General features: G+C 56.3%; 89 protein-coding genes, 5 tRNA genes and 3 pseudogenes. 65 read left to right on the forward strand and 32 right to left on the reverse strand.

Annotation, left to right across the window (positions count from 1 at the left end):
* Nucleotides 1–582 precede the first annotated feature (582 nt).
* From epsC to GVK32_RS21280, 7 genes are all read left to right on the forward strand, one after another.
* On the forward strand, nt 583–1,548 hold the full coding sequence (gene epsC / locus GVK32_RS21250) for a serine O-acetyltransferase EpsC (protein ID WP_159872133.1): 966 nt from the start codon (nt 583–585) through the stop codon (nt 1,546–1,548).
* A 67-nt stretch (nt 1,549–1,615) separates the two neighbouring features.
* A complete protein-coding gene (locus GVK32_RS21255) occupies nt 1,616–2,521 on the forward strand; it encodes a PLP-dependent cysteine synthase family protein (protein WP_159872135.1) in 906 nt (301 codons plus the stop codon).
* Complete coding sequence (locus tag GVK32_RS21260; RefSeq protein ID WP_159872137.1) at nt 2,514–2,942, forward strand: Mov34/MPN/PAD-1 family protein; 429 nt, start codon at nt 2,514–2,516, stop codon at nt 2,940–2,942. Before GVK32_RS21255 ends, GVK32_RS21260 begins: the two co-directional genes overlap by 8 nt.
* 59 nt (nt 2,943–3,001) lie before the next feature.
* Nucleotides 3,002–3,292: a MoaD/ThiS family protein gene (locus GVK32_RS21265; protein WP_041146292.1), complete on the forward strand. Its 291-nt coding sequence runs from the start codon at nt 3,002–3,004 to the stop codon at nt 3,290–3,292.
* Complete coding sequence (gene moeB / locus GVK32_RS21270; RefSeq protein ID WP_159872139.1) at nt 3,289–4,464, forward strand: molybdopterin-synthase adenylyltransferase MoeB; 1,176 nt, start codon at nt 3,289–3,291, stop codon at nt 4,462–4,464. The genes GVK32_RS21265 and moeB overlap by 4 nt, the downstream gene beginning before the upstream one ends.
* Before the next feature lie 37 nt (nt 4,465–4,501).
* Complete coding sequence (locus GVK32_RS21275) at nt 4,502–5,446, forward strand: family 2A encapsulin nanocompartment shell protein (protein WP_159872141.1); 945 nt, start codon at nt 4,502–4,504, stop codon at nt 5,444–5,446.
* Entirely contained in the window at nt 5,433–6,920 is a 1,488-nt protein-coding gene (locus GVK32_RS21280) for a cysteine desulfurase (protein ID WP_159872143.1), read from the forward strand. The genes GVK32_RS21275 and GVK32_RS21280 overlap by 14 nt, the downstream gene beginning before the upstream one ends.
* Nucleotides 6,921–7,079: 159 nt before the next feature.
* Here the strand turns inward: GVK32_RS21280 and GVK32_RS21285 are convergent.
* Nucleotides 7,080–7,155, reverse strand: a tRNA-Asn gene (locus GVK32_RS21285).
* 100 nt (nt 7,156–7,255) lie between these two features.
* On the reverse strand, nt 7,256–8,056 hold the full coding sequence (gene mtfA / locus GVK32_RS21290) for a DgsA anti-repressor MtfA (RefSeq protein WP_200842916.1): 801 nt from the start codon (nt 8,054–8,056) through the stop codon (nt 7,256–7,258).
* 90 nt (nt 8,057–8,146) lie between these two features.
* Here mtfA and GVK32_RS21295 point away from each other — a divergent pair.
* Nucleotides 8,147–8,236: transfer RNA gene (locus GVK32_RS21295), tRNA-Ser, on the forward strand.
* A 334-nt stretch (nt 8,237–8,570) separates the two neighbouring features.
* Here the strand turns inward: GVK32_RS21295 and GVK32_RS21300 are convergent.
* Entirely contained in the window at nt 8,571–9,635 is a 1,065-nt protein-coding gene (locus GVK32_RS21300; protein ID WP_159872145.1) for a porin, read from the reverse strand.
* Nucleotides 9,636–10,204: 569 nt separating this feature from the next.
* Between GVK32_RS21300 and drpB the strand changes: the two genes are divergently transcribed.
* Genes drpB through GVK32_RS21320 form a run of 4 tightly spaced genes read left to right on the forward strand, consistent with a single transcriptional unit; the run spans nt 10,205 to nt 13,156 of the window.
* Nucleotides 10,205–10,486, forward strand: a complete 282-nt coding sequence (drpB, locus tag GVK32_RS21305) for a cell division protein DrpB (protein ID WP_123709154.1) — start codon at nt 10,205–10,207, stop codon at nt 10,484–10,486.
* Between the two features lie 42 nt (nt 10,487–10,528).
* On the forward strand, nt 10,529–11,224 hold the full coding sequence (locus GVK32_RS21310) for a phosphohydrolase (RefSeq protein WP_159872147.1): 696 nt from the start codon (nt 10,529–10,531) through the stop codon (nt 11,222–11,224).
* Between the two features lie 56 nt (nt 11,225–11,280).
* On the forward strand, nt 11,281–12,711 hold the full coding sequence (locus GVK32_RS21315) for a DNA cytosine methyltransferase (RefSeq protein WP_159872149.1): 1,431 nt from the start codon (nt 11,281–11,283) through the stop codon (nt 12,709–12,711).
* Nucleotides 12,692–13,156, forward strand: coding sequence for a very short patch repair endonuclease (locus tag GVK32_RS21320; RefSeq protein WP_159872259.1), 465 nt, complete (start codon nt 12,692–12,694; stop codon nt 13,154–13,156). Before GVK32_RS21315 ends, GVK32_RS21320 begins: the two co-directional genes overlap by 20 nt.
* Before the next feature lies 1 nt (nt 13,157).
* Here GVK32_RS21320 and yedA read toward each other — a convergent pair whose 3' ends face one another.
* Nucleotides 13,158–14,069, reverse strand: a complete 912-nt coding sequence (gene yedA, locus GVK32_RS21325; protein WP_159872151.1) for a drug/metabolite exporter YedA — start codon at nt 14,067–14,069, stop codon at nt 13,158–13,160.
* Between the two features lie 184 nt (nt 14,070–14,253).
* Between yedA and GVK32_RS21330 the strand changes: the two genes are divergently transcribed.
* From GVK32_RS21330 to dgcQ, 3 genes are all read left to right on the forward strand, one after another.
* The gene (locus GVK32_RS21330; protein ID WP_159872153.1) at nt 14,254–15,165 is read left to right on the forward strand and encodes a DUF808 domain-containing protein; all 912 of its coding nucleotides are present in this window, start codon (nt 14,254–14,256) and stop codon (nt 15,163–15,165) included.
* Nucleotides 15,166–15,239: 74 nt separating this feature from the next.
* Nucleotides 15,240–15,410 (forward strand): YodC family protein, encoded by a 171-nt coding sequence (locus tag GVK32_RS21335; RefSeq protein WP_159872155.1) that lies wholly within the window; start codon nt 15,240–15,242, stop codon nt 15,408–15,410.
* A 116-nt stretch (nt 15,411–15,526) separates the two neighbouring features.
* Nucleotides 15,527–17,194, forward strand: coding sequence for a cellulose biosynthesis regulator diguanylate cyclase DgcQ (gene dgcQ, locus GVK32_RS21340; RefSeq protein WP_159872157.1), 1,668 nt, complete (start codon nt 15,527–15,529; stop codon nt 17,192–17,194).
* 324 nt (nt 17,195–17,518) lie between these two features.
* Here the strand turns inward: dgcQ and yodD are convergent, their stop codons facing one another.
* Entirely contained in the window at nt 17,519–17,743 is a 225-nt protein-coding gene (gene yodD / locus GVK32_RS21345; protein ID WP_159872159.1) for a YodD family peroxide/acid resistance protein, read from the reverse strand.
* Nucleotides 17,744–17,876: 133 nt separating this feature from the next.
* On the opposite strand from yodD, the gene dsrB reads away from it, so the two are divergent.
* Entirely contained in the window at nt 17,877–18,065 is a 189-nt protein-coding gene (gene dsrB / locus GVK32_RS21350; protein WP_041146281.1) for a protein DsrB, read from the forward strand.
* A 42-nt stretch (nt 18,066–18,107) separates the two neighbouring features.
* Here dsrB and rcsA read toward each other — a convergent pair whose 3' ends face one another.
* The gene (rcsA, locus tag GVK32_RS21355; RefSeq protein ID WP_132512028.1) at nt 18,108–18,731 is read right to left on the reverse strand and encodes a transcriptional regulator RcsA; all 624 of its coding nucleotides are present in this window, start codon (nt 18,729–18,731) and stop codon (nt 18,108–18,110) included.
* 467 nt (nt 18,732–19,198) lie between these two features.
* Between rcsA and yedD the strand changes: the two genes are divergently transcribed.
* Nucleotides 19,199–19,618, forward strand: coding sequence for a lipoprotein YedD (gene yedD / locus GVK32_RS21360; RefSeq protein WP_200842917.1), 420 nt, complete (start codon nt 19,199–19,201; stop codon nt 19,616–19,618).
* A 47-nt stretch (nt 19,619–19,665) separates the two neighbouring features.
* On the opposite strand, the gene amyA is transcribed toward yedD, so the two are convergent.
* Nucleotides 19,666–21,153 (reverse strand): alpha-amylase, encoded by a 1,488-nt coding sequence (amyA, locus tag GVK32_RS21365; RefSeq protein WP_159872163.1) that lies wholly within the window; start codon nt 21,151–21,153, stop codon nt 19,666–19,668.
* A gap of 200 nt (nt 21,154–21,353) precedes the next feature.
* On the opposite strand from amyA, the gene tcyJ reads away from it, so the two are divergent.
* From tcyJ to sdiA, 6 genes are all read left to right on the forward strand, one after another.
* The gene (gene tcyJ / locus GVK32_RS21370) at nt 21,354–22,154 is read left to right on the forward strand and encodes a cystine ABC transporter substrate-binding protein (RefSeq protein ID WP_041146277.1); all 801 of its coding nucleotides are present in this window, start codon (nt 21,354–21,356) and stop codon (nt 22,152–22,154) included.
* 162 nt (nt 22,155–22,316) lie between these two features.
* The gene (dcyD, locus tag GVK32_RS21375) at nt 22,317–23,303 is read left to right on the forward strand and encodes a D-cysteine desulfhydrase (protein WP_095101602.1); all 987 of its coding nucleotides are present in this window, start codon (nt 22,317–22,319) and stop codon (nt 23,301–23,303) included.
* Nucleotides 23,304–23,318: 15 nt separating this feature from the next.
* Nucleotides 23,319–23,987 (forward strand): cystine ABC transporter permease, encoded by a 669-nt coding sequence (gene tcyL / locus GVK32_RS21380; RefSeq protein WP_041146275.1) that lies wholly within the window; start codon nt 23,319–23,321, stop codon nt 23,985–23,987.
* On the forward strand, nt 23,984–24,736 hold the full coding sequence (gene tcyN, locus GVK32_RS21385) for an L-cystine ABC transporter ATP-binding protein TcyN (RefSeq protein ID WP_159872165.1): 753 nt from the start codon (nt 23,984–23,986) through the stop codon (nt 24,734–24,736). The genes tcyL and tcyN overlap by 4 nt, the downstream gene beginning before the upstream one ends.
* Nucleotides 24,737–24,765: 29 nt before the next feature.
* Nucleotides 24,766–24,912 carry a hypothetical protein gene (locus GVK32_RS21390; protein ID WP_159872167.1) on the forward strand — a complete coding sequence of 49 codons (147 nt, stop codon included), beginning with the start codon at nt 24,766–24,768 and terminating at the stop codon, nt 24,910–24,912.
* 390 nt (nt 24,913–25,302) lie between these two features.
* Complete coding sequence (gene sdiA, locus GVK32_RS21395) at nt 25,303–26,025, forward strand: transcriptional regulator SdiA (protein ID WP_159872169.1); 723 nt, start codon at nt 25,303–25,305, stop codon at nt 26,023–26,025.
* A 67-nt stretch (nt 26,026–26,092) separates the two neighbouring features.
* On the opposite strand, the gene GVK32_RS21400 is transcribed toward sdiA, so the two are convergent.
* Nucleotides 26,093–26,317, reverse strand: a complete 225-nt coding sequence (locus GVK32_RS21400; protein ID WP_004864152.1) for a DUF2594 family protein — start codon at nt 26,315–26,317, stop codon at nt 26,093–26,095.
* A gap of 460 nt (nt 26,318–26,777) precedes the next feature.
* On the opposite strand from GVK32_RS21400, the gene uvrY reads away from it, so the two are divergent.
* From uvrY to GVK32_RS21445, 9 genes are all read left to right on the forward strand, one after another.
* Nucleotides 26,778–27,434 (forward strand): UvrY/SirA/GacA family response regulator transcription factor, encoded by a 657-nt coding sequence (uvrY, locus tag GVK32_RS21405; RefSeq protein WP_159872171.1) that lies wholly within the window; start codon nt 26,778–26,780, stop codon nt 27,432–27,434.
* On the forward strand, nt 27,431–29,263 hold the full coding sequence (gene uvrC, locus GVK32_RS21410; protein WP_159872173.1) for an excinuclease ABC subunit UvrC: 1,833 nt from the start codon (nt 27,431–27,433) through the stop codon (nt 29,261–29,263). Before uvrY ends, uvrC begins: the two co-directional genes overlap by 4 nt.
* A gap of 57 nt (nt 29,264–29,320) precedes the next feature.
* Complete coding sequence (pgsA, locus tag GVK32_RS21415; protein ID WP_041146269.1) at nt 29,321–29,869, forward strand: CDP-diacylglycerol--glycerol-3-phosphate 3-phosphatidyltransferase; 549 nt, start codon at nt 29,321–29,323, stop codon at nt 29,867–29,869.
* Between the two features lie 151 nt (nt 29,870–30,020).
* Nucleotides 30,021–30,096, forward strand: a tRNA-Gly gene (locus GVK32_RS21420).
* 40 nt (nt 30,097–30,136) lie between these two features.
* Nucleotides 30,137–30,210: transfer RNA gene (locus GVK32_RS21425), tRNA-Cys, on the forward strand.
* Nucleotides 30,211–30,223: 13 nt separating this feature from the next.
* A tRNA-Leu gene (locus GVK32_RS21430) sits at nt 30,224–30,309 on the forward strand.
* 209 nt (nt 30,310–30,518) lie between these two features.
* Nucleotides 30,519–31,454: a metallophosphoesterase gene (locus GVK32_RS21435; RefSeq protein ID WP_159872175.1), complete on the forward strand. Its 936-nt coding sequence runs from the start codon at nt 30,519–30,521 to the stop codon at nt 31,452–31,454.
* Between the two features lie 187 nt (nt 31,455–31,641).
* Nucleotides 31,642–32,217 (forward strand): DUF805 domain-containing protein, encoded by a 576-nt coding sequence (locus GVK32_RS21440; RefSeq protein ID WP_159872177.1) that lies wholly within the window; start codon nt 31,642–31,644, stop codon nt 32,215–32,217.
* An 86-nt stretch (nt 32,218–32,303) separates the two neighbouring features.
* Nucleotides 32,304–32,972, forward strand: a complete 669-nt coding sequence (locus GVK32_RS21445; RefSeq protein WP_159872179.1) for a YecA family protein — start codon at nt 32,304–32,306, stop codon at nt 32,970–32,972.
* A 29-nt stretch (nt 32,973–33,001) separates the two neighbouring features.
* Here GVK32_RS21445 and tyrP read toward each other — a convergent pair whose 3' ends face one another.
* Nucleotides 33,002–34,213 (reverse strand): tyrosine transporter TyrP, encoded by a 1,212-nt coding sequence (gene tyrP / locus GVK32_RS21450; RefSeq protein ID WP_159872181.1) that lies wholly within the window; start codon nt 34,211–34,213, stop codon nt 33,002–33,004.
* Between the two features lie 192 nt (nt 34,214–34,405).
* On the opposite strand from tyrP, the gene GVK32_RS21455 reads away from it, so the two are divergent.
* Nucleotides 34,406–34,645 carry a YecH family metal-binding protein gene (locus GVK32_RS21455; RefSeq protein ID WP_159872183.1) on the forward strand — a complete coding sequence of 80 codons (240 nt, stop codon included), beginning with the start codon at nt 34,406–34,408 and terminating at the stop codon, nt 34,643–34,645.
* Nucleotides 34,646–34,681: 36 nt separating this feature from the next.
* Here GVK32_RS21455 and ftnA read toward each other — a convergent pair whose 3' ends face one another.
* Nucleotides 34,682–35,179: a non-heme ferritin gene (gene ftnA, locus GVK32_RS21460; RefSeq protein WP_159872185.1), complete on the reverse strand. Its 498-nt coding sequence runs from the start codon at nt 35,177–35,179 to the stop codon at nt 34,682–34,684.
* Between the two features lie 429 nt (nt 35,180–35,608).
* On the opposite strand from ftnA, the gene GVK32_RS21465 reads away from it, so the two are divergent.
* A complete protein-coding gene (locus GVK32_RS21465; protein ID WP_041146264.1) occupies nt 35,609–36,247 on the forward strand; it encodes an RpiB/LacA/LacB family sugar-phosphate isomerase in 639 nt (212 codons plus the stop codon).
* Between the two features lie 38 nt (nt 36,248–36,285).
* Here GVK32_RS21465 and GVK32_RS21470 read toward each other — a convergent pair whose 3' ends face one another.
* A complete protein-coding gene (locus tag GVK32_RS21470; protein WP_159872187.1) occupies nt 36,286–37,707 on the reverse strand; it encodes an MFS transporter in 1,422 nt (473 codons plus the stop codon).
* A gap of 198 nt (nt 37,708–37,905) precedes the next feature.
* On the opposite strand from GVK32_RS21470, the gene azuC reads away from it, so the two are divergent.
* Both azuC and GVK32_RS21480 read left to right on the forward strand, forming a co-directional pair.
* Nucleotides 37,906–37,989, forward strand: coding sequence for a stress response protein AzuC (azuC, locus tag GVK32_RS21475; protein WP_113771133.1), 84 nt, complete (start codon nt 37,906–37,908; stop codon nt 37,987–37,989).
* Nucleotides 37,990–38,068: 79 nt separating this feature from the next.
* Nucleotides 38,069–38,320 (forward strand): DUF2766 family protein, encoded by a 252-nt coding sequence (locus GVK32_RS21480; RefSeq protein WP_159872189.1) that lies wholly within the window; start codon nt 38,069–38,071, stop codon nt 38,318–38,320.
* A gap of 38 nt (nt 38,321–38,358) precedes the next feature.
* Here GVK32_RS21480 and GVK32_RS21485 read toward each other — a convergent pair whose 3' ends face one another.
* Both GVK32_RS21485 and GVK32_RS21490 read right to left on the reverse strand, forming a co-directional pair.
* Nucleotides 38,359–39,876 (reverse strand): MFS transporter, encoded by a 1,518-nt coding sequence (locus GVK32_RS21485; RefSeq protein ID WP_164846764.1) that lies wholly within the window; start codon nt 39,874–39,876, stop codon nt 38,359–38,361.
* 451 nt (nt 39,877–40,327) lie between these two features.
* A complete protein-coding gene (locus tag GVK32_RS21490) occupies nt 40,328–40,831 on the reverse strand; it encodes a non-heme ferritin-like protein (RefSeq protein ID WP_159872191.1) in 504 nt (167 codons plus the stop codon).
* A 923-nt stretch (nt 40,832–41,754) separates the two neighbouring features.
* On the opposite strand from GVK32_RS21490, the gene GVK32_RS21495 reads away from it, so the two are divergent.
* From GVK32_RS21495 to otsA, 5 genes are all read left to right on the forward strand, one after another.
* Complete coding sequence (locus GVK32_RS21495; RefSeq protein ID WP_041146259.1) at nt 41,755–42,735, forward strand: arabinose ABC transporter substrate-binding protein; 981 nt, start codon at nt 41,755–41,757, stop codon at nt 42,733–42,735.
* Between the two features lie 60 nt (nt 42,736–42,795).
* Nucleotides 42,796–44,310, forward strand: coding sequence for an L-arabinose ABC transporter ATP-binding protein AraG (gene araG / locus GVK32_RS21500; RefSeq protein ID WP_159872193.1), 1,515 nt, complete (start codon nt 42,796–42,798; stop codon nt 44,308–44,310).
* Between the two features lie 15 nt (nt 44,311–44,325).
* A complete protein-coding gene (araH, locus tag GVK32_RS21505) occupies nt 44,326–45,306 on the forward strand; it encodes an L-arabinose ABC transporter permease AraH (protein ID WP_041146257.1) in 981 nt (326 codons plus the stop codon).
* Between the two features lie 159 nt (nt 45,307–45,465).
* Nucleotides 45,466–46,269, forward strand: a complete 804-nt coding sequence (otsB, locus tag GVK32_RS21510) for a trehalose-phosphatase (protein WP_159872195.1) — start codon at nt 45,466–45,468, stop codon at nt 46,267–46,269.
* Nucleotides 46,244–47,668, forward strand: coding sequence for an alpha,alpha-trehalose-phosphate synthase (otsA, locus tag GVK32_RS21515; protein ID WP_159872197.1), 1,425 nt, complete (start codon nt 46,244–46,246; stop codon nt 47,666–47,668). Before otsB ends, otsA begins: the two co-directional genes overlap by 26 nt.
* A gap of 27 nt (nt 47,669–47,695) precedes the next feature.
* On the opposite strand, the gene uspC is transcribed toward otsA, so the two are convergent.
* Nucleotides 47,696–48,124 (reverse strand): universal stress protein UspC, encoded by a 429-nt coding sequence (gene uspC / locus GVK32_RS21520; protein ID WP_159872199.1) that lies wholly within the window; start codon nt 48,122–48,124, stop codon nt 47,696–47,698.
* Between the two features lie 360 nt (nt 48,125–48,484).
* On the opposite strand from uspC, the gene GVK32_RS21525 reads away from it, so the two are divergent.
* Together GVK32_RS21525 and GVK32_RS21530 are read left to right on the forward strand one after the other, a co-directional pair.
* On the forward strand, nt 48,485–50,068 hold the full coding sequence (locus GVK32_RS21525; protein WP_159872201.1) for an MFS transporter: 1,584 nt from the start codon (nt 48,485–48,487) through the stop codon (nt 50,066–50,068).
* Between the two features lie 4 nt (nt 50,069–50,072).
* Nucleotides 50,073–51,212 (forward strand): glycoside hydrolase family 105 protein, encoded by a 1,140-nt coding sequence (locus GVK32_RS21530; RefSeq protein ID WP_159872203.1) that lies wholly within the window; start codon nt 50,073–50,075, stop codon nt 51,210–51,212.
* Nucleotides 51,213–51,310: 98 nt separating this feature from the next.
* On the opposite strand, the gene argS is transcribed toward GVK32_RS21530, so the two are convergent.
* A complete protein-coding gene (gene argS / locus GVK32_RS21535) occupies nt 51,311–53,044 on the reverse strand; it encodes an arginine--tRNA ligase (protein WP_159872205.1) in 1,734 nt (577 codons plus the stop codon).
* Between the two features lie 229 nt (nt 53,045–53,273).
* Here argS and GVK32_RS21540 point away from each other — a divergent pair, with 229 nt between their 5' ends.
* On the forward strand, nt 53,274–53,843 hold the full coding sequence (locus tag GVK32_RS21540; RefSeq protein ID WP_159872207.1) for a VOC family protein: 570 nt from the start codon (nt 53,274–53,276) through the stop codon (nt 53,841–53,843).
* A gap of 76 nt (nt 53,844–53,919) precedes the next feature.
* Nucleotides 53,920–54,654 carry a copper homeostasis protein CutC gene (gene cutC, locus GVK32_RS21545; RefSeq protein WP_159872209.1) on the forward strand — a complete coding sequence of 245 codons (735 nt, stop codon included), beginning with the start codon at nt 53,920–53,922 and terminating at the stop codon, nt 54,652–54,654.
* A gap of 210 nt (nt 54,655–54,864) precedes the next feature.
* On the opposite strand, the gene cmoB is transcribed toward cutC, so the two are convergent.
* From cmoB to GVK32_RS21570, 5 genes are read right to left on the reverse strand one after another with little or no spacing between them, the layout of a single operon-like run.
* A complete protein-coding gene (gene cmoB / locus GVK32_RS21550) occupies nt 54,865–55,869 on the reverse strand; it encodes a tRNA 5-methoxyuridine(34)/uridine 5-oxyacetic acid(34) synthase CmoB (protein WP_159872211.1) in 1,005 nt (334 codons plus the stop codon).
* Nucleotides 55,866–56,609, reverse strand: coding sequence for a carboxy-S-adenosyl-L-methionine synthase CmoA (cmoA, locus tag GVK32_RS21555; RefSeq protein WP_045859241.1), 744 nt, complete (start codon nt 56,607–56,609; stop codon nt 55,866–55,868). The genes cmoB and cmoA overlap by 4 nt, the downstream gene beginning before the upstream one ends.
* A 39-nt stretch (nt 56,610–56,648) precedes the next feature.
* Nucleotides 56,649–57,044: an MAPEG family protein gene (locus tag GVK32_RS21560; RefSeq protein WP_041146246.1), complete on the reverse strand. Its 396-nt coding sequence runs from the start codon at nt 57,042–57,044 to the stop codon at nt 56,649–56,651.
* Between the two features lie 53 nt (nt 57,045–57,097).
* Nucleotides 57,098–57,916, reverse strand: coding sequence for a DUF72 domain-containing protein (locus GVK32_RS21565; RefSeq protein WP_159872213.1), 819 nt, complete (start codon nt 57,914–57,916; stop codon nt 57,098–57,100).
* The gene (locus GVK32_RS21570; protein WP_159872215.1) at nt 57,913–58,479 is read right to left on the reverse strand and encodes a hydrolase; all 567 of its coding nucleotides are present in this window, start codon (nt 58,477–58,479) and stop codon (nt 57,913–57,915) included. Before GVK32_RS21570 ends, GVK32_RS21565 begins: the two co-directional genes overlap by 4 nt.
* Before the next feature lie 265 nt (nt 58,480–58,744).
* Between GVK32_RS21570 and aspS the strand changes: the two genes are divergently transcribed.
* From aspS to ruvB, 6 genes are all read left to right on the forward strand, one after another.
* Nucleotides 58,745–60,532: an aspartate--tRNA ligase gene (gene aspS, locus GVK32_RS21575; RefSeq protein ID WP_159872217.1), complete on the forward strand. Its 1,788-nt coding sequence runs from the start codon at nt 58,745–58,747 to the stop codon at nt 60,530–60,532.
* 1 nt (nt 60,533) lies between these two features.
* Nucleotides 60,534–60,977 (forward strand): dihydroneopterin triphosphate diphosphatase, encoded by a 444-nt coding sequence (gene nudB / locus GVK32_RS21580; protein WP_159872219.1) that lies wholly within the window; start codon nt 60,534–60,536, stop codon nt 60,975–60,977.
* 61 nt (nt 60,978–61,038) lie between these two features.
* Complete coding sequence (locus GVK32_RS21585; RefSeq protein WP_159872221.1) at nt 61,039–61,779, forward strand: YebC/PmpR family DNA-binding transcriptional regulator; 741 nt, start codon at nt 61,039–61,041, stop codon at nt 61,777–61,779.
* Nucleotides 61,780–61,933: 154 nt separating this feature from the next.
* Complete coding sequence (ruvC, locus tag GVK32_RS21590; protein WP_041146240.1) at nt 61,934–62,455, forward strand: crossover junction endodeoxyribonuclease RuvC; 522 nt, start codon at nt 61,934–61,936, stop codon at nt 62,453–62,455.
* A gap of 80 nt (nt 62,456–62,535) precedes the next feature.
* On the forward strand, nt 62,536–63,147 hold the full coding sequence (ruvA, locus tag GVK32_RS21595; RefSeq protein WP_041146239.1) for a Holliday junction branch migration protein RuvA: 612 nt from the start codon (nt 62,536–62,538) through the stop codon (nt 63,145–63,147).
* Between the two features lie 8 nt (nt 63,148–63,155).
* Nucleotides 63,156–64,166 (forward strand): Holliday junction branch migration DNA helicase RuvB, encoded by a 1,011-nt coding sequence (gene ruvB / locus GVK32_RS21600; protein WP_041146238.1) that lies wholly within the window; start codon nt 63,156–63,158, stop codon nt 64,164–64,166.
* 55 nt (nt 64,167–64,221) lie between these two features.
* On the opposite strand, the gene znuB is transcribed toward ruvB, so the two are convergent.
* Together znuB and znuC are read right to left on the reverse strand one after the other, a co-directional pair.
* The gene (gene znuB, locus GVK32_RS21605; protein WP_159872223.1) at nt 64,222–65,007 is read right to left on the reverse strand and encodes a zinc ABC transporter permease subunit ZnuB; all 786 of its coding nucleotides are present in this window, start codon (nt 65,005–65,007) and stop codon (nt 64,222–64,224) included.
* Entirely contained in the window at nt 65,007–65,759 is a 753-nt protein-coding gene (znuC, locus tag GVK32_RS21610; protein WP_159872225.1) for a zinc ABC transporter ATP-binding protein ZnuC, read from the reverse strand. The genes znuB and znuC overlap by 1 nt, the downstream gene beginning before the upstream one ends.
* Nucleotides 65,760–65,837: 78 nt before the next feature.
* Here znuC and znuA point away from each other — a divergent pair, with 78 nt between their 5' ends.
* The 3 genes from znuA to lpxM all read left to right on the forward strand — a co-directional run bounded on the left by znuA (nt 65,838) and on the right by lpxM (nt 69,220).
* Nucleotides 65,838–66,782: a zinc ABC transporter substrate-binding protein ZnuA gene (gene znuA, locus GVK32_RS21615; RefSeq protein WP_159872227.1), complete on the forward strand. Its 945-nt coding sequence runs from the start codon at nt 65,838–65,840 to the stop codon at nt 66,780–66,782.
* A gap of 15 nt (nt 66,783–66,797) precedes the next feature.
* Entirely contained in the window at nt 66,798–68,117 is a 1,320-nt protein-coding gene (gene mepM, locus GVK32_RS21620; RefSeq protein ID WP_041146234.1) for a murein DD-endopeptidase MepM, read from the forward strand.
* 128 nt (nt 68,118–68,245) lie between these two features.
* Nucleotides 68,246–69,220 carry a lauroyl-Kdo(2)-lipid IV(A) myristoyltransferase gene (gene lpxM, locus GVK32_RS21625; protein ID WP_133598531.1) on the forward strand — a complete coding sequence of 325 codons (975 nt, stop codon included), beginning with the start codon at nt 68,246–68,248 and terminating at the stop codon, nt 69,218–69,220.
* 51 nt (nt 69,221–69,271) lie between these two features.
* On the opposite strand, the gene dcuR is transcribed toward lpxM, so the two are convergent.
* From dcuR to GVK32_RS21640, 3 genes are all read right to left on the reverse strand, one after another.
* Nucleotides 69,272–69,991, reverse strand: a complete 720-nt coding sequence (gene dcuR / locus GVK32_RS21630; RefSeq protein ID WP_159872229.1) for a two-component system response regulator DcuR — start codon at nt 69,989–69,991, stop codon at nt 69,272–69,274.
* 69 nt (nt 69,992–70,060) lie between these two features.
* The gene (locus GVK32_RS21635) at nt 70,061–71,746 is read right to left on the reverse strand and encodes an NAD-dependent malic enzyme (RefSeq protein ID WP_159872231.1); all 1,686 of its coding nucleotides are present in this window, start codon (nt 71,744–71,746) and stop codon (nt 70,061–70,063) included.
* An 83-nt stretch (nt 71,747–71,829) separates the two neighbouring features.
* Entirely contained in the window at nt 71,830–72,777 is a 948-nt protein-coding gene (locus GVK32_RS21640) for an AEC family transporter (RefSeq protein WP_159872233.1), read from the reverse strand.
* Nucleotides 72,778–73,193: 416 nt separating this feature from the next.
* On the opposite strand from GVK32_RS21640, the gene GVK32_RS21645 reads away from it, so the two are divergent.
* A complete protein-coding gene (locus GVK32_RS21645; protein WP_159872235.1) occupies nt 73,194–74,528 on the forward strand; it encodes a 2-hydroxycarboxylate transporter family protein in 1,335 nt (444 codons plus the stop codon).
* Nucleotides 74,529–74,629: 101 nt separating this feature from the next.
* On the opposite strand, the gene pyk is transcribed toward GVK32_RS21645, so the two are convergent.
* Nucleotides 74,630–76,072: a pyruvate kinase gene (gene pyk / locus GVK32_RS21650; RefSeq protein WP_159872237.1), complete on the reverse strand. Its 1,443-nt coding sequence runs from the start codon at nt 76,070–76,072 to the stop codon at nt 74,630–74,632.
* A gap of 125 nt (nt 76,073–76,197) precedes the next feature.
* Nucleotides 76,198–77,102, reverse strand: a pseudogene (locus GVK32_RS21655) (MurR/RpiR family transcriptional regulator).
* 159 nt (nt 77,103–77,261) lie between these two features.
* Between GVK32_RS21655 and GVK32_RS28955 the strand changes: the two are divergent.
* The 4 genes and pseudogenes from GVK32_RS28955 (at nt 77,262) to GVK32_RS21670 (ending at nt 81,610) form a co-directional block, all read left to right on the forward strand.
* A pseudogene (locus GVK32_RS28955) lies at nt 77,262–77,411 on the forward strand (formate--tetrahydrofolate ligase).
* A gap of 10 nt (nt 77,412–77,421) precedes the next feature.
* A complete protein-coding gene (zwf, locus tag GVK32_RS21660) occupies nt 77,422–78,897 on the forward strand; it encodes a glucose-6-phosphate dehydrogenase (protein ID WP_041146227.1) in 1,476 nt (491 codons plus the stop codon).
* A gap of 220 nt (nt 78,898–79,117) precedes the next feature.
* On the forward strand, nt 79,118–80,929 hold the full coding sequence (edd, locus tag GVK32_RS21665) for a phosphogluconate dehydratase (protein ID WP_159872239.1): 1,812 nt from the start codon (nt 79,118–79,120) through the stop codon (nt 80,927–80,929).
* Between the two features lie 39 nt (nt 80,930–80,968).
* Nucleotides 80,969–81,610 (forward strand): bifunctional 4-hydroxy-2-oxoglutarate aldolase/2-dehydro-3-deoxy-phosphogluconate aldolase, encoded by a 642-nt coding sequence (locus tag GVK32_RS21670; protein ID WP_095101698.1) that lies wholly within the window; start codon nt 80,969–80,971, stop codon nt 81,608–81,610.
* A gap of 50 nt (nt 81,611–81,660) precedes the next feature.
* Here the strand turns inward: GVK32_RS21670 and purT are convergent, their stop codons facing one another.
* A complete protein-coding gene (gene purT / locus GVK32_RS21675) occupies nt 81,661–82,839 on the reverse strand; it encodes a formate-dependent phosphoribosylglycinamide formyltransferase (RefSeq protein ID WP_159872241.1) in 1,179 nt (392 codons plus the stop codon).
* A gap of 138 nt (nt 82,840–82,977) precedes the next feature.
* Here purT and GVK32_RS29570 point away from each other — a divergent pair.
* The 3 genes and pseudogenes from GVK32_RS29570 to ptrB form a co-directional block, all read left to right on the forward strand.
* Nucleotides 82,978–83,214: pseudogene (locus tag GVK32_RS29570) on the forward strand (YebG family protein); the annotation flags it as partial.
* Between the two features lie 249 nt (nt 83,215–83,463).
* Nucleotides 83,464–84,129 carry a tellurite resistance TerB family protein gene (locus tag GVK32_RS21685; protein ID WP_159872245.1) on the forward strand — a complete coding sequence of 222 codons (666 nt, stop codon included), beginning with the start codon at nt 83,464–83,466 and terminating at the stop codon, nt 84,127–84,129.
* Nucleotides 84,130–84,396: 267 nt separating this feature from the next.
* Nucleotides 84,397–86,457 (forward strand): oligopeptidase B, encoded by a 2,061-nt coding sequence (ptrB, locus tag GVK32_RS21690; RefSeq protein ID WP_159872247.1) that lies wholly within the window; start codon nt 84,397–84,399, stop codon nt 86,455–86,457.
* 9 nt (nt 86,458–86,466) lie between these two features.
* Here ptrB and exoX read toward each other — a convergent pair whose 3' ends face one another.
* Nucleotides 86,467–87,126, reverse strand: a complete 660-nt coding sequence (gene exoX, locus GVK32_RS21695; protein WP_159872249.1) for an exodeoxyribonuclease X — start codon at nt 87,124–87,126, stop codon at nt 86,467–86,469.
* Nucleotides 87,127–87,204: 78 nt separating this feature from the next.
* The gene (locus GVK32_RS21700; protein ID WP_041146219.1) at nt 87,205–87,435 is read right to left on the reverse strand and encodes a DNA polymerase III subunit theta; all 231 of its coding nucleotides are present in this window, start codon (nt 87,433–87,435) and stop codon (nt 87,205–87,207) included.
* A 126-nt stretch (nt 87,436–87,561) separates the two neighbouring features.
* Between GVK32_RS21700 and yobA the strand changes: the two genes are divergently transcribed.
* The 3 genes from yobA to GVK32_RS21715 are packed head-to-tail and all read left to right on the forward strand — an operon-like array spanning nt 87,562 to nt 89,164.
* The gene (yobA, locus tag GVK32_RS21705; RefSeq protein WP_159872251.1) at nt 87,562–87,936 is read left to right on the forward strand and encodes a CopC domain-containing protein YobA; all 375 of its coding nucleotides are present in this window, start codon (nt 87,562–87,564) and stop codon (nt 87,934–87,936) included.
* A gap of 3 nt (nt 87,937–87,939) precedes the next feature.
* The gene (copD, locus tag GVK32_RS21710) at nt 87,940–88,809 is read left to right on the forward strand and encodes a copper homeostasis membrane protein CopD (protein WP_159872253.1); all 870 of its coding nucleotides are present in this window, start codon (nt 87,940–87,942) and stop codon (nt 88,807–88,809) included.
* Nucleotides 88,810–88,825: 16 nt separating this feature from the next.
* Nucleotides 88,826–89,164 carry a YebY family protein gene (locus tag GVK32_RS21715; RefSeq protein ID WP_200842918.1) on the forward strand — a complete coding sequence of 113 codons (339 nt, stop codon included), beginning with the start codon at nt 88,826–88,828 and terminating at the stop codon, nt 89,162–89,164.
* 631 nt (nt 89,165–89,795) lie between these two features.
* Here GVK32_RS21715 and GVK32_RS21720 read toward each other — a convergent pair.
* Together GVK32_RS21720 and GVK32_RS29255 are read right to left on the reverse strand one after the other, a co-directional pair.
* Nucleotides 89,796–89,939: an Ecr family regulatory small membrane protein gene (locus tag GVK32_RS21720; protein ID WP_159872255.1), complete on the reverse strand. Its 144-nt coding sequence runs from the start codon at nt 89,937–89,939 to the stop codon at nt 89,796–89,798.
* A gap of 11 nt (nt 89,940–89,950) precedes the next feature.
* The coding region (locus GVK32_RS29255; RefSeq protein ID WP_227697881.1) for a hypothetical protein at nt 89,951–90,164 on the reverse strand (214 nt) is incomplete at its 5' end.

Raw genomic sequence — 90,164 nt, forward strand, 5'->3', positions numbered from 1 at the left:
AAAGCATGAAGTTGAAGAGAGCCAGCTCCCTCTAAAAGAGGTGTGAAGGGAAGGCTCTCAGAGTCTGGACTTAGTACGCCCCTATGGGGCGTTTTCAATGCCACCTGCTATGCAGGTGGTTTTTTACACCGTCGGCGGCCGGGCGGCAGGGAAGGCGCGAGCTCGTTAAGGGTGAAGCGCATCAAATGGTTATGAGGCAATAGTGAGCGTGAACGGATGGCGTTTCATGCGCGCAATCTGCTGCTGGTTAAAATTTGCACATTCGGCGCTATGGTCGGCCCCACGCCCTCTGCAGCAATCTGACTCCAGGTTATCCACAGAGTTAGGTAGCCACTTTGTGGACAGAGTCGGCGCCGTGTCCGCAGGCCAGGCCGGCGCTTTGACTGCTGGTGGAAGCGTGTCTGTCATATTGAATAGCGCTGGCTTAAGGCCATTCTGAATTTAGTATCTTGATTGGTAAGTATTTATTATTTTCAGCAATTCAAAGTCAATAAGGTTATTTGTTTTTAATGTGGGTAATGCATAAAAGTGAGGTAACGCAGAAAACAGATTTATCGATGTGCTGTTAAGAAGGATATTATTATGCCGGAAGCGGGTGAATTGTATCTCCTACCGAAAAGAGAAAATAACTGGCATTTAAATAATGTCGTCGATGAACTGCGTCACGTTCGTCAGGCGTGGCGCGATGAACATTCGAAAAATAACTATCGTAATAAACGCAGTTTACCTTCCCGTGAAAGCGTTAATTCCGTTAGCGATACTTTGATAAAAGTGCTTTATCCGATGCGGCTGGGCGATGTCGAATTACGCAAAGAGGGCGAAGATTATTACGTCGGCCACCTGTTAAGCACCTCGCTTGACCGGCTGACCGAAGAAGCGCTTCTGGAACTCTACTATCAGTCCGATGAGCAGGATGCGCAGGGCGCGAGCCACGCGCTGACCCAGGAGGCGGTCAGGCGGGTCCAGCAGTTTGCTAACCGCTTGCCGCTTATCCGCCAGCGCCTCGACAGCGATATCCTCGCCGCCTATCAGGGCGATCCCTCCGCGCGCAGCATGGATGAGGTGCTGCTCTGCTATCCGGGAATTCATGCCGTGATCCACTATCGCCTGGCCCACGAGCTGCATCAGCTCGATCTGCCTCTGCTGGCGCGCATGATAACCGAGAAAGCGCACGGCCAGACCGGTATAGATATTCATCCCGGGGCGCAGATTGATGACGGATTCTTTATCGATCACGGGACCGGCGTGGTGATTGGCGAAACGGCCATCGTCGGTAAGCGGGTGCGTATTTACCAGGCGGTCACCCTGGGGGCCAAACGATTTATTGCCGGTGAAGACGGGCAGTTACTAAAAAACTACCTGCGCCATCCGATAATAGAAGATGACGTCGTTATTTATGCCGGCGCAACAATATTAGGACGAATTACTATCGGCGCGCGTTCGAGCATTGGCGGGAATATATGGCTAACCCGCGATGTTCCGCCGGACAGTAATGTGCAGCAGGCGCGTGCCCAGCAAAAACATTTCAGCGACGGCGACGGGATTTAATTCTGCCGAAAATAAAATGGAATGGCCGGCGCATCGGGATAGATAAAATAGCGGCGTGATAATCATTATGAATTTACTTGAAACGATCGGCGCTACGCCGTTAATAACCTTGCCCTCTTTTGCCGCAGAGTTGCCAGGCGTAACGCTGCTGGCAAAGGCTGAATTTATGAACCCCAGCGGCTCGGTAAAAGACCGCGCGGCGAAAGCCATGGTGCTGGACGGGATTGCGCAGGGTTTATTAACGCCGGATAAAACAATTATTGATGCGACCAGCGGCAATACCGGCATTGCCTACGCGATGATTGGCGCGGCACTCGGATATCGCGTCCGGCTATATCTGCCGCAGAATACCAGCCCGGAGCGCAAACGTATTATTCGCCATTATGGCGCCACGATTGTGGAAACCGATCCGCTTGAAGGCTCTGACGGCGCCTATAGAGAAGTTCAGGCACAAGTTGCTGCACATCCGGAATGCTATTTTTATCCCGACCAGTATAACAACCCCGTTAATCCGGATACGCATTTCGCGACCACCGGAAAAGAGATCTGGGACCAGAGCGGGCAACAAATCACCCATTTTGTCGCGGGGATGGGCACCTCCGGCAGTTTTGTCGGCACCGCGCGGCGGCTCAAATATGAGAATCCGCAGGTTAAAACGCTCGCCGTGCAGCCCACTTCGCCGTTCCACGGCATTGAAGGGACCAAGCATATGGGCAGCAGCATTAAACCGGGCATTCTCGACGAAACCCTGTTCGACGACATTATTTCTGTCACCACCGAAGAGGCCTACGCCATCACACGACGCCTCGCCCGGCGGGACGGCATTTTTGTCGGTATTTCATCCGGCGCAAACGTTGCCGCCGCCGTCAGGCTGGCCCGCACGCTGCCAGCGAGATCGGTGGTGGTCACGCTGCTGTGTGATGTCGGCTCGCGTTACCTGACTGACTCTTTTTGGAATGAAACCGATGATTGAATTGACCCACAAAATCGCAAAGCAGATTGGCGTTGAAGGGGAAAAGGCCTATCCCAACGAATGCTGCGGCGCGCTCTTTGGCCATTTCTCCGCCCAGGGCGATGCCCGCGTGACGGCGATTTTTCCCATCGACAATGCCCGTGAGTCGGAGGAGCAGTACCACCGTTTTGTCATCACCGCCGACGACTCCCTGCGGGCGGAACGCACCGCGCTGGCTCAGGAGGTGGACGTGATCGGCTATTACCATTCGCACCCCGATCATCCGGCTATTCCGTCGGAATTTGACCGCGAACACGCGCTGCCGTTTTACGCCTACATCATCGTCGCGGTTGCGCAGCGGCAGGCGGGCGCGCTCACCAGCTGGCGGCTGACGCAGGACCGCCAGCGCTTTTTGCAGGAGGAGGTGCGCACCGTTCCATAACGCGAATAACGGGCAGCACGCTGCCTGAAACCAGAAAAAAACACGGAGAGATTACCACTATGGCATCGACATTACTGATTCCCACCGCACTTCGCGCCTTCACCGACGGCCAGGGGAAAGTGACCCTCGAAGGCCACACCGTTGGGCAGTTGGTCGCCGCACTGGCGGAGCGTTTCCCTGACATTCAGCCGCATCTGTACGACGACGCGGGGGAGCTGCGCAGCTTTATCAATCTGTACGTGGGGGAGAACAATATTAAAACCACCGGCGGGCTGGAGACCCCGATCGGCGAGGGCGCCGAGGTGCTGCTGGTCCCCGCCATTGCAGGCGGCGTCGGGAAGGCGGTATGAGCAGAGCGAGCATTATCCCGGACGACCGTCTGGCGGAGCTGACGCATGCGGAAATTGCCCGCTACAGCCGCCATCTGCTGCTGCCGGAAGTGGGGCTTGAGGGGCAGAAGCGTCTGAAAGCGGCCCGCGTGCTGATTATCGGCACCGGAGGGCTGGGTGCGCCGGTGGCGCTTTATCTGGCGGCTGCCGGGGTCGGGACGCTGGGGATTGTCGATTTTGATTTTGTCGAAATCTCCAACCTGCAAAGGCAGATCATTCATAGCACCAAAGATCTCAACCGGCCCAAAGTCGCTTCGGCGAAAGACAAGCTTAAAGCGATCAATCCCGACCTTCAGGTGGTGACCTATAACACCATCCTGAGCAGCAAAAACGCGCTCGAGATTATTCGCGAGTACGACCTCGTGGTTGACGGTACGGACAACTATCCCACCCGTTATCTGATCAACGATGCCTGCGTTTTGCTGGGTAAGCCGCTGGTCTACGGCTCCATTTTCCAGTTCGAGGGGCAGGCCAGCGTCTTTTATGCCGGGGAAGGGCCGTGCTACCGCTGTCTTTATCCCGAGCCGCCGCCGCCGGGGCTGGTACCTTCCTGTGCTGAAGGCGGCGTGGTCGGCGTGCTGCCGGGAATTATCGGCACCATCCAGGCGGCGGAAGCGATCAAGCTTATCGTCGGCGGCAGCGAGAGCCTGATTGGCCGTCTGCTGCTCTTCGACGTCTGGCAAATGAAGCAGCGCGAGCTGCGGCTGGAGCGGGATCCCGGCTGCCCGGTATGCGGTGAGCACCCGTCGATTCATGAGTTGATTGACTACGAAGAGTTTTGCGGACTGAAGCCCGATGAGGCTGAGATTCCGGTTGAAAGCGTCACGGCCAGGGAGCTTCACGCCTGGATAGAGGAGGGAAAACCCCTGCAGCTGATCGACATTCGTGAGCCCCACGAAAGGGCGATTGCCAAATTCCCGCAGGCAAAAGTGATGCCGCTGGGCCAGATAGTCAGACGTATCGGGGAATTCGATCCGACGGTCGATGCGGTGTTTCTGTGCAAGATCGGGCAGCGCAGTATTTTCGCGATTCGGGCACTGCAGCGCGCGGGTTATCAGGGGCGCGTGATGAATTTAAAAGATGGCCTAAACGCCTGGGCGCGGGATGTCGATACCCGTTTGCCGCAGTACTAACCTTCAGCTCCACTATTTTAAACACTAAGGAATCATCATGGCAGAACAAAAAGGCATTAATGCACTGGGGCGTGAAGCCGCGTATCAGTTAGCGAACGTGACCAAAACGGCGCCGCAGTTTGCGGCAATTACCCCGCGCTGGATCAGCCGTTTCCTCGATTATAAGGGCCTGGAGTCGGGGATTTATCGGGTCAACAAGGTCGTGGAGGGCGAAACGCCGCTCGACGCATTGTGCAGCCAGGACCCGACCCGCGTTGAGATACCGCAGGGCTATATCGAGTATCAGACCACGCCGCGTGAATACCAGCTCGATTCCATTGCGACCATTATTAACGTGGATACCAAAATCGCCGATCTCTACAGCTCGCCTTACGATCAGGCGTCAGAGCAAATTGCGCTGGCGATTGAAAGCCTGCGCGAGCGCCAGGAGAGTCAGCTTATCAATAACGATGAATATGGATTGCTGAAAAATATCGCTGATTCGCAGCGTATTCAGACCCGCAACGGCCGCCCGACGCCGGATGACCTGGATGAGCTGCTGTCAAAAGTGTGGAAGGAGCCGTCCTTCTTCCTGGCCCACCCGCGTGCGATTGCCGCATTTCAGCGTGAAGCCACGCGACGCGGCGTCCCGCCGGTCACCGTGAATTTGCACGGGGGCACTTTTATCCTGTGGCGCGGTATTCCGCTGATCCCTTCCGATAAGCTGTTTGTTGATGGTTTGAAAAACCCGAAAGGCCAGGGCGGGAAAACCAATATCCTGCTGATCCGCTCCGGTGAAAGCAAGCGCGGCGTGCTGGGGCTTTATCAGGAAGGGCTGCCAAACGAACAGTCTCGCGGATTGTCGGTGCGCTTCCGCGGGATAGACGATAACGGCGTGGCCTCCTATTTACTCTCACTTTACTGCTCCGCTGCGATCCTCGCCGATGACGCCATTGCCGTGCTGGAAGACGTTGAGGTGGGGGAATATTATGACTACGAGTAATCTATTCACGCTTCCCCACGCACCGGGCGGATGGCCCGGCGAGGCGGGCGAGGCTCCCTCAGCGCGGGATTATGGCCTGCCCGACGCGCGGGATCTGCAAGGGCTGTCGGGCGATTCGCCCTCGCGCCCGCGTGCCGGGGAGGCCGCTTACGCGCCGAGGGTGGTGCCGCTGGGCCAGGAGAGCAGGGCGGATATCGCGCCTCGCGGGTTTGCCGCATTGTCTGCTTCCGGCACCCGACCTGCGCCGCCGGCGCGGGTCGGGCAGATCCCAGTTGAGCGGATCCGCGCTGATTTTCCGATCCTTGCCGAACGGGTGGACGGTCATCCGCTGGTCTGGCTGGATAATGCCGCGACGACCCAGCGCCCGAAGCAGGTTATCGATCGCATCAGCCACTACTATTTACACGAGAACTCGAACGTTCATCGGGCGGCGCATGCGCTGGCCGCACGTTCCACCGATGCTTATGAAGCCGCGCGTGAGAAAGTGGCGCGGTTTATCGGCGCCCGCGGCCCGGAGAATATCATCTTCGTGCGCGGCACCACCGAAGGACTCAACCTGATTGCCCACAGCTACGTCAAGCCGCTGTTACGGCCGGGGGATGAAATTATCCTCACGTTGCTCGAGCATCACGCCAACATTGTGCCGTGGCAACTTATTGCGCAGGAGACGGGCGCGACGATCCGCGTTGCGCCGGTTGATGAGCACGGGCAGCTGATCGTTGAGGAATATATTCGGTTATTCAACGACAAAACCCGTTTTGTGTCCGCTACCCACGTTTCCAACGCGCTGGGTACCGTCACGCCGGTTCAGGAGCTGGTGCAAATCGCCCATCGTTTTGGCGTGCGCATCGCCATCGACGGCGCGCAGTCTATTTCGCATATCCCGACCAACGTCACGGCGCTGGATGCCGACTTCTTCGTCTTCTCCGGGCATAAAATTTTTGGACCGACCGGGATCGGCGTCGTGTACGGCAAGCAGGAGGTGCTGGAGGAGGCGCGCCCGTATCAGGGCGGCGGGAATATGATTGCCGACGTGACCTTTGAACTGACGCGCTATCAACCCGCGCCGAATAAGTTTGAGGCGGGAACGGGCAATATTGCCGATGCCGTCGGGCTGGGGGCGGCTATCGATTATGTCACCTCGCTGGGGATAGAAAATATTGCGCAGTACGAGCACGCCTTGCTGGAGTATGGGATCGAGAAGCTGTCGGCTATTCCGGGCCTGACGCTGGTCGGCACCGCGGCGAACAAAACCAGCGTCCTGTCCTTCGCGCTGGCGGGCCATGAAAATGAAGCCGTCGGGCGCTATCTGAGTCAGGTCGGGATTGCCGTGCGATCCGGACATCACTGCGCGCAGCCGATCCTGCGACACCTGGGCTATGAAAGTACCGTCCGGCCGTCGCTGGCTTTCTATAACACGCCGCAGGAGATTGATTTTCTTGCAGAGCACGTCGCCCGGTTCGCTTCGCGGTAGCGAGGTGCGGCCCGGTGTTCGGTGATAAAACGGCCTGTAGATTGAGCTTATGCGGCGCCCGCGCGTTGCCTGGGTATTTGGGATGCCGGCGAGGTGAACCGCCTGGTTGGGGTAAAAAGCAAAAAGCCTGCTTAGTTTCCTAAGCAGGCTTCTTAAATTTGGCTCCTCTGACTGGACTCGAACCAGTGACATACGGATTAACAGTCCGCCGTTCTACCGACTGAACTACAGAGGAATCGTGTGAACGAGGCGCATACTACTGGCCCCGCATTTTTGTGTCAATACTAAATTTAACTAACTGATTCAGATGGCTAAATTTAGCTCAACTCGTTGTTTTAGTGCACAGTGCGCGCGTCGTCCGCATCCTGGCGTTCATTATCACGTAATCTCTGCAGCGGATCCTGGCGGTAAAACTGGCAAAAACGCTGCCACAGCGCCGGAAAACGCGGGGCGAACAGCTCGGGTGCGCTAAAGAAATATTCTGACAGAACGGCAAAACATTCCGCCGGGTCGGTCGCGGCGTAGGCATCAATACTGGCGGCGCTCTCGCCGACCAGGTCAATCTCATCCTGAATGTTGTTCATCGCCGCGTGGAGATCGTGTTCCCAGCCGGCAACCTCACGTAAAGGTATTAGCGGCACGCCGCTGGCGCGATCGCCGTTGCGGGTATCAAGCTTATGCGCCACTTCGTGTACCACGAGGTTAAAACCAGATGCGTCGAAGGAGTCCTGAATATCCAGCCAGTTAAGAATAACGGGCCCCTGCTGCCAGCTTTGTCCGGATTGCACGACCCGCTGGTTATGGACCAGGCCAATATCATCCTCCCACTCATCGTCGACGACGAACGGGGCAGGGTAGATAAGCACCTCGTGGAAACCGTCCAGCCATTCGATGCCGAGCTCGAGAACCGGCAGGCAAAATAGCATCGCGATGCGCGCGCTTTGCAGCGGAGTCAGCTCCAGCCCCTGCAGGGCAACCAGGCGTTTTTGCTGTAAAAAGCGCGCCGACATCTGCACAAGCTGCTGCTGCTCCTGTGCGGACAGGTTGGCTAAAACGGGGATGGCAAGCGCCTGCTCCCAGGGAATTTCCGCACTGCCGGACTCTTCATTTGCTTTCCAGGGCCATTTAAACATCATATTGCTCGCAAAGTCGTCACTTGAACGTAATTAAAGAGACAGGAACTATTAAAATGCCAAAGAACCTGGCATTATAGCAACCTCAACAGCGGAGAGATGCCGGAGCGGCTGAACGGACTAGTCTCGAAAACTAGAGTAGGGGCAACTCTACCGGGGGTTCAAATCCCCCTCTCTCCGCCACTTCATCTTTCTATCTACCCGATTCGAAAATCCTTTAATCAAATCCCTGCCGTTCAGAATACCGTTACCTGTGCCATCTGATGCCGGCGCTTGCTGGACGGGATTGAACGCTTCTCAGGTCCTCATAAGCTATCACTTAGCGATTGTTCAAGGTAGCAGTTTGCCAGTATCTCCTTCATTTTGTGAACTAAGTCGTATGGCGCCCGATGGGGCAGCACTCATTTAAAAATGTGCCACGACCGGCGATTGCGCATTAGGTCATCTCTGAATTTATTCTCGGTCGGCTGCTCACAAAAAAGCCCGCGCGAGGCGGGCTTAGGTGGGTGACATCGCATCAGAACTGATAGGTGATGCCGAGCGCGAACTGGTTGTCAGTCGCCGCGCCGGTGACCGCGCGATCCTTCTCATCGAGAAGGTTGAACTTATAGGCGGTGTAGACGTTGAAGTTTTTGTTGAAGTAGTACCAGGTACCCAGCTCAACGTAGTTCATGATCTCTGCATTGCCGCGCCCGTCGCTGCCAAGATCGTGACCTTTCGCGTAGACGTAGCCCAGGGAAGGGCGCAGACCGAACTCGAGCTGGTACTGAACGACGGCTTCAACGCTCTGGGTTTTATTGGCAATGAGGCCATTTTCCATCGGCAGCATATTGCGGGATTCGGCATACATCACGGCGGCATAGAGGCTATTGGCATCATATTTAGCCGCGATGCTCCAGACTTCCGCGGTTTCGCCTTTGCCGTCGGCGGTCTGTTCGTCAGTACGGTCGGAATTACCGTAGGCGGCGGCAAAGCCAAATCCGTCGAGGCTGTAGTCAACGGACGCGCTGTAGCCGTCGCCGTTAGCTTTCAGACGATCGCGGTTGGTATTTTTACCCTGGTACTGGAGAGCAAAGTTCAGCCCATCGGACAGGCCAAAAAAGTCAGTATTGCGGTAGGTGGCGACGCCGTTGGTTCGGCCGGTCATAAAGTTATCGGTATGCACCAGACCGTCGCCGCCCCACTCAACCAGCATGTCCGTGTAGCCCGCTGCGTCGTATACCGCCCCGTAGTTACGGCCATAATCAAATGAACCGTAGTTGGCGTATTTTAAACCGGCAAATGCCAGACGGGTTGCGCTGCCCTGGTCGCCCTCTGGTTTATTGGCTTTCATATTGTACTCAAACTGGCCAAAGCCGGTCAGCTCGCTGTTGATCTGCGTTTCGCCCTTAACGCCGAACCGCGCATAGGAGGTATCTTCAGAGTTGCGATTGCCTTCGTCGGTGTCGGTCATAATATGCTCGCCGACCATTTTGCCGTAGAAATCGACTTTATTGCCGTTCTTATTATAGATTTCCGCAGCGCTCGCGGTCCCAGCAATTAATAAGGATGGCACCAGAATTGCCAGTACTTTTCTTTTCATTATATATTCCCTTTTATTTATAATTAATGTGAATGTCAAAGAATCTTGCTTAATGCAAAATAAATACTATCTGGGAAGGTTCATTTTTATTTAAATTTAAAATGTAAGTAAATTATATCTAATATTACAAAATGTTTCTTAATGCTTCTTTATATTAATAATTTATCGATTTGTGGTGAGCTATACTTCTGGTTTATTGATTTTTATAACAATGAGTTATTTGATTCTCTGGATAATTCAGGCTCGTTATGAAATTTACAGCCTTTATGTTTGGGTGTCACTGATGTATTCGGAAGATAAATATCCTTCCTGTCCGCGGCATAATTTCACAAGAGAATAATCAGTAACGAAGGAATATTAAGCCGGATGCTGATGGGAATATCAGACCAGGCGCGAACGATCGTATCATTACCGGCAGCTGGCGAGAGGCGATGCGGGCGGCTTCGATTGCTCGCTGAACCTCGCCCGGACGTTGCGGATGCCTGACGGCAAACTTCGCTGTATAATGTGACGAAAATCACATTTTGTTTGAGGTGATGTTTCGTTACTGAAGAAAGGAGGGCAGTTAAATGGAAGAGAAAGCGAAGCGAAGCCCCGGCGGGAAGCTGGCACTATGGGCTTTTTACGCCTTCTGTGGCTATTTCCTGTGGGCGATGGTGCGCTACTGGTGGGTCGTCGGGCATATTCAAAGCGTCCCCGGCGGGGGTATTGACGGGGATTTAGGGTCAACGGCGGGTAAATGGCTGGGCGCGCTGCTGGGCTTTCTTGTCCTCGGCGTCGTTGGGTTAGTCCTTGGGACAATCGCCTGGTATACGCGGCCTGATGCCCGTAGCTATGAACATCAGGATTAAAGTTGCTATGCTCGCAGCCTACCTTCTCTCAAAGGAAAGCGCATGGAACTGGTTGAATGGCAGCAACGATTTGAAACCTGGCTGATAGGGCATCACCCGCAGGGCGACTCTGCTCACGATATTTCGCATTTTCGTCGCGTGTGGGGCACCGCCCAGCGGCTGGCCGCGAACCGGCAGGTTGACCGCCTGGTGATCCTCACCGCCTGTTACTTTCATGACATTGTCAGCCTGGCAAAAAACCACCCTGACCGCAGCCGCTCGTCGGTGATGGCGGCGAAAAAGACGCAGAGTATTCTGCAGTCGTCATTTGCCGATTTTCCGGTCGACCGCTATCCCGCCGTACTCCACGCCATCGAGGCGCATAGCTTTAGCGCCGCTATTCCTCCGCTCAGCGAAGAGGCGAAGATCGTCCAGGATGCCGACCGGCTCGAGTCCCTGGGAGCGATTGGCCTGGCGCGCGTTTTTGCGGTCTCCGGGGCGCTTAATAATATCCTGTTTGATGCTGACGATCCTTTTGCCGAGAGGCGCGAGCTGAATGATCGCACCTATGCGCTGGATCATTTCCAGTGCAAGCTGCTGAGCCTGCCTAAAACGATGCAAACTGCTGAAGGAAGAGCGATGGCGGAACATAACGCCCGCTTCCTGGTGCAGTTCATGGCGAAGCTCAGCTCGGAGCTGCAGGGTGACCCTACCGCGCTGGATGAGGCGGTTTTGCGCCGCTTTGACCCACAGGCTTAAAACTGCCTGCGCTATTTGTGGTAATCTCTGCGAAAATTGTCCAGCTGGTTGAGGTTATGCCGCAAAATTTATCTAAGGAAAATCCCCCGTCTCTGCCGGTAACGCAGGCCGGGGAAGACGCGCAGGCGTTATTGCGCCAGCTGATGGCAATATATGATGTGAAAACGCTGGTGGCGCAGCTGGTTGCCGTTGGGGAACAGCACTGGAGCCCGGCGATCCTCAAGCGCGTCGCCACGGTGTCCCGGGCGGCCAGCCGTTTAGGCCACCGGGAGCTCGCGCATCTGGCATCGCTGCTGCCGCGGCCGCCGGCACACCATCCGAATTATGCTTTCCGCTTTGTCGATCTGTTCGCCGGTATCGGTGGCATCCGCAACGGTTTTGAAGCCATCAACGGGCAGTGCGTTTTCACCAGCGAATGGAATAAGCACGCAGTGCGCACCTACAAAGCGAACTGGTATTGCGACCCCGAGCAGCATCGCTTCAATGCCGATATCCGTGATATCACCCTCAGCCATCGTCTCGATATCAGCGATGAAGACGCCGCGCGGCACATTCGCGACACTATTCCTCAGCATGATGTGCTGCTGGCCGGCTTTCCCTGCCAGCCTTTTTCCCTCGCCGGGGTATCGAAGAAGAACGCCCTCGGACGCGCCCACGGCTTTGCCTGTGAGACGCAGGGCACGCTGTTTTTCGATGTCGTCAGGATTATAGCGGCCCGGCGGCCGGCAATATTTGTGCTGGAGAACGTCAAAAACCTGAAGAGCCACGACAAAGGGCGAACGTTCAGTATCATCATGCAAACCCTCGACGAACTTGGCTATGAGGTCTCTGATGCCGGGCATAGCGGGGTGGACGATCCCAAGGTTATCGATGGTCGCAACTTCCTGCCGCAGCACCGCGAACGCATCGTACTGGTTGGCTTTCGTCGCGACCTGCAGCTGCACGATGGGTTTACCCTGCGCGATATCTCCGCGCTTTACCCGGCCCAGCGCCCGACGTTTGGCGAGCTGCTCGAGCCGACGGTGGATGCCAAATTTATTCTTACTCCGGTGCTGTGGAAGTACCTTTATCGCTACGCGCGTAAACACCAGGCGCTGGGCAACGGTTTCGGCTATGGGCTAGTCGACCCGCGCAACCCGCATAGCGTGGCGCGCACGCTGTCGGCTCGCTACTATAAGGATGGCGCCGAAATTCTGATCGACCGCGGCTGGGATCGCCCGCTGGGCGAGAAGGACTTTGACGACCCGCAAAACCAGCAGCGTCGCCCGCGCCGGCTCACGCCCCGCGAATGCGCGCGCCTGATGGGCTTTGAGTCCCCGCAGGGATACCGCTTCCGCATTCCCGTCTCCGATACTCAGGCGTACCGCCAGTTCGGTAACTCGGTAGTGGTGCCGGTGTTTGCCGCCGTCGCCAGGCTGCTGCAGCCGCGAATTGCGCAGGCGGTGGCCCGCCGCGATCCCGAGGATGATGATGGACGTTCACGATAAAGCCACCCGAAGTAAAAATATGCGCGCCATCGGCACATTCGATACGGCGATAGAAAAACGACTGGCCGGACTGCTCACGCAGGCCGGTTTTTCTTTTACCGCTCAGGAGGCCACGCTGCCGGGGCGCCCGGATTTTGTGGTGAACGATTACCGCTGCGCTATCTTTACCCACGGCTGCTTCTGGCATCATCATGACTGCTACCTGTTCAAGGTGCCGGCAACCCGCACGGCGTTCTGGCTGAAAAAAATCGACGGCAACGTGGCGCGAGACCGGCGGGACGAGGCGCTGCTGCTTGAGCGGGGATGGCGGGTGCTGATCGTCTGGGAGTGCGCGCTACGCGGGAAGAAAAAGCTTAGTGATGAAGCGCTTAGCGAACGCCTGGAGGAGTGGATCTGCGGCGGCGGCCACCGCGCGCAGATTGATACTCAGGGAATCGGGCCGTAGCCTACTTTTCAACCTTACAGGGCGTGGCTTCGCTGCGGGCGGGGAACAGGTACTTGCCGAGCGTCACCAGCACCACCGCAAAAATAATAACGCCGAGCGCCGTCCACTCGGTCAGCGACAGGCTCTCCCCGGCGAACCCGGTGCCTAATAACACCGCGACCACCGGGTTTACGTAGGCATAGCTGGTGGCGACGGCGGGGGTGACGTTACGGATCAGGTACATGTAAGCATTAATCGCAATCAGCGAGCCGAAGATGGCCAGATAGGCGACGGCGATAATCCCCGACCATGAGGGCATCTGCGTCAGCTTTTCACCGGTCAGGGTAGAGGCGACCATCAGCACAATTCCCGCCGCGAGCATCTCAATCGCACCGGCCATCATGCCGGTGGGAAGCTCAATTCTTGAACCATAGACTGAGCCAAACGCCCAGCTCATGGAGCCGATCAGGATCAGCAGCGCGCCCCAGGGATTGCCGCTTAAATTGCCGCCGCTGTTGAGCAGAATAATACCCGCCAGGCCGATGGCGATGCCCAGCCACTCGATTTTACGCGTGGCGATGCCGAAGAAGCGGCTAAAGCACAGGGTAAATAGCGGGACGGTGGCGACCATCACCGCCGCAATTCCGGAAGGCACGTGCTGATGCTCTGCCAGGGTGACAAATCCGTTGCCAACGGCAAGCAGCAGAATGCCGATCAGCGCCGCGTTGAGCAGCGGTCTGCGTGGCGGGAGCCTGTGGCCGGTAGCCAGCAGATAGACGATGAGCAACCCTCCGGCAGAAAGAAAGCGAATACCGGCCATCATCAACGGGGGCCAGCTGGCAACGCCAACGGCGATAGCAAAGTAGGTGGATCCCCAGATGATATATAGCGCAAACAGCGCTCCGATAAGCGGTAATAACTGGCGGGTAGACATACGTCCTCACGACGGTACAAAAATAGGAAGGGGGCATATAGTAAACGTGAAAACTACCTCGCTGGCGAGCGCTTTAATTATCCGCTGATTGTTAATTTTTTGTTGACTATTTGCTTTGCTGGGCGAGACGCGGATTTTGCCCCATACTCTATGTTTAATAACCATAAAATGAAGGAATGGTATTTTGGCGGGAAGTAGTCTTTTAACCTTGTTGGACGATATTGCCACGCTGCTCGACGATATCTCGGTGATGGGTAAGCTGGCGGCAAAGAAGACGGCGGGCGTGCTCGGGGACGATCTTTCCCTCAATGCCCAGCAGGTGTCCGGCGTGCGGGCGAACCGCGAGCTGCCGGTGGTGTGGGGGGTGGCGAAGGGTTCGCTGGTCAATAAGGTGATCCTGGTTCCGCTGGCGCTTTTAATTAGCGCATTTATTCCGTGGGCGATTACGCCGCTGCTGATGCTTGGCGGGGCCTTCCTCTGTTTTGAAGGCGTCGAGAAGGTGCTGCATAGCGTGCAGGCCCGCAAACACAAAGAGGACCCGCAGGCCCGGCAACAGCGTCTGGAAGCGCTGGCCGAACGCGATCCGCTGGCGTTTGAACGCGATAAGGTGAAAGGCGCCATTCGTACGGACTTTATTCTCTCCGCCGAAATTGTCGCCATCACCCTCGGTATCGTGGCGGATGCGCCGCTGCTAAACCAGATAATGATCCTTTCCGGGATTGCCCTGCTGGTGACCGTTGGCGTATACGGCCTGGTCGGTATTATCGTGAAGCTGGACGATATGGGCTATTGGCTGGTGGAGAAAGGCAGCGTGCTGGCCCGCGGGGTCGGCAAAGGTCTGTTGGCGGTGGCGCCTCGGCTGATGAAAGTGCTGTCGATTGTCGGGACGCTGGCGATGTTCCTGGTCGGTGGCGGCATCGTGGTCCACGGCATTACTCCGCTGCACCACGCGGTGGAAAATCTGGCCAGCGGCATGTCCGGGTTCACCGCTTCGCTGCTGCCGACGGGCGTAAACCTGGTGCTGGGCTTCATCATTGGCGCCGTAGTGGTGGCAGGCGTGAAGGCCATTTCCGCACTTCGTCGCGCGGTAAAGTAATCCGCCGGCGGTTATGCAAAATGTCTCAGCTTCGTCTAAGGTGAAACAGTTTCTCCCGGATTACGGAGCGAAAAATGGTATGGTTCATCAGCGATGAAGTCAGGCGAAAAAGCGGCGGGCCGCGCATGGTTGTAACCGGTTTTGCCAATGGCATGGTTGAATGCCGTTGGTATGACGGCTATGCCGTTAAGCGCGAGGCGTTCCGTGAAGATGAGTTGGTTCGTGAGAGAGGGGGCGCGGAATAGCCCCCCTGATCCCAATAACGCCCGGTCTATACCGGGCGTTTTGTCATTGTATGGCCTGGCTTGCCGACAGGGAGCGTTGATGGCGTTTGTTTCTATGATGGTACTGCGAGAGCACAATGAATAAGCCGCTGTGGGGGAGAAAACTTCGCCGCCTTTCGAGCCCGGGACACGTGGTGAATTTTTGTTTTGTTGTGGTGCTATTTTTTTCTACACTACTGATATGGCGAGAAATAATGGTGCTGGAGGAGGAGTATGTCGATAACCAGCACAACAATCTCGAAAACGTCGCCCATGAAATGGACGGCCTGCTGCAGTTTAACACCGACCGGATGATCTTTTTCCGCAACGGGATGCAGTCGGCGCTGGAAACGCCGTTAGATTTTATGATCCTGCGTAAGGCCGAGCAGGAGTACATCAGCAAGCGCCATGAAGCGATATGGTCGGTGGCGTTACACAATCGGCGTACGCTGCCGGTGTACGGCGTATCCGATGCTTTCGTCGATAAAGCTCCGACCCTGTCCCGCGACAATACCCTTTCCGGCAACGAGCTGATGGCTACGCTTGAGCTGGGCTATCTGCTGCGCCTGACCAACAATAACCGTGGCTTCACCGAGCGCATGCTGTACGTATCGCGCAGCGGCTTTTTTGTTAGCACGCAAGCGCTAACGGACACCACCCAGGCGCTAGCGCTTTATAGCGCTGCCACTCGCTCCTCGTGGTTTACCCGTCAGTCCCAGCGAACGAATCCCGGACGCGGCGTAGTCTGGCAAACTTTTCCGGAGGAGGGGGCGCTGCGCGATGCTCAGGTGGTGACCGCCTCCATACCGCTGGACTTCCGCCACTACTGGCACGGCGTGCTGGCGATGGGCTTCTCGGTTCGCGAAATGAAGGCCTTTCTGGTGAACGCGGTGAAGGGCGGGCAGGACGGTGAATATCAGCTTTATGACAGCCGGCTAAACCTGATTGCCTCTTCCGCACCGGGCAATGTGCTCACTCTGCTCTCGCCCCGCGAGCAGGAGACGCTGAGCTACGCCTTCTCGCACGACAACAAGGGCGGCATTCGTTTGCTAACCCGCTATATCAGCTGGCAAAAACTGAATAATTTTGATGGCGTCCTGCTGCGCATCCACACCCTGCAGGAAGGGGTCCGCGGTGAGTTTGGATTGATTACCATCGCGCTGATGCTGATGTGGCTGCTGTTTACCTCAATGCTGATGATCTCCTGGCTGGTTATTCTGCGCATGGTGCGCAATATGAGCGAGCTGCAAACGTCGCTGGAGTGGCGGGCCTGGCACGACGCATTAACGCGGCTGTTAAACCGCGGCGCGCTGTTTGAAAGAGCCATTGCCGCCGCCGGAGAGTGCGAGCGCGGGAAGCGCCCGTTCGCGGTGATCCAGCTCGATCTGGATTACTTCAAGCGGGTTAACGACCTGCACGGTCATCAGTCCGGCGATCGGGTGCTGTCGCTGGTTGCCAGCACGATAGCCAGCAACATCCGCGAAGGCGATCTCGCCGGGCGCGTGGGCGGGGAGGAGTTTTGCGTGCTTATGCCGGATACCACCCTGCAGGAGGCGACTGCGATAGCGGAGCATATCCGCGTTCGCATCAACAGCCGCGAAATACTGCTCTGCGACAATACGAGCCTGCGCATCAGCGCCTCGCTGGGCGTCAGCTGCAGCGAGGATTGCGCGGAGGTTAACTTTGAAAACCTGCAGTCGATCGCCGATCGCCGACTCTATCTTGCGAAACAGAATGGCCGCAACCAGGTCTGTTCTGTGGGGTAGCGTCCGGGCTCGGCGTCTTCATCCGTTCACCGCGGTGCGACAATCTGCTGATATGAGATTTTTCTTAAAAGAGAGGGTGGGGTGAAACGCGATTTATGGCGCAGCGGCATCAACGAAGCCTTCTGCCACCTGGGTTATCCAGGGGCCCGGCGCCAGTGGCCATATGTCTCAATTATTTTCTTCATCAATAGCTCTTGTCATGCAAAATAATTGAGGATAATGTTTTCCACGCATCGGATCTCCCGGTGTAACGAATTTTCAAGTGCTTCTTGCATTAGCAAGTTTCATCCCGACTCCTGCGAGTCGGGATTTTTTTTCCTGCGCCTAGCGGTTGACTTCGGTGACGCTAAAGTCGTGGATATCGAGCTCAAAGGCTTCCGCTAGCTCACGCCAGGTATGGTAATCGCGACCATCAATGCTCACGTGATGGGGATCGTCGCGGGTGCGCTGCACTTCGCTTTCGCTAATTTCATTAATTGCTGCCAGCAGGGCGTCAACATTGACGCTACCCCCGCCGCTACCCGAACTGCTCTCTTTGGCGGATTTCATCATCGCTACCTCGCTTGGCTCCGACAGTGCCTCTTCAAGTATAGACGGTCTATAAAAACAGCGCTCATCGGGCGGGACGCTGCGCATCCGGCGGTTTTGTTCTACACTGGCTCAAAAATAGAGGAGACGAGTTATGCAGGTGAACGATCGTGTCACGGTGAAGACCGACGGTGGCCCACGTCGATCGGGGGTAGTACTGGCAATAGAGTCGTTTAGCGAAGGAACAATGTATCTGGTTTCGCTGGAAGACTATCCGCTGGGGATCTGGTTTTTCAACGAGAAAGGGCATCCGGACGGCGTCTTTGTTGAGAAGGTCGACTAGTCTGTCTGACATCAAAACTGGCGGTTGCTGCCGCCAGTTCTTTCATCGCATGTTGACGTAAATCCCTGAGGTAATGTTTTCCGTCAGACGGACAATATGGTAAATCACCTGTTTATTGTGGGTCTGGATTTTCTTTTTAATATTGCCTTTATGCGACGAAACGGTCTTAGCCTTGATGTTCATCTGCGTCGATATTTGCGATGTCCCGTGCCCGGCCATCCACATTTGCAGCATATTTGATTCGGCCCGGCTTAATGACAGCGTGGGTATATTGATGCGCCCGGCGCTGAATTGATCGTATTTCAGGTGATTACCCAGAATATCATCAAGGTCTTTTGGTGTAAGCGACTTCGAGCTAATAAGTAAGTTTTTGCGTACCAGCAGATAGTGGTCAAAATGAACGTTAGCCAGCGCCATAAAGATCACAAATAGCGTACCGGGATAATCCGTAATGATTTGTCGGATAAGCTGATTACTATCTTCGCGATGAATAAAGCAATCTTCGTTGAGAAACACCACCGCCGGGCGGGATGATTCGCAGCTCTCTTTCAGGCTTGCCGCCGTTTGCACTTCGCTGATGTCACGCTTTCTTATTCCTCTGCTTGTCAGATACCCGGTTAATCCCAGTCGGGTATAGCTGCACAAATCCATGATAATCGTTGACATGACCCATCCTCAATCAACACGTAACGATAATTCATCCTTCGCCGGTAAGCGCGATGAAGTCCATTTAAGTGGGTAATAAAACAAGGTACAGTGTGGAAACCATTAAGTAACCTGAACTATTCCGTAATATTGCTTATAATTTGCCAGGAATACTCCCAAAGTAAAGGCGTGCATCATGTTACGTCGGGGAATTAAAAGCAAAAACTTCCAGTTACAGATAAGGTTGCCGGCCGGGAGTCATTCTCTTTTCGGATTTTCCTTATACTAGCTGGGTAAATTCTCGCCTCATCAATATGAGCATTTCATCAAAACATTAATTAATAGCCGAATAAACCGAAGGCCATTTAGCGCTACCGGCGATCGGCCTGGATTGACGGCCACTGGTCGTCGCTTTTCGCCTGCTGCAAGAGAGGTGGCAGGCTTAACGCTTTAATGCCACAATACTTTTTTATCGGTGTGTGGGATGAATGATGAAAAAGATAGTAATTGCTGGCGCGCTGTTGACTCTCGCCGGATGCGTGCAGGTAGATAACTACAACGAGGTTGTCAAAGCGCCAGCGCCCGCCGGGTTAGAGGGATACTGGCAATCAAAAGGTCCGCAGAGCGAAATGATGAGCCCGGATGCGATTGCCAGCCTGATTGTGACCAAAAATGGCGATACGCTTGATTGTCGTCAGTGGCAGCGGGTTATTGCCACGCAGGGTAAATTAATGCAGCGTGACGAGCGGGTTTACAACGTGACGTCAGGTCTGGATATCTATCCTGTCGAACGCACCGGCAATACCCTGGAGTATGACCGCATGACCCTGACCCGCGTCGAGCGCCTCACTCCGGAGTGCGAGCAGGCGTGGAATAAAGCCGCCGCCGCGACGAAAAGCGCGCACTAGGGCACCGACGGGCTGGCAGCGCGTCCAGCCCGCGATATTCACCTGATTTATAACGTCTCTTCGATAACCCACACGCTGACGCTCCCGCCGCGGCAGGTAAACGTCGCGCAGCCTTCGTCGTCGGTTTCCACCGCCTCCTGCTGGTTGCCGAGAAAATCTTTCCAGCGCTTATTGGCGTAATTGGCGCCAAGAGTCAGCGATTTCTCACCGTCATCACCGTTCGACAACACCACCACGCATCCCGGATCGTCATCGGTGCCGCTGCGGCTGAAGGCGATACAGTTCGGATGATCGAACCACAGCGTCTGCACGCCGTGGGCAAAGCGCTGGCGGGCATCAATCAGCTCGTGCAGCTGTTCGATAACCGGCATCTCGATAGCGTAAGTCTGGCCATCTCCGCCGGTATCTTCATAGCTGGCGCCGAAGAGATCGGCATAAAAGACCGACGGCACGCCGTTCTCGCGCAGCAGAATAAGCGCATAGGCCAGCGGCTTAAACCACGGCTCAACCGGCGCCTCCAGCGCCTGCAGCGGCTGCGTATCGTGGTTGGTCACCAGGGTGACGGCGTGGAACGGATCGGCTTCAACCAGCGTACCGCTAAAGATCTGGCTCATATCGTAATCGCGGCCCTGGCGCGAGGCCTCGTGAAACTTCATCTGCAGAGGAGCGTCGAACAGCAGCGTATTGCCATCAACCATCGCAATATACTGCTGCAGCTTTTCAACTTCGTGCGACCAGTATTCCGCTACGATAAACAGCGGCTTTGTCGCCACTTCCTGGACGTGATCGATCCACTCCTTATAAAACCAGGCCGGAATATGCTTCACCGCGTCGAGGCGAAAACCGTCGCAGCCGGTCTGCTCCATCACCCAGCGTGCCCAGTACTTGAGCTCTTCGGTAACCGCATGATTGCGGAAATCGATATTCTCGCCCATCAGGTAGTCGAAGTTGCCCATCTCATCATCGACCTGATCGTTCCAGCCTTCTCCGGTATAGTCGTTAACAATTTTAAAAACGCCGTCTTCGTCCGGGTTCTCAATATGATCGATGCCGCTAAAGCATTTATAATCCCAGACGAACTGCGAATATTTACCCCCCCGACCGGGAAAGTCGTAGCGGGTCCAGGCCTCGCACTCCACCACCTCTTCGGCAATTTGCGTACGATCCTGCTCGTCCACGCGCTGAACGCGGATGCTCTCTTTTTTATCGGCACCCATTTTGTGGTTGACCACCACGTCGAGCAGGACGGCGATGCCGTGCTGTCGCAGCGCGGCAATGGCTGCCAGCAGCTGCGCCTTGTCGCCGTATTTGGTGGCGATGGTGCCCTTTTGATCGAACTCGCCAAGGTCAAAAAGATCGTAGCTGTCGTAGCCGACGGAGTAGCCGCCGGAAGCGCCTTTATAAGCGGGAGGGAGCCAAATCATATTGATGCCGATTTCGTTCAGGTTAGGTGCCAGCGCCTCAACTTCACGCCATAACTCGCCGCCGGTGGGGTAATACCAATGAAAGCACTGCAATAACGTGGGGTTTTTCATCTTCCGTGCTCCAGACGTCATCAAGCTGACTCTTGCAGTATGAGAGATCTCCAGCAAATACGATCAATTTTGCGCGCGTTTTTCACTATGCCATAAACGGCATCGTATATAATAAATTGGAATAAGATGTAGCGGATAGATGTTGGTCCATCCGCATAAACGCCTTACACTACAAAAAAATATCACTCTGTGGGGTCTCTATGAAATTAGCACTTCTGGGCCGCCAGGCGCTGATGGGCGCAATGGCTGTGGTTTTGATGACTGGCGTTAGCGTAAAAACGTTTGCAGCAGAAAACCTGTTTAACCAAATTAAAGAGCGCGGCACGCTGCGCGTGGGTCTGGAAGGCACCTATCCTCCGTTCAGCTATCAGGGTGATGACGGCAAGCTGGCCGGTTTTGAGGTCGACTTTGCCAACGAGCTGGCGAAGCATCTGGGCGTGAAGGCCGATCTGAAACCGACCAAATGGGACGGAATGCTGGCCTCGCTGGACTCTAAACGCATCGACGTGGTTATTAACCAGGTCACCATTTCCGACCAGCGTAAGAAAAAATATGATTTCTCCACGCCGTACACCGTCTCTGGCGTGCAGGCGCTGGTGAAAAAGGGCAATGAAGGCGTTATCAAAACGGCGGCCGACCTGAAAGGTAAAAAAGTTGGCGTGGGTCTGGGCACCAACTACGAAGAGTGGCTGCGTCAGAACGTGCAGGGTGTGGATATCCGCACCTATGATGACGACCCGACTAAATATCAGGATCTGCGCGTAGGCCGCATCGATGCCATTCTGGTCGATCGTCTGGCGGCGCTGGATCTGGTGAAGAAAACCGGCAATACCCTGGCCGTCACCGGCGAAGCGTTCTCGCGTCAGGAGTCCGGCGTGGCGCTGCGTAAAGGTAACGAAGACCTGCTGAAAGCGGTGGATGGTGCCATTGCCGACATGCAAAAAGACGGCAGCCTGAAAGCGCTGTCGGAAAAATGGTTTGGCGCTGACGTAACGAAATAACGGCCGGCGGTGAAAAAAGGCGCTCATGGAGGCGCCTTTTTTTATTTCGTCGGCAACTACGTGCATAATAAAAACAAAGGGCCTGTTTCATCAGGCTATTTTATGGGCCAGTTTGCCTGGAATAATAACGCCTGAGGGATTGGCTCTCAGTCAGGAGATATCATGTCACTGCAAAATTTAACGCGTTTCCCGCGCCTGGAGCTGATTGGCGCCCCGACGCCGCTGGAATACCTGCCGCGCCTGTCGGATCATCTCGGTCGCGAAATTTTTATCAAACGCGACGACGTGACCCCGCTTGCTATGGGCGGCAATAAGCTGCGCAAGCTGGAGTTCCTGGCGGCCGATGCGCTGCGGGAAGGTGCTGATACGCTGATCACCGCCGGCGCGATTCAATCTAACCACGTTCGTCAAACCGCGGCGGTAGCGGCTAAGCTTGGCCTGCACTGCGTGGCCCTGCTGGAAAACCCGATTGGCACCCGCGCGGAAAACTACCTGACTAACGGCAACCGTCTGCTGCTGGATCTGTTCAATACCCAGGTCGAGATGTGCGATGCGCTGACCGACCCCAATGCGCAGTTGGAAGAGCTGGCGACGCGTATCGAGGCTCAGGGCTATCGTCCGTATGTCATTCCGGTCGGCGGCTCCAGCGCGCTGGGTGCGCTAGGCTATGTTGAAAGCGCGCTGGAAATTGCCCAGCAGTGCGAAGGCGCGGTAGAGCTGTCGTCCGTCGTGGTGGCATCCGGCAGCGCCGGCACCCACGCCGGCCTGGCGGTGGGTCTGGAACAGCTGATGCCGGGGGCTGAACTGATTGGCGTCACCGTGTCGCGCAAGGTGGCGGACCAGCTGCCGAAAGTCGTTGCCCTGCAGCAGGCGGTAGCGAACAGCCTCGAGCTGCAGGCAAAAGCCGAGATTACGCTGTGGGACGACTACTTCGCGCCAGGCTACGGCACGCCGAATGATGAAGGAATGGAAGCGGTAAAACTGTTGGCACAGCTTGAGGGTATCCTGCTGGATCCGGTCTATACCGGGAAGGCGATGGCCGGGCTGATTGACGGTATTCAGCAGAAACGCTTTAAGGATGAAGGGCCGATCTTATTTATACACACCGGCGGAGCGCCGGCGCTGTTTGCCTACCATCCTCATATCTAAAGCAGAACAAACAGAATGCAAGAGAGTATCCAACTTGTTTTTGATTCCGCACCTTTTCTCCTCAAGGGGGCGGTATTTACGCTGCAGCTGAGCATCGGCGGCATGTTCTTTGGCCTGCTGCTGGGCTTTATCCTTGCGCTGATGCGGATGTCGCCCCTTTGGCCGGTAAAGTGGCTGGCACGGGTCTATATTTCTATTTTCCGCGGTACGCCGCTGATCGCCCAGCTGTTTATGATTTACTACGGCCTGCCGCAGTTTGGTATTGAGCTGGATCCCATTCCGGCGGCGATGATTGGCCTGTCGCTGAACACCGCGGCGTATGCCGCCGAAACGCTGCGCGCGGCGATTGCCTCTATTGATAAAGGGCAGTGGGAAGCGGCGGCAAGCATCGGGATGACGCCGTGGCAAACCCTGCGTCGGGCGGTGCTGCCGCAGGCCGCTCGCGTTGCGCTGCCGCCGCTCTCTAACAGCTTTATCAGCCTGGTGAAAGATACGTCGCTGGCGGCGACTATCCAGGTTCCGGAACTGTTCCGTCAGGCGCAGCTTATTACCTCCCGTACGCTGGAAGTTTTCACCATGTATCTGGCCGCATCGCTGATTTACTGGGTGATGGCGACGGTGCTGTCGACGCTGCAAAACTATTTTGAAAATCAGCTGAATCGCCAGGAGCGTGATCCAAAATGAGTGCCATTGAAGTCAAAAACCTGGTGAAAAAGTTCCACGGACAGACGGTACTGCACGGTATTGACCTCGAGGTGGCGGAGGGCGAAGTGGTGGCGATTATCGGCCCCAGTGGCTCCGGCAAAACGACCCTTCTGCGCAGCATCAACCTGTTGGAACAGCCGGAGAGCGGCACCATTCGGGTGGGCGACGTCACTATCGATACCGCGCGCAGCCTCAGCCAGCAGAAGGGATTGATTCGCCGCCTGCGCCAGCACGTCGGCTTCGTTTTCCAGAACTTCAACCTGTTCCCGCACCGCACGGTGATGGAGAACATCATCGAAGGGCCGGTTATCGTTAAGGGTGAAGATAAAAACGAATCGATCGCCCGGGCGCGCGAGCTGCTGGCGAAAGTTGGGCTAAACGGGAAAGAGAATAGCTACCCGCGCCGTCTTTCCGGCGGCCAGCAGCAGCGCGTGGCGATTGCCCGCGCGCTGGCGATGCGTCCGGACGTCATTTTGTTTGACGAACCCACGTCCGCTCTGGATCCTGAGCTGGTGGGCGAAGTGCTGAATACCATTCGTCAACTGGCACAGGAGAAGCGCACCATGGTTATCGTGACCCATGAAATGAGCTTTGCCCGCGACGTGGCCGACCGGGCTATCTTTATGGATCAGGGACGTATTATCGAGCAGGGCGAGGCTAAGGCGCTGTTTGCCAATCCGCAGCAGCCGCGCACGCGCCAGTTCCTCGAAAAATTCCTGATGCAGTAACGGCTAGCGGCCCGCGGTCGCGGGATCCGGTGAATAGGGCGGGGGGCCAGGCTACCGGCGTTCCCGCCAGCCGCAGAGAACAGCCCAGGCGTTCGGCCAGCCAGAACGCCTGGGCCGCGAAGTGGAAACCTTTCTGGACGATCGGGGCGATAGCGCTGAACGATAGCGTCGTCTGAGAGAGCAGAACTATTAAACGCTGCTTATCGATTGGTGTTTTTATATTCAGCCGCACGCGGCGTTTTCCCGAAACAATCCCTTTTTCCGCCGTCGGTGGAGGCCAGCCTGGCGGAACGATACGTCGCATCTTATCGCGGAGGGTAAAACAGCGACGCTTGAGAGAAGGCAACATCTGCAGCAGGATTCGCGCTAAGCTCCTCTCACAGCTGAGAATATATCGTCGGCAGAGATAAGTGATGCGACATTCTCTTCTCCCATCATCGCTGAATAGCACCAGTAACGATCTAATATGTGCGCTTTATACGATATTTTATACATATAAATAAGATTTATGTGTTAGTTTTTGTATTTGTAATAATGATAATTACTCAGGAGTTATTTGGTCGGTTATGAGGGACAATGATTTTTTCAGCTGGCGGCGGGAAATGCTGCAACAATTTCAGGATATTTCGGCGGGAGAGGAGGTTTATAATCTCTTGCAGCAGCAGGCGCAAGGGCTGGAATATGACTATTTTGCTCTCTGCGTGCGCCATCCCGTGCCCTTTACGCGACCTAAGGTGACGTTGAAGACGACCTATCCGCAGGTGTGGATGGCGCATTATCAAGCCGAGAACTATTTCGCTATCGATCCGGTGCTGCGACCGGAAAATTTTCTTCGCGGTCACCTGCCGTGGAACGACGGGCTATTTCGTGACGCCCCGGAGCTTTGGGACGGCGCGCGCGATCATGGGCTGGTGAAGGGGATTACCCAGTGCCTCACCTTACCCAACCACGCGCAGGGCTTTCTCTCGGTCTCAGGGCAGAATCGTAGCACAGGGCTCTATCCGGCAGACGAGCTGGAAATGCGTTTGAGAATGCTGATTGAGCTCAGCCTGTTGACGCTGCTACGCCTGCAGGACGCAATGGTGATGCCGCCGGAAATGAAGTTCAGCCGGCGTGAACTGGAGATTTTGAAATGGACTGCGGAAGGGAAGACCTCGGCAGAGGTCGCGATAATTCTATCTATCTCAGAAAATACCGTCAATTTTCATCAGAAAAATATGCAACGAAAATTCAACGCGCCGAATAAAACGCAAATAGCCTGCTATGCGGTCGCTACTGGCTTAATTTGAGCTAGCCCATCGTTCTGCGTGCCAGGCGTGAAACCGGCTGTCAGTTATACTTTCAGCCGGTTTATTGTTACTGACGGTAAGCCTGTTTAATTTGCTTAACGGTGCTGGAGAATACGGCAGCCTGAGCCTCATCTTCCATCTGCGTGATTTGCTTTTCCATCTTAATAATCACCCGACCCGCATCGGCCTGGCCCATGGCCTGGAGCATCAGCGTCAGCAGCGTTTTCAGGCAGGTCACTTCCTGCGCCAGTTCTTGATTATTTTCTGCAGTGGAAAAATCTGGTGTGCTCATCGATATCCTCGTTTGCTATCGGCGCTTTTGCGCAATACTAAATCTTAAAGCGGCGCAGTATACCACAAGCGGCAGAAAAAAAAGGAGCGCGTAATTTGCGTTCTCTGATCGGAGCTGTGAAGGGTTTAATTGCCTGAATAAAGCCCGCTTCGGCGCCCGCAAATTGTTAATTTTTTTGTATGATTTTGAGCGTTAATTATTGTTACATATTTTCTTTCGTATTTATCAACTACGTATTGTGTTGTGTTTATTACGTTTTCTGTATGACGAATGTTAAAAATATGACCTTATACAACTCTCTGTTATGTATGGGTTTCCACCAGGTGTGCAAACAACTTGCCATAAAGGACAGATAAATCCTCTGAAGAACACTTTTGGCTTTTAAAATTACGCCAAAACCCGGTAATATGGGCTCGATAAACTATCCGTTGTGTTATCCCTAATTCTGGAGATTATTCCTTTGATCAACGTCCTTCTTGTTGATGACCACGAACTGGTGCGCGCAGGGATACGACGCATTCTGGAAGATATAAAAGGGATTAACGTCGTGGGCGAATGTTGCTGCGGCGAGGATGCCGTAAAATGGTGTCGGGCGAATCCCGTTGACGTTGTCCTGATGGACATGAATATGCCTGGGATCGGCGGTCTTGAGGCAACGCGTAAAATTGCGCGCGCCATTGTCGATACCAAAGTCATTATGCTCACCATACATACCGAGAACCCGCTGCCGGCGAAGGTGATGCAGGCGGGCGCTGCGGGCTACCTGAGTAAAGGCGCCGCGCCGCAGGAAGTGGTCAATGCGATTCGCTGCGTGGCATCAGGTCAGCGCTATATCGCTTCGGATATCGCCCAGCAGATGGCGCTCAGCCAGATCGAGCCGGAAAAAACGGAATCGCCGTTTGCCAGTTTGTCTGAACGAGAATTGCAGATTATGCTGATGATCACTAAAGGTCAGAAGGTCAATGAGATCTCAGAGCAGCTAAATCTGAGTCCGAAGACGGTGAACAGCTATCGCTATCGGATGTTCAGTAAATTAAACATCCACGGCGACGTTGAGCTGACTCACCTGGCAATCCGCCATGGCCTGTGTAATGCGGAGTCGTTAGCAAGTCTGTGAGTGATGTTTTTGATGCCAAAGCTTTCCTGAAGACAGTAACCAGCCAGCCGGGCGTCTATCGGATGTACGATGCTGGCGGTATCGTTATCTATGTTGGTAAAGCAAAAGACCTGAAAAAGCGGCTAAGCAGCTATTTTCGCAGCAACCTGGCTTCGCGTAAAACCGAAGCTCTGGTGGCGCTGATAGCGCAAATAGACGTGACGGTAACCCATACCGAAACGGAAGCCCTGCTGCTGGAACATAACTATATCAAGCTGTATCAGCCGCGCTATAACGTGCTGCTGCGTGATGACAAATCCTACCCCTTTATTTTTCTCAGCGCCGATACCCATCCGCGGCTGGCGACCCATCGTGGCGCTAAGCACGCCAAAGGGGAATATTTCGGTCCTTTCCCGAACGGCTATGCGGTTCGCGAAACCTTAGCGCTGTTGCAAAAAATCTTCCCCGTTCGCCAGTGCGAAAATAGCGTCTACCGCAACCGCTCGCGTCCGTGCCTGCAGTATCAGATTGGCCGCTGCCTGGGCCCCTGCGTCGCGGGGCTAGTTAGCGAGGAGGAGTATGCCCAGCAGGTTGAATACGTGCGGCTGTTCCTTGCCGGCAAAGACGATCAGGTCCTGACGCAGCTTATTGCCCGCATGGAGAAGGCCAGCCAGGCGCTGGAGTTTGAAGAGGCGGCGCGTATTCGCGATCAGATCCAGGCCGTGCGTCGGGTGACGGAGAAGCAGTTTGTCTCAAATAACGGCGACGATCTGGACGTTATCGGCGTCGCCTTTGATTCGGGCATGGCCTGCGTTCACGTGCTGTTTATTCGCCAGGGGAAAGTGCTGGGTAGCCGCAGCTATTTCCCTAAGGTCCCCGGCGGCACCGAGCTCGGGGAAGTGGTGGAGACCTTCGTCGGTCAGTTCTATCTGCAGGGGAGCCAGATGCGCACCCTGCCGGGGGAGATTCTACTCGACTTTAACCTTGGCGATAAAACCCTGCTCGCCGACTCGCTATCAGAGCTGGCGGGGCGGCGCGTGAATGTGCAGACGAAACCCCGCGGCGATCGCGCGCGCTATCTTAAGCTGGCGCGCACCAATGCCGCGACGGCGCTGACGACCAAACTGTCCCAGCAGTCCACCATCCATCAGCGCCTGCAGGCGCTGGCGACGCTGCTCAAGCTGCCGGCGGTGAAGCGCATGGAGTGCTTTGATATCAGCCACACGATGGGCGAACAGACCGTCGCTTCGTGCGTGGTGTTTGACAGCAACGGGCCGCTGCGCGCCGAGTATCGCCGCTACAATATTACCGGGATTACGCCGGGGGATGACTATGCGGCGATGAATCAGGTTCTGCGTCGGCGCTACGGTAAAGCTATCGAAGAGAACAAGATCCCGGACGTTATCCTGATAGATGGCGGTAAAGGGCAGCTTGGGCAGGCGAAAAGCGTGTTTGCCGAGCTGGATGTGGCCTGGGATAAACATCATCCTCTATTATTAGGGGTAGCAAAAGGTAGCGATCGTAAGGCGGGCCTGGAAACGCTATTCTTTGAGCCTGAGGGCGAAGGCTTTAGCCTGCCGCCGGACTCTCCCGCACTGCACGTCATTCAGCATATCCGCGATGAGTCGCACGATCATGCCATCGCCGGGCATCGTAAAAAGCGGGCAAAAGTGAAAAGTACCAGCACGCTGGAGACTATCGAAGGAGTAGGGCCAAAGCGTCGGCAGATGCTGCTGAAGTATATGGGCGGTCTGCAGGGGCTACAGAAAGCCAGCGTCGAAGAGATAGCCAAAGTACCGGGTATATCTCACGGTCTGGCAGAAAAGATCTTCTACTCGTTGAAACATTAGGGGCTCTGTAGCAACATAGAGCTAATTTTTACTTCTAACAGATAGTTACCCGTCACTATGCAATTTAATATCCCTACATTGCTTACTCTGTTTCGCGTCATCCTGATACCGTTCTTTGTGCTGGCGTTTTACCTTCCCGTGGTATGGGCACCGTTTGCCTGTGCGCTGATCTTCTTTGTCGCCGCGGTAACCGACTGGTTTGATGGTTATCTGGCGCGCCGCTGGAATCAAAGCACCCGTTTTGGCGCGTTTCTCGACCCGGTAGCGGATAAGGTTATGGTGGCAATTGCGATGGTGCTGGTTGCCGAGCATTACCACACCTGGTGGGTCACTCTGCCGGCGGCGACGATGATCGCCCGTGAAATCATTATCTCTGCCCTGCGCGAATGGATGGCCGAGTTGGGTAAACGCAGCAGCGTGGCGGTTTCCTGGATCGGCAAAGTCAAAACGACGGCGCAGATGACGGCGCTGGTGTGGATGCTGTGGCGGCCAAATGAGTGGGTTGAAGGGGCCGGGATCGTGCTGTTCCTCGTTGCGGCGGTGCTGACTCTGTGGTCGATGCTGCAATATTTGAACGCGGCGCGCGGCGATTTGCTTGATCAGTGATCGTTTCGGCGTAATTTTCAGCAAACGGCGCAAGGTTTTAAAAAATATCGTTGACTCATTGCGCCAGGTAAGTAGAATGCAACGCATCGAACGGCGACACAGCTTGCCAGACGATAACAAAATCAAGTGATTAGCAAATAAGCTTGATAATGCGGGAATAGCTCAGTTGGTAGAGCACGACCTTGCCAAGGTCGGGGTCGCGAGTTCGAGTCTCGTTTCCCGCTCCAGTTTAAAAACATCGGCAGTTGCGGGTGTTGCAGCATTAAAGGCGCGTTAGCAAAGCGGTTATGTAGCGGATTGCAAATCCGTCTAGTCCGGTTCGACTCCGGAACGCGCCTCCAATTTACATCCCGAGCCCGGATGGTGGAATCGGTAGACACAAGGGATTTAAAATCCCTCGGCCATAGGCTGTACGAGTTCAAGTCTCGTTCCGGGTACCATTGGGATAAAAGCAGAATAATCAAAGCAATAAGCAGTGTCGTGAAACCACCTACGGGTGGTTTTTTTGTGCCTGCAGCTCGCCATTCATAATATCACTTCATCATATTATCCTTCCCTTCAGCCGGTTCCCTCGTTGTGCGAGGCTTCGCCCGGCAACCCTGTTACTATCCGTAAGGTCGCTCCCATTAAAAAAGTACAAGGAATTCTGATGCCCGCTTCAGGCCAGACTAAGAGCCGCAAAATATTTATTGGTGATATCCATGGCCAGTACGGCAAGCTTTCCGCCCTGCTGGCTCATCTGCGATCCCGGGAAGATCTGGATCGCAGCCTGCTGATTTTTGTCGGCGATCTTATTGATAATCAGCCGGGGAGCCACATCGACCATCCGTCGGTGCTGGAGCAGGTGAGGGGAGAGGTTGCCGAGGGACGCGCCATTTGCCTGATGGGTAATCATGAATTTAACGCCGTTGGCTGGCTGATGCGCCATCCGCAGACGGCTCAGCCCCTGCGCCCGCATACGGCGAATAACCGCCGTCAGCATCAGGCCTTCCTCAACGACGTCACGGAAGACAGCGCTCAGCACCTGCTGTGGGTTGAGTGGTTTAAAACCCTGCCGCTGTTCGTTGATTTTGGCGATATCCGTGCGGTGCACGCGTGCTGGGACGAGAGCGCTATTGCCCAGCTTCGCCCGTGGCTTGACGAAGAGAACCGGCTGAAGCCGGAGAGCTGGGTACTGGCTTTCGATAAACAGCACGTCCTGTTCCACCTGTTGGAGACGATACTCAAGGGGCCAGAGCTGGCGCTGCCTGCCGGCTACAGCTTCGAGGATAAAACCGGGATCGAGCGGCGCCATATTCGCATCCGCTGGTGGCTTCACGAGGCAACAACCTACCGGCAGATTGCCCAGGTTCAGCCCGCGATGGTTAGCAGCATCCCGGATATGGCGCTGGAAAAAAGCGCTTACGTTTTGCCCGAGGTTCCGATTGTCGTTGGGCACTATACCCTATCTGGCGAACCGGCGGCGCTGAGCGAGCGGGTAGTGTGCGTTGACTATAATGCGGCAAAAGCGAACCATCCGCTGTGGGCGTGGATTTATGACGCTGGCCAGACGGAGGTGATAAACGGGCGCTTCGTCAGCGTTTGAGGCTGATATTCCGCTTAAGGGCAGAGCTATAGTGATGACGTCCGGCGGTCAAGCCCTCAGTTTTCTCCGGCACATTTCGGGCAAACTGCGGTAAAATAGCGCTCCGGCGCGCGCCTGCGGCCGGATAAATCGCCTTTGGGACAATATGCCGTCACGGCAATAATAATTATTTTTGATGAGGGATCTTATGGCCACGTTGCTTGAAAGCTACGGTAACTGTTTTCGCAAATATGCCACCTTTCGCGGCCGCTCGGCGCGTAAAGAGTACGCCGTATTTACCGTCGCTAACTTTGTGCTGTCCGCGGTACTGGGGCTGATCCCGGTTATCGGCGGGCTGTTTAGCCTGATTATTATTATTCCGGGTATCGCGGTGGCGGTACGACGCCTGCACGATCTGAACAAATCCGGCTGGTGGCTGCTGGCGCCTTTCCTGATCCTGATTATCGGCCTGATTGGCGTTGCCGGCACCGTTGAAGAAGGCGGGGCGGCAGCATGGGTATGGCTGATGGTCGCTGGCGGAATCATCTCACTGGTGATGTCCATCTGGCTGCTGTTTGCCCGGGGTACCGACGGGGCTAACCGCTTTGGCGACGTTCAGCAGGATAACGGCGACAGCGCACTTCCCGGCGCGCAGAGCGCCCCGGTTTCTTCCGCTGAAGATGTCAGAGAGCGCCTGGCCCAGGCAACAAAGATGCGCGATGACGGTACGATCAGCGAAAGTGAATATGAAACGATGCGCTCGAGCATTATTAAGGATATTTAACCCGCGCAGAATGCCCGCGCCGGGTGGTTTTCTCCCGGCATTTCCGCTACTGTATGCGCCATTTTTCTAAGACGACGAGCCTGTTTATGAAAACCGGACCCCTGAACGAAAGCGAACTTGAATGGCTGGACGATATCCTGTCGAAATACGCCACCGACGGCGCCATCCTTGATGTCTCCGAGCTTGACGGCCTGCTGACGGCGATCCTCTCCGGGCCAGCCGAGATTGAACCCGCCCAGTGGCTGCTGGCTATCTGGGGCGGTGCCGACAACGTGCCGCGCTGGGCCAACGATCGCGAGCGTGACCGCTTCGTTAACCTCACCCTGCAACATATGAGCGATGTTGCCGAGCGCCTGGACGACTATCCGGAGCAGTTCGACCCGCTGTTTGGCACGCGGGAAGAGGAAGGCCAGGAGCTGACTATCGTTGGCGAGTGGTGCTTTGGCTATATGCGCGGCGTCGGCCTGGGCTGCTGGCCCGCTTTACCGGCGGAGCTGCAGGCCGAGCTCGATATCATCGCTTTACACGGGACGGAAGCGCAGTTCCCGGCGGTTGAAGCGCTCTCAGTCGATGATTTTCTCGCCAGCGTAGAGCGTATTAAACCCGCGGCGCTGGCGCTTTATCAATACTGGACGGAGCATGCGCAGCCGGCAGAGGTGCCGCAGCCGATCAGAAATGATGCCAAAGTTGGACGTAACGATCCCTGCCCGTGCGGCAGTGGCAAAAAATATAAGCAGTGCTGCTTAGCGAAATAAAATAAGGGGCCGACAGGCCCCTTACTCTTTTATCCGATGGCAGGCAACACGCCGATCGCGATACAAAACTGAATCAACACGATAGCGATACCGCACAGCAGGACCAGCCACAGCGCCGGCGTTCCGCCGATAACCCGCCACGTCGCGTGCGGATGCTGTTGACGACTCTTCATGACCAGCAGCGCAGGCAGCATCAGCGCCAGCACGGCGAGGGCAACCCCCGCATAGCCCAGCGCCATTACGAAGCCGCGAGGGTAGAACAGGGAGAAGGCCAGCGGCGGCACAAAGGTGATGACGCCGCTTTGCACGCGCCCGCCCGGCGTATTTTTACGCTGAAACAGGTCGGCCAGATAATCAAATAATCCCAACGCGACGCCGAGGAACGACGTGGCCAGCGCCAGATCGGCAAACAGATGCACCGCCAGCTCAACGTGCGGTGAGGCGACGACCTCTCTGACAGCTTCCAGCAGGCCGTTCAGGCCCGCATGCTGTCCCAGAAGGGCGGCAAAGGTCGGAGAGCTAATGCTGCCCAGCGTCGCCAGCTGCCAGAAAATATAGGCCACCAGTGGGATAAAGCTGCCGATGATAAACACCCGCCGCAGCTTACGAATATCGCCGTTAAGGTAGCTGACGATGCTCGGCACGCTGCCGTGAAAACCAAAAGAGGTAAAGATAACCGGGATCGCCGAGAGCGCCAGCCCCTGCTGAAGCGGGAGGGTTAGCAGGTTTATCTGATGAATGTGCGGCAGCAGCAGGGCCAGCATAATGGCGAGAAAAATAATCTTGGCGCTGAATAAAAAGCGGTTGAACAGATCGACCAGAGAGGTCCCGAGGCAAACCACCGCCCCGCCAATCCCGGTAAACAGCAGCACCCCGCCCGCCGGCGGAAGATCCCACCGCAGCCACTGGTTCAGGCTGGAGGCCAACAGCTCTCCCGCGCCGCTGATGTAGGCGGCGGTCAGGGCGTACATCAGGAACAGCATGCAAAAACCGGTGATCCACTGCCCGTAGCGCCCGAGATAGCGGGCGGCGAGCGAGCCCAGCCCCATATCCGCCGGTACGTGCTGATAGACCTCCAGCAGCAGCAGCGCGGTATAGCACATCAAAGCCCACAGGGCGATCAGCAGCCCGAGCGTGACGCCGAAGCCGACCCCAGCGGATGCCAAAGGCATTGCCAGCATCCCTGCGCCAATAGTGGTCCCTGCCACGATTAAAATACTACCTAGAGTGCGGTTCTTCACGTTTCTCTCTATCCATGAAGGAATTAACAATAAAATATGTCGCGCAGAGTATGTGAAATCGGCAGATTCGTCAAATGAGGGTTACAGTGCTTGTCAGTAAAAGTTTACACTCCGGAAGCCGCGCTAATGCTGCGCTGGCGCAAAGCCTGAAACCATAAGGTGGTTTATCGTGGATGCTTTACAGGAGGAGTTATGCAATCTATTCACGGTCATGAAGTACTGCAGATGATGATCGCTTCGGGCGAACCCTACAGCGTTGCCAGCCTGGAAGCGGCGATAGTCGCTCGCTTTGGCGACGAGGCCCGTTTTCACACCTGTTCGGCGGAAAATCTAACCGCTGGGGAGCTGGTGATATTGCTACAGAAGAAAGGCAAGTTTATTGCCGCAGACGCCGGGTTTAATACCAGCGAAAGCAAAATTTGTCAGCACTAACAGGACGACAATGCCGAAGCATCGTCGCCGGTATAATTATTTCTGCGTATCGAGCGTTGCCAGCTCTTTATCAATAAAGTACAGACCTTCGCCGCTTTTACCGGCGAGGGTCAGTTTATCAATAACGGATTTAAACAGTTTCTCTTCTTCGTGCTGCTCGGCAACATACCACTGCAGGAAATTAAAGGTCGGATAGTCCTGTGCAGACATCGCGGCGTGAGCCAGGGTGTTAATTTGCTGCGTAATCAGCTGCTCGTGTTCGTAGGTAACGCGGAACAGCTCATCCAGCGATGCGTACTCGGCAAACGGCGAGGCAATGGCGTTGATGCAAGGCAGGCTGCCGGTGTCGGTCAGATAGTCGAACAGGCGCTGCATATGGGTCATCTCTTCCTGAGCGTGACGACGAAGAAACGCCGCCGCACCTTCGAAGCTATGGTAGCTGCACCACGCGCTCATTTGCTGATAAAGCAAAGAGGAATAGAGTTCAAGGTTCATCTGCTCATTGAGCTTATCGATCATTTCTGTTTTCAGCATAGCGCGTGCTCCGAAAATATAGGTAATTAAGATTATTGTGCGCTCACTATAATTTGTTATTTATTTATTTGCAAAAAGTAAATTAAAAACTTCAGTTATTAAAAATGCAAATGGGAATAAAACGCATTGGCAATTTAATAATTAATGAGAATGGTTTTAATTAATATTTAATAAATAGCGATGAGCCAGATAAATATGCGCAACCGAATGACGAGCGGCTGAGGGCCTCACGCGGGTTTTGCCGATCGGGGAGCGGCAGGGAGGCGCAAAGAGCGAGGGACGGGGTTGGAGGGCAAAAGTGTGAAGCGCTACGTAATTTATAAAACAACTTTTCATAAAATTTGAAAGTGTGTTTGTTAAGTAGTAATGTCATACCAACGTTAACGACCTATCGCGGAAGTACCCGCAAAGCATTCAGGAGAGTAAAGCATGAAAATTGCACTGATGATGGAAAACAGCCAGGCAAACAAAAATGCCATCATCCTCAACGAGCTCAACGCCGTTGCCGACGAGAAAGGCTTCCCGGTTTACAACGTGGGTATGAGCGATGAGCACGATCATCACCTGACCTACATTCATCTGGGCATCATGGCCAGCATTCTGCTGAATTCCAAAGCGGTGGACTTCGTGGTCACCGGCTGCGGCACCGGCCAGGGCGCGCTGATGTCTTTGAATATCCATCCGGGCGTGGTGTGCGGCTACTGTATCGATCCTGCCGACGCTTTCCTGTTTGCCCAGATCAACAACGGCAACGCGCTCTCTCTGCCGTTTGCGAAAGGTTTCGGCTGGGGCGCAGAGCTGAACGTGCGCTTTATTTTCGAAAAAGCGTTCACCGGCCGTAACGGGGAAGGCTATCCGCCGGAGCGTAAAGAGCCGCAGGTACGCAATGCCGGTATTCTGAATACGGTGAAAGCGGCGGTGGTGAAAGAGAATTACCTCGACACGCTGCGCGCTATCGACCCGGAACTGGTTAAAACCGCCGTCTCAGGTCCGCGCTTCCAGCAGTGCTTCTTCGAGAATTGCCAGGACAAAGAGATCGAAGCGTTCGTTCGCCACATCGTCGGTTAATCATCGGTAAGGCCAGCCGCGGCTGGCCTTACTTTCGCCTACGTTTTCTTGTTCGACACGCTGCTTCCGGCATCCGCCGTCAGCTTCAGGCTATCCACCATTCCCACCAGACAAATCAGCGCAATAAACACAAATGAGAGTCGAAAGCTGATGCCGGGCAGATTCGACAGGCTTAGCCATTCGCTCAGCTTTTCCCCGATACGAATACCTATCGCGCCAAGCGTTATCCCTAAGCCAACCGCCAGCTGCGACGCGGTGCTGAACAAAGTGTTGGCGTAGCTCATCTGCGGGGAGGGCACATCGGCAAAGGCCAGTGTGCTGATGCCGGTGAACTGAATCGATCGGAAAACGCCGCCGAGGAACAGGATCAGCAGGATTAACCACACCGGCGTTTGCGGAGTCAAAAATGCGCAGGCCAGCAGCGACAGAACGTTGAGCGCGCCGTTAATCAGCAGCAGGCGGCGAAAGCCGAGCCAGCGGATAAGCGGCGTGGTGGCGGGTTTAATCGTGAAGTTACCGACGAACACGGCGAGCACCAGCAGCCCCGAGTGAAACGGATCCATGCCGAATCCCACCTGGAACAGCAGCGGCAGCAGGAAAGGCACGGCGCTGATGGAGGCGCGAAACAGCGAGCCGCCGTACATGGTGACCCTGAATGTGGGGACCCGCAGCGCATCGAGGCGCACCATGGGCCAGGCGGCGCGGCGGAAGTGGCGCAGCGAGAACAGCATACAGCCGATCCCAAGCCCCAGCAGCGCCAGGGTCTTCCAGCCCTCGGGCCGGTTGTCACCGAGGATCTCCATGGCGCTGACCAGGCTGACCATGGCAACCGAAGTGGCCAGGAAGCCGGGAAGGTCGAACGGGCGCCGCTCCTCCTCGCGGATATCGGGAATAATGCGCAGCGACAGCGCCATCGCCGCGAGACCCAGCGGGACGTTAATAAAGAAAATCCAGTGCCAGCTGGCGTAGCTGGTAATAAAGCCGCCCAGCGGTGGGCCAATAATCGGCGCCACCAGCGCGGGCCAGGTCAGCGTTGCAATGGCCTTAATCAGCTGGTGCTTCGGGGTGGTACGCAGCACCGCCAGCCGGCCGACCGGGACCATCAACGCACCGCCCATTCCCTGCAGAATACGCATGGCAACGAAGGTATCGACGCTGGTGGAAAGGCCGCAAAACACCGAGGCAAGGGTAAAAATCGCCAGCGCCAGGGTGAAGACCCTGCGCGCGCCGAAACGATCGGCTATCCAGCCGCTGGCCGGGATCAACACCGCCAGCGTAATCAGGTAGGCGCTGATCCCGATATTGAGATCCACCGCCGCCACGCCAAAATCTTTCGCCATGTCCGGTAGCGCGGTGGCGATCACCGTTCCGTCGAGAAACTCCATGAAAAAGGCCCCGGCGACCAGCAGCGCTGGTGCCGAGAACGCCCGGTCTTCCCGGGCGGAGATGTTTGTCGTCATTATGTTGTTGCCATAGCCTGCTGAGATCGTGAGCAGGAGAGGGGGAACGCTCCGGCTCCGCTCGCTTTTTATTAAATTTAAAATTCAGTCTGCAATTATTTTTGTGATTTTGCGCACGTTTAGATTGATTTTTGTGATGGTGATCATATTATAGTCGAACAATTATTAACACCTGCATAACAAAAACGGAGTGACGCCATGAAGCTGCGCAAGATTCTGAAAAGCATTTTTGACACCTACTGCAAGACCTTCAAAGATGTGCCGCCAGCCGGCATGTTCTGATAAAAAAACCTGCTGCGGCAGGTTTTTTTATCTCAGCAGATTTAGGGTACTATTACGCTCCTGCAAAAAGGAGCAAAAAATGTCTCAACACCTTACCAAACAAGACGAGCTGGTTTCCGACGTGGTTGCCTGTCAGCTGGTTATCAAACAGATCCTCGATGTCATTGACGTTATCGCCCCTGTAGAGGTCCGCGAAAAGATGGCGACTCAGCTTAAAGCGATTGATTTTTCAAGCCATCCTTCATCGTCCGATCCGGTTACGATGCGTGCGGTGCAAAAAGCGATTGCCCTGATCGAGCTGAAGTTCACCCCGCAAAGCGAAGCCCACTAATTCGTTTTACCCCGCCACACGTGGTGGCGGGGTGTCCATCAGGCCTGGTGGGAGACTGCGGAACGGGCCGGGGTAGCCTCTTCACTTCTAAACAGCTTGCTGTTACCCCAGCACTCTTCGTAGCGATGGCCGACGAGATCCTCAACGACAACCCGTACCTCCGGCGCGATATCGCCGATTTTGCCTCCCGCTTTAATCCGCGCAACCTCCTGTAAGACCACCATATGGGCTTTGCGATCCAGCTTCATCTGCTTGCTGAATACGATCGCGGCCAGAGCCAGCAGCACCACTCCGCTACAGAACACCACGGCAATCGCCGTAACCGCGCTTTCCGGCTGGGTGTGCGCCTTCGACTGGAAGCCGTAGAAGCTGAGAATAGCCCCCATGGTGAAGACGATGATTGAGCGTAGTATTTTACCGGAGAAGGTCATGGCGCCGGCATAAATTCCCTCGCGACGGCGGCCGGTGTAAATCTCATCCACATCGGCAAGGAAGGTATAAACGGTCCACGGGATGTAATACACGCCGCCGGTTCCGAGGCCAAACAGGACGGTGATCCCGAACATCAGCACGGTAGCGAGGTGTGCCGGCAAATGGAAAAACCACAGCGAGGTGTAGAGCAGTACCGAGAAAATAACTACGCTCAGCGCGAGGATATAGGGCTTGCTGAAGCCTTTTTTCACGCACAGGCCGATGAACAGCGCGGTAGAGACCAGCTGCAGAATCGAGTTCAGGCTGTTCAGCCCGGCAACCATCGCCGGATCGTGCTGCAGAACGAAGATAACAAAATAGGTAAAGATGGAGGCAAACAACCATTCCGCGCCAAAGCCACACAGGTACATCCCGAGATGCTTGCGGAAGACGCGTAAATAAAAAGTCGAACGCATATCTTTAGCCAGCAGCAGCAGCGTATTGAGCAGCCCTCTCTTCTCGCTGACGCTGCTCTCCTCTTCCCGCGGACGCTCCCAGCTGCAGTACCACAGGCAGGAGATAGCGACGATCAGAATAATGCCGTAGGTCAGGCCGGTCAGGAAGAACGGGGTGGCGGAATCCTTGCCGTACAGCAGGATGAACTGGCCCGGAATAAAGGCTGCGAGGAAGTTTGCCAGCTTGCCAAAAATGGCTTTATAACCGGTGAGCTTAGAACGTAATGAGAAATCGTCGGTCATTTCGGTGGCCAACGTTTCGTAAGGCACCATGATTGAGGTATAAATAATTTCGAAGATCACGTAGGTGCTGAGGTAGTACCAAAAGCCGAGGCCCTCTACCCACAGCAGCGGGTAAAACATCATCAGCGGAATGCCGATGAGCAAAAAGAAGCGCCGCCGGCCAAAGCGTTTGCCGAGCCGGGTTTTACCGAAGTTATCCGTAAGATAGCCCATTAACGGGTTACTGATGGCGTCGATAATGCTGGCGATCGAGAAAATTAACGAGGCCTCGATCAGCGTCAGCCCGCAAAATGTCGTATAAAAATAGAGTAACCAGGCACCGCTGATTGCCAGCGCGCCGCTCCCCAGTAAGTTGCCGCCGCCGTAGGCGAGCTGATGGCGTAACAAAATCGGTCTTCCCTGCAGCCCTTGCGAGGCTGAAGCCGCGTATCTTGCCATTAATATAAACCTCTTGTTTTAAATTTTTGAAACAGTGTTTTTATATTATTAACTCACGACTTAAAAAGTGATCCCCGTCACTAATCATCGGTCAGGCGATTTAGCTGCGTAGTAATGCGATCGGCTTAAAAGTTTTTAATGCCTTTTAGGAATAACAAACGGCTGCGGAGCGCCAAAATATCAGGGCGGGGGAGCGTGCGGGATATGCGGGAGGAGGCCTGAAGCGATGCCCAAGGCTGACCGCTGGGCTCTAAGACGGGACTGGCGATGGCGGAACGGAGCGGGAGGTGAATTATCGGGCACCTTTCATTAATAGCCTGAACGGTGCCCTGGAGCGGTGGTTCCCTCTGACTTTAGCCAGCCTGAAGGCGCGGCTGATGCGGCGTTTGCCTAAGCCGGATTAATGGCGCTGCTGCGCCACCAGATCCATCAGGCGGCGGTCGGTTTGCTGCAGACAGATACCGGCTTTATCGGCGCTACGCACTTCATCGAGAACGGTTTGCAGGAGAATGCCGTCCTGCTGCTGCTCTTTCTCTAAGAGGGTCAAAAAGCGCCAGGTGGAATCATCGCTTTGCGCTTTAGCTTCCTCTGCCAGACCGGCGAGCAGGCTGCTGCGCTGTTCATAGTCGGCAAGAGTCTGGGTGAACAGATCTTCGAGGGAGCTGCACTCCTGATGATAGATACCTTCGGCTTTCACGATAGGCCACTCGCCGCCCTTTTTCATAAATTCGAATACCCGCATCATCAGCGTGACGCTGGACTGCGCCTGGGTACGGAGAAACGTCGCGGTGCCGTTCAGGCGCTGCTGTGCGCACCACTCGCTCAGATGCAGATACGAGTTCGACGCGCGGAACTCAAGATTCATCTGGTTATTCAGCTTTTGAGCCATTCCTGCAACTACCATAAAATATCCTTATTAATCTGGAAGGGGGTCTTCGCGGGTTAAGCGCTTTCGCCGCCAACAGCTTCATTACGAGACCTTCACACGAAACTTTACTGGCGGAATAATATAATTCCGCGCTCTCCATGAGTGGCCAGAAATGATATTTTCAATATCCAAAAATATAGAATACTCTCAGAATTTACTTAAGAAAACTCTTAACCGAAAGGATTTACGTTTAGTTACACCATCCGCTGATATCAGGCTATTGATTAGCATTTTCATTAAATTGATTGTCATTTAAAGTATTGATTTTATTTTATTTTATTTTTATCGTTTCATTCGTCAGTTTTATCAAACCCATCAGTCGTATTACGTAGTTGTATGATACTTACATGATCAGCGCTAATTAAAATAAACACGTCGTGTGTTTAACAGCGTCATTTAATTGTCACGGTTCTGCTGGCGCAACATTGCGCTGGATCATTTTTTAATTTTTATTGCTGAATACCGCGAAATAATATTTCAGGGTGATGACGATTGTGTCAATAAATCGTGATGCCGTGCGTAGCGCCTGACGTCGCCGGGAGGTGGGGTCGGGGGAGGGCAACCGCTGGCGCCGATTGCGGGTCCGCATGTCGGGCGCGCTGGGCTAAACGTCTCACAGGGATAACTCTGCTAGTAATATGGATAATACTGCTTATGACTGCGCTAATTGTCTGACAATTAGCGTTTTTTTTATGGCTTTTTTCGCTGAATTTATGCACTCAATTACTGTAATTCCGCGATGTGATAATGCTCTCGTATGGAGAATTGATTTCCGGCTATTACTATTTCAACAACGGCATCGTTGGATAAGATTTTTCTAATACCTTGTTTTAAGTCTGATAAAAATTTTTAGATCCGATATTTCCCTACATAAAAGCGAATTTAAGCTGGAGTTTACCATGCACAAATTTACTAAAGCGCTGGCGGCGATCGGTCTCGCTGCGGTTATGTCACAATCAGCTATGGCGGAAACGCTTAAGCTCGGTTTTCTGGTCAAGCAGCCGGAAGAGCCGTGGTTTCAAACTGAATGGAAATTTGCCGATAAGGCCGGCAAAGATTTAGGTTTTGAGGTTATTAAAATCGCCGTTCCGGACGGCGAAAAAACGCTTAACGCGATCGACAGCCTGGCTGCCAGCGGCGCGAAGGGGTTTGTTATTTGTACGCCGGATCCGAAGCTCGGGGCAGCGATTGTTGCCAAAGCTCGCGGCTATGACATGAAGGTAATCACCGTCGACGATCAGTTCGTTAACGCCAAAGGCAAACCGATGGAGAGCGTTCCGCTGGTGATGATGGCGGCCAGCGAGATTGGCGCTCGTCAGGGCCAGGAGCTCTATAAAGAGATGCAAAAACGCGGCTGGGACGTGAAGGATACCGGGGTGATGGCGATTACCGCCGATGAGCTCGATACCGCGCGTCGCCGCACCACCGGTTCGCTGGATGCGCTGAAAGCCGCCGGCTTCCCGGATAAACAGATCTACCGCGTGCCGACGAAATCCAACGATATCCCCGGCGCCTTCGATGCCGGCAACTCGATGCTGGTCCAGCACCCGCAGGTCAAACACTGGCTGATCGTCGGGATGAACGATAACACCGTCCTGGGCGGCGTTCGCGCTACCGAAGGGCAGGGCTTCAAGGCTCCGGACGTGATTGGTATCGGTATTAACGGCGTTGATGCGGTCAACGAGCTCTCCAAGGCGCAGGCCACAGGCTTCTACGGCTCTCTGCTGCCTAGCCCGGATATTCACGGCTACAAAACCAGCGAGATGCTCTACAACTGGGTAACGAAGGGCGCCGAACCGCCGAAATTCACGGCGGTCACCGACGTCGTGTTGATTACCCGCGATAACTTCAAAGAAGAGCTGGCGAAAAAAGGGCTGTAAGGCCTGCTAACCATGCCTCCCGCAGCGGCGGGGGGCTGAGCGCAGTAGAGCGGAGTCGTTATGCAACAGTCTACCCCTTATCTCTCATTTCGCGGCATCACCATGACTTTCCCGGGCGTTAAAGCGCTGTCCGATATTAGCTTTGACTGCTATGCCGGCCAGGTTCACGCCCTGATGGGAGAAAACGGCGCCGGAAAATCCACGCTGCTGAAGATCCTCAGCGGCAACTATATACCGACCGCGGGCAGCCTGGAGGTCCGCGGCCAGCAGATGGCGTTTAGCAACACCACCGAGGCGCTTAACGCCGGGATCGCCATTATTTACCAGGAGCTGCACCTGATACCGGAAATGACCGTCGCGGAAAATATCTACCTCGGCCAGCTTCCACACAAATACGGCATGGTGGACCGCAAGCTTCTTAACTACGAAGCTCGGCTGCAGCTGGAGCATCTGGGGCTGGATATCGATCCGCAAACGCCGCTGAAGTACCTCTCCATCGGCCAATGGCAAATGGTGGAGATCGCCAAGGCGCTGACGCGCAACGCCAAGGTTATCGCCTTTGACGAACCGACCAGCTCCCTTTCCGCCCGTGAAATCGACAACCTGTTCCGGGTTATTCGCGAGCTGCGTGAGGAGGGGCGGGTCATTATTTACGTCTCGCACCGCATGGAGGAGATATTTGCCCTGAGCGACGCGATCACCGTCTTCAAGGATGGCCGCTATGTGCGCACCTTCGACGATATGCAGGCGGTGAGCCACGATGCGCTGGTGCAGGCGATGGTAGGGCGCGATTTAGGGGACGTCTATGGCTGGAAGCCGCGCGAGTACGGCAGCGAACGCCTGCGCCTGGAGCAGGTAAAAGCGCCGGGCGTAAGAACGCCGGTGAGCCTGGCGGTGCGCAGCGGAGAAATCGTCGGCCTCTTTGGCCTGGTGGGCGCCGGGCGCAGCGAGCTGATGAAGGGGCTGTTTGGCGGAACCCGCATCACCGGCGGCCAGGTCTACATCGACGGGGAAGCTATCGATATTCGTAAACCGGCGCAGGCCATTCAGGCCGGGATGATGCTGTGTCCGGAGGATCGTAAAGCCGAAGGCATTATTCCGGTGCACTCGGTGCGCGACAATATCAACATCAGCGCCCGACGTAAGCATATTCACGCCGGCTGCCTGATTAACAACGGCTGGGAGGCGCAGAACGCCGACCGCCATATTCAGTCCCTTAATATTAAAACGCCGGGACCCGAGCAGCTGATTATGAACCTCTCCGGCGGTAATCAGCAGAAGGCGATTTTGGGGCGCTGGCTCTCCGAGGAGATGAAGGTGATCCTGCTCGATGAGCCGACTCGCGGGATAGACGTCGGAGCCAAGCATGAAATTTACAACGTCATCTACGCGCTGGCGGCATCCGGCGTGGCCGTCGTCTTTGCCTCCAGCGATTTACCCGAAGTGCTTGGCGTTGCGGACCGCATCGTCGTGATGCGCGAAGGGGAAGTGGCGGGTGAGCTGCTGCATGAAGATGCGAATGAACAGCAGGCGTTAAGCCTTTCGATGCCAAAAATGAGCCAGGCGGTCGCCTGAGTAAAGGAGTCTATGATGTCCTCTGTTACCACCTCAAATACCCGTCGATCCGCCTTCAGCTTTGCCCGTATCTGGGATCAGTTTGGAATGCTGGTCGTCTTTGCCGTGCTGTTTATCGGCTGCGTGATTTTTGTGCCGAACTTTGCCTCTTTCATCAATATGAAAGGCCTCGGGCTGGCGATTTCGATGTCCGGAATGGTGGCCTGCGGGATGCTGTTTTGCCTGGCATCCGGCGATTTCGATCTCTCGGTTGCGTCGGTTATCGCCTGCGCCGGCGTGACGACTGCGGTGGTCATCAACCTCACCGAAAGCATGTGGATCGGCATTGCCGCCGGCCTGCTGCTGGGGGCGTTAAGCGGCCTGGTCAACGGTTTTGTTATCGCCCGGCTGAAAATCAACGCCCTGATAACCACCCTTGCGACGATGCAGATTGTTCGCGGGCTGGCCTATATTATCTCCGATGGCAAAGCGGTGGGCATTGAAGATGAGCGCTTCTTCACCCTCGGCTATGCCAACTGGTTCGGCCTGCCGGCGCCGATTTGGCTGACCGTGGGCTGCCTGATAATCTTTGGTCTGCTGCTGAACAAAACCACCTTTGGCCGTAATACTCTGGCAATCGGCGGCAATGAAGAGGCGGCGCGTCTGGCAGGGGTGCCGGTAGTGCGCACCAAGATTATTATCTTCGTTATCTCCGGTCTGGTTTCTGCCGCGGCGGGGATTATTCTGGCATCGCGAATGACTAGCGGTCAGCCGATGACCTCGATTGGCTATGAGCTGATTGTGATCTCCGCCTGCGTGCTGGGCGGCGTGTCGCTAAAAGGGGGGATCGGCAAGATTTCGTATGTGATCGCCGGGATCCTGATCCTCGGCACCGTCGAGAATGCGATGAACCTGCTCAATATCTCGCCTTTCTCGCAGTACGTGGTGCGCGGCGTGATCCTGCTGGCGGCGGTTATCTTCGATCGCTACAAGCAGAAGGCAAAGCGTAGCGTATAAATACTCCAACCTTTCAGTTTAATCCTGGAATATCACCGGCGCCCGCTGCGCTGGTGATAACTATCAAAAATGGCGAGCTCCGTCACACTGTCTATACTTACATGGCTAACAATTCGTTAACAGCCAGCGAAACGCTGGCCATGAAAGGAGGAGTTCAGGGTGGCTGACCAGATATCTGTACCGCCTGTACCAAGCGAAAATTGCGCATTTTTCTTTGACCTCGACGGTACTCTTGCCGATATCAAACCTCATCCCGATCAGGTTGTTATCCCGGTTAACGCGCTTCAGGCGCTGCGGCAGATCGTGCAGCAGCAGAGTGGGGCGGTGGCATTGATTTCAGGGCGCTCAATGGCTGAGCTCGATAAGCTTACCCGTCCTCACCGGCTGCCGCTGGCCGGCGTCCACGGAGCTGAGCGCCGTGATATCAATGGGATTACGCATATCGTTTCCCTACCGGATGCGCTGCAGAAGGAGCTTCACGGGCGGCTGGCGCTGGCGCTTGAGGCGCTGCCGGGCTGTGAGCTAGAGCATAAAGGGATGGCTTTTGCGCTGCACTACCGTCAGGCGCCGCAGCATCAAAGCGCGGTGCTGACGCTGGCTCAGGAAGTGGTGAAGAGCTATCCGCTGCTGGCGCTGCAGTTGGGCAAATGCGTGGTTGAGATAAAACCGCGCGGAGTGAACAAAGGCGAGGCAATTGCCGCCTTTATGCAGGAGGCCCCGTTCGCCGGGCGCAGGCCGGTATTTGTCGGTGACGACTTAACTGATGAAGCGGGTTTTGGCATCGTTAACCAGTTGGACGGCGTTTCGGTAAAAGTCGGCAGCGGCGATACCCAGGCGCGCTGGCGTTTGCCGGACGTCGCAGCGGTGCACCTGTGGCTAAATAATATTGCGAATAATGGACATCAACCAGACGCGCTAACCGACAGGAGAGATGGCTATGAGTCGCTTAGTCGTAGTATCTAATCGTATTGCTCCCCCGGATGATAAAAAGGCCAGCGCCGGTGGCCTGGCCGTGGGGATTATGGGGGCCTTAAAAGCGGCCGGTGGGCTGTGGTTCGGCTGGAGCGGGGAAATTGGCGACGATAGTCAGCCGCTGAAAAAGGTCACTCAGGGAAACATTACCTGGGCCTCCTTTAAACTTAGCGAGAAGGATCACGATGAGTACTACAACCGCTTTTCCAACGCGGTGCTGTGGCCTGCGTTTCACTATCGTCTCGATCTGGTCGATTTTCAGCGCGAAGCCTGGGAGGGCTATCAGCGCGTAAACGCGACGCTGGCGGATAAACTGCTGCCGCTGATTGAGCCGGACGACATCGTGTGGATCCACGATTATCATCTGCTGCCCCTCGCGCACGAGCTGCGCCAGCGCGGGGTCAATAATCGGGTCGGCTTCTTTTTACATATACCCTTCCCGACCCCGGAAATATTTAACGCGCTACCGCCGCACGCAGAGCTGCTTGAACAGCTCTGCGAATACGATCTGCTGGGCTTCCAGACCGAGAGCGACCGGCAGGCGTTTCTTGACTGCATCGCGGTACAGACCCGCCTGACCACCCGGAGCGGAACCGCTCATGTTGCCTGGGGCAAACCGTTCCAGACCGAGGTCTACCCGATTGGCATCGACCCCGATGAGATCGCGCGTAGCGCAAAAGGGCCGCTGCCGCCGAAGCTGGCGCAGCTCAAAAGCGAACTCAAGAGCGTGCAGAATATCTTTTCCGTTGAGCGGCTGGACTACTCGAAAGGGCTGCCGGAGCGCTTCCTGGCCTATGAGGCCTTGCTGGAGAAATATCCCCAGCATCACGGCAAGATTCGCTACACCCAGATTGCCCCGACCTCGCGCGGCGATGTCCAGGCCTACCAGGATATCCGCCGCCAGCTGGAAACCGCTGCCGGGCGCATTAACGGCCAGTATGGTCAGCTGGGCTGGACGCCGCTCTACTATCTGAATCAGCATTTTGAACGCAAGCTGCTGATGAAAATCTTCCGCTATTCCGACGTCGGGCTGGTGACGCCGCTGCGCGATGGGATGAATCTGGTGGCGAAGGAGTTTGTTGCCGCCCAGGATCCGCAGAACCCTGGCGTTCTGGTGCTGTCGCAGTTTGCTGGAGCGGCAAACGAGCTGCCGACGGCGCTCATCGTCAATCCCTACGATCGCGATGAGGTCGCCGCGGCGTTGGACACCGCGCTCACCATGCCGCTGGCCGAACGCATCGCGCGCCACTCGGCGATGCTGGCGGTGGTTAAGGACAATGATATCCACCGCTGGCAGGAGCGGTTTATCGCCGACCTAAAGCGGATAGAAGCGAGAAATGAGGAGAGTCACCTGCAGCGTAAGGTGGCGACCTTCCCCAAACTGGCCTAGTTCGGCCCTCAGGCTGGCGCTTCGGCGCTAGCCTTTCTCCAGCGATACCAGCAGCACGTCAACGCCGCTGCTGCCGACGATACTTTTAGCCGAGCAGGTGGCGCGGGAAAACAGGCTGTGGTTGTGGTTGCCGCAAATCACCAGATCCACCCGATGCTGCTGGCAAAAATCCTTCACGTGATGACCAAGTTCGCCGCTGGCGATGGTGATTTTTTCAATCGGATAGCCGGCATCCTGAGCCAGTCCGTTGAGAAAGCCGCGGGTCTCTTCATACATCAGGTCCCGCAGGTTCTCTAACATCGGCGCCGCAAACTGGTTATACATTTCCGGATCCGTTGCCAGCGTTATCAGGCTAATTTTGGCCTCAAGCGGGCGCGCGATAGAGACCGCCTTGCTGATAAGCGTCCGACTTTCCGGCGTTGGGGCAACGGCTACGAGCAGATGTGAGTAGGGCATCAAGCCTCCTTAAGATACGCAAAATAACCCTTCTTCTTTTCTTTACTCCGATTTCCCTGTTCCCGCAAGGGCTATTGTTTGCTGACAAGCCCGCCGCTGCGCGGGGGGCGAAATAGCGATTTTGGCAGCCCCTTCGCAAAAATGGTCTTTTGTTTTGCCATAAAAGAAAAGCTGTTTTATAAATCGGTGATGCGCGTTCACCCTCTCTTTGCGTTTTTGCCATTGCCGGGTCAGGGCTGGCAAAAATGAAAAGGTAACCCCGTTTCCATCCTTTTACTGTAGCCAGGTACCTACTCCCTTTTGGCCTGGCCAGAAAGATTGTCGGAGTTCACTAAAAATAACGACATAGGATTTACGGCGATGAAAACACGTAAAATCGGTTTGGCTAATTATCTTGCCTATGGATCGGGCGATTTCCTCGGGGCGGGAACCACGGCGCTCACCGCGGCATGGCTGCTCTATTTTTACACCACCTTTTGTGGCCTGTCTCCGATTCAGGCAACCCTTATCTTTGCCACCGCCAGGGTGCTGGATGCGGTAATTAGCCCGTTGATGGGCTTCCTGACCGATAATTTTGGCACCACCTGGCTCGGCAAACGCTTCGGCAGACGAAAGTTCTTTATCCTGCTGGGTATCCCCTGCGTATTCAGCTACTCAATGATGTGGGTAGGCGATATGGGGTTTTGGTACTACCTGCTCACCTATCTGCTGTTTGATATTGTCTACACCATGATTCTGGTACCGTACGAAACCCTGGTTCCGGAAATGACCGATGATTTTAAACAGAAAACGAAATTCTCCGGTGCGCGTATTTCGATGGCGCAAATGTCGGCAATTCTGGCCTCGTTCCTGCCGGGAGTGCTGCTTAGCCACTTTGGTAAGGACAATGCGGTCTCCTTCTTTTACGCAAGCCTGGTGTTTTCGATCCTGTGCGCAGTGATGCTGACGTTTGTCTGGTTCTTTACCTGGGAGCGCTCTCGCGAAGAGTGGTCGGAGACGGCGCTGCGGGCCGAGGAGGAGAAGCGTAATCTCTCGCTGGCGCAGAGCCTCAATCGTCTGTTTATCGAGCTCACCTCGACGCTGCGCATTAAGATCTTCCGCCAGCATCTGGGCATGTATCTTGGCGGCTATATTGCTCAGGACGTGTTTAACGCCGTCTTCACCTACTACGTGGTCTTCGTGCTGATGCAGGAAGCCGCGGTGGCATCCAACCTGCTCGGCACTATGGCCATCTTCCAGTTTATTGCGGTCATTGCCATGATCCCGCTGTGCATTCGCTTTGGGCCGGCGCCATCCTATCGGATGGTGGTGGTTCTGTTCGGCCTCGGCTCGCTCTCCTATGCGATGCTTTATTATGCCGGGCTGAGCGACGTTTATTCGCTGCTGCTGCTGATTTCCGCCATCGCCGGCCTCGGTCGCGGCGGGATCAACTATGTTCCGTGGAACACCTACACCTATATTGCCGACGTCGACGAGGTGATTACCGGCCAGCGTCGGGAGGGCATTTTCGCCGGCATTATGACGCTGACCCGCAAGGCGTCTCAGGCGGGGGCGGTGATGCTGGTGGGCATCATCATGCAGCTATCCGGCTTTGTCTCCGGGCAGAAAACGCAGCCCGATGAGGTCAGCCACACCATCCTGCTCATTCTGAGCGTGGGCACGCTGGCGGTGCTGGCCTGCGGGTTCCTCGTCTCCCTGCGCTTTAAGCTCAACCTCGAAACCCACAGCGTGCTGCACGCCGAAACGCGCAAGATGCGCGAATCGGGCCGGGTGCAGCCAGAGCTGACCCGCGCCGAGGATCGGGCGGTGGTGGAGATGCTGGCCGGTATGCCTTACTCATGCCTGTGGGGAAATAACAACATTGGCTATCTGAATCGTAATAAACCTGCCGCGCCATCCCTGAAGCAGGGTGCTGAAATGAATTCGACATTGAACAGAGGTTAATAATATGAAGGTTTGGCCTGTCAAACATAGTCCCTTACTGCGTCAGCCGGAGCACTTTATTGCGCGCAACGAGCTGCAGGCGCTTATTCAAAAAGTGACCGACAATCTGGTCAATATTAAGGATGAAACGGGCGCATTTCTACTACGGCTGGACGATGGGCGGGTCATTGATACCAAAGGGTGGGCCGGATGGGAGTGGACCCACGGCGTCGGTTTATACGGGATCTACCAGTACTACCAGCAGACCGGAGATATCGCGATGCGCGATATTATCGATAGCTGGTTTGCGGATCGCTTCGCTGAAGGTGCGACCAGCAAAAACGTCAACACCATGGCGCCATTCCTGACCCTGGCCTGGCGCTATGAGGAGACCGGCAGGCAGGAGTACCTGCCGTGGCTCGACTGCTGGGCCGAGTGGGCGATGAACGAGATGCCGCGTACCGATCATGGCGGGATGCAGCACATTACCCTGGCGGAGGAGAATCATCAGCAGATGTGGGATGACACGCTGATGATGACCGTGCTGCCGCTGGCGAAGATCGGTAAATTGCTCAACCGACCGCAGTATGTGGAAGAGGCGGTGTACCAGTTTTTACTCCACGTGCAGAACCTGATGGACCGGGAAAGCGGGCTGTGGTTCCACGGCTGGAGCTATGAAGGGCGGCATAATTTCGCCCGGGCCCGCTGGGCGCGCGGCAACAGCTGGCTGACGATGGTGATCCCGGACTTTCTCGAGCTGGTGGACCTCCCCGAGCACAGCGCGGTGCGGCGCTATCTGCTTCAGGTACTGAATACGCAAATTGCGGCGCTGGCACAATGTCAGGACGAGAGCGGTCTGTGGCATACGCTGCTGGACGACCCGGACTCGTATCTTGAAGCGTCGGCAACCGCCGGTTTTGCCTACGGAATTCTGAAGGCGGTACGTAAACGCTACGTGAGCCGGGAGTATGCGAGCGTCGCGGAGAAGGCCATGCGCGGGATTGTGCAAAATATCTCTCCACAGGGGGAGCTGCTGCAAACCTCATTCGGCACCGGAATGGGCTCGAATCTCGATTTCTATCGCCAGATCCCGCTCACCTCGATGCCGTACGGGCAGGCGATGGCGATCCTGTGCATGACGGAATATCTGCGCAGGTATTTCTGACGGCGAACCGTCGCCCGGCTCAGCGCAGCGCGAGCGGGACGTGCCCAAAAAAAAGAAACCGGCAGGCGCCGGTTTCTTTATCGTTCATCAGGGCGGTATTACATCCGCTCGACGGTTTCAATACCTAAAGTATCCAGACCCGTCTTGAGCGTTTTCGCGGTCAGCTGCGCAAGCTTCAGACGGCTGTTGCGCGTCTCTTCGCTTTCAGCGGAGAGGATCGGGCAGTGTTCGTAGAAGCCAGAGAACAGACCGGCCAGATCGTACAGGTAGGCGCACATGACGTGCGGAGTCCCTTCACGCGCGACGACGGTCAGCGTCTCTTCAAACTGCAGCAGGCGTGCGGCCAGCTGCGCTTCGCGATCTTCGGTGATGATGACCGGCGCCGCAGCCAGCGCGCTTTCGTCGATCTCCGCTTTACGGAACACCGACAGCACGCGGGTATAGGCATACTGCATGTAAGGCGCGGTATTGCCTTCAAACGCCAGCATGTTGTCCCAGTCGAAGATGTAGTCGGTGGTGCGGTTTTTGGACAGATCCGCATATTTTACCGCCCCGATACCGACCGCATTAGCCAGCTTCTCCAGCTCGTCGGCAGGCATATCCGGGTTTTTCTCGGCAACCAGGCGACGCGCGCGCTCCAGCGCTTCGTCCAGCAGGTCGGCAAGCTTCACGGTACCGCCCGCGCGGGTTTTAAACGGCTTGCCGTCTTTACCGAGCATCATCCCAAACATATGGTGCTCCAGCGGAACTGAATCCGGCACGTAGCCCGCTTTGCGCACGATGGTCCACGCCTGCATCAGGTGCTGGTGCTGGCGGGAATCGATGTAGTAGAGCACGCGATCGGCGTGCAGGGTTTCGTAGCGGTATTTGGCGCAGGCGATATCGGTGGTGGTGTAGAGATAGCCGCCATCCTTTTTCTGGATGATAACGCCCATCGGTTCGCCTTCCTTGTTTTTATACTCATCAAGGAATACGACGGTGGCGCCTTCGCTCTCAACGGCCAGACCTTGCGCTTTCAGATCGGCAACGATACCTGGCAGCATCGGGTTGTACAGGCTTTCACCCATTACGTCGTCGCGAGTCAGGGTCACGTTCAGGCGGTCATAGGTAATCTGGTTTTGCGACATGGTAATATCGACCAGCTGGCGCCACATCTGGCGGAAGTACTCGTCGCCGCCCTGCAGTTTAACCACGTAGCTGCGCGCGCGCTCGGCGAAGGCTTCGTCTTCGTCGTAGTGCTTTTTCGCTTCACGGTAAAAGCCTTCGAGGTCCGCCAGCGCCATTTCGCCGGCATTTTCCTGCTGCTGCTTTTCGAGCCAGGCGATCAGCATCCCAAACTGGGTGCCCCAGTCGCCGACGTGGTTAGCGCGAATCACCTTGTGGCCGAGGAACTCGAGGGTGCGAACCGCAGCGTCACCAATGATGGTGGAGCGCAGGTGGCCGACGTGCATCTCTTTTGCCACGTTGGGCGCCGAATAGTCGACGACGATAGTCTGCGCCTGCGGCTGGGCAACGCCAAGGCGCTCTGCGGACAGCGCCTGGCTAACGTTGGCGGCTAAAAACGCCGGGTCGAGGAAAATATTGATGAAGCCAGGCCCGGCGATTTCGACCTTATTGGCAATGCCGTTCAGATCGAGATGAGACAGCACCTGCTCTGCCAGTTGTCGCGGTGCCACACCCAGTTTTTTAGCGACTGCCATCACGCCGTTGGCCTGATAGTCACCGAACTGGATTTTTGCTGACTGGCGGACCTGCGGTTCGCAATCGGCAGGGGCGCCTGCCGCGATCAGGGCGTGGCTGACTTTTTCTGAGAGAAGAGCCTGAATATTCACCGAAATACCTTACGTTTAAGGCGCCGTAACCCCTGCTGGGTGGCGCCGGAATGTGGACAAATTAGGGCAGGAGTATACTGCATTTGCACCCCTGCGTCAGCCCTGCGCGCGCGTTGCCGGGCGGCGTGCTTAACGAATAACCAGCGTGGGCAGGATAAAGAAGATTGCGGGTTGGTCGCCGCCGGGAAACGCGATAAATTAGCCCCTTTAGCGAGCGTCGAGGTCAAGAATGGTGAACTGGCAGCAAATTGATGAACTTCAGGATATTACCGCGGATCTGCCGCGCTTCACCGAGGCGTTAGGCCAGCTGGCCGCGCGGCTCGGGCTGGATATTGCGCCCCTGTCTGCGGACCACATCTCTCTGCGCTGTCATCAGAATACAACCGCGGCGCGCTGGCGGCTCGGGCTTGAGCAGTGCGGCACGCTACTGTCGGAAAACACCATTAACGGTCGGCCTATCTGCCTGTTTAAGCTGGATGAACCTGTGATTGTGGCGCACTGGCACCTTAGCGTGGTTGAGCTGCCGTGGCCTGGGGAAAAGCGCTACCCGCACGAGGGCTGGGAGCATGTTGAGATTGTGCTCGCCGGTGAGCCGGAAACGCTTAATGCCCGCGCGCTGGCGCTGCTCTCCGACGACGGCCTCAGCCAGCCGGGGATCTTCGTCAAAACCAGCTCGCCGAAAGGGCAGCACGAACGCCTGGAAAATCCGACGCTGGCGGTGACGGACGGGAGCGTGACGATCAAGTTTCACCCGTGGTCCATCGAGCAAATTATCGCCAGTGAAAAAACGGATGCGTAACAGTGTGAAGCTACGCGGTTTCTGAACGGAAAAATCGTGACATGCTGTGTTGCCCGCGGCGTGAATGGAGAGTGGAATGACGCTACTGGAAGTATGTTGTTACAGCACGGAGTGCGCCGAGGAGGCGCAGCGACGCGGTGCAGACCGCATCGAACTATGCGCTGCGCCGCAGGAGGGAGGGCTAACGCCGTCGCTGGGCGTGCTCAAAGCGGCCCGCAGGACCCTGACTATCCCGGTGCATCCGATTATTCGCCCGCGCGGCGGTGATTTTTGCTACACCGAGGGCGAGTTTGCGGCGATGCTCGACGACGTGGCAGCTGTACGAGAACTGGGTTTTCCGGGCCTCGTGATTGGCGTTCTGGACGCCGACGGTCAGGTTGATACCGTGCGGATGCGTAAAATTATGGCCGCGGCGGGACCGCTGGCGGTTACCTTCCACCGGGCTTTCGATATGTGCGCAAACCCGCATCAGGCCTACGCTGCGTTGGCTGAATTAGGCGTTGCGCGGATCCTGACATCCGGCCAGCAGGCGAGCGCAGAAAAAGGTATTTCATTAATTTTGGAACTTATTGCCCTGGGCGATACTCCAATCATTATGGCCGGAGCAGGTGTGCGAGCAGCAAACCTGGCGCAGTTTCTGGAAGCCGGCGTAAAGGAAGTGCACAGCTCCGCCGGCCAGTGGCTGCCTTCGCCGATGCGCTTTCGTAATTCCAGGCTGTCGATGTCTACGGATGCCGACGCTGATGAATATTCACGCTATGCCGTTAACGGCGCAGCGGTGGCGGAAATGAAGAGCATTATTTCCGCCTGAGTGCCCGCGTTGTTTGCGCGAAGCCTGCGGGCTGGTCAGCACAACAGCTGTGGGCAGAGAGAGAAAACCGTTTTTTGCTGCACATCATGTCGCCCAATATGATGATTGCCCGTACCAGGCCCCTGCAATTTCAACAGGGGCCTTTTTTTATGCAAAATTTAGTGACCGATCGCCGGAGCGCAATGCCCGAGCGATCCTGACCGGGCGGCGTTAGCGCGCTTTTTTTGCCAGCGATTGCTGAGTTTCAGGCCTGGTGGCGATAATCACCGCGCGCAGCGGTGCGGGATAGCCTTCGAGGGTTTTGCCGCTGTCGTTCGGATCGAGGAAATCCGCCAGCGATTCGGTGGTCATCCATTCGGTGCGGCGCTGCTCTTCGGTACTGGTCACGCAGACGTCAACGATCCGTACGTCGACAAAGCCGCATTTTTCCAGCCACATTTTCAGCGCAGCCGCCGAAGGAATAAAGTAGACGTTGCGCATCTGCGCGTAGCGATCGCCCGGTACCAGCACGGTATTTTCGTCACCTTCAACAACCAGCGTCTCCAGCACCAGCTCGCCGCCTTCAACAAGCTGATCTTTGAGCTGCCACAGATGGTCGAGCGGGGAGCGGCGATGGTAAAGCACGCCCATTGAAAATACGGTATCAAAGGCGTTCAGCGCCGGCAGCTGCTCAATGCCCAGCGGCAGCAGATGGGCGCGCTGGTCGTTGCCCAGCAGCTTGCGCACCGCTTCAAACTGACATAAAAACAGCTGCGTAGGGTCGATACCCACTGCCAGATGAGCGCCGGCGCCGATCATTCGCCACATGTGATAGCCGCTGCCGCAGCCGACATCGAGGATCGTTCGGCCGGTCAAATCGGAAAGATGCGGCAGAACGCGATCCCACTTCCAGTCAGAACGCCATTCGGTGTCGATATCCACGCCATACAGCGACCACGGGCCTTTGCGCCACGGCATCAGGTTGCGCAGCAGGTTTTCAATCCGCAGCCGATGGCCTTCGCTCAGAGGGACTTCGCTTTCCGCGGTCACGCTGTGCAGCAGGTCGAGACGATAGGGCGAAAGCTCGGGGAGAAACTCAACGGCCCGCTCCCATTCACGGTACTTACCGTGAAGGGCTTCGCGCTGCCAGGCGGCAACCTGAGCGGGCAGCGTCTCCAGCCAGTGGGATAGCGGTCCTTTGGCGATACGCTGATAAAAATTGCTGAAATCGATCATGCCGTTTCCCCGGACTTCACCGCCACCAGTGAGCCAAAGTTAAAACACTGGAACCACAGCTCGGCATGTTCGAATCCGGCCTTGCGCAACCGTGCTTTATGGGTTTCTACCGAATCGGTGAGCATCACGTTTTCCAGCATGCTGCGCTTTTGGCTGATTTCCAGCTCGCTGTAGCCGTTGGCGCGCTTAAAGTCGTGATGCATGTTAAACAGCAGTTCGCCGACGTTGGCATCTTCAAAGCTGAATTTTTCCGACAGCACCAGCGCGCCGCCCGGGTTCAGCCCCTGATAGACCTTATCCAGAATCGCCTGGCGTTCGTCGGGCTCAAGGAACTGAATGGTGAAATTGAGCACCACCATTGAGGCGTTTTCGATGGTGACGTGGCGAATATCGCCTTCCACCACCTCAACCGGCGTCGGCGCCTTGTAGGCGTCGATATGGCGACGGCAGCGCTCGACCATCGCCGGGGAGTTATCTACGGCCACAATCCGGCAGCCGGCGTGGGAAATATTACGCCGTATAGAGAGCGTGGCTGCGCCAAGGGAGCAGCCGAGATCGTAGACCTGGGTATCAGGCTGCACAAAGCGCTCGGCCAGCATGCCAATCATCGAAATAATGTTGGAGTAGCCAGGAACGGAGCGCTGGATCATATCCGGGAAGACTTCAGCAACCCGTTCATCAAAGGTCCAGTCGCCGAGGCTGGCGATCGGCGCGGAAAAAAGGGTATCGCGGTGAGACATAAGGTTAAACCCGAAAAAACGAAAACGGCGTATTGTGCGCTAATGTAAGGAGAAAACCAACTCCCAGGGCATATACCACAGGTTCGCGAGCACCATCAGCACCAGCGCGCACCAGGTGGCGCTCATGCCGGAACGACGCCAGCTGTAGAGTCGGTGATGGAAACCGTAAGAGTGCATCAGCCGGCCGGCGATAAGCAGGATACCGCCAAGATGCACCATCCAGTTTTGCGCGCCGTTCATCTCGACAAACAGCAGCAGGATAAGCCCGATCGGCAGATATTCAACCGCATTGCCGTGCACGCGGATAGCGACCTGTAGCTCGCTAAAGCCGCCGTCGCCGTATCCGACGTGATACTGCGTGCGCAGGCGTACGACGTCAAAAGAAAACTTGATTAACAATAACGCACCCAGGACGGCATACAGCGCGCTGACCATACAAAAAACTCCCTTTCACTGTGTCAGATGGCTCCGACTATCATAGCAGGATATCAGAAAAGAGAGGTCTGCTGAGGAATTGACGGTGCCGGGCCGACGTCGGGTAGCACCGCGCGTAAATCAGCCCACAGGGTGTCGACCAGCGCCGGCGCGTGGGCGATATCCGGCGTATGCAGGAACAGGTAGGGCGTGGTCGATTGGCTCCACTTCGGCAGCGTCTGCAGCCAGATGCGAAACAGCTCGTGGTTCTGCGCCATATCGTCGCTGCCGATGAAGCGAACCAGCGGATGATGCGCGGTGACCACCGCGTGGACCGGGAGCCGCGGCTTTTTACGCTGCGCGTCGAGCGCGGCCGGGCTGCGGGCGGTAACGCTATGCACCGGACGGCTATCGAGGATCACCCGATTAACGGCGCGCTGGTGCAGCCCGCGGTTGAGCTGCTGCTCGTCGTCACCCTTGGCAAAAAAGGCCGGATGTCGTACCTCGACGCCGTAGGTGAAGCCGGCGGGTAGCGCATCGAGAAACTGCCATAGGGAGGGGAGGTCGCGCGGCCCGAAGGTCGCAGGCAGCTGCAGCCAGTACTGGCCAATACGCGTCTCCAGCGGCGCGAGCCGGGTGAAAAACTCGCGGCTTAAATCGCCGCAGTTACGCAGCGCCGCGTTGTGCGAAATGGTTGCCGGAAACTTAAAGCAGAAGCGGAAGTCGTCGTGGGTTTGCTCGAACCAGCGGGCCACTATCTCGGCTTGAGGCAACGCGTAGAGGGTCGTATTCCCCTCTACGCAGTTAAAGTGGCGAGCGTACTGTTCCAGACTGGTTATGCCAAGGCGCACCCATTTTGGATGCGACCACTGCGGGAGCCCGATATAGATCATAGCGCGGCGAGAATGTCCTCAGTGCTGCGCACGCGGGCAATGCGCGGGAAGATGTTCGTTATGCTGCCCTGGTGCTGCTCGGCGGAGGCCGCGCTGCAGGCGTCCTCGGCGATCAGCAGATTGAAGCCCAGCTCCCAGGCGTTGCGCGCGGTGGATTCAACGCCAATATTGGTTGAGATACCGCACAGAATAATGGTGTCGATGCCGCGGCGGCGCAGCTGCAGCTCGAGATCGGTACCGTAAAAGGCGCCCCACTGGCGCTTGGTGACTTCGATATCGCTATCCTGCTTGCCCAGCGCAATCGGCCAGGTCCACCAGTTATCCGGCAGCGCATGCGCCCCTGTCTGCGCATCAACCGGCTGTTTTAGCGCTTCGCCAAAGTCGGCAGACCAGCCGACGCGGACCATGATGACCGGCGAGCCCTGCTGACGACATTTCTCCGCGAGACGAGCGGCGCGTGCGACCACTTCATCAGCGCGGTGTGGGCCGCCGGCGAACGGCAAAATGCCTTCCTGCAGGTCGATGACCACAAGCGCCGTTTTTTTCGCATTGAGTTCTGGCATAGTATCCCCGTATCTTCTGTAGTTTGGCCGTTACAATACCGTTGTCATTCGCGCTCCAGGGTAACAAATTTTGTTAATTTTTGTGAGCGTAGCCAATAAGCGTGCAGCAAAGCAACGTACAAACTGCGTCGGGCTTATCGTGCGGCAGAATTTCCAGTATAATAGCCGCCTTTTTTCATTCAGTTGTGACATTCAGCTAAAGCCGCAACTTCGTGGCCTGCAGAGCAGGCAACAATCCGCCAGTGGCTAAGTTAAGGGATATCTCATGCGTACAGAATATTGCGGGCAGCTGCGTCTGTCCCACGTGGGGCAGCAGGTGACTCTGTGTGGTTGGGTCAACCGTCGTCGTGATCTTGGTAGCCTTATCTTCATTGATATGCGTGACCGCGAAGGCATCGTACAGGTGTTTTTCGATCCGGAACGTGCGGATGCATTAAAGCTGGCCTCCGAACTGCGTAATGAGTTCTGTATCCAGGTGACGGGCACCGTGCGTGCGCGTGACGAAAAAAACGTCAACAGCGATATGGCTACCGGCGCCATCGAAGTGCTGGCTTCCGATCTGACCATCATCAACCGCTCAGAAGCGCTGCCGCTGGATTCCAACCACGTCAACACCGAAGAAGCGCGACTGAAATACCGCTATCTGGATCTGCGTCGTCCGGAAATGGCCCAGCGTCTGAAAACGCGGGCAAAAATCACCAGCCTGGTCCGTCGTTTTATGGATGAGCACGGTTTCCTCGATATCGAAACCCCGATGCTGACCAAGGCCACGCCGGAAGGCGCGCGCGACTATCTGGTTCCGAGCCGCGTGCATAAAGGCAAGTTCTACGCGCTGCCGCAGTCTCCTCAGCTCTTCAAACAGCTGCTGATGATGTCCGGCTTCGACCGCTACTATCAGATCGTGAAATGCTTCCGTGATGAAGACCTGCGCGCCGACCGCCAGCCGGAATTCACCCAGATCGACGTGGAAACCTCCTTCATGACCGCATCGCAGGTGCGTGAAGTGATGGAAGCGCTGGTTCACGAGCTGTGGCTGAACGTGAAGGGTGTGGATCTGGGCGAGTTCCCGATCATGACCTTTGCCGAGGCCGAGCGTCGCTACGGTTCCGATAAGCCGGACCTGCGCAACCCGCTGGAGCTGGTGGATATTGCCGACCTGGTGAAAGCGGTTGAATTTGCCGTCTTCTCCGGCCCGGCAAATGATGCCAAAGGTCGCGTTGCCGCACTGCGCGTGCCGGGCGGCGCGGCGCTGACCCGTAAGCAAATCGATGAGTACGGCAAGTTCGTGCAGATTTACGGCGCCAAAGGCCTGGCGTATATGAAGGTCAACGAGCGCGCAAAAGGCCTCGAAGGCATCAACAGCCCGGTCGCTAAATTCCTCAACGCGGAAATCGTTGAAGCCATTCTCGAGCGCACCGCAGCCCAGGACGGCGATATGATTTTCTTCGGCGCTGATAATAAGAAAGTGGTTGCCGATGCCCTGGGTGCGCTGCGCCTGAAGCTGGGTAAAGACCTGAGCATCACCGACGAAACCAAGTGGGCGCCGCTGTGGGTTATCGACTTCCCGATGTTTGAAGACGATGGCGAAGGCGGCCTGACCGCGATGCACCACCCGTTCACCTCTCCGCGCGATATGACCGCGGACGAGCTGAAAGCCGCGCCGGAAACGGCGATTGCCAACGCCTACGATATGGTCATTAACGGTTACGAAGTCGGCGGCGGCTCGGTGCGTATTCACAGCGGTGAAATGCAGCAGACCGTGTTCGGCATCCTCGGGATCAACGAGCAGGAGCAGCGTGAGAAGTTTGGCTTCCTGCTGGATGCGTTGAAATACGGTACGCCGCCGCACGCGGGCCTCGCATTCGGCCTTGACCGTCTGACGATGCTGCTGACCGGCACCGATAACATCCGCGACGTTATCGCTTTCCCGAAAACAACCGCCGCCGCCTGTCTGATGACCGAAGCACCGAGCTTCGCCAATCCGACCTCGCTGGGTGAATTAGGTATTCAGGTTGTGGCGAAAGAGACAAAAGAGTCTGCGGAGAATAAGTAAGATGTCATTCAAGCTCCCCGTTTCTGTACTGGTGGTGATTTATGCCGAAGATACAAAGCGGGTGCTGATGTTGCAGCGGCGCGATGATTCCGCTTTCTGGCAGTCGGTAACCGGCAGCCTGGAAGCGGGGGAAACCGCGCTGCAAGCCGCCGCGCGCGAAGTAAAGGAAGAGGTCGCAATAGATGTTGCCGATGAGCATCTGGCCTTAATTGACTGTCAGCGTACGGTGGAGTTCGAGATTTTTTCTCATTTACGTCATCGCTATGCGCCGGGCGTTGTGCGCAATACGGAATTTTGGTTCCGGCTTGCGCTCCCTCATGAACGCCAGATTGTGTTTACCGAACATCTGGATTACCGCTGGGTCGCTGCGACGGAAGCCGCCGCGTTGACCAAGTCGTGGAGTAACCGGCAGGCGATTGAAGAATTTGTAATTAACGCCAACTAATATTCCCCGCCTCCTGCTGGTCAGAAGGCTTCGGGAAAACGGCATTTTTGGAGAGTTTTTTATGGCAGGTCATAGTAAGTGGGCCAACACCAAGCACCGCAAAGCGGCACAGGATGCCAAACGCGGTAAGATCTTCACTAAAATTATTCGCGAGCTGGTCACCGCCGCGCGTTTAGGCGGCGGCGATGCGGCTTCTAACCCGCGTCTGCGCGCAGCGATTGATAAAGCGCTGGCCAACAACATGACCCGCGATACCCTGAACCGCGCTATCGCCCGTGGCGTAGGCGGCGATGATGACGCGAACATGGAAACCATCATTTATGAAGGTTACGGCCCTGGCGGCACGGCGGTGATGGTTGAGTGCCTGAGCGACAACCGCAACCGTACCGTTGCCGAAGTGCGTCACGCCTTCAGCAAAACCGGCGGTAACCTCGGCACCGACGGCTCGGTGGCCTATCTGTTCAGCAAAAAAGGGGTGATCTCCTTCGAAGCTGGCGACGAAGACGTGATTATGGAAGCGGCTCTGGAAGCGGGGGCGGAAGACGTTGTGACCTATGACGACGGCGCGATTGACGTCTACACCGCGTGGGAAGATATGGGCGCCGTACGCGACGCGCTGGAAGCGGCTGGCCTGAAAGCTGACGCGGCCGAAGTCTCAATGATCCCGTCGACGAAAGCCGATATGGATGCGGAGACCGCGCCGAAGCTGCTGCGTCTGATCGATATGCTGGAAGACTGCGACGACGTGCAGGAAGTTTATCATAACGGCGAGATCTCTGATGAGGTCGCCGCAACGCTGTGATTCCCGTAATCTTTCAGCCTACAGCGGTGTTGGCTCTCCTCGCTTACCCCGGTTACGTAGTGAATCTGCGCTTCCGGGGATGCGCTGCGTGGCCGCCTGGCTGTGAACTGAAATATTTAGGGTCTCAGGGCTTCGTTATTACCGGAGATGCGTGATGGCTATTATTCTCGGTATTGACCCGGGTTCGCGCATTACCGGCTATGGCGTTATCCGCCAGGTCGGGCGGCAGTTAAGCTATCTTGGCAGCGGATGCATTCGCACTAAGGTGGACGATCTGCCGTCGCGCCTGAAGCTGATCTACGCGGGCGTGACGGAAATTATCACCCAGTTTCAGCCGGACTATTTCGCGATTGAACAGGTGTTTATGGCGAAAAACGCCGACTCGGCGCTGAAGCTGGGGCAGGCGCGCGGGGTGGCTATTGTCGCGGCGACCAATCAGGATCTTCCGGTCTTTGAGTACGCCGCGAGGCAGGTCAAGCAAACCGTGGTCGGCATCGGCAGCGCGGAAAAAAGCCAGGTGCAGCATATGGTGCGCACCCTGCTGAAGCTGGCGGCTAACCCGCAGGCGGATGCGGCGGATGCGTTGGCCATTGCGATTACCCACTGCCACGTGAGTCAGAACGCGACGCAGATAGGCGATAGTCGGCTAAACCTGGCGCGCGGACGCTTGCGATAACGTCAAATCAGGCTGGATATTTATCCAGCCTTTTTTTATGATACCGGCAGATACTTTAGCCCTTAACGCAGGAGCAGCATGTGATAGGCAGACTCAGAGGCATCGTTCTCGAAAAACAACCCCCGCTGGTATTACTGGAAACGGGAGGCGTTGGCTATGAAGTGCATATGCCTATGACCTGCTTTTACGAACTGCCGGAAGTGGGCAAAGAGGCGGTCGTATTTACCCATTTTGTGGTTCGCGAAGACGCGCAGCTGCTGTTTGGTTTTAATAACAAACAGGAGCGTACGCTGTTCCGCGAGCTGGTTAAGACCAACGGCGTAGGGCCGAAGCTGGCGCTGGCGATCCTTTCCGGCATGTCGGCGCAGCAGTTCGTTAACGCCGTCGAGCGCGAAGAGGCCGCGGCGCTGGTTAAGCTTCCAGGGATTGGCAAGAAAACCGCCGATCGCCTGATCGTCGAAATGAAGGACCGCTTCAAGGGATTACACGGCGATCTGTTTACCCCGGCCGACGACCTGGTGCTGACATCGCCTTCCGGCCCGTCCAGCGATGATGCCGAGCAGGAAGCGGTTGCCGCCCTAGTGGCGCTGGGCTATAAACCTCAGGAGGCCAGCCGAATGGTGAGTAAAATCGCCCGCCCGGATGCCAACAGTGAAACGCTAATCCGCGAAGCGCTGCGCGCCGCGTTGTGAGGTAAGGGATGATTGAAGCAGACAGGCTGGTATCGGCAGACAGCACCGGGTTTGAAGAGACGGTCGATCGCGCAATCCGCCCTAAACTACTGGCAGAGTACGTGGGCCAGCCGCAGGTGCGCTCGCAAATGGAAATCTTTATCCAGGCGGCCAAGCTGCGTGGAGACGCGCTCGACCATCTGCTGATCTTTGGCCCGCCGGGGCTGGGAAAAACGACGCTGGCCAACATCGTCGCCAATGAGATGGGCGTTAACCTGCGCACCACCTCCGGGCCGGTGCTGGAAAAAGCCGGTGACCTGGCGGCGATGCTGACCAACCTCGAACCCCACGACGTGCTGTTTATCGATGAAATTCACCGCCTTTCGCCGGTGGTGGAAGAGGTGCTTTATCCGGCGATGGAGGACTATCAGCTGGATATCATGATTGGGGAAGGGCCCGCGGCGCGTTCGATAAAAATCGATCTGCCGCCGTTCACCCTGATTGGCGCGACTACGCGGGCCGGTTCGTTAACCTCGCCGCTGCGCGACCGCTTCGGCATCGTCCAGCGGCTGGAGTTTTATCAGATTGCCGATCTACAGCACATTGTGAGCCGCAGCGCCCGCTTTATGGGGCTGGAGATGAGCGAAGAGGGGGCGCTGGAAGTGGCGCGTCGCGCGCGCGGCACCCCGCGTATTGCCAACCGCCTGCTGCGGCGGGTGCGCGACTTCGCGGAAGTGCGCCATGACGGCAGCATCTCTCTCGACATCGCCGCCCAGGCGCTGGATATGCTTAACGTTGACGCCGAAGGATTTGATTATATGGACCGCAAGCTGCTGCTGGCGGTGATCGATAAATTCTTTGGTGGCCCGGTCGGCCTGGATAACCTGGCGGCGGCCATTGGCGAAGAGCGCGAAACCATTGAAGACGTGCTGGAGCCCTATCTAATCCAGCAGGGCTTCCTGCAGCGAACGCCGCGGGGGCGTATGGCGACGGTCCGTGCCTGGAACCACTTCGGCATCAAGCCGCCGGAAATGCCCTAGCCGGGCGCGCCAACCGGTAGCTCTGCTCAGCGCAGCGCTACCGGAAAAAGAGTGCTCAGGCGGCCGCTTTCTTCATCATGCTGAAGATAAACAGCACCGCAGCGCACAGCACCACCGACGGGCCGGCCGGCGTGTCGTAGAACGCCGAGAAGGTCAGTCCACCGGTTACCGCGATCGCCCCGATGCCAACGGCGATAGCCGCCATCTGCTCCGGCGTACGCGCAAAGCGGCGCGCCGTGGCGGCGGGGATGATCAGCAGCGAGGTGATGATCAGCGCCCCGACAAACTTCATCGCCACGCCGATAGTCAGGGCGGTGACCAGCATCAGCAGCAGCTTCACCCGCTGCAGCTTCACGCCGTCAACGAACGCCAGGTCGGGACTGATCGTCATTGACAGCAGGTTGCGCCACTGACAGAGCAAAATGACCAGCACGATCGCCACGCCGATGGCGATTGAGATCAGATCCGTCGGCGTCACCGCCAGCAGATCGCCAAACAGGTAGGCCATCAGGTCTACGCGGACGTTCGACATCAGGCTGACCACCACCAGGCCCAGCGACAGCGCGCTGTGGGCCATAATCCCCAGCAGCGTATCGATGGCGAGGTGAGGGCGCTTCTCCAGCCATACCAGCCCGCCCGCCAGCAGCAGCGTGATGGCGATAACGGCGTAGAAGGGGTTGACGTTGAGCAGCAGGCCAAAAGCGACGCCGAGCAGCGAGGCGTGGGCGAGGGTATCGCCAAAATAGGACATCCGGCGCCAGACGACAAACGAGCCCAGCGGGCCGGCGGCGCAGGCGAGCATCACCCCGGCCAGCCAGCCGGGTAACAGTAGTTCAATCATCAGCGGTCATTTCCCCGACGCAGTACAATCCGCCCCTGCAGGTCGTGGCGGTGATTATGATGGTGACGATAAATACCCAGCTGTTCCGCGCCGCGCTGGCCGAACATCGAGATAAACTGCGGGTGCATCGAGACCACTTCCGGCGTGCCGGAGCAGCAGATATGCTGATTCAGGCACAACACTTCATCGGTTTTCGCCATCACGAGGTGCAGGTCGTGGGAGACCATCAGCACCGAGCAGTTAAGCTCCTGGCGCAGCTGGTTGATCAGGTCATACAGCGCCACCTGGCCGTTGACGTCGACGCCCTGCGTCGGCTCATCAAGCACCAGCAGCTGCGGCTGATTTAACAGCGCCCGCGCGAGCAGCACGCGCTGCGTTTCGCCTCCGGAGAGTTTCTGCATCGGGGCATCGATAAGATGTCCGGCCTGGACACGCTTCAGCGCCGGCAGAATATCCTGCTTACGCGTCTGCGGACGCAGGCGTAAAAAGCGGCTGACGGTGAGCGGCATCGTGGCATCGAGGTGTAATTTTTGTGGGACATAGCCAATGCGCAGCTTTCCCTCTCGTTTGATAACACCGTCAGTTGGTGCTACCAGCCCGAGAACGACCCGTACAAGCGTGGATTTACCGGCGCCGTTCGGGCCGAGTAAGGTCAAAATTTTGCCTGGCTTAAGCGTGAGCGAAATGTCAGACAGCACGCGTCGCTGGCCGAAGACCACCGAGACGTTTTGCAAAGTTACAAGATTTGTCATGTCAAATTAAGGGTTGCACAAGCTAGTGAATGTTATAATATCACATCTTTCTCATTCATTACGACGATTAGACGCATTATGTTACATAAAAATACGCTTCTTTGCGCTGGACTTAGCGCCGTTTTTTTGTTCACCCAGACCTCCGCGGCGAATGCCGCCGTAGTTGCCTCAATGAAACCTCTTGGCTTTATCGCTTCCGCTATCGCTGACGGGGTCACCGACACCCAGGTGCTGCTGCCAGATGGCGCCTCTGAGCACGACTATTCTCTGCGCCCTTCAGATGCAAAACGCTTACAGAACGCAGACTTAGTAGTGTGGGTTGGCCCTGAGATGGAAGCCTTTATGGATAAGTCAACGCAAAGCATTGCGCCAAACAAAAAGGTGACGATCGCCCAGCTTGACGGCGTGAAACCGCTGCTCATGAAAGGCGCGGATGACGACGATGACCACGACGGCCACGATCACGCTGCAGGTGGAAAAAGTGACGACGATCACCATCACGGCGTATACAACATGCATCTGTGGTTATCCCCAGAGATAGCGCGGCTTTCGGCGGTTGCAATCCACGATAAATTATTGGAACTTATGCCGCAGAGTCGAGCCAAACTTGACGCTAACCTGAAGGAGTTTGAGGCAAAATTAGCCTCGACCGATCAACAGGTGAGTCACGAGCTGGCACCGCTGCAAGGAAAAGGGTATTTCGTTTTTCATGACGCCTACGGCTACTTTGAAAAACACTACGGTCTGACATCGCTTGGTCATTTCACCGTTAACCCTGAAATTCAGCCTGGTGCGCAGCGTTTACACGAAATCAGAACACAGCTGGTTGAGCAAAAAGCGACCTGCGTTTTTGCTGAGCCACAGTTCAGGCCAGCCGTTATAGAAGCTGTTGCCAGAGGTACCTCCGTGCGCATGGGAACCCTCGATCCGCTGGGTACAGGAATTAAGCTGGGTAAAGAAAGTTATCCGCAGTTCCTGAACCAGCTGGCGAACCAGTATTCGAGCTGCCTGAAAGGAGATTAACGAGGAAGTGAATACGTGCAACAGATAGCCCGCGCTGTCACTCAGGCATTTAACAATTTGCCACGACCTCACCGCGTAATGCTGGGGTCGTTGAGCGTTCTAACCTTAGCGGTTGCCGTCTGGCGACCGTACATCTACCACCACGAATCAGCCCCTATCGTCAGAACGATTGAGCTGGAAAAAAGCGAAATCCGTTCCTTGCTGCCGGAAGCCTCTGAACCTATCGATCAGGCCGCGCAGGAGGAAGAAGCTATCCCTCAGGACGAGCTGGACGATAAGGCCGACGGCGATTCAGGCGGCCATGAGTACGTCGTATCAACCGGCGATACCCTCAGCAGCATCCTCAATCAGTACGGTATCGAAATGGGCGATATCTCCCTTTTATCGACCGCTGATAAAGAGCTGCGCAACCTCAAGATTGGCCAACAGCTCTCATGGAGCCTGACGGCGGATGGCGATCTGCAAAGCCTGACCTGGGAAATGTCCCGTCGCGAAACCCGCACCTATAATCGCGTGGGTAACGGCTTCAAGATGAGCAGCGAGCTGCAGGAAGGGGACTGGGTCAACAACGTGCTGAAAGGTACCGTTGGTGGCAGCTTCGTCTCCAGCGCGCGTAACGCGGGCCTTACCAGTACCGAAGTCAGCGCGGTTATTAAAGCTATGCAGTGGCAGATGGACTTCCGCAAGCTGAAAAAGGGCGACGAGTTCTCGGTGCTGATGTCGCGCGAAATGCTTAACGGCAAGCGGGAGCAGAGCCAGCTGCTGGGCGTGCGTTTACGTTCAGACGGCAAGGATTACTACGCCATCCGTGCCGAAGACGGCAAGTTCTACGATCGCAACGGTACCGGCCTGGCGAAGGGCTTTATGCGCTTCCCAACCGCGCGCCAGTTCCGCGTGTCGTCAAACTTTAACCCGCGCCGCCTCAATCCGGTGACCGGGCGCGTCGCGCCACACCGCGGCGTAGACTTCGCGATGCCGCAGGGCACGCCGGTACTTTCCGTCGGTGACGGCGAGGTGGTGGTGGCCAAACGCAGCGGCGCGGCGGGGTACTATGTCGCCGTACGCCACGGCCGTACCTACACCACCCGCTATATGCACCTGCGTAAGCTGCTGGTGAAACCCGGGCAGAAGGTGAAGCGCGGTGACCGCATTGCGCTGTCGGGCAATACCGGCCGCTCTACCGGGCCACATCTGCATTATGAAGTATGGATTAACCAGCAGGCGGTAAACCCGCTGACGGCGAAACTGCCGCGTACGGAAGGGCTGAGCGGTTCCGACCGCACGGATTATCTGGCGCAGGTGAAAGAAGTTATGCCGCAGCTGCGATTCGACTAACGCGCTGTTATTAAAAGCCGGTGCTAGTGCGCGCCGGCTTTTTCTTTTGTACCTTCCCCAACGTGTCGCTAAACTATAGCCTTAGGTATCTCCTTATCTTTATTCAGCACCATTTTTGCGGATCGGGCATGGAAACGAAAAAAAATAATATTGAGTTTATTCCAAAATTTGAGAAATCCTTTTTACTCCCGCGCTACTGGGGCGCGTGGCTGGGCGTTATTGCTTTTGCGGGGATTGCGCTGACGCCCCCGTCATTCCGCGATCCGATTCTCGGCAAGCTGGGGCGCTTTGTCGGCAGGCTGGCCAAAAGCTCGCGCCGCCGCGCGCAGATAAACCTGCTGTACTGTTTCCCGGAAAAGAGCGAGCAGGAACGCGAAGCGATTATTGATGAGATGTACGCCTCTGCGCCTCAGGCGATGGTCATGATGGCTGAACTTGGCCTGCGCGATCCGCAGCGCATTCTTTCCCGCGTCGACTGGCAGGGAAAAGAGATTATCGACGAGATGCAGCGCAATAACGAAAAGGTGATCTTCCTGGTACCGCACGCCTGGGGCGTGGATATCCCGGCTATGCTGATGGCGTCCGGCGGACAAAAAATGGCGGCGATGTTCCATAACCAAGGCAATCCGGTATTTGATTACGTATGGAATACCGTTCGTCGCCGCTTTGGCGGGCGCATGCACGCGCGCAATGACGGCATCAAGCCGTTTATCCAGTCGGTGCGTCAAGGCTACTGGGGCTACTATCTGCCCGATCAGGATCACGGTGCGGAGCACAGCGAGTTCGTCGATTTCTTTGCTACCTACAAAGCCACGCTGCCGGCGATCGGCCGCCTGATGAAGGTCTGCCGGGCGCGGGTGGTGCCGCTGTTCCCGGTCTATGATGGCAAAACCCATCGTCTAACGGTGCTGGTACGCCCGCCGATGGACGACCTGCTGGAGGCCGATGATAATACGATTGCCCGGCGGATGAACGAAGAGGTGGAAATTTTCGTCAAGCCGCATAGCGAGCAGTACACCTGGATCCTCAAGCTGCTGAAAACCCGCAAACCCGGAGAAATCGAACCCTATAAGCGCAAAGAGCTTTTTCCGAAGAAGAAATAGCGCCGCCTGTCGCTCAAGGTAACGATTATTTAGCCACTGCACGCCGACGCGTCAGTGGCTAAATTGTTTGAGCAGTGAGTCATGCTCCGCAATCAGCCGATAGCGGTACTCCGGCCTCCCCGTGGCGCCGTAGTGGTTGCTGGTGTGCAGAATATCGATCTGCGCCAGCCAGAGCAGATACTTGCGACAGGATACCCGGGAAATATCCAGCTGCGCCGCCAGCTCATTGGTTGAAAACTCGGCTTCAGGGTGAGCGCCTATCCAGCGGCACACCGTGCGCAGCGTTTCGGCGGTCAACCCTTTTGGCAGGCGACGGCTCTCCGCGCGCTGCCGCGAAGCGTGATTGAGCAGGTCGTCGATGTCCGACTGCTGGTAACTGGGCATGGCGTGGCGCTGGCTACGCTTGTGGCTCCAGGCGATCAGCGCCTCTTCAAAGCGGGAGAACTGGAAGGGCTTGATGAGGTAATCCACCACCCCGTAGCGCATTGCGCTCTGCACGGTGAGCGCGTCGGCGGCGGAGGTGATCATGATGACGTCAATATCGTGCGCCGACCGGCGCAGCGCCGGCAGCAGGTCCAGCCCGTTCTCCTTATGCATGTAAACATCGAGCAGGATCAGGTCAATGCCCTGCGGCCGTTCGCTGATGATGCGCTGCGCTTCGCCGAGGGTCGGGGCGATGCCGCAGCAGCAAAAGCCGCTAAGCCGGCTGAGAAACAGGCGGTTTAGCTCAGCGACCATCGGATCGTCATCGATAATAAGGACATTTATCACGCGGGCCTCTCTTAAGGCCGGGGGGCTATCTGCCTCCCGGATATCATATTACCAGCCGGACCCGTCTTTTCAGAACGATGAGCGTTTATAGGCGGTGTAGCGCGCCTGCCAGTAGGTTTGTTCGATGCGGGCAAGCAGCCGCTCTTCGCTAAGCTGCGGTGCCACGCCCTCCTGCTGGGCGACCTTCGCGATAGCCAGGGCAATGGCGCGCGATATCGTTTCGATCTCCGCCACCGGCGGCAACAGCCCGCCGCTTTCCGCCGCTGCCAGCGGGGAGTGAGCGGCCAGGGTGCGGCTTGCGGCGGTGAGCATCTTTTCCGTGATCCGCTTGACCTTGCCGGCCAGCACGCCGAGCCCGAGGCCGGGGAAGATATAGGCGTTATTGCATTGGGCAATATCGTAGGTTTTGCCCGCGTAAACCACCGGGGCAAAGGGACTGCCGGTGGCGACCAGCGCGGCTCCTTCCGTCCAGGCGATCAGATCCGCAGGCTGGGCCTCGGCGCGAGAGGTTGGGTTCGAGAGCGGCATGATAATCGGGCGGGCGCAGTGCCGGTGCATCTCTTTGACAATCTCTTCGCTGAACAGACCGGGCTGCCCTGAAACGCCGATCAGTACGGTCGGATGCGCATGGCGCACAACGTCGAGCAGCGAGACGGGGCCGGTGCCGACGTCCCAGTGGGCAATGCTGTGTCGGGAAGTGACCAGCTTTTGCTGGAAATCGAGCAGCTCGGGGATCGCGTCCGTCAGCAGGCCGCAGCGATCGACCATAAATACCCGGCCGCGGGCCTCGTGCTCGGACAGCCCGTCATCGACCATCATCGCCACGATCTTTTCCGCGATACCGCAGCCCGCGGAGCCGCTGCCTAAGAAGACCACGCGCTGATCGCATAAGCGGCTGCCGGCCGCCTGGGCGGCAGCGATGAGGGTACCCGTCGTCACGGCGGCAGTACCCTGAATATCGTCGTTGAAGCAGCACAGCCGATCGCGATAGCGCTGCAGGAGGCGGGTGGCGTTCTTTTGGGCAAAATCTTCGAACTGCAGCAGCACGTCAGGCCAGCGGCGCTTCACCGCTTCAATAAACATATCCATAAACTCGAGGTAGCTGTCGTCGTCGATGCGCGGGTGGCGCCAGCCCATATAGAGCGGATTGTCGATCAGCTGCGCGTTGTTGGTGCCAACGTCGAGCATGATCGGCAGGGTAGAGGCCGGATGAATACCGCCGCAGGCGGTGTAGAGCGAAAGTTTGCCAATCGGGATGCCCATCCCGCCAACGCCCTGGTCACCGAGGCCGAGAATGCGCTCGCCGTCGGTGACCACGATGACCCGGATATCGTTGCGCGAGAAGCTTTGCAGCATCTCATCAATTTGGTGGCGGTCCGGCCATGAAATAAACAGGCCCCTGGCGCGGCGATAAATTTCCGAAAAGTGTTCACAGGCCTCGCCGACCGTCGGGGTATAGACGATAGGTAGGGTATCGGTCATATGCGTGCGCAGAACGTTATAAAACAAGGTCTCGTTAGTATCCTGAATATTGCGCAGATAGACGTGGCGTGAAATATCGCGTTTAAACTGACCAAACTGTTCCCAGGCTCTTGCCGTTTGCTCCTCAATCGTCTCCACCTTTTGCGGCAGAAAACCGTGCAGACCAAAGGCATCGCGTTCGCCGTCGGTAAATGCCAGCCCTTTATTAAGTAACGGGTTTTCCAGTAATACGGAGCCGTTATAGGGAGTGTAAATAGTGTCCTGGTTTAACATGGGTTACTCCTGAATATGTATTATGCAAAAATACCGATCAAAATTTATAGCTAATTAATAGCGCGGAGACCGCCGGGCATAATTTAGGAAATTAAATAGATCATTATGCCCTCCGTCACCACGCCGAGAGCGGTGCCGATTAAAATCGATGAGGATGCTGATTCAATATAGGTATCGCTGCGCAGGGCAAACATTCCTGCGGCAATTGCGGATGGGGTGGCGCCGATAATAATAACCTGCTGCATTAGGCTATGGCTCAGACCCAGCACCAGCCCGGCTGCCGCCATCATTCCCGGTTGGATCAGGTTTTTAATTCCGATATTGGTAAACACCTGACGATTTAACGCCGGACGTTCGCCATAAAACAGCAGGCCGAGGGCAAACAGGGAGAGGCCGCCGGCAATTTTACCGACCATTTCAATCGGGGCGCTTAGGAGGTGCGGCAGTTTTATTCCGGCAAGGCTTAACAGGACGCCTAATATTGGGATCCAGACAATCGGATTTCTGACCGCCTTCATCAGGTTTTGCCATATCAGCATGACGGGGTTTAGCTCCGACCCCTGCGCCGCGGCGTTTTTATCGCCGAGGCGAATAAGGATAATCGTCAGCGGGATCATAAACACGCTGGTGATGAGATTGCCGATCAGCACGCCAAGGAAGCCTTCCGGCCCGATAAGCACCGCCAGCACCGGCGCGCCAAAATAGGCCATGTCGGGGAACGAGCAGACCAGGGACTGGATCGCGCTGGTCTTGATATCGTGGCGGAACACGTAGCGGGAAAGCAGCAGGGTCAGAAAATAAGAGCCCATCAGGCCAATAACCAGCACCGCCATAAAAGTAAAATTTTTAATTTTATCGGGGCTGGTGTTTAAGGCGCCAATAAAGAGATGAAAGGGCAGGGCGAAGCGAATAACCACGGTCGCTAAAACCGTGGCATCTTCTCGGCGGGTATAGCCGAGCTTGCCGCTGATCCATCCGAGCAGCATGATAAACACCAGCGGGAACAGTGATTGTAATAATAGTGAAGGCATAGGGTGTCCTGATAAAGTATGGTCTGCGGCTACTGTTTTTTTAATCTAACAATCCCTCGTGCGCTGCAGGGTGATAGAAATCACAGTCTGTTTTCTTTAAATACTTTTACGCCGAGGACTTTACTTACAAATATACAAGGACGGTAACCTGATGTTTTCATTGAGGGCGGTTAAAAACATTTTCAGCGATAATTTTAATTACAAAAGTCCGACTTAAATTACTTAAAGTTGAGATTCAAGGTCAATCACAAAACCATCATTCGAAATGGCGCATGGCTTTTTTATGTTCAATGGCTGTGCTACTTTTTTTAGGCTCAATACGCTCGTGTACTATTTTATTCTCATTTTATTCTGGTTGAATAACATTGCTGTTATTTGTGCCCCTACATAGCTATTTATAAAAAGTCAGGTGAAAGATGGAAAATAATTCACTAAATCATCCTATTGAAAATTCACTGCCTGCCCGACCCGCGCTCAGAATTCTGGGGAATGCGGAAGTGGGGTCCGTTCCGCTGGTGCTGTTCGTCGGTATTGCGATCGTTGTGGCCATTGCCGCCTACGCCAACGTATTGCCCAAAAATATGATCGGTGGCCTGGCGGTGATTATGACCCTGGGCTTTGCGTTTGCCAAAATCGGCCGCATGGTCCCGGTACTGAAAGATATCGGTGGCCCGGCGATACTGTGCCTGATGGTGCCTTCGGCACTGGTCTACTTTGAAATGTTTGCCCCGCACACCCTGGCGACGGTGCATCTGCTGATGAAAGAAGCCAATCTGCTTTATTTCGTTATTGCCTGTCTGGTGGTGGGCAGCATCCTGGGGATGAATCGGGTGATCCTGATTCAGGGGATGGTTAGAATGTTTGTCCCCCTGGTTGTCGGGACGGTTGCCGCCATCCTCACCGGCCTGCTGGTGGGGATGCTGTTTGGCTACAGCCTGTACCACACCTTTTTCTTTATTATCGTGCCGATCATCGGCGGAGGGATCGGCGAGGGCATTCTCCCGCTTTCGCTGGCCTATTCGGCGATCCTTGGGCAAACCCCCGACGTCTACGTTGCGCAGCTGGCTCCGGCGGCGGTCGTCGGCAACATCTTTGCGATTATTTGCGCCGGCGTACTGGCAAGACTGGGCGTTCGTCGCCCAGAGCTGTCAGGGAGCGGGATGCTGATCCGCAGCCATGAGGATAACAGCGTCTTCACTCAGGCCCTGGGCCCGCAGCAAACCGACTTTCAGCTGATGGGCGGCGGTCTGCTGATGATTTGCGCCTTTTTCATTGTCGGCGGGCTATTGGAGAAGCTGGTGCATATTCCCGGCCCGGTGCTGATGATCCTTGCCGCCGTCATTTGTAAATATACCAAAGCGATCCCGGCGGCGATGGAGGTGGGTGCCTACAGCTGCTACAAATTTGTCTCCGCGGCGCTGGTATGGCCGCTGATGATCGGGCTTGGGATGCTGTACGTGCCGCTGGAAAGCGTGGTCGCGGTATTCTCCGTCGGCTACGTGGTGGTGTGCGGGTCGATCGTTATCGCCATGGCGCTGAGCGGGTTCTTTATTGCATCGCGCCTCAATATGTACCCCGTGGAAGCGGCGATCGTCACCAGCTGCCATAGCGGACTCGGCGGCACCGGAGACGTCGCGATCCTGTCGGCCTCTAACCGAATGTCGCTGATGCCGTTTGCACAGATTGCGACCCGTATCGGTGGGGCGTCGACGGTGATTGCTGCCACGCTGCTGATGAACTGGGTGGTGTGATGCCATTGCCCGGCGAGCGCTAGTGCGGAGCCGGGATAAAAAAATACCTGCCGACGTTACGCCGGCAGGTATGTCGTTCGCGGGGTCGGTAGCGCGGTGGCTTATTCGACGGTCAGGATACGCGTGGTGTTGGTGCTACCGATGGTGCTCATCACGTCACCCTGGGTGACGATAACGAGATCGCCAGAGACCAGATAGCCTTTATCACGCAGCAGGTTTACCGCATCGTGAGCGGCGGCAACGCCATCGTTGGTGCTGTCAAAATGAACCGGCGTCACGCCGCGGTACAGCGCGGTCAGGTTGAGAGTACGTTCATGACGGGAGAGGGCAAAAATCGGCAGGCCGGAGCTGATGCGCGAGGTCATCAGCGCGGTACGGCCGGATTCGGTCATGGTGATGATAGCGGTTACACCTTTCAGGTGGTTCGCGGCATACATCGCCGACATGGCAATCGCTTCTTCCACGTTGTCGAACTGAATGTCCAGACGGTGTTTGGAGACGTTGAGGCTAGGGATTTTTTCCGCGCCGAGGCAGACGCGGGCCATGGCGGCAACGGTTTCAGACGGATACTGACCGGCTGCGGTTTCAGCAGAAAGCATCACCGCATCGGTGCCGTCCAGCACGGCGTTGGCGACGTCCATGACTTCTGCACGAGTCGGCATCGGGTTGGTGATCATTGACTCCATCATCTGGGTGGCGGTGATGACCGAGCGATTCAGCTGACGGGCGCGGCGGATCAGGGCCTTCTGAATACCCACCAGCTCCGGATCGCCGATCTCGACGCCCAGATCGCCACGGGCGACCATGACCACGTCGGAGGCGAGAATCACGTCGTCCATCGCGTCCTGATCGCAAACGGCTTCCGCACGTTCCACTTTAGCTACGATCTTCGCGTCGCAGCCCGCTTCACGCGCCAGGCGGCGAGCGTAGTTCAGATCTTCCCCACAGCGCGGGAAGGAGACGGCCAGATAGTCGACGCCAATTTTTGCCGCGGTGATGATATCAGCTTTGTCTTTTTCGGTCAGCGCTTCGGCGGAGAGGCCGCCGCCCAGCTTGTTGATGCCCTTGTTGTTGGACAGCGGTCCGCCGACGGTGACTTCGGTGAACACCTTCAGGCCCTGAACTTCCAGCACTTTCAGCTGAACGCGGCCATCGTCAAGCAGCAGGATATCGCCAGGTACGACGTCCGCCGGCAGCCCTTTATAATCAATACCGACTTTTTCTTTGTCGCCTTCGCCTTTGCCAAGCTCGGCGTCCAGCAGGAATTTATCGCCGATATTGAGGAAAGTTTTGCCTTCTTTGAAGGTCGAAACGCGAATTTTCGGCCCCTGCAGATCGCCGAGGATTGCCACGTGGCGGCCCAGTCTGGCCGCGATCACGCGGACTTTATCCGCGCGAATCTGATGATCTTCCGGGGTACCGTGAGAGAAGTTCATGCGTACGACGTTAGCGCCTGCAGCGATAACCTTTTCAAGGTTGTTGTCGCGGTCGGTTGCCGGGCCTAAGGTGGTAACGATTTTGGTTCTGCGAAGCCTTCTGGACATGTAATACTCCGTTGACTAAAACAACTTTGGTGTTGCGTGAACATGGAATCGGTCGTGCCAGCCGGTAAAATTGCTATGCTGAAACGTAACCGAAGGTGTAATGGGTCACTACTTATTATCTGGTTTTATGGGTTGTCGCCGTGTACGGGCAGTTCTTTATCAAAACGCGATTCTTTCAACGCTTCCTTGACCCTCTTCAAGTTATCTCTGAATTTTGCGCCGCGGCGCAGGGTAAAGCCGGTAGCCAGCACGTCGATGAGGGTCAGCTGGGCGAGGCGCGAGACCATCGGCATATAAATATCGGTATCTTCGGGAACATCAAGCGTAATGGAGAGCGTGGCTTCGCGCGCCAGCGGCGTTCCCGCCGAGGTGATTGCGATAACCATGGCATCGTTTTCACGGGCCAGCTGCGCCAGCTCAACCTGACTTTTCGTTCTGCCGGTGTGGGAGATTATCACCACTACGTCATCATCATTGCAGTTCATACAGCTCATGCGTTGCAGGACAATGTCATCGGAGTAGATTACCGGCACGTTGAAGCGAAAAAATTTATTCATCGCGTCATGGGCCACGGCGGCCGAGGAGCCGAGGCCGAAGAAGGCGATTTTTTTCGCCTGGGTTAAAAGATCGACGGCACGATTAACCGCGGACATATCGAGAGAATGGTGGACCTGATCTAAACTGGCCATCGCGGACTCGAAAATTTTTCCGGTGTAAGACTCTACGCTGTCGTCTTCATCGACATTGCGGTTAACATAGAGGGTGCCGTGCGCCAGACTTTGCGCCAGATGCAGTTTAAAATCAGGGAAGCCGCGGGTTTCAAGGCTGCGGCAAAAGCGGTTGACGGTGGGTTCGCTGACGCCGGCTTCCAGGGCGAGCGCGGCAATGCTTGAGTGGATGGCCTGCGCGGGCTCCGCAAGAATGACCTCGGCCACTTTGCGTTCGGATTTGCTAAGGTGTTCCAGCCGGGACTGAATTTTTTCCAGCATATTCATGGTAACAAGGCGCTCATCAATGGACGCGATTTCATTAATGGGTGAAATCATCAGGCGTTTTAGCAAGAATATACCCCTCCGCAATCGTCAGCGGGGAGGAATGACCTAAAAAAATGTTGTTTTTTTTCATTACATGATCAGAGTCGTATTTTATTAACTGATAACCGGTCGAAACAACGAACAATATTAGCCGTCTGCCCAAATTGTCGCCTGAAGTTTTCTCCTCGTGCGGTTTAGCGCCTGGAAAGGGGGCCGAGGCTTTCGGGAAAATCGTAAACACAGTACAGTGCAGTGTAAGAAAATTACAAATTATAGCCTGGCATAAGCACCAGACTATCAACTGAGGAGAATGACATGGCGGTAACGCAAACGGCCCAGGCATGCGATCTGGTCATTTTCGGCGCGAAGGGTGACCTGGCGCGTCGTAAATTGTTGCCTTCCCTGTATCAGCTTGAGAAGGCTGGCCAGATCAACCCGGATACCCGCATCATCGGGGTCGGACGCGCTGACTGGGATAAAGATGCTTACACCAAGGTAGTTCGTGAAGCGCTGGAAACCTTCATGAAGGAAAAGATTGATGAAGCGCTGTGGGATACCCTGAGCGGGCGCCTGGAGTTCTGCAACCTTGATGTTAACGACACCAAAGCTTTTACCCGTCTGGGCAAAATGCTCGACCAGAAAAATCGCGTCACCATCAACTACTTTGCCATGCCACCAAGCACCTTTGGCGCCATCTGCAAAGGCCTTGGCGAAGCGAAGCTGAACGCTAAGCCGGCGCGCGTGGTGATGGAAAAACCGCTGGGAACCTCTCTTGACACCTCCCGCGAGATCAACGACCAGGTCGGCGAATTCTTTGAAGAGTGCCAGGTTTACCGTATCGACCACTATCTCGGTAAAGAAACGGTCCTCAACCTGCTGGCGCTGCGCTTCGCCAACTCTCTGTTCGTCAATAACTGGGACTGCCGCACCATCGATCACGTTGAGATCACCGTAGCGGAAGAGGTGGGTATTGAAGGACGCTGGGGATACTTCGATCAGGCCGGGCAGATGCGCGACATGATCCAGAACCACCTGCTGCAGATCCTGTGCATGATAGCCATGTCCCCGCCGTCGGACCTCAGCGCAGATAGCATCCGCGATGAGAAAGTTAAGGTCCTGAAGTCGCTGCGTCGTATCGACCGCGCCAACGTGCGTGAGAAAACGGTACGCGGCCAGTACACCGCAGGGTTTGCACAGGGTAAAAAAGTGCCTGGCTACCTTGAAGAAGAGGGCGCGAACAAATCCAGCAATACCGAAACCTTCGTGGCGATCCGCGTTGATATCGACAACTGGCGCTGGGCCGGCGTGCCGTTCTACCTGCGTACCGGTAAACGTCTGCCGACCAAATGCTCTGAAGTCGTGGTTTACTTCAAGACGCCGGAGCTGAACCTGTTCAAAGAGAACTGGCAGGAGCTGCCGCAGAACAAGCTGACCATTCGTCTGCAGCCGGATGAAGGCGTCGATATCCAGGTGCTCAACAAAGTGCCTGGCCTTGACCACAAGCATAATCTGCAGATCACCAAGCTGGACCTGAGCTACTCGGAAACCTTCAATCAAACGCACCTCGCCGACGCCTACGAGCGTCTGCTGCTGGAAACCATGCGTGGGATCCAGGCGCTGTTCGTGCGCCGCGATGAGGTGGAAGAGGCATGGAAGTGGGTTGACTCCATTACCGAAGCCTGGGCCGCCGACCGCGATGCGCCGAAGCCTTATCAGGCGGGGACCTGGGGACCGGTTGCCTCGGTGGCGATGATCACCCGCGACGGGCGTTCATGGAACGAATTCGAGTAAGCGCTCGTTATCCGAAGTGGTTATTTTACCGGTAACATGATCTGACGCAGAAAGTCGCATAATTTTTAATCTTTTAAGCTCCGGGAGGATTCACCCCCGGAGCTTTTTTTATTACACTGCGGGCAGACATTTTGCCTCTGAGCTGCAGTATTGGTGCCTTTTACATCTTCTGACATCGTAAAAATGCCGCAGCCGGACAGATAAATTTTTAGGAGCCTTTATGAATTCGACAATGTTACGGGTAACAAATCGCATTATCGAACGGTCGCGCGATACCCGTGCTGCCTACCTCGCACGGATTAACCAGGCCAAAACGGATACCGTCCATCGCGCCCAGCTGGCGTGCGGTAATCTGGCCCACGGTTTTGCTGCCTGTCAGTCGGATGATAAAGCCTCGCTGAAGAGCATGCTGCGTAACAATATTGCCATCATCACCTCCTATAACGACATGCTGTCCGCGCATCAGCCCTATGAGGTCTATCCGAATATCATCCGCAAGGCGCTGCATTCGGTGAACGCGGTTGGCCAGGTTGCCGGCGGCGTGCCGGCGATGTGCGACGGGGTCACGCAGGGGCAGGACGGAATGGAGCTCTCGCTGCTGAGCCGCGAAGTGATCGCCATGTCTGCGGCCATCGGCCTGTCGCACAATATGTTCGACGGCGCGCTGTATCTTGGCGTCTGCGACAAAATCGTCCCCGGCCTGACGATGGCCGCGCTCTCCTTTGGCCATCTGCCGTCCGTCTTCATTCCGTCTGGCCCGATGGCCAGCGGTCTGGCGAATAAAGAGAAGGTGCGTATTCGCCAGCTGTACGCTGAAGGTAAGGTCGATCGCATGGCGCTGCTGGAGTCCGAAGCCGCCTCTTATCACGCGCCGGGCACCTGTACGTTCTACGGCACGGCTAACACCAATCAGATGGTGGTGGAGTTTATGGGCATGCAGCTCCCGGGCTCCTCATTCGTGCATCCGGATGCCGAACTGCGCGAAGCGCTGACCGTCGCCGCCGCGCGTCAGGTCACCCGCCTGACCGGCAACGGCAACGAGTGGATGCCGCTGGGCAAAATGTTCGACGAGAAAGTGGTGGTTAACGGCATCGTGGCGCTGCTGGCGACCGGCGGCTCAACAAACCATACGATGCACCTGGTGGCCATGGCTCGCGCCGCGGGCATCATCATCAACTGGGATGACTTCTCCGAACTGTCGGACGTGGTGCCGCTGCTGGCGCGCCTCTATCCGAACGGTCCGGCGGATATCAACCACTTCCAGGCAGCAGGCGGCGTGCCGGTGCTGATCCGCGAACTGCTGAAAGGCGGGCTGCTGCACGAAGATGTCAACACCGTGGCCGGCTTTGGGCTGTCGCATTACACCATGGAGCCATGGCTGAACAACGGCGAGCTGGACTGGCGTGAAGGGGCAAGCGCGCCGCTCGACGACCAGGTTATCGCGACTTTCGACAAGCCGTTCTCTCGCCACGGCGGCACTAAAGTCCTGAGCGGCAACCTTGGCCGTGCGGTAATGAAAACCTCGGCGGTGCCGGTGGAAAACCAGATTATCGAAGCGCCGGCGGTTATTTTTGAGAGCCAGCACGACGTGCTGCCCGCTTTTGAAGCCGGGATGCTGGACAAAGATTGCGTGGTGGTGGTTCGTCATCAGGGACCAAAAGCGAACGGCATGCCAGAATTACATAAACTTATGCCGCCACTTGGTGTATTATTGGACCGCCGTTTCAAAATAGCGCTAGTCACCGATGGGCGACTATCTGGCGCATCAGGCAAAGTTCCGTCAGCCATCCACGTCACGCCTGAAGCCTACGACGGCGGGCTGCTGGCGAAGGTCCGTGATGGCGATATCATTCGCGTCAACGGCCAGACCGGCGAGCTGACGCTGCTGGTGGACGATGCCGAACTGGCCGCGCGGCAGCCGCATATTCCTGACCTGAGCGGTTCGCGAGTCGGGACCGGTCGTGAAATGTTCTCTGCGCTACGTGAGAAGCTCTCCGGAGCCGAACAGGGCGCAACCTGCATCACTTTTTAAGACCATACAATTTGTAGATCTGGCGAGAGAGAAACTCTGATGAAAAACTGGAAAACAACTGCAGAAGCAATCCTCACCTCCGGCCCGGTTGTCCCGGTGATCGTGGTGAAAAAGCTGGAACACGCCGTGCCGATGGCAAAAGCGCTGGTTGCAGGCGGCGTACGCGTACTGGAAGTGACCCTGCGCACCGAATGCGCGCTGGATGCCATCCGCGCTATCGCTAAAGAAGTCCCGGAGGCGATTGTCGGCGCCGGTACCGTAACTAACGCGGCGCAGCTGAAAGAAGTGACCGAGGCGGGAGCGCAGTTTGCGATCAGCCCGGGACTGACCGATTCTCTGCTTAAGGCAGCAACTGAAGAGGGGACGATTCCACTGATCCCGGGTATCAGCACCGTATCCGAGCTGATGCTGGGCATGCAGTACGGCCTGAAAGAGTTTAAATTCTTCCCGGCTGAAGCCAACGGCGGCGTGAAGGCACTGCAGGCGATTGGTGGTCCGTTCGCCCACATTCGTTTCTGCCCGACCGGCGGGATCTCTCCGGCTAACTACCGCGATTACCTGGCGCTGAACAGCGTCCTGTGTATCGGCGGTTCATGGCTGGTACCGGCGGATGCGCTGGAAGCAGGCGATTACGACCGCATCACCACTCTGGCTCGTGAAGCGGTAGAAGGCGCGAAGTAATTTTCGCGCCTCAGTTCTGACCCGGTAAGCGGCAACGCTACCGGGTTTTTTTATCCCTCAATCACCACCGCTGACGCCGCGGCTTTGGCGCGCGCCACCGCCTCATCGACGCTCTCCGCCACCGCCAGCGTGACGCCCAGGCGACGGGAACCGTCAATTTCTGGCTTACCAAACAGGCGCACCTGCAGGCCCGCGCCGACCGCGGCCTGCAGGTTGCCGAAGGTGACGTCGCGGCTGGTGAGCTGCGGCAGGATCACCGCCGAAGCCGCCGGGCCATACTGGCGAATCGCCCCTACCGGCAGACCGAGGAAGGCGCGGACGTGGAGGGCGAACTCCGACAGATCCTGCGAAATAAGCGTGACCATTCCGGTATCGTGCGGACGCGGTGAGACTTCGCTAAAAATCACCTCATCGCCGCACACGAACAGCTCGACGCCGAACAGGCCGTAACCGCCGAGTGCCAGCACCACGTTGCGGGCAATTTCCTGCGCGCGCGCCAGCGCCAGCTCGCTCATCTGCTGGGGTTGCCAGGATTCGCGGTAGTCGCCGTCTTCCTGACGGTGGCCGACCGGGGCGCAGAAGTGTACGCCGTCGACCGCGCTGACGGTGAGCAGGGTGATTTCAAAATCGAAGTTCACGACGCCCTCGACAATAACGCGACCGGCGCCGGCGCGGCCACCCTGCTGGGCGTACTGCCACGCTTCGGCCAGCTGTTCGTGACGGCGGATAAAGCTTTGTCCTTTGCCGGAAGAGCTCATCACCGGCTTGACGATACACGGCAGGCCAATTTCGCTCACCGCGTCGTTAAAGGCGGCTTCACTGTCGGCAAAACGATAGGATGAGGTTGGGAGCAGCAGCTCTTCAGCGGCCAGGCGGCGAATGCCTTCGCGGTTCATGGTCAGCTTTGCGGCCCGCGCGGTGGGAACGACTTTTTGCCCGCACTGCTCCAGTTCGACCAGCGTGTCGGTGGCGATGGCTTCAATTTCCGGCACGATAAAGTCGGGTTTTTCTTGTTCAATTAAGGCGCGCAGGGCATCGCCGTGCAGCATGTTAACGACATGCGAACGGTGCGCAACCTGCATGGCCGGTGCGTCAGGATAGCGATCGACGGCGATGGTCTCAATGCCCAGACGTTGACACTCGATGGCGACTTCTTTACCCAGCTCGCCGGAACCTAACAGCATAACTCGCGTCGCCGCAGGGCGCAGCGCTGTGCCTAATACAGTCATGACTCTCTTCCGCAGTAAAAAAACATGCGCCGCAGTATAAACGAAAACGTTTGCGTCTGTCTTTATGCGCGTGAGTTGAGTCCTGGCCCTAAATTTGATATACTGTATATAAATACAGTATATCAAAGGGGCTGCACAATGGCGGTTGAAATCAAATATGTGGTGATTCGCGAAGGTGAGGAAAAAATGTCTTTTACCAGCAAAAAAGAGGCCGATGCTTACGACAAAATGCTCGATCTTGCCGAGGTCCTTAACGACTGGCTGGTAGACTGCCCGCTAACGCTTGATGAAGCCCAGCGTGACGAGATGGCAATGTGGCTGGCGGAGCGTAAAGACACCTTACATCACATTATGAAGTCCGGAAAACTCCCCGAAGCGGAAGAACACGTCGCCGGGCGAGGGGATAACGAAGAGCAGGCGTCGTCTGACGCCAGCGATGACGCCATCAGCGCCGGTGCGGATGGCGGCATGGACGACGGCGCGGCAGAAAAAGCGGCGGCCAAACCGCGCAAGGTGAAAGCGGCCTGAGCCACCCGGAATTTGCGCATCTTTAGCCATGGATAACATTTCCTGACATCTCGTCGTTTAGGCTGATGACATCGCCTATTGTGCAACGAGGAAATCATGGCTAACTGGCTTAATCAACTTCAGTCTCTGCTGGGTCAGCAGGGTCAATCTTCTTCATCTGACGATCGCTCTGGCGGTAAAAATCTGCTGCTGCCCGGCGCGCTGGGCGGCCTGGCGGGACTGTTGGTTGCCAGTAAATCGTCGCGTAAGCTGCTGGCGAAATACGGCACCAGCGCGCTGTTGGTTGGCGGCGGCGCAGTGGCAGGAAGCGTGCTGTGGAACAAGTATCAGCAGAAGATGCGCGCCTCTTCACCGCAGCCGCAGCCAGCCGGGCAGGTTCCGGCGTCACCTGAGCCTGATGCCCGCAGCGAGCGGCTGATTCAGGCGCTGGTTTTTGCGGCCAAAAGCGACGGACATATTGATGAAAATGAACGGGCGAGCATCGAAGAGCAGCTGCGCGCGGCCAATATCGACGTGCAGGGACGGGTGCTTATCGATCGCGCGCTAACCCAGCCCCTCGATCCGCAGCGCCTGGCGCAGGGCATCAGCAGCGAGCAGGAAGCGCTGGAGGTCTACTATCTGAGCTGTGCGGTGATTGATATTGACCACTTTATGGAGCGCAGCTACCTCAACGCCCTGGGCGAAGCGCTGAAGATCCCTGCGGAGGTGCGCGCTGAGATCGAACAAGATATTCAGGCACAAAAGCAGGCTCTTTCCTCTTAAATCATCACGTTCCGCTTGCATCGCCGGCGACTTTTGCCACCCTTTATATACAAGTCATCTCTTAGCCTGACGTCGTACAGGCCGGAGATGACCCTCTCTCCGGCGTTATCCCACCCGCGGTTGCCCCGCGGCCGGGCGTCACAGCGCCGTGGCCGTTTTCAAACCCTCGGACAGAGCGATTGATGCCGGGAAGATTTCTTGTCTTGCCGTCCGGACGCGCGTCGATTAACGTTGTGCGCATAAATTAAGCCGAAGAAGAACAAAGAGATGCTACCAAAAGCGAAACGGATCCCCCACGCTATGGCCTTACATGGCGATACGCGTATTGATAACTACTTCTGGCTACGTGATGACGACCGCGCGCAGCCGGCGGTTCTGGAGTATCTGCGCGAGGAGAATGCCTACGGCAAAGCGGTGATGGAGACCCAGCGTAGCCTGCAGGACCGGGTGCTGAAGGAGATCATCGATCGCATTCCCCAGCGCGAAGTCTCCGCGCCTTACAGTAAAAATGGCTATCGCTATCGTCAGGTCTATGAGCCGGGCTGCGAATACGCCATTTACCAGCGTCAGTCGGTGCTGAAAGAGGAGTGGGACCCGTGGGAGCTGCTGCTCGATAGCAACCAGCGCGCGGCGAAAAGCGAGTTCTACACCCTCGGCGGGCTGGGGATCTCCCCGGACAACGCGCTGATGGCGCTGGCGGAAGATTACCTCTCCCGGCGGCAGTACAGCCTGCGTTTGTGCAACCTCGCCGACGGCAGCTGGTATCCCGAGGTGCTGGAGAACGTCTCCCCGGAATTCGCCTGGAGCAACGATTCATGCACCCTGTGGTACGTTCGTAAACACCCCACCACGCTGCTGCCGTATCAGGTCTGGAGACATACTGTCGGCACCCCGACGGACGCGGACGTGCTGGTGTACGAGGAGCAGGATGAAACCTTTTACATCAGCGTGCACAAGACCACCTCGCAGCAGTTCGTGGTTATTTACCTTGCCAGCGCGACCACCAGCGAAGTGCGGCTGCTGAATGCTGAAATGCCCGACGCCGAGCCGGTGTGCTTTCTACCGCGGCGCAAAGATCATGAATACAGCCTCGATCACTATCAGCACGCGTTCTACCTGCGCTCAAATCGTGAAGGCAAAAACTTCGGCCTCTACCGCACGCATCAGCGAGACGAGCAGCAGTGGCAGGTTCTGATCCCACCGCGCGATGAGGTGATGCTGGAAGGCTTTACGCTGTTTACCGACTGGCTGGTGGTGGAGGAGCGTCAGCACGGGCTTACCAGCCTGCGGCAGATCAACCGCAAGACCCGCGAAGCGGTGGGGATTGCCTTTGATGACCCGGCCTATGTCACCTGGCTTGCCTATAATCCGGAGCCGGAAACCGCGCGCTTACGCTACGGCTACTCCTCGATGACCACGCCGGATACGCTGTTTGAGCTGGATATGGATACCGGTGAGCGCCGGGTGCTGAAGCAGCAGGAGGTCAAAGGTTTCGATGCCAGCCATTACCGCAGCGAGCATCTGTGGATTCAGGCCCGCGACGGCGTTGAGGTTCCGGTCTCGCTGGTCTACCGACACGAATATTTCCGCCACGGCGCCAGCCCGCTGCTGGTCTACGCCTACGGGTCCTACGGCGCCAGCGAGGATGCGGATTTCAGCGCCAGTCGCCTGAGCCTGCTCGACCGCGGCTTCGTTTTCGCCATCGCCCACGTGCGCGGCGGCGGTGAGCTGGGGCAGCAGTGGTATGAAGACGGCAAGTTTCTTTGCAAGAACAACACCTTCAACGATTACCTCGACGTCTGCGATGCGCTGCTCAAGCAGGGCTACGGCGACCCGCAGCTGTGTTACGGTATGGGCGGCAGCGCCGGTGGGATGCTAATGGGCGTGGCCATCAACCAGCGCCCGGAGCTGTTTCACGGCGTGGTGGCGCAGGTACCCTTTGTTGACGTGCTCACCACTATGCTCGACGAGTCCATTCCGCTAACGACCGGGGAGTTTGAAGAGTGGGGCAACCCGCAGGATGAGACCTATTATCGCTATATGAAGGGCTACAGCCCCTACGATAACGTTATGGCTCAGGCCTATCCGCATATGCTGGTGACCACCGGGCTACACGACTCCCAGGTGCAGTACTGGGAGCCGGCAAAATGGGTCGCGAAGCTGCGTGAGCTGAAGACGAACGATAATCTGCTGCTGCTGTGTACCGATATGGACTCAGGGCACGGCGGGAAATCGGGGCGTTTTAAAAGCTATGAGGGCGTGGCTCTCGAGTACGCGTTTCTGATAGGCCTGGCGCAGGGCACGCTGCCAGGCCAGGCCGACGTCTAGGGCGGGCGCTTAGTCCCCGAGATAGTGCTTGAGGGTTAAGCGCAGCTCGGGGCTCATTCGATCCAGATTGTTGAACAGCCAGCGAAGATAGCCCGGATCGTTTTCCGCCACTTCCGCCACCGGCTTGCCGCGATACTTACCAAAGGTAAAGGTGGTCAACAGCGCCGGACGGCCGGTAATGGTCGCCATATCGTCAGGCGACCAGCCGGAGACGTTGATAATATCAAGCAGCAGCGCGGCGGTGATATAGCAGTCGTACAGCGCGCGGTGGTGATGCAGGCCGGCGGGCGTGGCGACGTTCAGCTTGCGCGACTTATAGAGCCCCATGTTGCTGTATTTAATCCCCGGCCACAGGCGGCGCGCCAGCTTCATGGTGCAAATCCAGTCGCCGTGCATCTCCGGCAACACCCGTCGGTCAAAGCTGGCGTTGTGGGCGACGTACCACGGGCTGCCCAAATAGTGCGGGACAATCTCTTCAATCCACGGCTGGTCGGCGACCATTTCTTCGGTGATGTGATGAATGGCCATCGCCTGCGGGCTGATAGGGCGATCGGGGCGGACCAGATGGCTCATCGGATTGGTTATCTGGCCATCGACAATATCGACAGAGGCGATCTCTACGATGCCGCCCTGCAGTCCGCAGGTTTCTGTATCGATTATGCGTAGCATAGCGCGCTCCTGGTCAAAGGGGTCAGCGTAATAGAATGTGCCGGTCTTGCCAACCCGGGTCTCCCCAGGGGGGCTGAATTATTTTGTTTTGGGCTCATAGGGCAGGCGCGAGAGTGAAACGGATGCCAGTCGATGGGCGATTAGGCGTTCGCGGAACCAGTCCCGGAGATGAGCAGGCTGCTCTCTTTCGACCAAATCGGCGACCACCGGCATATTATAACGTTCTTTAAAGGCGACGCCGGCCGCCGCAAGATCGACGTTGACCTTGTCCATCTCGTCCTGCGAGATTTTTGCCAGATTATTTTCCATTGGGTTTCTCCTGGATGATGCCGAAAGCTGGCCGAGCATAATCTAAGACTGATACGCATGGCTCGACTACGCCATTATACAGGGTTATTCTCTGTGCTACATACATAACGAAAAGGAATGACGATTATGCGTATTCTCGCCGCAAGCGCGCTGCGCGCTGCCGCTCTTCTCGCCGGTTTCCTGGCCAGCGCCGGCGCTTTCGCCCACGCGCATCTGCAGCAGCAAACTCCCGCCGCGAACTCGACGGTGAACGCCTCGCCGCAGGCGCTAACGCTGAACTTTTCCGAGGGCATCGAAACCCGCTTCAGCGGCGTGACGCTTAGCGGCCCTCAGCAAAACGCGGTAGCGACCGGCAAGCTGGCGCTTAGTAATGATAATAAAGCGCAGCTGGTGGTCCCGCTGGCGCAGCCCTTAACGCCGGGTGACTATACCGTTGACTGGCACGTGGTCTCCGTCGACGGTCATAAGACCAAAGGGCAGTACCACTTTACCGTTAAATAAACGATGCTCGCGTCACTCTATATCACCCTACGGTTTGTCCACTTCGGCTCGCTGATGGTGGCCTTCGGCTGCGTGCTGTACGGCGCGTGGTGGGCGCCATCGCCGCTGCGTCGCCTGCTGATGCAGCGATTTTATCCGCTGCTGCGCCATCTGCTGTTGATTAGCGCGCTTTCAGCGCTGCTGATGCTAATGGTGCAGGGCGGCCTGATGGGGGAAGGCTGGCCCGATGTCTGGCAGCCCGCTATCTGGCAGGCCGTCGCCGGCACGCGATTTGGCAGCGTCTGGGTGTGGCAAATTCTGCTGGCTTGGGTGACGCTTATCGTCGTCTGGCTTAAGCCGCACCACCCGGCACGACTGCTGCTGGTGCTGCTTTGCGCGCAGCTGCTTTTACTGGCGGGCGTGGGCCATGCGGCGATGAGCGAAGGCGGGCTGGGGGCGCTGCAGCGCACCAATCATGCCGTGCATCTGTTCTGCGTCGCCGGCTGGTTTGGCGGGCTGCTGCCGTTTATCTACTGCCTGCGTCTGCTGCAGGGGCGCTGGCGGCAGGCGGCAATTAGCGCCATGATGCGCTTTTCGCGCTACGGGCATTTGGCGGTGGCCGGCACCATTGCCAGCGGCATGGTGAATACGCTGCTGATCCAGGGCGGATTTTTCAGCGCTTCGCCGTGGGGCAGAATGCTGTTGATCAAATGTGCTCTGGTCGCGGGGATGGTGGCAATCGCGCTGGTGAACCGGTATGTTCTGGTACCTCGAATGTCGCTGAACGACGCGCGGGCAGAGCGGCTCATTTTGCGTACCACGCAGGTGGAGATGGCGCTGGGGGCGCTGGCGCTGCTGGCCGTCAGCCTGTTTGCTACCTGGGAACCTTATTGAATTAACTGGTTAAATCATGAAAAAAATTGTTCTGACACTGATGTTACTGGCAAGCTCCGGCGCCGCGCTTGCGGCCCCGCAGGTTATCACCGTTAGCCGCTTTGAAGTTGGTAAGGATAGCTGGGCATTTAACCGTGAAGAGGTGATGCTGACCTGTCGCCCGGGAAATGCGCTGTTCGCCATCAATCCCAGCACGCTGGTGCAGTATCCATTAAATGATATTGCTATTGAGCAGGTTAAGGCCGGTAAAACCAGCGGTCAGCCGATTTCTGTGATCCAGGTCGATGACCCCCAGCATCCGGGGCAAAAAATGAGCCTGGTACCCTTTATCGAGCGAGCGCAAAAACTTTGCTGATTTTTGGAACTATCTGACTGTATTAAAATGAAAAAACCGCCGTATTCCTGCGATAGGAGCGGCGGTTTTTTTATGCGTTTCCGCGATTTTACCAAGAATTATTGGCCCACTTCTGTTGCGGACTGGAAAACCTGACGCGGTAAACTATTCTTATAAGGCAAGGCGACTTAGCCTGCATTAATGCCAACTTTTAGCGCACGGCTCTCTCCCAGGAGCCATTTCCCTGGACCGAATACAGGAATCGTGTTCGGTCTCTTTTTATCTATATCTTTCAAAAGCTTATCCAGAAAGGCCCAAGACGATCCCTCATTTCTCGACGCGACCTTTTCCCCTTATACCACAACAAAAAACGCATTCACATTTCCTTTACAGAAAAACAGCGTGCTGGATATGTTTTCCATCCCTTGCGTCGAGGAAGCGGTAGAGGAGATGGGGACCGCGGGTATAGTGAAAAGGCTCCCATTCCCCATGTCTTATCGAGGTTCACTGCTCGATAGCGGAAGTGGGTGGGCATAAATATTTGTAAGATAAATGGAGTAAGACGCTGTCAACACGACCAGAGGGCTATTTATAGTTACTTTTATACCTCGAAAAAACGCACAGCTGGCGTGTGTAAATAAACAAAAGGGGATTATTCAGGCGCGACTAAAGAGGGATATAGTCGTGTCTCCAGATAACTGAGGAGGGACCAGATTTCGCCGCTGAAAATAAACCACAGGGAGGCCGTCAAAATAATCAGGACGATAGCCAACAGCACTGCTTCTGCTTTACTCATAACTTCAATGGCTACCTGAACGGAAACGGAGAAGTGATGATAGTAACGAAACCGCAGGATAAGATGCAAACGCCGTTGCGAAAACGGCGTTTATTTACACCTGAATGAACACCACCTCCTATGGAGGTGGTCAGCAAAAAGTTGGCTCTGCCAGTAATGCTACTCATGGGAAAATCCGAATCTGTTATCCCCATAACTGATAAGGATTTAACCATGAGTAGATTC

Origin of the sequence: Klebsiella sp. 18074 (genome assembly GCF_902705905.1) — a bacterium.
Lineage (GTDB): Bacteria > Pseudomonadota > Gammaproteobacteria > Enterobacterales > Enterobacteriaceae > Klebsiella > Klebsiella terrigena.

Excerpts from the sequence above, each read along its gene's own strand:
- epsC (WP_159872133.1), top strand. The coding sequence starts at position 583 with ATGCCGGAAGCGGGTGAATTGTATCTCCTACCGAAAAGAGAAAATAAC.
- GVK32_RS21255 (WP_159872135.1), top strand. The coding sequence starts at position 1,616 with ATGAATTTACTTGAAACGATCGGCGCTACGCCGTTAATAACCTTGCCC.
- GVK32_RS21260 (WP_159872137.1), top strand. The coding sequence starts at position 2,514 with ATGATTGAATTGACCCACAAAATCGCAAAGCAGATTGGCGTTGAAGGG.
- GVK32_RS21265 (WP_041146292.1), top strand. The coding sequence starts at position 3,002 with ATGGCATCGACATTACTGATTCCCACCGCACTTCGCGCCTTCACCGAC.
- moeB (WP_159872139.1), top strand. The coding sequence starts at position 3,289 with ATGAGCAGAGCGAGCATTATCCCGGACGACCGTCTGGCGGAGCTGACG.
- GVK32_RS21275 (WP_159872141.1), top strand. The coding sequence starts at position 4,502 with ATGGCAGAACAAAAAGGCATTAATGCACTGGGGCGTGAAGCCGCGTAT.
- GVK32_RS21280 (WP_159872143.1), top strand. The coding sequence starts at position 5,433 with ATGACTACGAGTAATCTATTCACGCTTCCCCACGCACCGGGCGGATGG.
- mtfA (WP_200842916.1), bottom strand. The coding sequence starts at position 8,056 with ATGATGTTTAAATGGCCCTGGAAAGCAAATGAAGAGTCCGGCAGTGCG.
- GVK32_RS21300 (WP_159872145.1), bottom strand. The coding sequence starts at position 9,635 with ATGAAAAGAAAAGTACTGGCAATTCTGGTGCCATCCTTATTAATTGCT.
- drpB (WP_123709154.1), top strand. The coding sequence starts at position 10,205 with ATGGAAGAGAAAGCGAAGCGAAGCCCCGGCGGGAAGCTGGCACTATGG.
- GVK32_RS21310 (WP_159872147.1), top strand. The coding sequence starts at position 10,529 with ATGGAACTGGTTGAATGGCAGCAACGATTTGAAACCTGGCTGATAGGG.
- GVK32_RS21315 (WP_159872149.1), top strand. The coding sequence starts at position 11,281 with ATGCCGCAAAATTTATCTAAGGAAAATCCCCCGTCTCTGCCGGTAACG.
- GVK32_RS21320 (WP_159872259.1), top strand. The coding sequence starts at position 12,692 with ATGATGGACGTTCACGATAAAGCCACCCGAAGTAAAAATATGCGCGCC.
- yedA (WP_159872151.1), bottom strand. The coding sequence starts at position 14,069 with ATGTCTACCCGCCAGTTATTACCGCTTATCGGAGCGCTGTTTGCGCTA.
- GVK32_RS21335 (WP_159872155.1), top strand. The coding sequence starts at position 15,240 with ATGGTATGGTTCATCAGCGATGAAGTCAGGCGAAAAAGCGGCGGGCCG.
- dgcQ (WP_159872157.1), top strand. The coding sequence starts at position 15,527 with ATGAATAAGCCGCTGTGGGGGAGAAAACTTCGCCGCCTTTCGAGCCCG.
- yodD (WP_159872159.1), bottom strand. The coding sequence starts at position 17,743 with ATGAAATCCGCCAAAGAGAGCAGTTCGGGTAGCGGCGGGGGTAGCGTC.
- dsrB (WP_041146281.1), top strand. The coding sequence starts at position 17,877 with ATGCAGGTGAACGATCGTGTCACGGTGAAGACCGACGGTGGCCCACGT.
- rcsA (WP_132512028.1), bottom strand. The coding sequence starts at position 18,731 with ATGTCAACGATTATCATGGATTTGTGCAGCTATACCCGACTGGGATTA.
- yedD (WP_200842917.1), top strand. The coding sequence starts at position 19,199 with ATGATGAAAAAGATAGTAATTGCTGGCGCGCTGTTGACTCTCGCCGGA.
- amyA (WP_159872163.1), bottom strand. The coding sequence starts at position 21,153 with ATGAAAAACCCCACGTTATTGCAGTGCTTTCATTGGTATTACCCCACC.
- tcyJ (WP_041146277.1), top strand. The coding sequence starts at position 21,354 with ATGAAATTAGCACTTCTGGGCCGCCAGGCGCTGATGGGCGCAATGGCT.
- dcyD (WP_095101602.1), top strand. The coding sequence starts at position 22,317 with ATGTCACTGCAAAATTTAACGCGTTTCCCGCGCCTGGAGCTGATTGGC.
- tcyL (WP_041146275.1), top strand. The coding sequence starts at position 23,319 with ATGCAAGAGAGTATCCAACTTGTTTTTGATTCCGCACCTTTTCTCCTC.
- tcyN (WP_159872165.1), top strand. The coding sequence starts at position 23,984 with ATGAGTGCCATTGAAGTCAAAAACCTGGTGAAAAAGTTCCACGGACAG.
- sdiA (WP_159872169.1), top strand. The coding sequence starts at position 25,303 with ATGAGGGACAATGATTTTTTCAGCTGGCGGCGGGAAATGCTGCAACAA.
- GVK32_RS21400 (WP_004864152.1), bottom strand. The coding sequence starts at position 26,317 with ATGAGCACACCAGATTTTTCCACTGCAGAAAATAATCAAGAACTGGCG.
- pgsA (WP_041146269.1), top strand. The coding sequence starts at position 29,321 with ATGCAATTTAATATCCCTACATTGCTTACTCTGTTTCGCGTCATCCTG.
- GVK32_RS21435 (WP_159872175.1), top strand. The coding sequence starts at position 30,519 with ATGCCCGCTTCAGGCCAGACTAAGAGCCGCAAAATATTTATTGGTGAT.
- GVK32_RS21440 (WP_159872177.1), top strand. The coding sequence starts at position 31,642 with ATGGCCACGTTGCTTGAAAGCTACGGTAACTGTTTTCGCAAATATGCC.
- GVK32_RS21445 (WP_159872179.1), top strand. The coding sequence starts at position 32,304 with ATGAAAACCGGACCCCTGAACGAAAGCGAACTTGAATGGCTGGACGAT.
- GVK32_RS21455 (WP_159872183.1), top strand. The coding sequence starts at position 34,406 with ATGCAATCTATTCACGGTCATGAAGTACTGCAGATGATGATCGCTTCG.
- ftnA (WP_159872185.1), bottom strand. The coding sequence starts at position 35,179 with ATGCTGAAAACAGAAATGATCGATAAGCTCAATGAGCAGATGAACCTT.
- GVK32_RS21465 (WP_041146264.1), top strand. The coding sequence starts at position 35,609 with ATGAAAATTGCACTGATGATGGAAAACAGCCAGGCAAACAAAAATGCC.
- GVK32_RS21470 (WP_159872187.1), bottom strand. The coding sequence starts at position 37,707 with ATGACGACAAACATCTCCGCCCGGGAAGACCGGGCGTTCTCGGCACCA.
- azuC (WP_113771133.1), top strand. The coding sequence starts at position 37,906 with ATGAAGCTGCGCAAGATTCTGAAAAGCATTTTTGACACCTACTGCAAG.
- GVK32_RS21480 (WP_159872189.1), top strand. The coding sequence starts at position 38,069 with ATGTCTCAACACCTTACCAAACAAGACGAGCTGGTTTCCGACGTGGTT.
- GVK32_RS21490 (WP_159872191.1), bottom strand. The coding sequence starts at position 40,831 with ATGGTAGTTGCAGGAATGGCTCAAAAGCTGAATAACCAGATGAATCTT.
- GVK32_RS21495 (WP_041146259.1), top strand. The coding sequence starts at position 41,755 with ATGCACAAATTTACTAAAGCGCTGGCGGCGATCGGTCTCGCTGCGGTT.
- araG (WP_159872193.1), top strand. The coding sequence starts at position 42,796 with ATGCAACAGTCTACCCCTTATCTCTCATTTCGCGGCATCACCATGACT.
- araH (WP_041146257.1), top strand. The coding sequence starts at position 44,326 with ATGTCCTCTGTTACCACCTCAAATACCCGTCGATCCGCCTTCAGCTTT.
- otsA (WP_159872197.1), top strand. The coding sequence starts at position 46,244 with ATGAGTCGCTTAGTCGTAGTATCTAATCGTATTGCTCCCCCGGATGAT.
- uspC (WP_159872199.1), bottom strand. The coding sequence starts at position 48,124 with ATGCCCTACTCACATCTGCTCGTAGCCGTTGCCCCAACGCCGGAAAGT.
- GVK32_RS21525 (WP_159872201.1), top strand. The coding sequence starts at position 48,485 with ATGAAAACACGTAAAATCGGTTTGGCTAATTATCTTGCCTATGGATCG.
- GVK32_RS21530 (WP_159872203.1), top strand. The coding sequence starts at position 50,073 with ATGAAGGTTTGGCCTGTCAAACATAGTCCCTTACTGCGTCAGCCGGAG.
- GVK32_RS21540 (WP_159872207.1), top strand. The coding sequence starts at position 53,274 with ATGGTGAACTGGCAGCAAATTGATGAACTTCAGGATATTACCGCGGAT.
- cutC (WP_159872209.1), top strand. The coding sequence starts at position 53,920 with ATGACGCTACTGGAAGTATGTTGTTACAGCACGGAGTGCGCCGAGGAG.
- cmoB (WP_159872211.1), bottom strand. The coding sequence starts at position 55,869 with ATGATCGATTTCAGCAATTTTTATCAGCGTATCGCCAAAGGACCGCTA.
- cmoA (WP_045859241.1), bottom strand. The coding sequence starts at position 56,609 with ATGTCTCACCGCGATACCCTTTTTTCCGCGCCGATCGCCAGCCTCGGC.
- GVK32_RS21560 (WP_041146246.1), bottom strand. The coding sequence starts at position 57,044 with ATGGTCAGCGCGCTGTATGCCGTCCTGGGTGCGTTATTGTTAATCAAG.
- GVK32_RS21565 (WP_159872213.1), bottom strand. The coding sequence starts at position 57,916 with ATGATCTATATCGGGCTCCCGCAGTGGTCGCATCCAAAATGGGTGCGC.
- GVK32_RS21570 (WP_159872215.1), bottom strand. The coding sequence starts at position 58,479 with ATGCCAGAACTCAATGCGAAAAAAACGGCGCTTGTGGTCATCGACCTG.
- aspS (WP_159872217.1), top strand. The coding sequence starts at position 58,745 with ATGCGTACAGAATATTGCGGGCAGCTGCGTCTGTCCCACGTGGGGCAG.
- nudB (WP_159872219.1), top strand. The coding sequence starts at position 60,534 with ATGTCATTCAAGCTCCCCGTTTCTGTACTGGTGGTGATTTATGCCGAA.
- GVK32_RS21585 (WP_159872221.1), top strand. The coding sequence starts at position 61,039 with ATGGCAGGTCATAGTAAGTGGGCCAACACCAAGCACCGCAAAGCGGCA.
- ruvC (WP_041146240.1), top strand. The coding sequence starts at position 61,934 with ATGGCTATTATTCTCGGTATTGACCCGGGTTCGCGCATTACCGGCTAT.
- ruvB (WP_041146238.1), top strand. The coding sequence starts at position 63,156 with ATGATTGAAGCAGACAGGCTGGTATCGGCAGACAGCACCGGGTTTGAA.
- znuB (WP_159872223.1), bottom strand. The coding sequence starts at position 65,007 with ATGATTGAACTACTGTTACCCGGCTGGCTGGCCGGGGTGATGCTCGCC.
- znuC (WP_159872225.1), bottom strand. The coding sequence starts at position 65,759 with ATGACAAATCTTGTAACTTTGCAAAACGTCTCGGTGGTCTTCGGCCAG.
- znuA (WP_159872227.1), top strand. The coding sequence starts at position 65,838 with ATGTTACATAAAAATACGCTTCTTTGCGCTGGACTTAGCGCCGTTTTT.
- lpxM (WP_133598531.1), top strand. The coding sequence starts at position 68,246 with ATGGAAACGAAAAAAAATAATATTGAGTTTATTCCAAAATTTGAGAAA.
- GVK32_RS21635 (WP_159872231.1), bottom strand. The coding sequence starts at position 71,746 with ATGTTAAACCAGGACACTATTTACACTCCCTATAACGGCTCCGTATTA.
- GVK32_RS21640 (WP_159872233.1), bottom strand. The coding sequence starts at position 72,777 with ATGCCTTCACTATTATTACAATCACTGTTCCCGCTGGTGTTTATCATG.
- GVK32_RS21645 (WP_159872235.1), top strand. The coding sequence starts at position 73,194 with ATGGAAAATAATTCACTAAATCATCCTATTGAAAATTCACTGCCTGCC.
- pyk (WP_159872237.1), bottom strand. The coding sequence starts at position 76,072 with ATGTCCAGAAGGCTTCGCAGAACCAAAATCGTTACCACCTTAGGCCCG.
- zwf (WP_041146227.1), top strand. The coding sequence starts at position 77,422 with ATGGCGGTAACGCAAACGGCCCAGGCATGCGATCTGGTCATTTTCGGC.
- edd (WP_159872239.1), top strand. The coding sequence starts at position 79,118 with ATGAATTCGACAATGTTACGGGTAACAAATCGCATTATCGAACGGTCG.
- GVK32_RS21670 (WP_095101698.1), top strand. The coding sequence starts at position 80,969 with ATGAAAAACTGGAAAACAACTGCAGAAGCAATCCTCACCTCCGGCCCG.
- purT (WP_159872241.1), bottom strand. The coding sequence starts at position 82,839 with ATGACTGTATTAGGCACAGCGCTGCGCCCTGCGGCGACGCGAGTTATG.
- GVK32_RS21685 (WP_159872245.1), top strand. The coding sequence starts at position 83,464 with ATGGCTAACTGGCTTAATCAACTTCAGTCTCTGCTGGGTCAGCAGGGT.
- ptrB (WP_159872247.1), top strand. The coding sequence starts at position 84,397 with ATGCTACCAAAAGCGAAACGGATCCCCCACGCTATGGCCTTACATGGC.
- exoX (WP_159872249.1), bottom strand. The coding sequence starts at position 87,126 with ATGCTACGCATAATCGATACAGAAACCTGCGGACTGCAGGGCGGCATC.
- GVK32_RS21700 (WP_041146219.1), bottom strand. The coding sequence starts at position 87,435 with ATGGAAAATAATCTGGCAAAAATCTCGCAGGACGAGATGGACAAGGTC.
- yobA (WP_159872251.1), top strand. The coding sequence starts at position 87,562 with ATGCGTATTCTCGCCGCAAGCGCGCTGCGCGCTGCCGCTCTTCTCGCC.
- copD (WP_159872253.1), top strand. The coding sequence starts at position 87,940 with ATGCTCGCGTCACTCTATATCACCCTACGGTTTGTCCACTTCGGCTCG.
- GVK32_RS21715 (WP_200842918.1), top strand. The coding sequence starts at position 88,826 with ATGAAAAAAATTGTTCTGACACTGATGTTACTGGCAAGCTCCGGCGCC.
- GVK32_RS21720 (WP_159872255.1), bottom strand. The coding sequence starts at position 89,939 with ATGAGTAAAGCAGAAGCAGTGCTGTTGGCTATCGTCCTGATTATTTTG.